The organism is Microbacterium sp. ZW T2_14, from assembly GCF_044987405.1.
Taxonomy (GTDB): Bacteria; Actinomycetota; Actinomycetes; order Actinomycetales; family Microbacteriaceae; genus Microbacterium.
The window spans coordinates 1-85,448 of sequence record NZ_JBJDRK010000013.1 but is presented as its reverse complement, the minus strand read 5'-3'; the positions used below and the strand labels follow the sequence as shown (position 1 = coordinate 85,448).

Annotated in this window: 61 protein-coding genes, 3 tRNA genes and 1 pseudogene; 39 read left to right on the top strand and 26 right to left on the bottom strand. The window is 70.3% G+C overall.

Annotated features, from left to right (window positions below; translation table 11 throughout):
• Positions 1-938 (bottom strand): coiled-coil domain-containing protein (locus ACI3KY_RS06890; RefSeq protein ID WP_404929440.1); only part of this gene is annotated, 938 nt, incomplete at its 3' end.
• A gap of 218 nt (positions 939-1,156) precedes the next feature.
• Between ACI3KY_RS06890 and ACI3KY_RS06885 the strand changes: the two genes are divergently transcribed.
• The 8 genes from ACI3KY_RS06885 (at position 1,157) to ACI3KY_RS06850 (ending at position 5,696) form a co-directional block, all read left to right on the top strand.
• Positions 1,157-1,229 (top strand) — tRNA-Glu (locus tag ACI3KY_RS06885).
• A gap of 20 nt (positions 1,230-1,249) precedes the next feature.
• A tRNA-Asp gene (locus tag ACI3KY_RS06880) sits at positions 1,250-1,323 on the top strand.
• Between the two features lie 98 nt (positions 1,324-1,421).
• A tRNA-Phe gene (locus tag ACI3KY_RS06875) sits at positions 1,422-1,494 on the top strand.
• A 125-nt stretch (positions 1,495-1,619) separates the two neighbouring features.
• Positions 1,620-2,411 carry a helix-turn-helix domain-containing protein gene (locus tag ACI3KY_RS06870; protein WP_404929439.1) on the top strand — a complete coding sequence of 264 codons (792 nt, stop codon included), beginning with the start codon at positions 1,620-1,622 and terminating at the stop codon, positions 2,409-2,411.
• A gap of 85 nt (positions 2,412-2,496) precedes the next feature.
• Positions 2,497-3,033 (top strand): hypothetical protein, encoded by a 537-nt coding sequence (locus tag ACI3KY_RS06865; protein ID WP_404929438.1) that lies wholly within the window; start codon positions 2,497-2,499, stop codon positions 3,031-3,033.
• 79 nt (positions 3,034-3,112) lie between these two features.
• Positions 3,113-3,979 (top strand): helix-turn-helix domain-containing protein, encoded by an 867-nt coding sequence (locus ACI3KY_RS06860; protein ID WP_404929442.1) that lies wholly within the window; start codon positions 3,113-3,115, stop codon positions 3,977-3,979.
• Between the two features lie 22 nt (positions 3,980-4,001).
• Positions 4,002-4,796, top strand: a complete 795-nt coding sequence (locus tag ACI3KY_RS06855; protein WP_404929437.1) for an SDR family NAD(P)-dependent oxidoreductase — start codon at positions 4,002-4,004, stop codon at positions 4,794-4,796.
• A gap of 69 nt (positions 4,797-4,865) precedes the next feature.
• Positions 4,866-5,696, top strand: a complete 831-nt coding sequence (locus ACI3KY_RS06850) for an alpha/beta hydrolase (RefSeq protein ID WP_404929436.1) — start codon at positions 4,866-4,868, stop codon at positions 5,694-5,696.
• A gap of 21 nt (positions 5,697-5,717) precedes the next feature.
• Here the strand turns inward: ACI3KY_RS06850 and ACI3KY_RS06845 are convergent, their stop codons facing one another.
• The 3 genes from ACI3KY_RS06845 to ACI3KY_RS06835 form a co-directional block, all read right to left on the bottom strand.
• A complete protein-coding gene (locus tag ACI3KY_RS06845) occupies positions 5,718-7,103 on the bottom strand; it encodes a diguanylate cyclase (RefSeq protein ID WP_404929435.1) in 1,386 nt (461 codons plus the stop codon).
• A 148-nt stretch (positions 7,104-7,251) separates the two neighbouring features.
• On the bottom strand, positions 7,252-8,685 hold the full coding sequence (locus ACI3KY_RS06840) for an aldehyde dehydrogenase (NADP(+)) (protein WP_404929434.1): 1,434 nt from the start codon (positions 8,683-8,685) through the stop codon (positions 7,252-7,254).
• Complete coding sequence (locus ACI3KY_RS06835) at positions 8,682-9,581, bottom strand: 5-dehydro-4-deoxyglucarate dehydratase (protein WP_404929433.1); 900 nt, start codon at positions 9,579-9,581, stop codon at positions 8,682-8,684. Before ACI3KY_RS06835 ends, ACI3KY_RS06840 begins: the two co-directional genes overlap by 4 nt.
• A 262-nt stretch (positions 9,582-9,843) precedes the next feature.
• Between ACI3KY_RS06835 and ACI3KY_RS06830 the strand changes: the two genes are divergently transcribed.
• The 7 genes from ACI3KY_RS06830 to ACI3KY_RS06800 all read left to right on the top strand — a co-directional run bounded on the left by ACI3KY_RS06830 (position 9,844) and on the right by ACI3KY_RS06800 (position 17,468).
• Complete coding sequence (locus tag ACI3KY_RS06830; RefSeq protein WP_404929432.1) at positions 9,844-10,692, top strand: carbohydrate ABC transporter permease; 849 nt, start codon at positions 9,844-9,846, stop codon at positions 10,690-10,692.
• Positions 10,692-11,516, top strand: a complete 825-nt coding sequence (locus tag ACI3KY_RS06825; RefSeq protein WP_404929431.1) for a carbohydrate ABC transporter permease — start codon at positions 10,692-10,694, stop codon at positions 11,514-11,516. The genes ACI3KY_RS06830 and ACI3KY_RS06825 overlap by 1 nt, the downstream gene beginning before the upstream one ends.
• Before the next feature lie 188 nt (positions 11,517-11,704).
• Complete coding sequence (locus tag ACI3KY_RS06820; protein WP_404929430.1) at positions 11,705-12,868, top strand: extracellular solute-binding protein; 1,164 nt, start codon at positions 11,705-11,707, stop codon at positions 12,866-12,868.
• A gap of 62 nt (positions 12,869-12,930) precedes the next feature.
• Complete coding sequence (locus tag ACI3KY_RS06815) at positions 12,931-13,944, top strand: LacI family DNA-binding transcriptional regulator (protein WP_404929429.1); 1,014 nt, start codon at positions 12,931-12,933, stop codon at positions 13,942-13,944.
• 226 nt (positions 13,945-14,170) lie between these two features.
• A complete protein-coding gene (locus ACI3KY_RS06810; RefSeq protein WP_404929428.1) occupies positions 14,171-15,400 on the top strand; it encodes an enolase C-terminal domain-like protein in 1,230 nt (409 codons plus the stop codon).
• Positions 15,401-15,458: 58 nt separating this feature from the next.
• On the top strand, positions 15,459-16,664 hold the full coding sequence (locus ACI3KY_RS06805) for a hypothetical protein (RefSeq protein WP_404929427.1): 1,206 nt from the start codon (positions 15,459-15,461) through the stop codon (positions 16,662-16,664).
• 9 nt (positions 16,665-16,673) lie between these two features.
• Positions 16,674-17,468, top strand: a complete 795-nt coding sequence (locus tag ACI3KY_RS06800) for an NAD-dependent epimerase/dehydratase family protein (protein WP_404929426.1) — start codon at positions 16,674-16,676, stop codon at positions 17,466-17,468.
• A gap of 43 nt (positions 17,469-17,511) precedes the next feature.
• Here the strand turns inward: ACI3KY_RS06800 and ACI3KY_RS06795 are convergent, their stop codons facing one another.
• On the bottom strand, positions 17,512-18,081 hold the full coding sequence (locus tag ACI3KY_RS06795; RefSeq protein ID WP_404929425.1) for a dihydrofolate reductase family protein: 570 nt from the start codon (positions 18,079-18,081) through the stop codon (positions 17,512-17,514).
• 151 nt (positions 18,082-18,232) lie between these two features.
• Between ACI3KY_RS06795 and ACI3KY_RS06790 the strand changes: the two genes are divergently transcribed.
• The 3 genes from ACI3KY_RS06790 to ACI3KY_RS06780 are packed head-to-tail and all read left to right on the top strand — an operon-like array spanning position 18,233 to position 22,916.
• Positions 18,233-18,712, top strand: a complete 480-nt coding sequence (locus tag ACI3KY_RS06790; RefSeq protein ID WP_404929424.1) for a DUF2975 domain-containing protein — start codon at positions 18,233-18,235, stop codon at positions 18,710-18,712.
• Positions 18,712-18,957 carry a helix-turn-helix domain-containing protein gene (locus tag ACI3KY_RS06785; RefSeq protein ID WP_404929423.1) on the top strand — a complete coding sequence of 82 codons (246 nt, stop codon included), beginning with the start codon at positions 18,712-18,714 and terminating at the stop codon, positions 18,955-18,957. The genes ACI3KY_RS06790 and ACI3KY_RS06785 overlap by 1 nt, the downstream gene beginning before the upstream one ends.
• A complete protein-coding gene (locus ACI3KY_RS06780; protein ID WP_404929422.1) occupies positions 18,954-22,916 on the top strand; it encodes an SCO7613 C-terminal domain-containing membrane protein in 3,963 nt (1,320 codons plus the stop codon). The genes ACI3KY_RS06785 and ACI3KY_RS06780 overlap by 4 nt, the downstream gene beginning before the upstream one ends.
• Positions 22,917-23,019: 103 nt before the next feature.
• Here the strand turns inward: ACI3KY_RS06780 and ACI3KY_RS06775 are convergent, their stop codons facing one another.
• On the bottom strand, positions 23,020-23,532 hold the full coding sequence (locus ACI3KY_RS06775; protein ID WP_404929421.1) for a glycine cleavage system protein R: 513 nt from the start codon (positions 23,530-23,532) through the stop codon (positions 23,020-23,022).
• A gap of 91 nt (positions 23,533-23,623) precedes the next feature.
• On the bottom strand, positions 23,624-23,995 hold the full coding sequence (locus ACI3KY_RS06770) for a hypothetical protein (RefSeq protein WP_404929420.1): 372 nt from the start codon (positions 23,993-23,995) through the stop codon (positions 23,624-23,626).
• A gap of 151 nt (positions 23,996-24,146) precedes the next feature.
• Here ACI3KY_RS06770 and ACI3KY_RS06765 point away from each other — a divergent pair, with 151 nt between their 5' ends.
• Together ACI3KY_RS06765 and ACI3KY_RS06760 are read left to right on the top strand one after the other, a co-directional pair.
• Complete coding sequence (locus tag ACI3KY_RS06765) at positions 24,147-25,313, top strand: xylanase (protein WP_404929419.1); 1,167 nt, start codon at positions 24,147-24,149, stop codon at positions 25,311-25,313.
• 259 nt (positions 25,314-25,572) lie between these two features.
• Positions 25,573-27,138, top strand: coding sequence for a sugar transferase (locus ACI3KY_RS06760; RefSeq protein WP_404929418.1), 1,566 nt, complete (start codon positions 25,573-25,575; stop codon positions 27,136-27,138).
• Between the two features lie 223 nt (positions 27,139-27,361).
• Here the strand turns inward: ACI3KY_RS06760 and ACI3KY_RS06755 are convergent, their stop codons facing one another.
• On the bottom strand, positions 27,362-28,849 hold the full coding sequence (locus tag ACI3KY_RS06755) for a glycerophosphodiester phosphodiesterase (RefSeq protein ID WP_404929417.1): 1,488 nt from the start codon (positions 28,847-28,849) through the stop codon (positions 27,362-27,364).
• A gap of 69 nt (positions 28,850-28,918) precedes the next feature.
• Entirely contained in the window at positions 28,919-34,885 is a 5,967-nt protein-coding gene (locus tag ACI3KY_RS06750) for a DNRLRE domain-containing protein (RefSeq protein ID WP_404929416.1), read from the bottom strand.
• A gap of 732 nt (positions 34,886-35,617) precedes the next feature.
• On the opposite strand from ACI3KY_RS06750, the gene ACI3KY_RS06745 reads away from it, so the two are divergent.
• Positions 35,618-36,886 (top strand): glycosyltransferase, encoded by a 1,269-nt coding sequence (locus tag ACI3KY_RS06745; RefSeq protein WP_404929415.1) that lies wholly within the window; start codon positions 35,618-35,620, stop codon positions 36,884-36,886.
• A 104-nt stretch (positions 36,887-36,990) separates the two neighbouring features.
• Here the strand turns inward: ACI3KY_RS06745 and ACI3KY_RS06740 are convergent, their stop codons facing one another.
• Complete coding sequence (locus ACI3KY_RS06740; RefSeq protein ID WP_404929414.1) at positions 36,991-40,599, bottom strand: LamG-like jellyroll fold domain-containing protein; 3,609 nt, start codon at positions 40,597-40,599, stop codon at positions 36,991-36,993.
• Between the two features lie 525 nt (positions 40,600-41,124).
• Between ACI3KY_RS06740 and ACI3KY_RS06735 the strand changes: the two genes are divergently transcribed.
• Positions 41,125-41,688, top strand: a complete 564-nt coding sequence (locus ACI3KY_RS06735; RefSeq protein ID WP_404929413.1) for a CDP-alcohol phosphatidyltransferase family protein — start codon at positions 41,125-41,127, stop codon at positions 41,686-41,688.
• Positions 41,689-41,699: 11 nt separating this feature from the next.
• Here the strand turns inward: ACI3KY_RS06735 and ACI3KY_RS06730 are convergent, their stop codons facing one another.
• Positions 41,700-42,899 carry a hypothetical protein gene (locus ACI3KY_RS06730; protein ID WP_404929412.1) on the bottom strand — a complete coding sequence of 400 codons (1,200 nt, stop codon included), beginning with the start codon at positions 42,897-42,899 and terminating at the stop codon, positions 41,700-41,702.
• Entirely contained in the window at positions 42,896-44,038 is a 1,143-nt protein-coding gene (locus tag ACI3KY_RS06725; protein ID WP_404929411.1) for a glycosyltransferase family 4 protein, read from the bottom strand. Before ACI3KY_RS06725 ends, ACI3KY_RS06730 begins: the two co-directional genes overlap by 4 nt.
• A 115-nt stretch (positions 44,039-44,153) precedes the next feature.
• On the opposite strand from ACI3KY_RS06725, the gene ACI3KY_RS06720 reads away from it, so the two are divergent.
• Both ACI3KY_RS06720 and ACI3KY_RS06715 read left to right on the top strand, forming a co-directional pair.
• Positions 44,154-44,708 carry a DapH/DapD/GlmU-related protein gene (locus tag ACI3KY_RS06720; protein WP_404929410.1) on the top strand — a complete coding sequence of 185 codons (555 nt, stop codon included), beginning with the start codon at positions 44,154-44,156 and terminating at the stop codon, positions 44,706-44,708.
• Positions 44,705-45,808, top strand: a complete 1,104-nt coding sequence (locus ACI3KY_RS06715) for a glycosyltransferase (protein ID WP_404929409.1) — start codon at positions 44,705-44,707, stop codon at positions 45,806-45,808. The genes ACI3KY_RS06720 and ACI3KY_RS06715 overlap by 4 nt, the downstream gene beginning before the upstream one ends.
• An 18-nt stretch (positions 45,809-45,826) precedes the next feature.
• On the opposite strand, the gene ACI3KY_RS06710 is transcribed toward ACI3KY_RS06715, so the two are convergent.
• On the bottom strand, positions 45,827-47,410 hold the full coding sequence (locus ACI3KY_RS06710) for a hypothetical protein (RefSeq protein WP_404929408.1): 1,584 nt from the start codon (positions 47,408-47,410) through the stop codon (positions 45,827-45,829).
• A gap of 118 nt (positions 47,411-47,528) precedes the next feature.
• Here ACI3KY_RS06710 and ACI3KY_RS06705 point away from each other — a divergent pair, with 118 nt between their 5' ends.
• Together ACI3KY_RS06705 and ACI3KY_RS06700 are read left to right on the top strand one after the other, a co-directional pair.
• Complete coding sequence (locus tag ACI3KY_RS06705) at positions 47,529-49,157, top strand: polysaccharide biosynthesis tyrosine autokinase (protein ID WP_404929407.1); 1,629 nt, start codon at positions 47,529-47,531, stop codon at positions 49,155-49,157.
• Positions 49,158-49,161: 4 nt separating this feature from the next.
• Positions 49,162-49,725, top strand: a complete 564-nt coding sequence (locus ACI3KY_RS06700; RefSeq protein WP_404929406.1) for a hypothetical protein — start codon at positions 49,162-49,164, stop codon at positions 49,723-49,725.
• Positions 49,726-49,735: 10 nt separating this feature from the next.
• Here ACI3KY_RS06700 and ACI3KY_RS06695 read toward each other — a convergent pair whose 3' ends face one another.
• Positions 49,736-51,652: an endo-1,3-alpha-glucanase family glycosylhydrolase gene (locus ACI3KY_RS06695; protein WP_404929405.1), complete on the bottom strand. Its 1,917-nt coding sequence runs from the start codon at positions 51,650-51,652 to the stop codon at positions 49,736-49,738.
• Positions 51,653-52,011: 359 nt separating this feature from the next.
• Between ACI3KY_RS06695 and ACI3KY_RS06690 the strand changes: the two genes are divergently transcribed.
• Positions 52,012-52,743, top strand: a complete 732-nt coding sequence (locus tag ACI3KY_RS06690; RefSeq protein ID WP_404929404.1) for an SGNH/GDSL hydrolase family protein — start codon at positions 52,012-52,014, stop codon at positions 52,741-52,743.
• Between the two features lie 142 nt (positions 52,744-52,885).
• Positions 52,886-53,359, top strand: a complete 474-nt coding sequence (locus ACI3KY_RS06685; protein WP_404929403.1) for an adenylyltransferase/cytidyltransferase family protein — start codon at positions 52,886-52,888, stop codon at positions 53,357-53,359.
• 59 nt (positions 53,360-53,418) lie between these two features.
• On the opposite strand, the gene ACI3KY_RS06680 is transcribed toward ACI3KY_RS06685, so the two are convergent.
• The gene (locus ACI3KY_RS06680; RefSeq protein WP_404929402.1) at positions 53,419-54,576 is read right to left on the bottom strand and encodes a glycosyltransferase; all 1,158 of its coding nucleotides are present in this window, start codon (positions 54,574-54,576) and stop codon (positions 53,419-53,421) included.
• Positions 54,577-54,724: 148 nt separating this feature from the next.
• On the opposite strand from ACI3KY_RS06680, the gene ACI3KY_RS06675 reads away from it, so the two are divergent.
• The 7 genes from ACI3KY_RS06675 to ACI3KY_RS06645 all read left to right on the top strand — a co-directional run bounded on the left by ACI3KY_RS06675 (position 54,725) and on the right by ACI3KY_RS06645 (position 63,871).
• On the top strand, positions 54,725-54,982 hold the full coding sequence (locus tag ACI3KY_RS06675) for a glutaredoxin domain-containing protein (protein ID WP_404929401.1): 258 nt from the start codon (positions 54,725-54,727) through the stop codon (positions 54,980-54,982).
• A 184-nt stretch (positions 54,983-55,166) separates the two neighbouring features.
• A complete protein-coding gene (kynA, locus tag ACI3KY_RS06670) occupies positions 55,167-56,015 on the top strand; it encodes a tryptophan 2,3-dioxygenase (RefSeq protein WP_404929400.1) in 849 nt (282 codons plus the stop codon).
• Positions 56,015-56,992 (top strand): hypothetical protein, encoded by a 978-nt coding sequence (locus ACI3KY_RS06665; RefSeq protein ID WP_404929399.1) that lies wholly within the window; start codon positions 56,015-56,017, stop codon positions 56,990-56,992. Before kynA ends, ACI3KY_RS06665 begins: the two co-directional genes overlap by 1 nt.
• The gene (locus ACI3KY_RS06660) at positions 56,979-58,340 is read left to right on the top strand and encodes a kynureninase (RefSeq protein WP_404929398.1); all 1,362 of its coding nucleotides are present in this window, start codon (positions 56,979-56,981) and stop codon (positions 58,338-58,340) included. Before ACI3KY_RS06665 ends, ACI3KY_RS06660 begins: the two co-directional genes overlap by 14 nt.
• A gap of 316 nt (positions 58,341-58,656) precedes the next feature.
• The gene (locus ACI3KY_RS06655) at positions 58,657-60,078 is read left to right on the top strand and encodes an MFS transporter (RefSeq protein WP_404929397.1); all 1,422 of its coding nucleotides are present in this window, start codon (positions 58,657-58,659) and stop codon (positions 60,076-60,078) included.
• A 116-nt stretch (positions 60,079-60,194) separates the two neighbouring features.
• The gene (locus ACI3KY_RS06650) at positions 60,195-62,057 is read left to right on the top strand and encodes an aldehyde dehydrogenase family protein (RefSeq protein WP_404929396.1); all 1,863 of its coding nucleotides are present in this window, start codon (positions 60,195-60,197) and stop codon (positions 62,055-62,057) included.
• Positions 62,058-62,125: 68 nt separating this feature from the next.
• Complete coding sequence (locus tag ACI3KY_RS06645; protein WP_404929441.1) at positions 62,126-63,871, top strand: GMC family oxidoreductase; 1,746 nt, start codon at positions 62,126-62,128, stop codon at positions 63,869-63,871.
• Between the two features lie 449 nt (positions 63,872-64,320).
• Here the strand turns inward: ACI3KY_RS06645 and ACI3KY_RS06640 are convergent, their stop codons facing one another.
• Positions 64,321-65,562 carry an FAD-dependent monooxygenase gene (locus ACI3KY_RS06640; RefSeq protein ID WP_404929395.1) on the bottom strand — a complete coding sequence of 414 codons (1,242 nt, stop codon included), beginning with the start codon at positions 65,560-65,562 and terminating at the stop codon, positions 64,321-64,323.
• 104 nt (positions 65,563-65,666) lie between these two features.
• Here ACI3KY_RS06640 and ACI3KY_RS06635 point away from each other — a divergent pair, with 104 nt between their 5' ends.
• Positions 65,667-66,248 carry a TetR family transcriptional regulator gene (locus ACI3KY_RS06635; RefSeq protein WP_404929394.1) on the top strand — a complete coding sequence of 194 codons (582 nt, stop codon included), beginning with the start codon at positions 65,667-65,669 and terminating at the stop codon, positions 66,246-66,248.
• A 689-nt stretch (positions 66,249-66,937) separates the two neighbouring features.
• Here ACI3KY_RS06635 and ACI3KY_RS06630 read toward each other — a convergent pair.
• From ACI3KY_RS06630 to ACI3KY_RS06620, 3 genes and pseudogenes are all read right to left on the bottom strand, one after another.
• A complete protein-coding gene (locus ACI3KY_RS06630; RefSeq protein ID WP_404929393.1) occupies positions 66,938-68,509 on the bottom strand; it encodes a DEAD/DEAH box helicase in 1,572 nt (523 codons plus the stop codon).
• A 1,107-nt stretch (positions 68,510-69,616) separates the two neighbouring features.
• A pseudogene (gene pip / locus ACI3KY_RS06625) lies at positions 69,617-70,588 on the bottom strand (prolyl aminopeptidase); the annotation flags it as partial.
• The gene (locus ACI3KY_RS06620) at positions 70,585-71,454 is read right to left on the bottom strand and encodes a neutral zinc metallopeptidase (protein ID WP_404929392.1); all 870 of its coding nucleotides are present in this window, start codon (positions 71,452-71,454) and stop codon (positions 70,585-70,587) included. The gene ACI3KY_RS06620 and the pseudogene pip, both read right to left, overlap by 4 nt.
• 91 nt (positions 71,455-71,545) lie before the next feature.
• Between ACI3KY_RS06620 and ACI3KY_RS06615 the strand changes: the two genes are divergently transcribed.
• The 3 genes from ACI3KY_RS06615 (at position 71,546) to ACI3KY_RS06605 (ending at position 75,419) form a co-directional block, all read left to right on the top strand.
• Positions 71,546-72,568: a malate dehydrogenase gene (locus tag ACI3KY_RS06615; protein WP_404929391.1), complete on the top strand. Its 1,023-nt coding sequence runs from the start codon at positions 71,546-71,548 to the stop codon at positions 72,566-72,568.
• A gap of 383 nt (positions 72,569-72,951) precedes the next feature.
• The gene (locus ACI3KY_RS06610; RefSeq protein ID WP_404929390.1) at positions 72,952-74,820 is read left to right on the top strand and encodes a cation:proton antiporter; all 1,869 of its coding nucleotides are present in this window, start codon (positions 72,952-72,954) and stop codon (positions 74,818-74,820) included.
• Between the two features lie 173 nt (positions 74,821-74,993).
• Positions 74,994-75,419, top strand: a complete 426-nt coding sequence (locus ACI3KY_RS06605; protein ID WP_194413669.1) for a recombinase family protein — start codon at positions 74,994-74,996, stop codon at positions 75,417-75,419.
• Between the two features lie 82 nt (positions 75,420-75,501).
• On the opposite strand, the gene ACI3KY_RS06600 is transcribed toward ACI3KY_RS06605, so the two are convergent.
• The 7 genes from ACI3KY_RS06600 to ACI3KY_RS06570 form a co-directional block, all read right to left on the bottom strand.
• On the bottom strand, positions 75,502-75,972 hold the full coding sequence (locus ACI3KY_RS06600; protein ID WP_404929389.1) for a hypothetical protein: 471 nt from the start codon (positions 75,970-75,972) through the stop codon (positions 75,502-75,504).
• 49 nt (positions 75,973-76,021) lie between these two features.
• Entirely contained in the window at positions 76,022-77,089 is a 1,068-nt protein-coding gene (locus ACI3KY_RS06595; protein WP_404929388.1) for a hypothetical protein, read from the bottom strand.
• 135 nt (positions 77,090-77,224) lie between these two features.
• The gene (locus tag ACI3KY_RS06590; RefSeq protein ID WP_194411994.1) at positions 77,225-77,494 is read right to left on the bottom strand and encodes a WXG100 family type VII secretion target; all 270 of its coding nucleotides are present in this window, start codon (positions 77,492-77,494) and stop codon (positions 77,225-77,227) included.
• A gap of 176 nt (positions 77,495-77,670) precedes the next feature.
• Entirely contained in the window at positions 77,671-82,095 is a 4,425-nt protein-coding gene (locus ACI3KY_RS06585) for an FtsK/SpoIIIE domain-containing protein (RefSeq protein ID WP_404929387.1), read from the bottom strand.
• Positions 82,092-82,850, bottom strand: coding sequence for a hypothetical protein (locus tag ACI3KY_RS06580; RefSeq protein WP_404929386.1), 759 nt, complete (start codon positions 82,848-82,850; stop codon positions 82,092-82,094). Before ACI3KY_RS06580 ends, ACI3KY_RS06585 begins: the two co-directional genes overlap by 4 nt.
• On the bottom strand, positions 82,838-84,490 hold the full coding sequence (locus tag ACI3KY_RS06575) for a protein kinase domain-containing protein (protein ID WP_404929385.1): 1,653 nt from the start codon (positions 84,488-84,490) through the stop codon (positions 82,838-82,840). The genes ACI3KY_RS06580 and ACI3KY_RS06575 overlap by 13 nt, the downstream gene beginning before the upstream one ends.
• Positions 84,487-85,448 (bottom strand): FHA domain-containing protein (locus ACI3KY_RS06570; RefSeq protein ID WP_404929384.1); only part of this gene is annotated, 962 nt, incomplete at its 5' end. The genes ACI3KY_RS06575 and ACI3KY_RS06570, both read right to left, overlap by 4 nt.

Below are 85,448 nucleotides of genomic sequence, written 5' to 3'. Positions count from 1 at the left end.
TCGTTGTTCTGCTGGGCGAGGCGATCGGCTTCAGCCTTCGCCGCCAGCGCGGCCGCGACGCGAGCCGCTTCTTCGGCCGCCTTGCGGACGCGCTCGCCCTCTTCGTAGTCGGCGACGGTCTTGGCGACCGTGTCCTGCAGGGCGGCGAGTTGCGCCTCGAGCTCCCCGCGCTTCGCGTTCTGCGCGTCGAGCGCTGCCTGAGCCTCGTCGGCCGCTTTCTGCGCGGCGATCATCTTCTCTTCGGCGACCTTCTGCAGCCGGTCGCGCTCGGTGCGCTGCACGGCGGCCTGATCGCTGAGACTCTGCGCCGAGTCGCGTGCGGTCACCGCCTGCGCGTAGACGTCCTGGTTGCGCTGGACGAGCTTGTCCATGGTGCCCAGTCGGGCGAGCAGGTCGTCCGCCGAGGTGGCCGACCCTGCGAAGAAGAGCTCGAGCGACGTGTCATCGCCGCCGTTGCGATACAGCTGCGCGGCGACGCGGCCGGCCTTGTTGGCGGCATCCACCGCGGCCGCGGACTGCGCGTCTGCCTGCTGCTGCAGCTGGTCTGCCCGCAGCGCGGCGTCGAAGTACGCCTGCTGGGCGACGTAGAACTCGTCCCCCAGCTGCTGGGCGATCTGGTTCTTGGCCGCGACGTCGGCCTCGAGCCCGGCGATGAGGTCTTGGATCCTCGTGACCTCGGCCGCCTTGGCCTGCTCATTGTTCTTCGCGGCGACGACGTCGTCCCACGACGGGTAATCGGCGGCGTATGCCGGGCTGACGAGCGGGCCGATGGTGCCGCCCACCGCACTCAGCGCGGCGACGCCCAGAACGCCCAATCCCAACGCGGTGCGCCGGTTCATCGCGGGCCAGAGCCGCTTCTGCTCCGCCGCAGTCGGGGCGCACCCACAGTCTTCGGCGTCAGCGGCCAGGGTCTTCACGGTGACGATATCGGGCTGCACCGGGTCCTCCCCTCGCGGCGTCAACTCGTTTCACACTAGCAACATCAGTAACATGCGCAACCCCCAGTGGCGCATGTCGGGCCGCCGCCTCGGGCAGCGGTCACTCGGCCAGTGTGCGCCCGCTCGACCTGATCCACAAGGGCGCCACGCCCTCGATTCGCGTTTTCCCCGGGCATTACGTATGCTTGGTCCTCGGCAGTGAGCCCCAGGGTTCACCCGGCCCCATCGTTTAGCGGCCTAGGACGCCGCCCTTTCACGGCGGTAGCACGGGTTCGAATCCCGTTGGGGTCACTCCCACAATTCAAAAGCATGGCCCTGTAGCGCAGTTGGTTAGCGTGCCGCCCTGTCACGGCGGAGGTCGCGGGTTCAAGTCCCGTCAGGGTCGCTCCGAGCGACGGGCCCTTTTTTCGAAGAGGGCCTTTCGTCTAGGACGCGGCAGGTCTTGTATATAGAGGAGCAATCCTCCACGCAGAGATGCCGCGCGGCTCTGTAGCTCAGTTGGTAGAGCGCACGACTGAAAATCGTGAGGTCACGGGATCGACGCCCGTCGGAGCCACTGAAACCCTCGTGAGGCTTCTACTCACGGGGGTTTCTTCATTTCCTCCAGGCCCCGCCGCGGCAACACAGGCCATCCGGTTGCAGCGCGAGTCGCTCGCGGAGCCGCGTCCTACGCTGAGGTCCGTGGCGATCAATGAGCTGGGCAATTACCTGCGTGCGCGCCGGCAGACCATCAGACCCGCCGATGTCGGGCTGCCGACCGTCGCCGGTCGCCGGGTGGAGGGGCTCCGTCGCGAGGAGGTCGCGCTCCTCGCGGGCATCAGCCGGGAGTACTACCTCAGACTGGAGCAGGGTCGCGACACGCATCCGTCCGATCAGGTGCTCGCATCGCTCGCGAAGGCGCTGAACCTCGACGAGGCGGCGACCTCCTACCTCTCGCGGATCGCCGACCCGCCGCCGCAGCGTTCGTTCGCTCCGCTGCCGGGTTCGCTCGACGACGAGGTGTTCGCCTTCCTGGACGGATTCGAGGAGACCGCCGCGTACGTGATCAACTCCTGCCAGGACGTGCTTGCGGTGAACGAGCGGGCGAGCCGGGTGTTCACCTTCGGAACAGTCGGGTCGAACATGTTCGACACGCTGTTCTCGGCGGCGGCGCGCGCCAACCTGCCTGACTGGGACGATCACGTCCTCTTGGGGTTGGCAGCCCTGCGGGAACGCAGCGATCCCGACGATCCTCGACTGCACGAGCTCGTGGGGCGGCTGCTCGTCACCGAGCCCGACTTCGCGCGGCTCTGGGACCGGCACGACGTCACCGTGCAGTCGAGCGGGGTCGGCACGACCTATGTCGCCGGCGTCGGTCTGCTCACCCTGCAGTGGCAGAGCCTCGCCGTGCCGGGCGACGCACAACTGACGCTCGTCGCGCACTATGCGGAACCGGGCACCCCGGCGGAGGCTGCTCTCCGGTCCCTCGGATGACAGACGTTCGGCCACGCTGACCCCGGCCCGCCTAGGAGCAGGAGGGGCATCACCGCATCCCCCGGCGCCGGTTACGCTCGTCGCCATGCAGCCCGTCGATCCGCTCGTTGCCGAACTGATCGAGTCGCTTCCCACGACTCCCGCCGTCGTCACCGACGAACGCTTCGACGTCATCGCCTCGAACGCACTCGCCCGCGCCGTATCGCCGAGTCTGACCGCAGGAGTGAACCTCGTCGAGGCCACCTTCGTGAACCTCAGCGCTCACGAAACGCTTCCGCAATGGAACGAGGTGTCGGTTCGCATGATCGAGCTGCTGAAGGAGGCCATGGCGGTCCCGGACCGGACGGGCCACAACGCCGAGCGGTTCACGGAGCTGCGCGCGGAGCTGACTCTGCGCAGCACTGACTTCGCGATCGCATGGCGCAATGGCACTCTGCCCAGCTCGTATGCCCTCGACGTGAGCATGGACCACCCCGACGTCGGCCGGCTGGACATCACCTACGAGCTGCTGCGGTTGCCCGACAGCAGGCAGCTCGTCGTCATGGGCCACACCGTCCCGGGTAGCGAATCCGAACAGCGACTCTTCTGGCTGGCGGCGCACAGCGACATGACACCTGGTTGACCGATGTGAGAAGGAGCGACAGGGACACGCTCTGTCCACGCCGACCTCCTATCCTGTGCGGTAGAGAAGGGACGTGCGCATGGAGGGTGTGAATCCGCTCGCACAGTTCCTTCGCGCACGTCGGAGCGTGCTGGAGCCCGGCGACGTCGGGCTGCCGCGCAGCCACTCCCCACGACGGGTGCCCGGGCTGCGACGCGAAGAAGTCGCGATGCTCGCCGGTATCAGTGCCGATTACTACTTGAAGCTCGAGCAGGGACGAGAGCGCAATCCCTCCACCGCGGTGCTGGAGGGGTTGGTCGCCGCGCTCGCCCTCGATGCCGACGGCGCCGCCCACCTCCATCGGCTGGCTCGCCCCGCTGTCGGGCGTTCCGCGCCGCCTGAGACCGTCAGCCGGAGTCTCATCGGCCTCATCACCTCCCTGCCCTCGATACCGGCCCATGTCGTGAACCGGCGCCTGGACATCATCTACGTCAATCCCCTCGGGCAGATGCTCAGCCCCGGGTTCCGGGTGGGCAACAACCTCGTGAAATTGACCTTCGATCCCGACATGCCGCGTGACGCCTACTGGCGACTGACCGCTCCACGGGCCGTGGCATACCTGCGAGCATCGGTCGATCCGCACGACGACGGGCCCGCGATGGCCTCACTGCTCGACGACCTGCGCGCCATGGACCCCGAATTCGAGGGGATGTGGCGACGCCACGAGACACGCATGCCCGGCGGGCACCCCTCGACATTCCGGCATCCCTCGGTCGGATCGATCGAGTTGCGCTACCAGACGTTCAATCTCCCCGGAACGGGCGGCCAAGCGCTCGGCATGTACGTCGCCGCTCCCGGCAGTCCGTCGGCGGAGAAGCTCCAGATGCTGTCGCTGCTCGCTGCGCAGACACCCGGCGAGGGTGACCGTGGCACACCTAGGAAGAGCGGGGGCACGACCTCGGCCTGACGGCGCTTCTATCGTCTCAGCCATGGACCTCGGACTGGACGGAAAGATCGCCATCGTCACCGGCGCGAGCAAGGGCATCGGGCTCGCCGTGACGACGGCCCTCACCGCCGAGGGCGTACATGTGGTCGCGGGATCCCGGTCGAGTTCCGATGCTCTGGACGAGCTCGTCGACACGGGATCGGTGACGTTCGTTCCGGTGGACCTGACTCTCGACGAAGCTCCCGCAGCGTTGGTCGATGCGGCACGGTCACTCGGTGGACTCGACGTCCTTGTCAACAACGTGGGGGCGGTCAGTCTCCGCTTCGACGGCTTCCTCTCGATCGATGACGCGTCCTGGCGCCGGACGATGGACGTCTGCTTCCTGACCATGGTGCGGATGACCCGCGCCGCGATCCCCGAATTGATCGCACGTGGCCGGGGCAACGTCGTCACCATCGGCTCGGTCAACGCCTTCCTTCCCGACCCCGGAGTCATCGACTACTCCGCCGCCAAAGCTGCCGTCTGGAACCTCTCCAAATCGCTGTCCAAGGAATACGGACCTCAGAACCTCCGCTTCAACAGCATCAGTCCCGGCCCGGTCGCCACCGATCTCTGGCTCGGCGACCACGGCGTCGCCGCCACCGCCGCCGCTCAGATGGGCGTGGACTTCGCCACTGCCCGTGATCGGGTCGTGGCCGGCCAAGGCGGATTCTCCACGGGCCGCTTCACCGAACCCCATGAAGTCGCGGATCTCGTGCTGCTGCTCGCCAGCGAGCGCGCGGGAAACGTCACCGGCTCCGACTTCCTCATCGACGGCGGTCTCATCAAGACGCTGTGAGCCGTCGCCTCTACCCCGACAAGCCCCACCCGACGCATCCCCACCTCCACCTGAACCCGAGGAGCATCCATGCCCAAGCACGTCGTCTTCATCCACGGACTCTGGATCCACGCCACCGCCTGGAAGCCCTGGCAGGATCTCTTCGAAGAGCGCGGATACACCACCTCCGCCCCCGGCTGGCCCGGCGACCTCGACTCCGTCGAAGCCACGCGAGGGAACCCCGCAGGGCTCGACAACCAGGGCATCTCCGATATCTGCCATCACTATGCCGACATCATCGATCAGCTCGGCGAGAAGCCCATCGTGGTGGGCCACTCCTTCGGAGGTCTGATCGCTCAAGAACTGCTCGCGAACGACCTGGTAGCGGCCGCGGTGGCGATCGATCCCGCCCCCATCAAGGGCGTGAAGATCCTTCCGTTCTCGCAGCTGAAGTCCGGTTTGCCTGTTCTCGGCAACCCTGCGAACAAGTCCCGAACGGTCTCCCTCAATGAGAAGCAGTTCAAGTACGCCTTCGGCAATGCGATCAGCGACGAGGAGTCGGATGCGCTGCATGCCGCGTGGACGATCCCCGGTCCCGGGCGCCCGCTCTTCGAGGATGCGACCGCGAACTTCGTGCGGAACTCGCCGGCCGCGGTCGATACCCACAGGGCCGCGCGCGGCCCGCTGCTTCTCACGTCCGGCACCGAGGACCACACCGTTCCCCGGTCGGTGACCGTCGCGGTGTCGAAGCTGTACGCCGACAACACCTCGTCGGTGACGGATTACCACGAATACGAAGGCAAAGGGCATTCGTTGACGTTGGATGCCGGTTGGCACGCCGTCGCCGAGGACGTGCTGGCATGGCTGGCCCAACAGCACCTCGCGTCCGCAACGGCGCCCATCGCTGAGAACGCGGACTGAGTCCGGCGAACGCGGCTCGCGCTACCGGGCCTCGGTGCCGTCGCCGTCGGTGGGCGATCCCGCCGTCTCGCGCGGCTGGTGGTCCGAGAACTCCGCCACAGTGACCCGGTCGCCGCCCGCCATCTTCGCGTCGTACATCGCGTGGTCGGCGGCGCGGACCAGCTGATCCATGACGGGGGCGCCGTCGTTGCCGACCGTGACGACGCCGACGCTCGCAGTGATCGTGATCTCGGGTGGCAGGTCGTCGTATGGCCGGGCGATCGCGGCACGGATCCTGTCGGCCAGCATCGCCGCGTCGCCCTCGCTCTCCACCGCCGCGACGGCGATGAACTCGTCCCCGCCGAACCGCCCGAGCACGTCGCTCTCACGGATGCTGCTGCGCAGTCGCTGCCCGACCTCCCGCAGCAGGGCGTCTCCGGCCGCGTGCCCGAGGAGGTCGTTGACCGCTTTGAACCCGTCCAGGTCGACGAACAGCACACTGAGCGCGGTGCAGTCGCGCATCGTCCGAATGACGTCCTCCTCGACCAGGCGCCGGTTGGGCAAGCCGGTGACCTCGTCGTGCATCGCGGCCCGACGCAGGGTGTCTTCGAGGCGGATGCGGGCGACCGCCTGCGCGGCCTGGTTCGTGAGCGCCTCGGCGAGGGGCACGGCCTCCTCGTCGAACTCACGCGGGTGGTCGAAGTAGCAGATCATCGAGCCGATCGACTCGCCGTGCGATCGCAACGGCGACGAGATCGCGGCGTGGATGCCGCCTGCGCGGTACACGTCGCCCATGCCGACGCCGGGCAGGTACGCGTCCGCATCGGCGGGGGTGCGCACGACCAGCACCTCTCCGCTGAGGAGGGTCACCGCACCCGTCGGCCGGAACCCGGTCGGCCAGTGCGCCGCGAGCGGGTTCACACCGGCGACCTGGACCAGACCTTCGGGCCGCAGAAGGTGAACGCTGACGAAGCTCGCCGCGAAGGAGCGCTGGGCCACATCGGCGAGGAGCTCGGCCGCATCCACCTCGGAGCGCACGTTCCCGAATCCGACGGCGGAGTTCAGCAGGATCTGCAGCCGCTGCCGGCCCCGCTCGGTCTTGGCCTCCGCGCCGCGGAAGCCCAGGGTGAACGCGGAGCGGGTCGAGACGTCGTACACCGCGAGCTGCTGCGTCCCGGAGTCGGAGTCCTCCAGGGACCCGACGACGACGGGCCGCACGACGCCGGAGATGCCCCGCAGCGTCGCGTCGGTGGGCAGCATGCCGTCGGACCCGGTCAGCGGCATCCGCAACGTCAGGAACGCTTCGAACTGCCGCCCGAGCACGTCAGCACGTTCGCAGTTCAGCCAGTCGAGAATGTTGTCGTTGACGTTCAGGATGACCCCGTGTCGGTCGATCGTGATCGACCCGCATCCGGTCAGCTGCAGCACGCTGCACCGATCGACGTCGGTGCCAGGGATTGGTTCATGCCGGAATGATCATGGGCCGCGACCGGAATGTCAAACCCTTTGACCCGCTTCCTCACGAGCACCTCATTCGGGGCGAGAGGCTGGAGCCGCCACCGGTGGCAGGATGCCGTCAGCCCGCCATTCGCGGTCCGAGATCGATGCGCCCGTCCACCCGCCTCGGGATCCCCCACGGGTTGTGCTCTTGCAGCGCCGGAGGAAGGAGCGCGTCCGGAGCGCTCTGATAGACCACCGGTCGCAGGAAGCGCCGCACGGCGGTGGCTCCGACCGAGGTGAACGGCGACGTCGACGCCGGCCACGGCCCGCCGTGATGCTGAGACCACGCGACAGCCACTCCCGTGGGCCATCCGTCGAACAGCAGGCGACCAGCCAATGGCTCGAGTCGCGCGATCACGGCCTCCACCGGGTCCGAGGGTTCTGCGTGCATGGTGGCGGTGAGGCTGCCCTCGAGGAGGCCCAGCGCCTCCGACAGTCCGTCACCCGAGTACCGAACGAGCAACGTGACGGGTCCGAACACCTCCGTGCGCAGCAGGCCCGGGTGACGTATGACTGTCACATCGTCCGCGGCCAGCACCAGCGGTCCACCTGGGTCGCCGCAGATCACCTCGACCCCCGGCGTGGAGATGAGATCTGCGACCCCGCGCTCGAACGCCGCCTCGATCAGCGGAGTCAGCATCGTCGGGAGCGGCCCTGCGACGCGGATCGAGGACTCGACCTTCGAGCGTCGCGGAACGAACACCACGCCCGGCTTGGTGCAGAACTGGCCCACGCCCGACAACATGGACGCCGCGAGGCCGTCGGCGAGCTCGCCTCCACGAGCAGCGTCAGCAGCGGGAAGGACGACGACGGGGTTGACGCTTCCGAGTTCGCCATGGAAGGGGATCGGGTCCGGCCGCCCCACGGCAAGGTCGAACAGTGCACGACCGCCCGCGGTCGAGCCGGTGAACGCGACCGCCGAGGTCGCGGGGTGCGTCACGAGGGCCGGTCCTGATTCGAACCCTTCGACCATCCCGAAGACGCCGTCAGGTGCGCCGGCCTCTGTGAGCGCCGCCGCCGTGATGTCGGCGACCCGCCGGGAGAGATCCGGGTGTCCCGGGTGGGCCTTGACCACCACGGGACAGCCGACAGACAGAGCCGATGCCGTGTCTCCGCCGGCGACGGAGAATGCGAAGGGAAAGTTCGAGGCGGCGAAGACCGCAACAGGCCCCAGGGGTCGAAGCATGCGCCGCAGATCCGGCCTCGGTGGCACAGCGCTCGGATCGGCGTGGTCGATGCAGACCTCGAGGTACGAGCCTTCGACGGCGACTCGCCCGAAGAAGCGCAGCTGGTTCGTGGTGCGGACGAGTTCCCCGGAGAGCCGATCACTGCCGAGGTGCGTCTCCCGGTCCGCGATTGCGACGAGCTCGTCGGCGCACGCGTCCAGCGCTCCTGCGACCGCGCCGAGCCAGCCCGCTCGCGTGTCAGCGGTCGCGGCAGCGGCTGCGGGCGCCGCCGCGGCCGCCGCAGTCATGATGGGATCGACGTCGAGGCGCTCGATGATGCTCATCGCGCGAGCTCCATTCCCACGGACAGCAGCCGCTCCAGTTCACGCAGGTCGTCGGGAGACGGGTCCACGAGAGGCGGGCGAACGGACCCGACATCCAACCCTCGAAGCCGCAACCCGGCTTTGATGAGGGAGACGCCGTACCCCGGCACGCGATCGCGGAGGCGGACGAGCGGCTCGTAGAAGTGCGTCAGCAGATCATCCTGACGTGCTGTCTCGCCGTTCACGTAGGCCTCGTAGAACGAGTTCGCGACCTCGGGGGCCATCGCGAAGACGGCCGACGAATACAGCGGGACACCGATCGAGGCGTACGCGCGCTGGCTGAGCTCCGCCGTGAGCAGTCCGTTGAAGAACAGGACATCCCGGTCTGTGCGCGCGGCGGCCAGGGTGAACTGCTGGACCGCGGCGACGTCTCCGACCCCGTCCTTGACGCCGATGATCCGGGGATCCTGGAGCAGTTCGGCGATCGACGCGGGCGTGAACGTCGCCAGCCCGCGGTTGTACACGATGACGGGAAGGTCGGAGGCGCTGGCCACTGCCTGGACGTAGGCGACAAGCCCGCGCTGAGGAGCGGAGACCAGGTAGGGAGGAAGGACGAGGAGCGCGTCGGCGCCCCTTCCTGCGGCGACCCGCGCCATGGATCTCGCCTGTGCCACGCTCCCTCCAGTGCCGGCGATGACGGGTACCGAGCCGCCTACTGTGGCCGCGGCGACGCGCACGAGGGTGTCGTACTCCGGCTCGTCCAGCGCGTGGAGTTCCCCCGTTCCGCACGCGGGGAAGACAGCACCCGGTGAGTAGGCCAGCGCCCGGGACAGGTGTTCCTCGAACACCCCCACGTTCAGCTCGTCGGACGCATCGAAAGGCGTCACGGGGAAGAACAGCACGCCGTTCATGTGCACAGGAAACCTCGCTCGAAGACATTGACCACTCGCATGTGGATCGATTCACCGGTGGCCGAAATCGGTCTTGCGCATCATCCGCCGGGTGTGTGTAAAGTGTCTTGTGAATCGATCCACATGTCAACACGGATCGCGACGGGAAGTAGACGAAGTGGTCTGGACGACAAGCGAGGCGGCGCCCGCAACCGAACTGCCGCGCCCCCCTCAGCGGGCGCGGCGGTCCACCCCGAAGCCGCGGAACTCACGCCGCGCGGGGGTGCAGGTGCCCTGGTGGTTCATCGCGCCGGCAATTGCGATCTACCTGTTCATCGTGGTCGTGCCCAGCGTGCGCGGCGGCTTCTTCTCCTTCACGGACTGGAACGGTCTCGGTGATGACTGGAGCTTCGTGGGGTTTCAGAACTTCGCCGACGTCTTCAGCGACCGTGCCGCTCGCGCAGCCCTGCTGAACACCATCGTCCTGGCCGTCGTCGCCACCGTCGTGCAGAACGCCATCGGTCTGGCCTTGGCGCTGGGACTTAACTCCGTCGTCAAGTCGCGGTACGTCCTCCGCGTCGTCTTCTTCGCGCCGGTCGTGCTCACGCCGCTCGTCGCCGGCTACGTCTGGAGTTACCTTCTCTCACCGAACGGGGCGGTCAACGAGGCGCTGCGAGCCGTCGGCCTCGGGGGGCTCGCACAGGACTGGCTGGGCGATCCGCGCTTCGCGCTCGGCTCCATCATCGTGGCGATCGTGTGGCAGTTCTCCGGGTATTCGATGGTGATCTTCCTTGCGGGGCTGCAGGCGATTCCCGACGAGATCATGGAGGCCTCCATCATCGACGGCGCCGGACCGTGGCGTCGCTTCTGGAGCGTGATCCTCCCCTTGCTCAATGGGGCCCTCGTCATCAACGTCATGCTGTCGCTCATCGGCGGCCTCAAGCAGTTCGACCAGGTGGTGGCGATGACGGGAGGCGGGCCCGGGACGGCGACGGAGACCATCTCCACCCTCATCTTCAAAAACGCGTTCGCGCTCGGCGAGTACCCGTTCTCGGTGGCTCTCGCCGTCGTCATGACGGTGCTCATCGCCGGACTGGCCGCGGTGCAGTACCGCCTCACCTCGCGGAAGGCCAGCTGATGTACCGCCGCTACACCGCGACCACTCTCATTCGCGAGATCGTCCTCATCCTCGCCGCCATCGTCTTCGCGATTCCGCTCGTCGCACTGGTCAACGTCTCTCTGAAGCCGGTCAACAGCGGCACGGGAGCACTCACCTTCGCATGGCCTCCGACACTCGACAACTACGTCCAGGCATGGGAGCAGGCCGAGCTCGGAGCCGCGCTGGTCAACAGCGCCGTCATCGCTGTGGTGAGCGTGGCACTCATCGTGATCATCTCCGCCCTTGCCGCATATCCGCTCGCCCGGGTGACCCGCGGCTGGTCGCGGTGGACGTTCTACCTGTTCATCGGCGGTCTCATCGTCCCCGCCCAGCTCGCGCTGCTGCCCCTGTACACGACCATGCGAGACCTCGACCTCATCGGATCGTTGGCCGCTGTGATCCTCATCAATGTCGGCACCGGCATGCCGTTCTCGATCTTCCTCTACACGACGTTCCTGCGTGAGCTGCCGATGGACTACGAAGAGGCAGCCCTGCTCGACGGCTGCGGCCCGGTGCGCGCGTTCGTGAGCGTCGTCTTCCCTCTGGTACGCCCCGTCACGGGCACCGTGATCATCCTCAATCTGGTCGGGATCTGGAACGAGTTCTTCGTCCCTCTGCTCTATCTGTCGGGCAGCGACAACACCACGGCCCCCGTCGCGATCTACAGCTTCGTCAGTCAGTACGTCACGGTCTGGCCCCTGATCTTCGCGGGGCTCGTCATCACTGTCATCCCGATCCTGATCGTGTACTTCTCCCTGCAGAAGTACGTGATCAAGGGCTTTGCGGGAGGGCTCAAGGGATAGTGTCCCGGCACTGTCCCAGCGGCGCGCAACACATGCACTACGGGCATCCGCCCAATTCCAAAGGAGGAAAAGTGAATCTCACATCAGGACGCCGGCGCACGGTGGCGCTAGGGTCAGCCGCAGTCGTGGCGTTGGCGCTGGCCGGCTGCTCGACCGCCACGGGCGACACAGTGGAAGGAGAGGGAACCGTGCTCACCTTCTCCGCTGCGGGCGAAGCTCCGGCGCAGGCCGTCATCGATGCCTTCGAGGAGGCGAACCCGGGCGTGACCGTCGAGGCCACGTTCGCCAACGACGACGCCTCGTACCAGCAGACGCTGCGCACCCAGCTGTCCGCCGGCACGGCACCGGATGTCTTCCGGATCTGGCCGGGCGGCGGCAACGCCACCGCCGTTCGCACTCTCGGCGACGACGACCTGCTCATGTCGCTGGAGGACGAGTCGTGGGTCGACGACCTCAGCGACGCGCAGCGGGCCGTATCCGAGAACAGCGAGGGAACACTCGTCGGCCTCCCCGTCACCGTCGTCGGCATCGGGGCGGTCTGGAACGACCAGGCGCTGGAGGCAGCGGGGCTCACCCCGCCTGAGACGTGGAGCGACGTCCTCGACTTCTGCAAGGCGGCGACCGAGAAGGGGACGGTGGCGTTCGCTCTCGGCCTGAAGTCGGCGTGGACGACGCAGCTCGTGCCCTACGCGCTCACCTCCACTCTCGTCTACGGACCGGATCCGCGGTTCACCGAGCAGCAGCTCGACGGCGAGACCACCTTCGGCGAGTCCGAGTGGCAGACGGCGATGGATCAGTACGCCGAGATGCAGAGCGCCGGGTGCTTCAACGAGAACCCGAATGGTGTCGGCTACGACGAGCAGATGACCAGCCTTGGCGAGGGCACGGCCCTCGGGGCGATCCAGGTCACGTCGGCTGCCGCGAACGCGGAGCAGTACGCGGCCGAGGGCACGACGTTCTCGATGACCCCGCTCCCCGCGACCGACGACTCCGCCGACACCTACCTGCCCGTTTCGGTGGGCATCGAATACGCCATCAACGCGGATGCCGAGAACCCGGAGCTTGCGCGCAGGTTCATGGAGTTCCTCGCCTCCAGCGAGGGCCAGGCCATCTATGCGACCGAGTCGGGCGCTGCTCCGGCACTGCCCTCGGAGGACTTCGAGACCGGTCCTGTCCTCGCGGCGGTCGGCGAGTACCAGGCGGAGGGTCGTGACACACCGTTCCCGGACGTGTTCTGGCCGAACCCGAAGGTGCAGGCGGAGCACCTCGCGGCCATCCAGGAACTGTTCAACGCAACGATCACACCTGCTCAGGTGCTCGAGCGGATGGACCTCGCGTTCAGCGAGGGATAGTCGGCACCAGGGCGGGCCGGCGGTACGCGCCGGTCCGCCCACCTCTACGACGGAGATACACCATGACGACGGAAAGCACTCGACAGACGGTCACTGTCAGCGATGTCGCTGCGCATGCCGGAGTGTCCCGGGCAACCGTGTCCTACGCGCTCACCCAGCCGAGCAGGCTCTCGGACGAGATGCTCGCGCGCGTGCAGGCATCCATCGCCGAACTCGGCTACGTGCGCAACGATGCCGCCCGCCGACTGCGCGTCGGGCGCAGCCAGGCGCTGGGCCTCGTCGTCGCGAACAGTCGCAACCCCTTCTTCGCCGAACTGGCATCGGGCGTCGAGACCGAGGCCGCCCGTCATGGCCTCTTCATCCTCCTCGCCAACGCGGACGACAATCCGGAGCGCGAGCGGCAGTACCTGCGATTCTTCGAATCGCAGCAGGTCAACGGCGTGCTGATCGCACCGGTCGGAGCTGTCCCCGAAGAGCTGGTGGAGCTGCGCAGGAAGGGGACGCCCTTCGTCCTTCTCGGCAAGCCCGAGGGCGACACGATCTACCCGTCGGTCAGCGGTGACGGCCGCAGCGGCGGCCGGCTGGCGACGGAGCACCTCATCAGCCAGGGCCGGCGTCGCCTGCTGTTCGTCGGCGGCCCTCACCCGCAGGTGGTCGACCGCCGAGATGGCGCGATGGATGCCGTTGACGCGGCCGCTTCCGGGATCACGCTCGAGACCATCACGGTGCCGCTCCAGACGGCCCGAGCGGGAGAGGAGATCGCGGAGCAGCTGCTGCGCCGCGACGAGCTCCCCGACGGGATCTTCGCGGGGAACGACCTGCTCGCTCTGGGGCTCATGCACCGGCTCATCGCGGCAGGCGTCAGCATCCCGCAGACGCTGTCCCTCGTCGGCTACGACGACATCGAGTTCGCGGAGCTCGCCATCGTCCCACTCACCAGCGTCCGTCACGCCGGCGACAAGATGGGAGCGGCGGCCGTGCTCAAGTTGTTGGAAGCTGATTCATCGGGCGAGTCGGACGAGGCAGAGTTCGCGCCTCAACTGATGGTCCGCCAGACCTCCCTGCGGCCGACGTGACCGCTCCTCTCGACGCATCTTCCACCCGCGATGTCGACGGTGGCGCGAGCCGGCCGCCGTCTCCGGCCGGCAACGCGATCGCTCATCGGTCCGTCCGACCCCGGCGAGACCTGCATCGCCCGCGGGGTGCGGCGTCCGCGCGCGCGCTGACGGGAACCGCCGTCCGGGAGAGGGAGGGGGCGCGCCGCCTTCCTGCCTCTCCCGGACCTTCCGATGGGGCCGCCCGGTGAGCCGCATACGGACGGTCGAGGTCATCCCGCTCGCCTTCGGGGACCCGCCCCTCCTCAACGCATGGGGAGTCCACGAACCGCTCGCACTGCGCACGCTTGTCGTGCTCACCTTGGAGGACGGCACGGTAGGCCTCGGCGAAGCCGGCGGCGATCTCCCGTTGCTCGAGCGCATCCGCGCCATCGGTCCCCGCCTGCTCGGAGCGCGTGTGGAAGACCCGGGCGCGCTGGATGCGGCGGTCGCGTCGGTGCTGAGTCCAGAAGTGCCGCTCGTGCAGCGCAACCTTGCGCGATCGCCCTTCGATGTCGCTCTCACCGACGCGTGGGCGCGGCTGGAGGGGGTTCCCGTCGTGGACCTGCTCGGCGGGGCGGTGCGCACCCGTGTCGATTACAGCGGGTACCTCTTCTACAAGTGGGGCGGCCATCCCGCGGCAGGAGACGACGACGAATGGGGTCCCGCGCTCGACTCGGACGGCATCGTCCGCCTGGGCCGCATGTTCGTCGACCGTTTCGGCTTCCGTTCGCTCAAGCTCAAGGCGGGGGTCTTCGCCCCGGACACCGAGATCGCGGCGATACACGCCTTGGCCGCCGAGCTGCCCGACACACTGCTGCGCATCGATCCCAACGGCGCGTGGAGCGAGGCGACAGCTCTCGCTGCCGCGACGGCGCTCGGGGGCGTGCTGGACTACCTCGAGGACCCCGTCCTGGGCATCGACGCCATGGCTCGCGTGCGTGCCGCCACCGCACTCCCCCTCGCGAGCAACATGATCATCAACACGCGGCAGGATCTCGAGTCCGTGGTCGCCGCATCGGCACTGGACATCGTGCTCGCGGACCATCACTATTGGGGCGGCTTGCGCCCGGCATTGGCTCTCGCTCAGGAGTGCGCGGATGCCGGACTCGGCGTCTCCATGCACTCCAACTCCCACCTCGGCGTGTCGCTGGCCGCGATGACCCATGTGGCTGCAGCATCCCGGGCGCTCACCTACGCCAGTGACACGCACTACCCCTGGAACGCACACGACGACATCGTGGAGCGCGAAGCGGCCGACTTCACCGGCGGAGCTCTCGCCGTGCCCTCCGGCCCAGGACTCGGCGTGGAGCTCCGGCGTGACGTCGTGCACCGCCTGCATCGTGCGTACATCGCATCGGGCCGGACCGTCCGTGACGACACGTCGTACGCCCGCACCGTCGACCCGGGCTTCGACGCCCGACTGCCGCGATTCTGACGAGGGTCGCAGCCCACTCCCGTGTGATCGCGGCACTGTCCGCACTGAAAGGAACAGCATGACCATGCCCCACGAAGTCTGCCTCTGGGTGACCCCCAAGATCTTCGACGACCTCCGTGCTCCGGCCGCGGGCGTGGAGGCGTTCTTCGACCACCACGAGGAATGGATCGCGGGCAATGACCTGACCGTGGTGTTCTGCGCCGGCAACGGGGATCATGTCCTCGACTGGCGAGGACCTCACGGTGTCGACGAGACCTTCGACTGGGCGCGGTACAACGCCTACGCCTGGGATCCGGAAGGGGGCAAGACCTTCGAGAAGTCGGTGCGCGACCACAACGCGAACTGGCTGGAGCGCGTCCGGGAGGGTGGCGAGCGCTCCTCGAACCCGTACTCCGCGGGGCCGATGATGGTGCTGTCCGAGCAGACGATGGACTACCGGACGCTCGCGGGCATCTACGCCGCGTTGCGTGCGGAGGCCTCCCGCCGAGGCATCCGTCTGCGACTGCTGGAGTATCTCGAGCCGGGTCCCGAGTTCTGTCGCAGCGAGTGGAAGACCGTCCGCCATCCCGAGGTCGCGGCCGCACGCGCCGACGCCGGCGGTCACGAGATCCCCGGGCTCATCGACGTCACCCTCCCGCTCAACCACGATCCGCGCGCCTACGCCGGCTGGCCTGACGGCATCCCGGCCGGGACGCTCGCAGGTGAGTTCGTCGCCCGCCAGACTGCCGCATTCGTCGCCGATTTCGAGGTGGACGGCGTGCTCCTGGGCAACCAGTTCGGTCTGCTGGGGATCTGGCACCCCGACAACGCCCCCGAACTCACCGCGGAGCGTCGCGCGGGCATCCAGGCGTTCTTCACGGGGTTGCGCGCGGCGATGGGCGAACGTCAGATCTACTGGATGGACAGCTACTGGCGCGCGGATGTGGAGCGGGAGGTCTGGGGCATGACGGATGAGTGCTACGACGCCCTCGACGCCATCATCGTGTCGACCTTCGCGGTGCTGGTCGAGCGCACGGAGATCATCCCGAATCTTCGGAGCAAGGCTGACATGCGGGCCCGCACGCTGTACGCGGTCGATTTCGTCGACCCCTGGTACGCGTACAGAACGCACCTGGACGACATCCGCAGCTACGAGTACCAGCGCGAAGTCCTCCGCACGCACCGCGACCTCACCGACGGTGTGACCTTCTTCGCCAACGACACCTTCGGGCAGTTCGTCCCGCACGCGCGGCTCGAAGAGACCCGCCGACTGCTGAACGTGTAGGGGCGGCCGATGTCCACCGTCGTTGTCACCGGAGCAGCCGGGACCATCGGCCGCGCCGTCGTCCCGCTGCTGGCGCGCCGACATGAGCTGAGACTGGTGGACATCGCGCTGCCCTCGGATGCCGCGCAGTCGCCGGGCACCTGGAGCACCTGCTCCGTCGCCGACGCGGCAGCGCTGACAGCCGTGCTGACCGGCGCCGACGCGCTGATCCACCTTGCGGGAATCTCCTCGGAAGCGGCGTGGGCCGACCTCCTCGCCGCGAACGTGGACGGAACCCGGGTCGCTTTGGAAAGCGCCCAGGCCGCCGGTGTGCGGCGGGTGCTGCTCGCCAGCTCGATCCACGCCGTCGGCTATCTGCCCGGATCACGTGCGGACGAGCATGCCGCGCGCCCCGACACCTATTACGGCGTGACGAAGGTGGCGATCGAGGCGCTGGGAGCGCTGTTCGCCGACCGCTACGGCATGAGCGTGGTCTCCGCCCGCCTCTGCACGTTCGGACGGGCCCCGTCCGCAGGGCGCACCGCGGCCACGTGGTTGTCGGTCGACGACACCGCGAGGCTTTTCGAGGCGGCCATCGCCTTCGACGCCCCGGGACACCACGTCGTGTGGGGCGTCTCGAACAACGGGCCGGGCTGGTTCTCGCTCGAACCCGGGCGCGCCATCGGCTACGAGCCCGCGGACGACGCCATGCAACGACTGACGCAGGCGAACGGGGAGCGGCCACCGGAACCCGATCCCGGCGAACTCCTCGGCGGGTCCTTCGTCGATCTGCCGCTCGGAGTGCCGATCGCGCGTCGGAGCTGAGAGCCGGCGACCGGCCCGCTCGCCGATCCCTACGCGAGGGAGGTCAGCCGTCATCTCCCCTCTGCACGCGGTACCCGAGGTACACCGAACCGTTGCCGAAGCGGCGCTCGGCGAACAGCTCCAGATCCAGCCGCAGCCCCTCATCGAGGAAACGGATGCCGCCGCCGACGACCGCGGGCGCCACGACGACGTGCACCTCATCGAGCACCCCTGCGCGCGCCGCGGCCGAGGCGAGACGGCCGCCGCCGATGGCGAGCGGGGTGGCCGAGGCATCCGTCATCGCCCTCACCTCCTCGGGGTCGAAGGCCGGACGCAGTTCCGTGCGACCGGTCGACACAGCCTCGAGGGTCTGCGAGTAGACGACCTTGTCGACATCGCGCCACTGCAGCGCGAACTCCCGCTCGACGGGAGGCAGATCGTCGAGAGGGAGGTCGTCCCACACCTTCATGACCTCGTAGGCGCGGCGCCCGAGCAGATGGGTGGTCGCGGGAGCCACGAGGTCGTTCACGAACGAGTGCACCTCGGCGTCGGGCGTCGCCCAGTCCCACCGTCCGTCGGGGCCGGCGATGTAGCCGTCGAGCGACGCGGAGTTGAAGTACATCAGTGAGCCCATGCGTCGGCACGCTACTCGGCGCGGTCGCCGCAGACCAGCCCTCGCCCACACCGCCCCGTTGCCAGACGCTTCCCAGGATTCCCTCTTGCGCGGGGGGCGGATGCCGAGGCTATTGTTTTTCGATAGGTCCTTGCCGTTTATCGATAGGTTCATGATGCGCCCGACAACGATCGTGGTTCTCAAGGCGATCATCGCCGTTCTGATCGGCCTGCTGCTGCTCTGCCAGGTCGTTGTGCTTCCCGGCATGGCGCGGTCGCTCGCGGGAATGTATCCGTACCTCGCCTACCTCGAGGTGCCCGGAATCGTCATCGGCGTGATCTTCACCCTCTGCGCGCAGGTGGTGCTCGTCTGCGTCTGGCGGCTCCTGACGCTCGTGCGCGCTGACAGCATCTTCACGCCGCGCGCGTTCGTGTGGGTCGACGTCAGCCTCTGGGCCGTCGTCTTCGCCACGGTCCTCGTCGTCACGACGCTCGGCCTCCTGCTCACTGCGCCGGCCGGATCGCCGTCGATCGTGCTGCTGTGCCTGCTCGGGATCGTGGTGGGCGCGGGGCTGTCGCTCCTGCTGGTCGTGCTCCGAGGGCTGCTGCGCAAGGCGTCGCAGCTCGAGCACGACCTCTCGGAGGTGGTGTGATGCCGATCATCATCAACCTCGACGTGCAGCTGGCGAAGAAGAAGATGTCGGTCACCGATTTCGCGGCGGCGATCGACATCACACCGGCCAATGTGTCGGTGCTCAAGAACGGCCGCGCGAAGGCGGTGCGCTTCACGACGCTCGACGCGATCTGCCGCGTGCTGGAGTGCCAGCCCGGCGACATCCTCGAATGGGTGCCCGACGACCATCCGGCGGCGATCGCCGCCAGGGAGGACGACGCATGAGTCCCGGGACGGCGAGCGAGCGGCGCACGCACGCCTGGAGCGACACCGCGATCGCGGAGCTGCTCGACGTCGTGCGATGCCCGGTCTGCGCCGCGGGGATCGTCGACGCGCAGCGGTGCCCCGCCTGCGGCGCCGACTTCTCCGGCACCGTCGGCAGCGACCTCTGGCTCGCGTCGCGGAACGCCGCCGACGCGCTGCGGGCGAGACAGGCTCTGCTCGAAAAGGTGCCGCTCACGCCTGTCCCCGTGAGCGCCGCACGCGCGGCCGACCCCGCACCTCAGACCCCGGGGCACCATGCGACGGCGGATGGCCCGGGCGACGTGGACGTCGCACACCCGGGAGCCGGTGCGGCGCGGGCGTCCGCAACCGTGCAGTCGGTGCTGGCGGTCGCCGGCGCCGCGCTCGTGGCCGTCGCCGCCGTGGTGTTCACGTTCTTCAACCCCGACCTCGCCGATCCCTGGCCACGCGCGGCGATCATCGCGACGATCGCGGCGGCCTTCCTCGCCGGCTCCGCGCTCCTTGCCCGTCGGCGCCTGCGATTCTCGGCCGAGGCGATCGGGACCCTCGGCGTCGTGTTCGTCGCGCTCACCGTCACAGCGGCGCTGCCACTCCTGCCGCCGGACGCGAACGGCTGGGTCTTCACCGCGCTCGCCACGCTGGTCGCGGGCGGCGCGCTGACGGCACTCGGGCCGCGCGCCGGCATCCGTGTCTGGCTCTGGATCGGCATGCTGTCGCTCGCCTTCGTCCCGCTCCTGCTCGCCCTGGGCGCGCTCTCGGCGCTCGCGACGACCGCGGGCTGCCTCGCCGCGGCGGCGGCCGCAAGCGCCTTGGTGACCCTCGCCGGCCGCGTGGTCACCGGCTTCGGCCGCCCGCTCCGCGCGGAGCGTACGGCGCTGACGGTGGCGCAGTTCGGCTTCGCGGCCGCCGCACTGGTCGCCGTCTGGGGAACGGATGCCGCCACCGCCGTGCCGACCGCGTACCTCGTCAGCGCGACGATGGTGTCGATCGCAGCGATCGCCGTCGCCTCGGCGCACCACCCTGCGGGACGGCTGTGGAGCGGCGTCGCCGGCGCGGCGATCGTCGGCGCGACATCGGTGCTGCCGCTCGAGATGCCCCCGCTCGGCATCGCGACATGGTTCGCGGCATTCCCGGTCGCCGCGGGTGTCGGACTCGTCGCCGTCGGCGCGCTCACCCCGCTGCATCGCATGGTCGCGCGCGGAGCGCTCTTCATCGGGGCCGTCACGGTGGTGGCGATCATCGCCGCGATCCCGACGCTCACGGCGTTCCTGTCGCTCGCCGGCGCGCTGCTGAGCCCGACCGCCGACCGCATGTTCGTGCTGCCCGGCGGCGCGGTCGGCCTGACGGCGGGACTCGCGGCCCTCGCCCTGTCGCTCGCGTCGTTCGCCGGCCTCACGCGCAACCGAGAGCCGATCGACGCAGCCGAAGTCGCGGCATCCACCCCCGAGCACGGGTTTGGGGCGCACGCCGTGCATTCGGGGCGTGCGGCGCACGCCCCAGATGCACCGGACGCGCCCCGAACCCCCGTGGTGTCGGGCAGCGCAGTCGCCGGACGCGTCGGCGCCTCCCCGGATGGGACCACCCTCACCGCCGAGCCCGACGGAGAACGGATGCCGCAGCCCCTCGGCACGCGATGGCTCGGCTTCCTCGGGGCCTGGTACGCGGTGCTCGCGTTCCTCACCGTGCTGTCGCTGCCGGGACTGGAGGCGTGGACGCGCGTCGTGGTCGGGCTCGTCGCTGCCGTGACCGCCGGCGCGATCGTCGCCACACGGATGCGCGGCGCGTCCGCCGCCGTACGCATGCCGCTCGTCGCCGGCGCCCACGCGGCTGTCGTGTTCGCGGCGGTGCTGTCGTGGCGCGACAGCGCTCTCGCGGTGAACCTCACGCTGTGGGCCGGCGCCGCGGTCGTCGCGTCGATCGGCGTGCTCGCACTGACAGTGCCGCGGGCGGGCCGTTTCGTGCACGTGGGCGCGGGCTTCGCGTACGCGCTGGTGGTGCTCGCCACCGCACTCGGCCGGGCCGGGGCGGACGCCCTCGTCGTGGTGTGCCTCACCACGTGCGCGGCGGGCATCGTCGCCATCGCGGTGACGTTCGCCCGTCGCGTCCCGTCGCGCGAGTGGTACGCCGTGCTCGTGGTGACCGCGGTGCCGTTCGCGATCGGCGTGCTGCAGGTGGTCTTTGAACGCAGCGGCTGGACGGCGCTGTCGACGGCGGTCATCTTCGGCCTCGCGCTGACCCTCGTCACGACGACGCGCCGCGGCCTCGGGCTGGTGGTTCGCACTTTGGCCGCCGCGACGCTCGTCCCGGCCATCGCGGTGGTCGTCGTGTGCCTCGGCGCTCAGCTCCTGCCGATGAGCGGATCGCCCATCGTGCTCCCGATGATCGCCGCGGTCGTCGCCGGCGTGCTGGCCTCGGCCGACCTGATCGCCGACTCGCTCGAGCGCCGGCTGCCGCACGCCCAGGCGGCAGCGGCGGGACGCGCGGTCGAGGCATCCGCTCTTCTCACCGCGGCGATCGCCGTCGCGCTCGCACTCGTGCGGACGTCGGCGGGGCTTCCCACGACCCTTCTCGTGCTCGTGATCCTCGGCACCGGATTCGCCGCGACGGCCCTCGTCGCGCCTCGCCGCTATGCGTGGCCGCTCGCCGGCGCCGCGTTCACGGGCGCCCTGTGGAGCGCCTGGGGCATCGCGGGCGTCACGGGTCTCGAGCCGTACCTGCTGCCTCCCGCGCTCGGCGCCGCGGTCGTCGGCGTCGTGCTCACCGCGCGCGGCCGCCGCGCGATCGGCCTGTACACGGTCGGCCTCGCCGTCGCGGTGGTGCCCGTGCTCTTCGCCCTCGCCCTGAGCGGGACGACGCTGGCCGGAACAGTGCTGAGCGGGAGGGATGCCGCGATCCTGACCGCTTCGGTCGACCCGGGCTTCCCTGTCCGGGCCCTCGCCTTCATCGCAGCGGCGTGGGCGCTGGGCGCGGCATCCGTCGTCGTCACCCGCGCCTCCCGCCCACGCATACGCCGGCTGCGGGTGCTGCGCACCCCGACGCTCGCCGTGGCGATCGTCGCGGCGACGGCTGCGGCGGTGCAGGGCCTGCGGTGGGGCGCCGGCCTCGACCCGGCGCCCACGGATCCGGTGATCGTCGCCGCCCTCGCGTTCGGGCTGGTCGGCGGCGGCGCTGCGGCGAGCGCGGCACGGAGCCTCCACCGACTCGCGCGCACGGGATCGCGACTCGCCGGCACCCGGTGGCTGGGCGGTCCCGCCGTGGCGATCCTGGGGGTGGCGACCTGGCCCGCGATCGAGCGCGACTGGTTCGTGATCTGGACGATGTGGGCGCTGCTGCTCGGTCTGCTCACCCTCATGCTGGCCGTCGCCGCTCGCGGACTGCGCGGACCGACGGGGCTGCCGCCGGTGTGGTTCCTGTTCGCGGTGTCGTTCGTGACGGCGGTGGTGGCGTGGAGTCCCCGCGACCTGCGGGTCGAGTGGTTCTCGCTGCCGCTCGGCCTGTTCCTGCTCGCCGCCGGCGCGCTGGCCGTGCGCCGGCCCGCGGCCGACCCGCCGTTCCGCGACCTCGGCGCGTGGCCCGCCGGCTGGACCGGATCGTGGCCGCTGCTCGGGCCGGGGCTCGTGACGATGCTGAGCGCCTCGGTCGCCGCGACCTACACCGATCCGCGGACGTGGCGGGCGATCCTCGTCATGGCGATCGCCCTCGTCGCGATCCTCGTCGGCGCCACGCAGCGGCTCGCTGCGCCGTTCGTCATCGGCATCGTGGTGCTGCCCATCGAGAACGTGCTCGCGTTCATGGTGCAGATCGGTCGCGGCATCGAGGCCATGCCCTGGTGGATCACCCTGTCGGTCGTCGGCGCGGTGCTGCTCATCATCGCCGTGGGCTACGAGCGGCGCGCGGGCGACGGCACCGGCCTGAGCGCACGGCTGCGCGACCTCGTCTGACGCCCGTCGCCGGGTGCTCCGCTCCGCGGTCAGTTCCTGCTGCACGCCCGTCGCCGGTGCGACGGGAAGTGAAGGTGGCGCAGATCGCGCGGCGCGCGTGCGGTCAGGGCGCGAGCATGACGTCGACCTGGATCTCGGTGGCGAGGCGCTCGAGCTCTGCGGTGAGCGCGTCGAGATCGACGGATGCCGGAACCCTGGCCACGATCGTGGCCTCGAAGAGCCGTCCGCCGTACATGGGGGCATCCGCCGTGCGGGTGGTCAGATTGTCGATGCTCACGCCGTGGTTGCGGAGCGCGGTGGAGATGTCGCGGACGATCCCGGGGCGGTCGTTGCCGATCACCTGCATCGTCAGCGGTCGCGCCGTCGCGGGCGGCGGCTCCTCGGTGCCGGGGTGCACCGTGACCTTCAGCAGTCCGTCGAGCACGGAGAGCGCCTCGCTCAGCTCATCGGCGCGGTCCGCCGGCACCGACACCTCGATGATGCCGGCGAATGCGCCCGACAGCTCGGCCAGCTGGCTGTTCTCCCAGTTGCCGCCGTGGGTGCCGACGACATCGGCGACCGCCGCCACGAGTCCGGACCGGTCGTCGCCGACCACGGTGAGCACGAGCGTCGTCATGCCGCCACTGTACCCACGTGGCGCGCCGGTGTGAGTCCGACGCCGTGCGAGCTTCCGCGGTGTGACCGCTCCCCTGCGGCCCCGGCCTCTGTCAGCGCGGCGAGAGCTCGCCGGTCACGGGAAACGGCAGCCGGAACCGCTCCGGATCGCCGCCGACCGCGGACGCCATGCCGAACTCGTCGGCGACGACGGTGACGCCCCGCGGGCTCGCCTCGGCGATGCGCACCGGGCGCTCGGTGCCGTCGGGCAGGCGCAGGGTCCAGCGATCGGCGAGGTAGCCGATGCCGAGCTCGTCGAGCAGCTCTTCGGCGACGAGCCAGTCGAGCGGCTCGCCGTCGGGTCCGCCCGGCGTTCGCTCGCGACCCAGGAGGTCGAAGACGCGGAACCCCTCGCCGTCGGCGCGCATCCAGCCCAGCACTTCGCCGTCGGGGCGCCGATGTTCGATCCAGTCCTGGGGCAGCATGGCACCCGAGCGTAGCGAGCGCGGGGGAATGCCCGCCGCGCGGTTCATCCACAACCGGCGCGGCACGCCCGGCGATGGGTCGCGGCATCCGAGTAGCATCCGAGCAGAGATCGCACGTGGGGATGCGCGGTCCGGACTCGGGGAGTCTCGCATGGCCAGTTTCGGAACGGGTCCCGCGCGACCGCAATCGCGGCGACGTGGGCGCCGCCTCTTCGCGGGCATCGCAGGCGCCGTGGTGGTGCTCGCCGTCATCGGGGGCACTGTCGCGGCGATCGGCTTCGCACGCGCGGGCGCGGAAGACCGGAAGACGGATGCCGCGCCCAGCGCCGCACCGACGCCGACCTCCATGCCCACGCCGACACCCACGCCGCTCACGCCGGAGGAGCAACTGCTGGCGACGGCCGCCGACCCCGCCGCCTGCGCGGTGAGCTTCGCCGGAGACGGCATCGTCGACGCGCCCATGCTGCAGACCCAGGGCGCGCTCTACGCGGGCCTGCCGATCCCTTCGCGCGACGGGCTGGTGTTCGCCGGGTGGTACGCGACGCCGGCGGATGCCGCAGCCTTCGCAGCGCCGGCACGCGTGAACGGCTCCGAGCCCGTGGCGTGCACCGACCGCCGCGTCACGCTCCACGGCGCGTGGATGAGCCCCGAGCAGAACGCGGCCGAGGACGCCCGCATCCCGATCCTCATGTATCACCAGTTCACCGCGAACCCCGAGGGCGAGAGCGGCTGGCTGCGCGGCAACTACGCCTACATCGGCGACTTCGACGCGCACCTGAACCACATCGCGACGACGGGCTTCTACCTGCCGACGTGGGACGAGCTGTCGGCGTTCATCGACGGACGGCTGTTCCTGCCGAACCACTCGGTGATCGTGACCGACGACGACGCCGATCAGACGTGGTTCGACCTCGCCGCGCCGCTCGTCGACGCGCACCAGGTGCTGACGACGTCGTTCATGATCACCGCCTACCGGCAGGATCCGCCGCCGAACATGTACGTGCTCCGCCGCTCGCACACCCACGACATGCACCGCGCGGGGGCGAACGGCGACGGCCTGATCACGAACCTGGGCGTACCCGAGATCGTCGCCGACATGCAGGCATCCGCCGGGGTGCTGGGCGTGAAGGAGATCATGGCCTATCCGTTCGGGCACTACAGCGACACCGCCAAGGAAGGGCTCCGGCAGGCGGGCTGGGAGATGGCCCGCACGATCGAGCCCGGCTACGTCATGATCGGCACCGACAAGCTCGCCCTGCCGACCGTGCGCATCAACTACGGCATGGGGCTCGACGCGCTGATCAGTCTGATCGGCTGAGTCGACACCGCGGACCACACTGCGCATTACAGGGTGCGATTAACGCTTGTCAAGTTTTCGGGACAAGAGTCTTCCGATCGACGGGCTGCCGCAGTACATTTACAGGGCGCAGGGGAGTTCGAACCCGAATCGAGCGTCCCCAAACGACCCGACAACCCGGCCGGGTCTGCGCATTGGGGTTGTATGGCCCGTTCGGCGTGCCGTCGCGCGGGCTTCTGGGGAAGTACATGTCTGCTAGGGACGCGTCATCGTGCGCGCGGTGGACCGCGGCCTGAAGCCGACCGCGATCGAAGCGGCGCCGACGGGCGCCGGAGGAGTGACCCGAACGCTCCTCCGACGCCCACCACGGACGCGCCCGCTGCGGGATGTCCTCCCCGACGCGATCGCCCCTCGCGCGCAGCCGTCGCTGGAGCGCCGCCACCTCTGGGAGCGGCGCTACCGGCGACGGCTGGTCGCAACCGACGCGGCCTGCATCGCCGCGGCCGTCGCCGCGGCCATCGTCTTCGAGTCCGCCCTCGGCGTGCCCTTCGCACAGCTCGCGGGGCCCGCTCGCATCGGGCTCTTCGTCATCTGCGCGTGGATGACGCTCCTGGCGCTCGCCCACACGCGGGAACCATCCGTGGTGGGCGCGGGAGCGGCCGAGTACATGCGCATCGGGCATGCGACCGGCTTCGCTTTCGGCATCCTGTCGACCGTCTTCATCCTGGCGCAGCTGCCCGGGCTGCGCGCACAGCTCCTCATCGCGCTGCCCGTCGGGCTCGTCGCGCTGGAACTGAACCGCTGGCTCTGGCGCAGGTGGCTGATCCACGAGCGCGAGCGCGGCGAGTGCGTCTCACGAGTCGTCGTCGCGGGCACGCGCGACGACGTCGAGTACGTCATCGAGAAGCTCGTGCACGACCCTCATCACGCGTACCTCGTGATCGGGGCGACGACGACGGACGGCGGGTCCGAGCCCTTCGACATCGAGGACCATCTCTACCCCGTGATCGGGTCGATCCGGCTCACCGCGGCCTACGGCCGACAGGCCGGTGCCGACACCATCGTCGTCGCCAGCACGCCGGACGACGACCGCGACTTCGTCCGGCGGCTGGGATGGGAGCTCGAGGGCAGTGCGGCCGAACTCGTGCTGTGCAACCGCCTGACGGACGTGGCAGGACCCCGATTGTCGCTGCGGCCCCTCGACGGGCTGCCGCTCGTCCAGGTGAAGATCCCCGAGTTCGAGGGCGGCATCCACGCCATCAAGCGGGGGATGGATGTGGTGCTGTCGCTCCTGGCGCTCCTGGCGATCGCGCTCATCGCCCCGTTCGTGGCCATCGCGATCAAGCTCGACTCGCGCGGCCCGGTGCTGTTCCACCAGCTGCGGGTGGGTCGCGACGGCCGCCAGTTCTCGATGCTCAAGTTCCGCACCATGGTCGTCGACGCCGAGGCGCGACGCGCGGAGCTGCTTGCCGAGAACGATGGCGCAGGGCCCCTGTTCAAGGTGAAGCGCGACCCTCGGGTGACGCGAGTGGGCGCGATCCTCCGCAGGTTCTCGATCGACGAGCTGCCGCAGTTCGTCAACGTGCTGCGCGGTGACATGAGCATCGTCGGCCCACGGCCGCCGCTTCCGAACGAGGTGACGTCGTACGACGGGAGCGTGTATCGCCGGCTCTACATCAAGCCGGGCATCACCGGCCTCTGGCAGATCAGCGGCCGCAGCGACCTCTCGTGGGCCGACAGCGTGCGACTGGACCTGCGTTACGTCGAGAACTGGTCGATCGCCACCGACATCATGATCATGTGGCGTACGGCGAAGGTCATGATCGCACCGAAGGGGGCCTACTGATGCTCCCTCCCCAACGACCAGGCCGGCGACAATGGCGTCGCCGGCCGCCAACAGCTGGATCCGCGGTCGTCACCCGCCGCTGCCCGTCAGGTGCACACTGGCGCTGGCATCACCGGTGGACGCCCGTTCCCCAAGCGGGCGTGACCGCGGATCCTTGGGACGGACACACGGGCGGGGCGACGGCGCAGGCGGTACATTCCGGTAACGGAATACTCGGAGAACGCTAGCTCGCCGCCACTCGCACCTGCGAGAACTCCACCGCGTGGTTCGACGTGTAGTCCTTGAACAGGCGGATCCAGGGCCCTCTGACGTCGGACTTCGCGGTCTTGGCCTCGATCGGTTCACCGCCGTCGGCGGTGGCGCGCACGCTGTCGCCGGACACATCGATCCGGATCCGCACCGCGTCTCCGGCGCCCGGCGCGTCGACCGTACCTGTGGCCAGGTCGGGTCCGGTGACGCCGCGCTCATAGCGCGCGAGCGCGATCGTGCCGTCGACGTCCAGAGAGAACTGATAGCCGTCGGCGTCGCCGCGTCCGCCCTGCCCTCCCGGCGCGTCACCGCTCAAGGCGAATACCGCGCCGACGGCGCCGCGGGGAGGGAGGGCATCCGGCCAGACGATCGTCAGGTCCAGACGACTCAGTTCCCTTCCGGGAACGGCGAGTGAGCCCATCAGGTAGCTGGTCGCATCCATCCGCTGGATGCGCAGGGACGCCCGGTCCGGGATGAACGACGGTTGAGCGGACCAGCCCAGCGTGTCGATGGCCGCAGGGAGGTCGCCGGGCGCTCTGCGGCCGGTGGCGAAGGTGTCCCGGTCGGCGGGTCTGCCGTCGACGAGGTAGCCCACATTGGAGCACATCAGCCCGGAGACCCCGAGGCCGGTGAGCCGTTCCACCTCGTCGTGGAACCGCACCTCCCAGCACATCAGCGGGACGCCCGTGGCCACGACCCGCCTGATCACCTCTTCGGGCGCCGACACCGGCAGCCCGAGGATGTCGAAAGTCACGGCGAACTCATCCAGGCGGTCGATCTGCTCCACGTCGAAGTAGCCCCACGCGCAATAGCCTCGCTCCTTCGCAGCGCGCACCTGCGAGGCCGGTGCCCACTGCTTCCAGACGAAGCGCTCCGTCGCACGGGGCTGAGCGTCGAGCGCGTCCAGCAGGAGAGCCGTGTTCGTCCCCTGCTTGTCTTCGATGAAGACGAGCGTGGCCGGGTCGAGCTCGCGCAGGACGTCCTCGAGCCTCGCGACGGGCTCCAGGGGGGTGCTCACTCCCAGCCAGCTCCGAGCGTTCACGGACAGCGCGCTCACCTCGCTCCAGGTCATGTCGGCGATCTTCCTGTCGACACCGAGCACGCGTGCGCCCGACAGGTCGTGGTGGCAGATCAGCACGCCGTCCGACGTCGAGCACACCGAGATCTCGATCGCCTCGGCGCCCGCCTGGAGAGAGTTCCGATAGGCGGTGAGAGTGTGCTCCGGCCAGTTGTCGCCGCTGCCGCGATGACCGACGTAGAACGTCGGCCGGCTGATGAGCTCGCGCACGTCGGAGGCGAGGGGTGCGCGCGAGGGAGAGGGCGCGCTCGAAGGGGAGGGAGAAGGCGTGACCGTCTCGGACAGGTTCCTGCCCGCGCGGGGCGGTGCCGAGCAGCCGGCCAGGACCACCGTCGACAGCCCGCCGATGAGGAAGCCGCGCCGCGACATCGGAGACGGGGCCATCGCGTCACCTCCCGTTGTCCGCGGGGCGCCCCGGCCGCCGGGTCCCCCCATCTCGGCGATCTGCGTGCTCTACGGCACCGCCGTGTACGTGAGCGTCAGCGTCGGGCGATACGACGTGTTGGTGGCCTCGCGCGACCAGATCCGCAGGTTGTCCGCACCCGCCGTGCTCGACATGCGCATCGTGATCGTCTGACCCGACAGGCCTGCGAGGTCGGCCGCCCGGATCGTCACGGCGTAGGCGGTGTTGGTGGCGCCGGCACCGGCCAGCTCTCCGATCACCCCGGACGAGGTCTGCGTGATACGGGTGTTCCACGTCATGGTCGCCTCATCCCATGGTCCGGACATCAGGTGGAAGACATGGGTGTCGCTGGAGGCCGCGGTGGAGTCCGTCGACGTTCGCACCGACAGCGACGCGGCCGTCAGCTGCATTCCCGCCGGTGCGGCGGGAAGGGCGAACGACAGGAACGACTCGATCCCGGTGCTGAAGCGAGACGACAGCTGGTTGGTCGTGCCGTAGGTGGCCGCAGCGTTGCTCGCCGCGGCCATCGTGTCGGCGGTGGTGACGACCGACTGCACGACGGGCGGCACGACCGGCGGCGAAATGGTCGCCGAGACGGAGGACGAAGCGGCGCTGACATTGCCGGCGGCATCCCGCGCGGTCACCCGGTAGTACCAGGTGCCTGTCGGCCGTCCGTTGTCGGTGTACGACGAAGCGCTGACGTCGGACAGCCGGGAGGACGCGTCGGCGGTGAAGCTCGCAGCGGTCCCGCGGTAGACCGTGTAGCCGGTGACCCCGGTGTTGTCGGTGGATGCGCTCCAGGTGAGCCCGACGTCGGCGTTGCCTGCGACGGATGCGGCGAGACCCGTGGGCACCGAAGGCGCCTCCGTGTCTGGGCCCGCGACGGGCGTGAAGGTGAGCTTCACGGACGGCCGGTATGTCGCCGATGTCGCTTCCGCCGACCAGAGCCGGACGTTGTCACCCCCGGCGCTCGACACCCGCAGCGTCACAGTCTGGCCGAGGGCGGATGCGAGTGGGCCCGTGGTCAGTGTGACGGTGTAGGGGGCGTTCGTCGACGTCGCCCCGGTGAGGCTGCCGAGAACCCCTGACGTCGCCGTCAGCGGCCGGTTGTTCCAGTTCACGGCGGCTTCGGTCCACGCTCCGGACATCAGGCGGAAGTCGTGCGCGTCCACGGACGCCGCCGTGCTGTCGGTCGACGTCCGCACCGAGAGGACGGCGGCCGTGAGCGCAGTGCCCGCGGGAGCGGCCGGAAGCGGGACAGCGAGGAACGACTCGATCGCACCCCCGGTGCCGCGCGACGACAGCTGATTCGACGTGCCGTAGAGCGTCGTCGGAGACGACTGCGCGACCATGGCGTCGTCGGTGATCGGGACGGTGATCTCGACCGGTGTCCCGCCGTTGGCGAGGATGGTCGCGTAGGTGCTCGCGGACGCCGCGCTGACGTTGTTCTCCGCATCGCGCGCGGTCACCTTGTAGTACCAGACGCCCGATGTCCGGCCGTTGTCGGTATACGACGGCGTCGTCACGTCCGCGATCTTCGAGGTGGCATCCGGCGTGAATCCCCCAGTCGCCCCGCGGTACACGGTGTAGCCGGTGACGCCGACGTTGTCCGTCGACGGCGACCAGGTGAGGGTCACGTTCGCATTGCCGGCGACGGAGGTCGCGAGCCCGGTCGGCACCGTCGGCGCCTGCGTGTCAGGACCGGAGGCGGGCGTGAATGTCAGCCGCAGCGTCGGCCGGTAGGCCGTCGACGCCTCTGCGGACCACAGGCGGACGTTGTCGCCGTTGGTTCCCGACATGCGGAGAGTCACCGTCTGGCCGAGGAAGGAGGACAGCCCGTCGGCGCCGAGGGTGACGGTGTAGGCCGAGTTGAGCGCTGTCGCACCGGTGAGAGTGCCCAGCACGCCGGTCGCCGTCGTGGTCGGACGGTTGTTCCAGTTGACGGCGTCCTCGGTCCAGGCGCCCGTCACCAGCCGGAATTGCGGAGTGTCCGTCGTCGCGGCGGTGCTGTCGTTCGATGTGCGGACGGCCAGCACGGCGCTTGTCAGCACCGTTCCCGCCGGCGCGGCGGGCAGCTGAAGCCGGACGAAAGACTCGATCGTTCCGCTGGTGCCCCGCGCCGACAGCTGGTTCGACGAACCGTACAGGGTCGTCGGCGCCGCCTGCGCGACCATTGCATCCTCCGTAGGCGTGAGGGTCACCTCGACTGCCTGCGACGGCGGCTGGATGGTCACTGACGCGGACGAGGGCGCGCTGACGTTGCCCGCGGCATCCTGCGCGGTCACCTTGTAGTACCACGTGCCGGCGGCACGCCCCGTATCGACGTGACCCGGCGTCGTGACCTCCGCGATGCGGTTGCCCGCGCTCGGGGTGAAGTCCGCGACGAGGCTCCGGTACAGCACGTAGGAACTGACGCCTCGGTCATCGGTCGAGGCGTTCCACGAGAGCGTCACGTTGGTTCCGCTGGACAGCGTCGCCGTGAAGCCTCCGGGTGCGCTCGGGGCGGTCACATCCGGCGGGATGATCGTCACCATCGCGGTGTCGGAGGGCTGACTGACGTTGCCGGCCGCGTCTCGCGCGACGACACGGTAGTAGTGCGCGCCCGCGGAGAGTCCGCTCTCGCTGAACGAGGTGCTGCTGACCGTGCCGACCAGGGTGCCGTCGGCGATGGCGAAGCCCGCGGCATCCCCCCTGTAGATCGCGTAATCCACTACATCGACGTTGTCCGCGGACGGCGCCCACGTGACGGTCGCGCCATTCGCGCCGGCCTGCGTGGCGGCCGGGCTGGCCGGTGCCGTGGGGGCGTCGATGTCGGCGACGAGGAGCTGTCGGGGCGCCGACGGCGGGCTCTCGTTCTCGGCGCCGTCGACCGCGGTCACCAGGTAGTAGTACGTGCCCAGTGCCGGGGCGTCCTCATGGTACGAGGTCGTCGCGGTGGCCGCGAGGAACGAATCGGCGTCAGGAGTGAAGTCGGCCGACGTGCTCCGGTAGACGCGGTACTCCAGTACGCCGGTGTTGTCGGTGGATGCCGTCCACGACACGGTCACGCCACCGGAGCCGTGGGTGGCCGTCAGGCCGGAGGGCGTCGTCGGAGACGCGACGTCCTGCGCCCCGAGCGCGTAATGGCGGGCGATCTCGTTGGCACTCAGGCCGCCGTTGTACACGGCGAACTCGTCCAGCGCCCCGCGGAAGTAGGAGTTCGACGTCGCGCCGGGCCAGCTTCCGAGGTTGCCGCCGCCGATCCGCCAGTACCCGCTCGTCGTATCCGCGCCGGTGACGCTGCTCTGAGCGACGAGCACTCCATCGACGTAGAGCTTCCGCCCGGAGGAATCCAAGACCCCCACCGCGCTGTGCCACCTGCCGTCGGCGTAGCCGAGCGGGCTCGTGACGACCGCCGCGGAACCCACCCACGAGCCGAAGACGAGGTTGCCGCCCGCGGTCATGTACAGGTGCTTGTCGTAGTTCGTGCCGTTGCCGGTCTGCGCATTCTCGAATCCGAACAGCTTGCCGCCGGCGGTCGTCGTGTTGAACCAGATCTCGCCCGTGAATGCCGCCGAGGGCGTGAGCGTGGTCTGCGTGGCGACCGTGCCCTGCTGCGTGCCGGGGGTCGTCACCGCCGTATTTCCGGGGATGATCCCCGACTGACCCTTGGTGACGCCTGTTCGGTACGTCCCGGGATAGGTGCCGAAGCGGGCGGCGTCGGCGGCAGTGGTGCCCGATGCCTCACCGAGGCGCCAGTAGAGCGTCGGGTCTGTGGCGAAGACGCGCGTGCCGTAGGCGTCGGCGGGAGCCTGGTTGAGATCGAGTTCTCGGCCCGCCGCCTCATAGTGGTCGGCCACATCGCCCGCGCTGAGTGCCGAGGAGTACACGGCGGTCTCATCGATCGTGCCCGCGAAGAAGTTGCTCGTCGGGCGGTTCGGCCAGCCGGAGAGGTTGTCTCCGCCGACGTGCCACACCCCGTAGTAAGACTGGGCGACCGCGTTCGAATTCTGCGCGACGCGGACTCCGTCGACGTACAGCGCCATACCGGCCGCACCCTGTGTGCCCACGACGTGGTGCCACGATCCGTCGTTCAGCGCGCTCAGCGAGGTCAGGGTCACGGTCGACCCCGTGTAGGCGCCGAAGACGACCCGGCCCGTGTTGGTCATGTAGAGGTGCCGGTCGTAGCTGCCGCTGAGCACCGTCGCCCCACTGTCGGTACGCGGGCGACCGCTTCCGAATCCGACGATCTTGCCGCCTCGAGTGGACGTCGTCCTGATCCACGTCTCGACGCTGTAGGTCGTCGGCGCGGGGGCCAGCCCCTGGTGCCAGACGTAGTCATCGCCTCCGTCGAAGACGAGTGATCCGCTGGGGTCGCCTGCGACGGGGGTGTCGGCAGAATTCGCCGCGCCGTTCTCGAGCAGACCCGCTTGGCGGCTGGTGTTGGTCGTCGCCGCCGAACCGTCCTGCAGCCACGACCCTGTCGTGTTCCCCTGCCAGTAGATCGCCGGCGCGTCGGAACGGACGGATGCCGCGTAATCGGCGGCCGGTGCGACCGCGGTGGCGGTCGCCACCTGCGAGAGGACCGAGCTGTTCGTGCCGTCGGTCGCTCGCACACGGTAGGTGTAGGTCTGCCCCGCGACCACATCGGTGTCGACGAACGTCAGCTGCGGGCGGTTCCACCACACCGATGACGAGGCACCGCTCCAGATCGGGCTCGAGGAGTTGTTGCGGAAGACCTGATACGTGAGGGTCGAGTCGTCGTCGTCGACCGAGGCGCGGATCCGGACGTCGACCGATCCGCTGCTCTGAGCGACCGCCGACACCGTGGGCGCCGGCGGATTGCCGGTGTCGGTGGTCCCGAAGCGCGTCAGGTGGTCCTGCGGCGCGCCGTTGATCGTCGTGAAGTCGCCGCCGCTCCACATGAACTGCTGCCCCGTCGACCTGCCGGTCGCGATGACGAGGGCGCGCGGGCCGATCCCCTCTCCGATGCCGTCGTTGGACTTCGGATCCCAGGCGAAATGCGCCCCGTCGACCGCGCTCTGCGCGAGGAAGTAGTGGCGCGTGCCGTCCTGCTGCGCATTCACCGAATCGCAGTTGTGGCCGTGGCTCACGGAGTACAGGGTCGTCTGATACTGCAGTGTCATCTGAGTGGCGCCGAGACACGTGTCGCGCCACAGCTGGTCGCCGGTCGCCCAGGAGAACGCCGCGCGTCCGTCGAAGACACCGCCGCCGGTGCCCTCGTTCGAGATGTAGAACCTGCCGTCGTCCGCGCTGAAGATGTGCTTGGTCACCGAGGTGTTCGCGATGAACCCGGCGGGATAGGTGCGGATGTTCGCACCCGTGACCGCGTCGACGATGGCGATCGAGTGCGAGGACGCGCCGTTGACCGAGAAGAAGTCCCCGCCGATCGCGACCTTGGAGCCGTCGGGCGAGACGCCGATGCCGCGGCCGATGTCATCGACGTTGGCCGTCCACGGAAGCAGCGCGCCGGTCGTGACGTCCACGGCGGCGAACCGCTGGCGCGCCTCACCGCCCACGGTGAGGAACATGCCGCCGAAGTACATCGTCGTCCCCTTCACCGCGATGGTGTGCACGATCGAGGAGATGCTGGGGAGGCGAAGGCCGGTGACGGTGCACGTGCGGACGTCGATCTGTGCGATGCGGCCCGTGGATACACCTCCGACGTTCGAGAAGTTGCCGCCGATATAGACGGTGTTGCCGTCGGGCGCCGCGGTGGCCGCATAGACCGCCGGCGTTCCGCCTGCGAGCGAGAGGCTCAGCTGGCAGCCGTCGGGGTTCCCCGTCTCAGCGTCGAGGATGGCCAGGGCGTTCACGGCGACCGGCGAACCCGACCCTCCTTCGGGCGGACGCAGCTCGCTGAACGTGCCCCCCGCCACGACCTTGCCGGCCGATTGCGCGAGCGCGTACACCGTTCCGTTCGTCTGCCACGTCGGCAGCTCATCGGCGCTGAATTGCACGCCGGGCGAAAGAGCCGATGCCGGTTCGGGCGGCGTGACCGCGACGAGGCCGACCACGAGCGCCGAGGCTACGACGACACCTACCCAGTTACGTGAGACCATCGGTCACACCCCCAATGCCCACAGACGTATCCGTGGGCCCCTCCCAGATGCACCGCCGGGTTCCCTGTCGTCGAGTTCGGACGCTTCCCAGACGCGTCTCTCGGCATTCGGGACGATGCTAGGCACACTGTACGCCTCCGTTCGGGCTTTGTCTCCAGGGGATCCGCCGCCCCGGATCCGGGGGCCTCATGACGTCTGCGCGTGGGATGAACGCCGGGCAGAGAGGTCCCGTTCGAACGGTCTATTCCCTGCGACGCGGTTGCGTTGTATCGTGTGCCCGACAACGTCCCTCGCCGGCAGGTGTGGGACGCTGACGGCCGTCGAACCCGAAACCGACGGCCGAAGAGACCGCGTTCCGCGCCGGCAGGCGAGGGACGCTGACGGCCGTTGAACCCGAAACCGACGGCCGGAGAGATCGCGTTCCGTGCCGGCAGGCGGGGGACGCTGACGGTCGTCGAACCCGAAACCGACGACTGATGGACCGCGCTGGGGAGCGCTCTCCGAGATGCGTCGTGACGGTGTCGTCGCGCGCCCGCTGGGGGGAAGATGACTGGGGAATGGCGCCTCGGCGCCCGATCGTCACGCGTCTCGACGTCGCCGGAGACCGCGAACGCGGCAGGCACCACGCCGAGGCACGAGACCGTCGCGGCGTCGACGGGATCGACGAGACGTCGGACGGCGCCGCGGGTGCTGTTCGTCGGCATCAATTACGCACCCGAGCCGACGGGCATCGCGCCCTACACAGAGGGCATGGCGTGCGCCCTGGCGGCGCGTGGATGGCAGGTGAGGGTGATCACCACGCATCCGCACTATCCATGGTGGAAGGTCCAGGAGGGCTACGGCGGCTGGACCCGCACCGAGACGCGCAATCTCGTCGACACCACGCGACTGCGCCACTACGTGCCTCGCCGCCACACCATGCTCGATCGGGCGCTCTCGGAGATCACCTTCGGGCTCCGGGCCACCTTCGCCCACTGGCACCGCCCGGATGTCGTGGTGCTCGTCAGCCCCGCGATGATCGCGTCCCGGCTGGCCGCAGTCCGCACTGCGCTGACGGGCGTACCGACGATCGTGTGGGTACAGGACATCTATACCCTCGGCGCGCGGGAGACAGGCGCCGCCTCGCATGGCGCGGCGGCGGTCGCCCTGCTCGAGCGCGGGCTCGTGAACTCCGCCGACCGGGTCGTGGCGATCCATGACCGGTTCCGCCGGGTGCTCCAGGAGGACCTGTCGGTCGCCACTCCCGTGGACGTCGTGCGGAACTGGTCGCACGTGAGGACGGACGGCGCCGGACGAGACGGCGCGCTTCGCCGGGAGCTCGGCTGGGCGGACGATGACGTCGTCGTCCTCCATGCGGGCAACATCGGGGCGAAGCAGGGACTCGAGAACGTCGTCCAGGCTGCCCTCGAGGCCGCTCGCCGTGGATCGCACGCGAAGTTCGTCCTGCTGGGCGACGGGAACCAGCGTCCCGCGCTCGAGGCGATGGCGGCCTGCCCACGACTGCAGTTCCTCGATCCGCTGCCCGACGGCGTGTTCGAGCGTGCGCTCGCCTCGGCCGACATCCTGCTGGTCAACGAGCGGCCGGGTCTCACCGAGATGGCCGTCCCCAGCAAGCTCACGACGTACTTCGCCACAGGGCTTCCGGTGATCGCTGCGGTCGACCCGTCGAGCATCACGCACGACGAGGTCCGCGCCGCCGGAGCGGGCCCGTGCGTCCCTGCGGGCGACCCCGGCGCACTGGTCGACGCCGTCGAGCGGCTCGCGGCTGATCCCGCGGCCTCGCGGGCATTCGGCCACGCCGCGCAGAGCTATCGGGATGTGCATCTCGGCGTCGACACCGCGGTCGCCACCTTCGAGGCGACGATTCGGGCGGCGATGGTGCCGGGCCGCCGCGCGTCAGCCGGCGCGCTCGCCGGCGCGCGAAGCCGCAGACATCGCCCTGTCCTCCGGCACTGACCACGACCGATCCGGATGCGGCATCCTTCACCGGCCGCCGCCCGGGAAAGGGCGGCGGCCGATCCGGCGGCGGAGGCTTGCTCCGCCGCCGGTCTCTCCCCCGCTCAGGGTGTCGTGTACGTGAGCGTGAGGGTGGGCCGATAATCCGGCGACGTCGCCTCACGCGACCACAGCCGCACGTTGTCGCTGCCCGCCGGACTGGACAGTCGCAGCGTGATCGATGTGCCGGCGAGCGGTCCGAGGTCAGCAGCCGACAGGTTGGCGATGTACGGGCTGTTCACCGCCGTCGCCCCCGTGAGCTGCCCCAGGACGGCCGCGCCCACGGTGGTCGGGCGGTTGTTCCAGGTGATCGTGCCCTCCTGCCATGCGCCGCTGACAAGCCGGAACTCGTGGATGTCGGTCGATCCGGCTGTCGGATCGGTGGACGTCCGCAGCGAGATCGTCGCCGACGTGAGCACCTGCCCGGCCGGCGCCGCCGGCAGGTCGAACCGCAGGAAGGACTCGATCGTGGTGTTGAAGCGCGACGACATCTGGTTGGTGGCCCCGTAGGCGAACGTCGGGTTGATGGCCGCCGCCATCGAGTCGGCGGTCGTCACGATCGTCTGCGTCGTGGGTGGAGCCGGTGGGTTGGTCACCGTGGCGCTCGCGGCGGCCGAGGCCGCACTCACGTTCGACGATCCATCCCTCGCGGCCACCTTGTAGAACCAGGTGCCCTGCGGTCGAGCACCGTCGGTGAAGGTCGTCGCCGCCACGTCGCCGATCCGAGAAGCGTCGTTCGCCGTGAACCCTGCCGTCGTGCCGCGGTAGACGAGGTACCCGGTGACCCCGACGTTGTCCGTCGAGGCACTCCAGTTCAGGATGACGTTGTTGGCGCCCTCGACGGTCGCCGTCAGTCCCCCTGGCACGCTCGGCGGCGTGCTGTCGGGAGCGACGATGACGACGGATGCCGCGCTCGACGCACCGGAGACGTTCCCGGCGGCGTCGCGAGCGGTGACCTTGTAGTACCACGTGCCCTCGGAAAGCGGCGCGTCGTGATACGAGGTGCCGACGATGTTCGGCTGGATCAGCGTCTCCATGCTCGGGACGAACCCGGCATCCGACCCTCGGTACAGGGCGTAGCCCGTCACCCCGGCGTTGTCGGTCGAGGCCGTCCACGAGATGTCGGCCGCCTGACCCGCCGCGACAGCGTTCACTCCCGTCGGGACGCTCGGGGCCACACCGTCGACGACGGTGACGGGAGCGGAGGCCGCGGAGCCCGCGCTCGCGTTGTTGGCGCCGTCGAAGGCGACGACCTTGTAATAGAAGGTGCCAGGAGGCGGTGCGACGTCTTCGAACGTCGTGCCGGCGACCGTCCCGCGGAGCGTGTCGGTCGCCGGGGTGAACCCGGCGGTCGTCCCGCGATAGACCCGGTAGCCCGCGACGCCGACGTTGTCGGTCGAGGCGGTCCAGGTCACGTCGACGTTCGCTCCGTCGAACGACGCAGCCACCCCTTGAGGCGTGCTCGGAACAACGGTGTCTACGAAGCCGGTCCCGACGCTGAAGTGGTTCTGCACCTGCTGTGGCGACAGCGCCTGGTAGTACACCGCCGTCTCGTCCAGCTGGCCGTCGAAGTAGCGGTTCACCAGGGTGTTGCCCGCACTCGGGTAACCGTTGAGGCTGTCGCCGCCGACATGCCACGTGCCGTTGTAGGTACCGCTGCCCGTCGTGGCGTTCTGCGCCTGGAGGACCCCGTCGACGTACAGCTGCATGCCGCCCGGGCCTTGGGTGCCGACCACGTGGTGCCACTGCCCGTCGTTGGCGGCCGCGAGGCTGCGCAACGTGGTGGTGCCGAACCCGGCGCGAACGCCGAACCGGAGGAACCCGGTCCCGTTCTCCATGTACACGACGCGGTCGACCGTGCCACTGGTGCGATCCGTACCGTCGTCCGTACGGGGACGGCCGTTCGAGGACCCGTAGTTGGCGAGCGCCCCACCGGTGGCCGATGTCGTGCGGAACCACGTCTCCACCGAGTACACAGTGGGTCCGGGCGCGATGACGTCGTTCCAGATGTACTGCGGCAATCCATTCGCCTGGGTGTCGGTGAACGTCGCACTACGGCTGGCATCGTTGGGGATCGCACCCGCGGCCGTGCGGGTCACGCCGTTCTGCGCGAGGCCGTTGAGCCCGACGAGCGTCGATCCGGCGCTGTCCACGACCCACTGCGCGTTCGCCGTGTCGTCGTAGCGGTAGAAGAGCCGCGGCTGATCCGCGATGACGGTGGAGGCGTAGACCGACCCCGTCGCCGATGCCGTGACCGTCGCCGTCCCCGACAGGGCGCTCTGGTTGTTCGCCCGATCGATCGCGCGCACCCGATACGTGTAGCTCGTTCCGGGAGCGACATCCGTATCGACGAAGGTCGCCTGGAAGCGATACCAGTGCTTCGACTGGGCCACGCCGGTCCATACGGGAGTCGTGGTGTTGTTGCCGCGATAGACGGCGTACGTGATGTCCGAGTCGTCCGGGTCGTAGACGCCGCGGATGTTGACCTGGACCGCGTTCGGCGTGATGGCGCGCGCCGCGAGAGCGGGGACCGGTGGGGCGCCCGTGTCGGTCGGGCTGAACCGTGTCAGACCTTGCTGACTGGCCCCGTTGACGCGGGTGAACTCCCCGCCGACCCACAGGTACGGCGTGCCGTTCGTGCCCGGCCCGATCGCGATCGAGCGCGGGCCGATGCCCTCGCCGGTGCCGTCGTTCAGCTCAGGCAGCCAGCCGATCTGCAGCTGCGTCGGGTCGGCGGCGTGGGTCACCGACAGGAACGTGCGCCGGCCGTCAGGGAACATCCCCATCGCGCCGCAGTCGTGGTGGTGGTGCGCCTGGAACAGAAGTCCTTGGTACGGCACCATCGTCTGTGTCGCGCCCGCGCAGTTGTCGCGCCAGGCCTGGCTGTAATCGGACCAGTTGTAGGCGAGGGCGCCGTCGAACCCGGCGAATCCCTCCTGCGCCACGTAGAAGCGCGTGCCGTCGGAGCTGATCGTCTTCGTCCGCGAGGTGTTGCCGACCGTGTTGGCCGGCCATGTGCGCAACACCGCTCCCGTCGTCGAATCCACGACGGCGAAGCTGTGCGAGGCCGATCCGTTGATGTCGAACCAGTCTCCCCCGATGGCAAGTCGGGTGCCGTCCGGGGAGAGCTGGAGCGCATCCCCGCGGGCGTTCTTGTTGGGCACGACGGTGTTGCTGTACAGCTCCTCCGTCGCGCCTGACGCGTTGGCGACGAAGGCGGTCTGCAGAACTCCTGCGCGGTTCACCTTCGCGAAGCTGCGCCTGCTCTGCCCGCCGACGGTCTGGAAGACGCCGCCGAAGTAGACCGCGTCGGCGGCCGGCTCGATCTCGAGCACGTAGTTGGAGATGCCGTTCACCCGGAACGGCGTGACCGTGCAGGTCGCGACGTTGATCTCCGCGAGCCGGCTCACGGCGACGCCGCCGACGCTCGTGAACTGGCCGCCGATGAAGACGGTGTTGCCGTCGGGTGCCGCCTTCACCGCGTACACCGATGCCGCACCGCCGCTGAAGGCGACCGGCAGCTGACACGCGTCGGGCTCCCCCGTCGCGGCGTTCAGAATGGCCAGGCTCTGCAGACTACGCGCGGCGCCCGCCTGTGCCGCGCCGGGGCGGATCTGGCTGAAGCTTCCCCCGACGACTGCCCTGCCGCGGGATATCGCCACTTGCCAGACCACCCCATTGGTCTGCCATGTGGGCAGCGCATCGGCACTGAACGGCAGATCAGGCGAGAGGGCTTTCGCCTCTTCGGCAGGTGGTAAAGCGATCATTCCGATCGCGAGCGCCGCAACAGCGGCAAGGCTCGCGAAAAAGCGAGTACGCACGTCAACCCCGATTCCCAGAATTCGAGACCGGTGCCGCACCTCCCCAGTGGATCACCGGTTGCCCACAGGCTCCCGTCCGCGGGCACACGTGCTGTCGCTGCGCTTTCGGCATCATCGTCGGGTGCAACTTGCCAGTACGCTTGACCGAGGAGTTTACACGACCAGGCGTCAGGCGGCAGGGTGGATTCCGATACCGTGCCTGAGCGTGCGGGGGCAGTGGGGGACATGTCCGGCCTGACCTTTCGCGAAGCCATGGATTCCTTGTCGAGCTCGCAGAAGAGCCGAGTGGGCGTCTCGCTGTATTCGCGCTACATCAACCGTCCGGTAGGACGGGTCCTTGCGGCGGCGGCCGCCTCTACAGGGGTCTCCCCCAACGGCGTGACCGCCGTCTCGGCGCTCTGCACCGCCGTGGGCCTGATCGTGCTGGTGATCAGCCCCGTCGGGTGGGTCACGGGTCTCGTCGTGGCGGTCCTCCTGGTGCTCGGCTTCGCACTGGACTCCGCGGACGGCCAGGTCGCGCGATTGACCGGGCGCGGCAGTCTCGCCGGAGAATGGCTCGACCACGTCGTCGATTCCGGCAAGATGGTCGCCGTCCACGCCGCGGTGCTCGTCGCGGCAGCGAGGCAGGGGCTCTTGACCGGGCTGTGGCTGCTGATCCCGCTGGCGTACATGCTCGTCGCCGTCGTGCTCTTCTCGGGAATGACGATCTTCGAACTGCTTCGCAGGACCCGGCCGCAGCCCGCCGGCCCGCCACGGTCGCCCTCAGCGATCCGCGCGGTCGGCTTGCTCCCGGCCGACTACGGGATCCTCGCCCTCGCCTTCCTCCTGTGGGGCGCATCGCAGATCTTCTTCGTCGTCTATGCGGCCCTCGGAGCCTTGACCGCGCTCATCACGGTCGCTCTGCTCCTCAAGTGGTTCAGGGTGCTGAAGAGCACGAGCTGACCGATGGGCGGCTACGGCTCCGCGCGTGTGTCGCGTCGGTAGTAGAACAGCGCGACGGGGAGGAACAGGAGCGGGGCCGAGACCGCGTTCGCGGCGAAGCCCAGCACGAGGCTCCACTCGTCGCCTCCCAGCGCGTAGCCGATGAGGAACCCCGCTGTCGTGGCCGCGGCGATGCCGATGCGGACCAGCGTCACCGCGGATTGGTGATCGAGCACGCGCAACACGATGCCGTGGATGCCTGCCCACCCCGTGAGGATCGTCGACGCGCCGACCAGGACGAGGCCGAGCAGGAGGTCCGCACGTTCGACACCGGCAGGAGTCCAGCCGCTGAACCAGATGAGACCCACGAGGAACGCGACACCGGCGGTCGCGAGGAGTCCGAGCCGGATGCTGGCACGCCAGCCCCGTGCGATGATCGCGGACGCCTGCCGGTAGCCGGCATGCGTTGCGCCGTCGGCGACGATGTTCGTCGTCGTCGCCGCGAACGCCAGATTCAACGGCCCGAGCAGGGTCTGCGCGAGCCGGACTCCGCCGATGAGGTCGTTCGCGCCGGAACCGGCGAGCACGAAGAGGGGCACCGAGACGATGAACTGCCCGACGGCGAAGTCGAGCGTCTGCCAGGCAGCGGACGACCTGTAGCTGCGGTAGGGGTAGACCCCGACGCGGCGAGGGACCTGCGGGAGCACCACGGCAGCCGCGATCGCGCACGACACCCCGATCGCCAGCATGAACGACAGCGGCGTGGCGGCGAGAACCGGCAGCGCCGTCGCCGAGACGAGCGTCACGCGCACGGCGTCTCCGGCTGCGACGGCCCAGCGGCGGCTCGCGCCGATGGCGCGATATCGGACCCAGTCGTAGAACACCGGAACGGCGCCGGCGACACCGATGATCACAGCCTCGCCGGCACCGACCCCGCCCGAGGTGAGCGCGATCGCCCCCACCGCGAGAGCGGACAGCGATGACACGACGAGCATGTACCGCGCGGGCACGAGGGACTGCGAGTCGGTTCGCTGGAAGATCAGGGCGGGTTGGAAGAGGGCCGCGCGGGATCCTCCGACCGCGAGCGCACTGGCCAGCGTGATGATCGAGAAGGAGGTGAACGCCGCCGGATCCATGCGCACCGCGGCGATCAGCATCGGCACCGCCCCCGCGGCGCTCGAGAGGATCTGTGCGACCGTCAGCGGACGGGGGAGCCTCGGACGGGGACTCATCTCGCTGCCGCTCGAACCGCGGCTTCGAGATTGGCGCCGACCGCCTCGACACTGAACCGGTCCGGAGGCGCGGCGGCGATCGCCAGCTGCTCTGCGAGGTGCGCGTCGTGCCGCAGGAAGGTCGCGAGGGCATCGGCAAGCGCCCGCGGGTCGACGGGATCGACGGCGACGGCGGCGGCCCCCGACTCGATGATCTCCTCGGCCGCCCCGTCCCGCGTCGACAGCACGACGGGACGCCGCGCATTGACGGCCTCGAAGCCCGCGAGTGAGCGGTAGTCGCCCTGCGTCGGACAGATGACGACGTGCGCGCGAGCGTAGTCCGCAGCCACCTCGTCGTGCGGCCTTCGGCCGTGGAAGCGCACCCTCCCGACCAGGCCCAGATCGAGGAGCTGCCGTTCGAGCGCCGCGCGCTCAGGTCCGTCCCCGACGACATCCAGCGTCCACTCCCGTACGTGCTCGGGGAGGATGGCGAGGGCGGCGAGCAGGAGGTGGAGCCCCTTCCTGCGCTGAAGGCTGTTCAGGAACAGGAAGCGCACGGGTCCGCCGTCGTCGAAGGCCGTCGGCGGATCCTCCGCCGGCTGGGACGTCAGGTACGGCCCGATGCGCAGCCGTCCGGCCCGGATGCCCAGTCGTTCCCGCGCGTAACGCGCGGTCCTCTCGTTGCTCACCAGCACGATGTGCGACCGACGCGCGAAGATCCGCTTCACCGCGGTCGCGAGTCGGCCCTCCGCGCCGCCGCGGAACGACGGCTCGGACTCGATCAGCTGCACCACCCGTCGTCGGCGGAGATGCGCCGCGGCGGCCGAGACCAATGCCGTGGGAGTGAACTCGACGACGATGACGACATCGGTCGGACGCCGCATCATCCGCCAGACCGCTCGGGGCGTCGGCACGCGGAGGTTGCCGGTATACGTGAACTCCCCCACCCGGCGGTCGCGTCCGCGCACCCAGAACCGCAGGTCCGGAGCGAGCGGAAGCTCCGGATAGCGCTCGAGCGGATAGCCCTCTCTCACGAGGACGACGGCCTCCGGAAACCTCCGGGCGAACTGCCCGAGGACCTCGCGGAAGTAGGCCAGATCATCGCCGAACCCGAAGGCACCGCTCACCCACACCGCTCGCAGTCGATCGGACCCTGTCACCCGGCCCTCCCTCGACGGTGTGATCGACCGCGACAGCACTGAGCGGTCCGCGAGGTGCGTGCGAGTGATCATATCCGCTGACCCGCGGAAATCACGCGTGGCTAGGATGTCGCCCATGGGGGGACGACGCAGTCTTGCCGGTTTCACGGGCGCCGGCTACGACAAAGGGCGCGGCATCGCCTGGCAGGCGGCATGGCAGCTCGCCTCCAGCCTTCTCGTCATGCCCTGGTTCGTGCCGGCCGACGTTCGCGTCGCCGTGCTGAGAGCGTTCGGCGCCAGGATCGGCCAGGGAGTGAATCTCCGTGCCGGCGTTCGCGTCCACTGGCCGTGGAAGCTCACGATCGGCGACGACTCGTGGATCGGCGAGCGCGTGTGGATCCTCAATCTCGAGCCGGTGACGATCGGCAGTGACGTGTGTGTCTCACAGGGCGTCTTCCTCTGCACCGGGAGCCACGACCGGCGCTCTCCGACGTTCGAGTTCGACAACGCGCCGATCGCGATCGAGGACGGAGCGTGGATCGCGGCGCGGGCGACGGTGCTGCGCGGCGTGAGGGTGGGCCGGGATGCGGTCGTCGGCGCCACGGCGCTGGTCACGTCGGACGTGCATCCGGGATCCATCGTTCTGGCCCCGCGCGCATCCGTCCGCGACCCGGTGGAGCCGACCGCGTGAAGATCCTGGGAGTGGTCACCCTGCTGAGCCCATCGGGCGAGTACGGCGGACCGACTCGGGTCGCGGTCAATCAGCTCCGCGCACTCCAGGACCTGGGGCACCAGGTGGTGCTCGCCGGGACGCACCGCGGGTTCGAGGGCGACGTCCCGACCGAGATCGAAGGCGTGCCGGCCAAGCTCTTCCCGGCCCGCACCCTCCTGCCCCGCACCGGGTTCGCGGGTCTCGGCTCGCCCGAGCTGTGGAGAGCCGTCCACCGCCACGCCCGGGAGTTCGACGTCGTCCACGTGCACGCTGCGCGCGACCTCGTGACGCTTCCTTCGGCGCTCATCGCGCTCCGGCGCGCGGTGCCCGTCGTCGTGCAGACGCACGGCATGATCGACGAGACGAGCCATCCGCTCGCCGTCCCCCTCGATCTGGCGCTGACCCGGCCCGTGCTGCGCCGAGCGCGGATCGTGACCTACCTGACCTCGCGCGAGCGCGCGTCGTTGGAGTCCGTCTCCCGCGGCGAGGCTCGACTGGAAGAGCTGCCGAACGGGGTCCCGCTGGAAGCTGCTGCAGCAGCTGCCGGTCCGGCGCGGGTGCTCTATCTTGCTCGTCTCGCACCCCGCAAGCGCCCGGTCGCGTTCGTCGAAGCCGCGTCGCGCGTCGCGGCCGAATTCCCCGAAGCCGCCTTCGCGCTCGTCGGACCGGATGAGGGCGAGCGTGCACCGGTGCTGAGGGCGATCGCCTCCTCCGGAGCAGCGGGCCGCATCGCGTGGGAGGGCCCTGTCGGCATGAGCGGGGCGGCGGAGCGGATGCGGCAGGCCACGCTGTACGTCCTGCCGAGTGTCGACGAGCCCTACCCGATGTCGGTGCTGGAGGCGATGTCGGTGGGGCTGCCCGTCATCATCACCGACAGCTGTGGACTCGCTCCGTTCGTCCGTGAGCACGATGCCGGCATCGTGGCGGACCACACGGTCGAGAGCCTCACCGACGCGCTGCGCACCCTGGTCGCAGATCCGGAGCGCGCCGCCGCCCTGGGCGCGCGGGGTCGGGATGCGGTGCGCGCGGAGCGCAGCATGGCCGCCATCGCCCAGCGCCTCGAGCGCTTCTACCGGTAGCCGCAGTGCGGCGGGCCGTCACGGGGCCCCCGGCGCAGGATGGATCGACGCCGGGGGTGGTCCCGCGGCGGCCGCATCGGGCGTGGGCGGTGGTGGCGCATCCGGGTCCGGACCCGTCTCCGCCCGTGCCCGGCCACCGACGACGAGCAAGATGCAGAGGACGGTGAGGAACAGTGCGCCGGTCGCCTGCAGCAGAGATCCGCGCAGCAGGATCGTCATGAACACGGGGAGGATGGCACCGACGATGGCCCAGACTCCGCCGACTCGCAGGGCGGGAACGATACGGCTGTCCATCGCGCGCAGCAGCAGGCCGAGGAGCAGGAAGCCGACCACGACGGCGATGATGCCACCGTTCACCAGCGCCTCGGCCCACGTCGGCGCCGACAGATTGTCGAAGGTGTATCCCCGGTACTCGGCCAGGAGGATGCCCGTGTCGGTGGGCTTGTTCGGCCAGAGGGCTCGAGGGACCCAGAAGAGGACGCTGCCGGCCAACTGGTTCATCGGTGCGACGAGACCGTCCACCCAGTAGGACAGCGCATTGGCGACCTGCCAGAACGCGTCGTAGTCCGGATTGGACAGGTACTCGGCGAAGAAGCCCGACCGGGTGCTCGTCGCCGGACCCACGCGGCGGAATGCGTCGGCGATCGGGAAGACGAAGAGGAATCCGGCGATCGCCGCGAGCATCGTGATCCGCGCCCGTCGGCGCGTCCGCACGGCGCCGGCGTAGACCGCCAAGGCGAAGACGACGGTGCCGAAGGAGTACCTCGCACTCGTGATCGGATTGACGATGAGAAGGAGGACGACCGCTCCTGTCACGGCTCCGACCAGCGCCAGCCGACGACTCTGGGCACTGCTCGCGGTTCGACGCAGTTGGGCCAAGGCGCCGACAGCGACCAGCATCGGGTAGATCCCACTGGCATAGATGATGCTCCGGACCGCGGGGTCCGGCCATGCGGCAGCACGCGCCGCGGCCGCCGCATCCCGGCTTCCGAGCAGCGCGATCGCACCGAGCTTCCACAGGACGTAGCCGCTCAGGGCGAGGGAGATGACGAAGAGCGCGACGGTGCGCCAACTGCTGACCGGGCGCACGACGAGCGGCCGCTCCGCCGTCCGACGGCGACCTTCCCGCAGCATGAACAGCAGGCTTCCCACCTCGTAGCAGAACACGCCGAGCACGATCACCCCCGCCGTCGGCATGTCGAATCCGGTGTCGACTCCGGGCGTCGTCGTCGAGGTGAGGCCGGACACGATCTGGGCGGTCGGAGCCATGCCCATGAAGATGTAGACGAACAGCCAGAAGAAGAAGTCGAACAGCCTCGGTGTTCCGCGCACCCAGAGCAGCGAGAGGCGGATCCCGGCCCAGACCAGCAGCACGAGAGTGACGATCCAGGCGTCGCTGCGTGGCAGATCCGAGACATCAGCGATCAGGAATGCCGGGACCCCGACCGACAGGACCGCCAGGGAGGTGACGAGGAGGAGGACGCGCAGCCCTCGTCGCAGCTCGTCATCCCCCGCGGCATCGGGAGCGCGGTAGGCGCCTCGCGCGCCGTGGGATCCCTCGCGGCGCGGCCCGGATTGCGACAGCTGATCGGTTCGCGTCATCGGCGCCGTCCACGAGGATTTCGGAAGGGCTGAACGCTCAGTCCGAGAGATATAGCATTATAAGGGGATTGGGGAGAATTTCGGTTCGTTCTACCCCTCGGCGTGATCGGACGAGGGTATGGAAACCAGAAGTCTGCTGCGGCTCATCCGCCATCACTGGGCGGTCGTCGTATCGTGCATCCTGCTCGGCGTGCTCGCAGGCTGGTTGCTCGTCGTGTCCACCCCTCGCGAATACACCGCGAGCGCGGACGTGTTCGTCACCGTCACCGGTGGCGCCAGCACCGGAGAGCTCGCGCAATCGTCGAACTTCTCGCAGCTGCAGGCTCGGAATTTCAGCGCGGTCGCAACCCGCGAGGTGGTGCTCGCCCCGGTGATCGAGTCCCTCGACCTCGACGTGACGATCTCGCAGCTGCGCCGCCAGGTATCCACATCGGTGCCCTTGAACACGAGTGTCATCACCATCTCGGCGACGGACGAGTCCCCCGCTCGTGCGGCCGCCATCGCCAACTCGGTGTCGAAGTTCCTCGCAGAGGTCGTCCCGTCACTCACGCCGCGGGTGGACGGCCAGTCGCCCGTCCGGCTGCAGGTGATCGAGTCGGCGAAGCCTCCGACGGCGCCGTCGTCGCCCAATGTCCCCCTCCTGCTGCTCACGGGCCTCCTGGCCGGCCTCGTCGCCGCGACGGTCTTCGTCGTGCTCCGGGGCGTCGTCGACGCCCGCGTCCGCGACAAGGAGCAGGTCACCGAACTCACCGGGCTGCCGGTGCTGGGGGTCATCTCGTTCGACCGCCGCGCGCAGCGGGATCCCATCGCCGTCATCAAGGCCGGGTCCCGGCGCGGCGAGGAGTATCGGCAGCTCCGCGCCAATCTTCGCTTCCTCCAGCCTGGGGAGGTCCACAAGGTCTTCTCGATCACGTCGTCCCGCCCCGGCGAAGGCAAGAGCGCGACGGCGGCCAACATCGCCGCCGCGCTCGCCGCATCGGGTCTCGCGGTCTGCCTCGTGGAGGCCGACCTGCGACGACCGACGCTGGGCGGCCTGCTCGATCTTCCGGAGTACTCCGGGTTCACCGACGTGCTCACCGGAGACATCGCGCTGGAGGATGCGATCGTGAGCTGGGGTCCCGACGATCTCAAGGTCCTCCTCGCCGGTTCGCGGCCGCCCAACCCGAGCGAACTGCTCGAGTCGACCGCGGCGAGCGCGGCACTGCAGCGGCTGCGCGAACGCTTCGACGTGACCATCATCGACTGCCCCCCTATCAATCCCGTGCCGGACGGTGCCGTGGTGGCGCGCCTGCTCGGTGGCGTCATCCTGGTCATCGGCGCCCGCGTGCTTCGCGTGCGGGAGCTGCGTCGGGCGCTGGACCGCCTGACCTCGCTGGGGACGTCGGTCGAGGGAGCGGTGTTCAACATGTCCCGCTCGCGGGAGGACGCCCGCTACGACTACGCACCGGCCAAGGCGCCGACGCGCCCGACCGAGGACGACGCCGCAGACGAACCGTCGGACGCGGCGCCTGATGCCGGTGCCGGCGCCGGCGCCGGTGCCGGCGCTGCTGACGACGGCCCCGCCGTCGGCACGACGACAGCCCCACCGCATGTGCCGGGTGATTCGCGTCCGGGCGAGCACGAGCCGGCCGTCCCGGGCGACTGGCCCGCGGGCGAAGGGTCCGACCAGAGGGCGGGAAGGCGCCGCTCGGCGTCGCCTGCCCACTTCCCGCCGCTGAGCGCGGTCGAGTCGCAGCGCGAGACCTGATGCCATGAGCGACGGGCAGGGTTCGATCCTCTTCGTCTGCACGGGAAACGTCTGCCGGTCTCCGTACCTCGAGTGGGGGCTGCGAGCAGCCCTGGAGTCCGCCGGTGGGCCGGTCGTCCGACTGACGTCGGCGGGTGTCGCGCCGCTCATGGGCCACCCCATGAGCGGCTACTTGCTCAAGCGCCTCCAGACCAGGGGAATCGACGCATCGGAGTTCCGGGCGCGGGCGCTGACGGACGGGATGGTGGCTCGGGCCGACGTCGTGCTCACCGCTTCACGCGAGCACCGAGGACTCATCGTCCGCCAGATGCCGTCCGTGGCGACGCGGACGTTCACCGTCCTGCAGTTCGCCCGACTGCTGCGGTACCGCCCCGCATCGAGGAGCGGTCATGCGGACCTGGCCGCTTTGGTGGCCCTCGCCCAGCAGGCACGTGGTCTGGCGGGCGCCTCGACGGAGCATGACGACATCGAGGACCCGTGGAAGCGTTCCCGCCGGGTCTATGCGAGGAGCGCGGGAAAGATGGACGAGGTGCTCGAGGAGATCCTCGAGCACCTCGTCCAGCGATGAACCGCCGGTCTTACCAGCTGCTGACCGCGTAGTACTGCAGGTCCTGCACGTACGGCGTCGACACGACCTGGTACGGGGAGGTGACGGACTCCGCCGTCGCACCCGACCGGACGATCTTCGCCGACACCGCTCCCAGCTTCAGCGGCACCGTGTACGCGGAGACTCCCGCGGGCGCCGAGAAGCTCGTGGTCGTGCCGCCGACGGTGATCTGCACCGTCGCCGCGGAGGGTAGCCACACGAGGGCTTCCACCATGTCGCGAGCAGGCGTCGAGGTGCCGTCGAGCGCAGGGGCGCCCATGAGCGACTGGGAGTACGACGGCTTCGCATCCACGAACTGCGTGCGGTGGGTGAGCACGATGGCATCCGACGTGATCGCCGGCTGTGAGCCGGTGTGGAACCACGAGGTGTAGTACCGCGTCAGATCCAGGAATGCCGAGCCGTGGTCCTGGGACGGCGCGATCTGGGTCGACTCGCTGTAGTCGTTCCAGGTCACGAGCTGGACGTAGTCGGCCTTCTGGGAGATGGCCCTGGTCCATTGCGCCCGCACGGAGGCGGTGTTGTTCGCCTCAGCCCATGACTGCGAGTTGAACCGGACGTCCTGCACCGCGACCGGCGCCATCCACGTCTTACCGAGGGCGTGGGCACGTGCCGCGTTGTCCGCGCTGTTCAGCGTCGTGCGCTCCGTGCGCGTACCCCAGTTGCCGAAGCCGTCGGCGATGGGAGCGTAGGCCTTGAAGTTGGCGTCGCTGGCGTTGTTGAACACGGCCTGGAACGTGATGGGGAGCCCGTACTTGGTCTCCAGCAGGTTGATGACCTGGGTCCACCACGAGACCGATGCGCCTTCCGCCTTGAAGCTGGACAGGACGTACTCGCCGTCCTCCTTGTAGGCGGAGCCCGACTTGTAGAGCTGGCTGAGCAGTGAGGCGGCCGTGTCGGGAGTGTTGGAAGAGAAGCTGGAGGAACCGTCGACCATGGGCACGACGGCGAACCCGCCGACCTGCGCGGCTGCCTTCATCATGTTGACGGAGGCATCCCAGTTCTGTCCGCTCGCGCTCATCAGGTTGAGCGTGAAGCCGTCGATGCCCGCGGACTTGGCCTGCCGGACCTCAGCGGCGAAGTTGTCCACTCGCCAGGTCGTCGAGGTCGACACTCCGGGTGAGATCGGTCGGTCACGCAGGAGGCCGCCGACGGATGCGAACTTGCCGCCTTCACCATCCGGGCTGAGGTAGTTGCGGGTGTAGTAGTCGGTCGACTCGGTCTTGTTGTCGATCGACAGCGGATACGGCACGAAGTAGTGCGCGAAGACGAGCGGGCCGTCGGCGGGGGTCTCCGCAGGAGTCGTCGGAGCAGGCGCCGGCGTGGGCGTCGTGGACACCGGCGCCGTGCTCACCTCGATGCGGGGGACATCGGCGTTGAAGCGCTCCATCCGAAGCTGAATGTACCGCTGGCTGTAGTTCAGTGCCAGGGCGAAGTCACCGGTGGTCGCGACGGAGCGGACGTCGAGCGGGATGCGGAGCGTCTGCCCCTTCACCGCAGTCGCACTGGGCTGCGACACCGCGGATCCGGTCGTGCCCGGCTGATTGTCGTGCGTCAGCGAGGTGGACTTCCACGAGGCGGACGTGGGGTACGCGACGAGTCCCGGGGCGGTGGCCGTGGTGCTGTTCACCTTGACCACGAGCGTCGCGGCCGTCACCTGGCGTCCGGCGAGCGCGTCGCCGTCGAACTTGAGGTAGCTGCGGTCGGAGGTCGCGGTCGCGCTCAGCAGACCGGACTGCGGCACGGTCGGCTGACGTGCCGTCGTCCAGGCCGTGTCGGTGGCGGTGAGCACGACCTGATCAGCGGCGTTGGCGGCGTCGGCGCCCGTGGTGAGCGGGATGATGGCGCCCGCCACCATCGCGGCGACGATGAAGCCGCCGAGTGCCTTCACGCGGCGCGCGAGGCCGCGAGGCTCGGCCGTTGCGGGCCGGTTTCTGAGGCGGTGGCGTGGGGATGTTCGGAGGTTCTGAGTAACGGGATATGTCACGGGTGACTCGTGTCCTTCGTGGTTGATCGGGGTGGGCTGCGCTACGACCCCCATCGCGGCGCGATCCCCCAGACGAATACGTCACGTTAGCCGTGCGGCGCGGGCCGCTCCTAATCGAGAGCGCGTATATTAGGCGATTCTCAGAAACGAGCGCGACGGCGACACGGCTTCTGCCGCGAGATCGTTACCGATTTTCGGTAGGATCTCCTCGTCGGCCGGTACCCGAACCAGGCCGGGTCTGTCTCCGGGGGACAGCCATGCGAATGCTCCGTAGAGATGTCGGCGGAATGCCGCTGTGGGCGCTCACGCTCGTGGTCGTCGCCGTCATCGCGATCACCGCCTTCTTGAGCAGTGGAGGCGCTGCGCGCGGCAAGATTCCCCAGTACACGCCTCCCGGCGACGCTGCGACCCCGACGATCCCCGCGCCCATGCCACTGGCCGTCTTCATCGGCGACTCCTACACGCAGGGAGCGGGAGGCGGTGGGGTTCGGTGGCCGACCCTGGTCGGGGAGGCCCACGGATGGGACGTCGACAACCTGGGCCTCGGCGGAACGGGCTACATCAGAACCTCCGACGCGAACAGCTGCGGGCGCCCGTACTGCGGGAGATACGGCCAGACGATCGACGAGATCATCGGCTCGCCGACGTACATCGTCGTCTCCGGAGGGCGCAACGACGTCGGCCTCCCGACCGCCGATGTCACCGCTGCCGCCGATGCGCTGTTCGGCGCGCTCCACCAGCGTTACCCCGACGCCAAGATCTTCGTGATGGCCCCCTGGTTCGACGACGATCCGCCGCCACCCTCCGCGGGTGAGTTCACGCAGGCGATCCAGGCCGCGGCGCTGGAGAATCAGCTCGTCTATCTCGACTCCGGCCAGCCGCTGTTCGGCAGGCCGGACCTCATCTCCGAGGACGGCGTGCACCCCAACGCGGCGGGCTATCAGGCTCTCGCTGCCGCGGTCTCGGCGGTGCTCGATCCCCAACTGGCGCCCTAGGCACCACACCTCGGCGGAGATCGCCACATCCACGCGGGCGCCCGCCGCGGAGTCTCAGCCCTGTCGGTGCGGTCAGGTCTGCTGTAGGGTTCGGCGTACAGACCGGGTGTGTGGGACGCCTTGGGATTCACATGGGGGAATCATGGCTGTACGCATCGGCTACGCCGCCGGGGCATTCGACCTCTTTCACGTCGGACACCTCAACATCCTTCGACATGCCAAAGAGAACTGCGACTTCCTCATCGCGGGTGTCGTCAGCGACGAGATGCTCCGACTCGTGAAGAAGGTCGATCCGATCATCCCGACCGCCGAACGCGTCGAGATCGTCCGGAGCATCACGTACGTCGACAGCGTCCACATCGAGAACGTGCCCGACAAGCTCGAGACGTGGCGACAGCTGCACTTCACCCACTTCTTCAAGGGCGACGACTGGCGCGGAACCGAGAAGGGCGCTCAGCTGGAACGGGAGTTCGCCGAGGTGGGAGTCGAGGTCGTCTACTTCCCGTACACGGTGCACACATCGAGCACCGCGCTGCGTCACGCCCTCGAGATCATGGCCGTGTCGCACGCGCATGACGAGGTGGTCCCGGGGGGAGTCGCCGTCTCGCATGGTTGAGCGACGGGCACGACCGGATGCCGCGAGCCGCGGCATCCGTTCTCCTACGGGTCGTCGGGTCAGAGCTCGCCCGGCGCGGTCGCCTGCGCATCGAGCTCGTCGACGAAGCGGCGGGCGGGGCTGGGCTCGACACCCGGCTTGCGGGGCGCGTAGACGACCAGCGAGTGGAACAGGAAGCGCACGAAGAACGCCAGCACGAGGGTGATCGCGGTCGCCACGACGGCCGAGATATGCCCTGTCGACACCATCACCGCCACGATCGGGATGCGCACCAGCGCCTCGGCGTTGTTGAAGGTGAACGACTTCGCGAACCGCAGCCACACGCCTGACGCGTTGTCGCGCATGTCGTCGAAGACGAAGCGCTCCTGGAGCAGGAAGTTCCCGATGATCGTCACCTCGGCGGCGACGATCGCAGCGACGATGTAATCCACACCGAGCTGCGTCAGCGCCCACACGATCGCGACGTTCGCGACCGCGCCGAGACCGCCGATCACGGCGAACAGCGACATCTTGCCGAAGCGCAGCGCGGTGAGCTGAGTGAGGAAGTGCAGGCCCTGACGGACCGACGCCTTGGATTCGCCGGCGTGGCGGTCGGCGAAGTCGAACGGGATCTCGGCGACGCGCATCGGCCGGCGGGCGAGGATCTCGAGCAGGATCTTGAACCCTCGCGGCCGCAGGAGCGCCTGGTCGACGGTGCGACGATCGATGAGGAAGAAGCCGGTCATCGGATCGGTCACATCGCGCAGCCGGATCGGGAACATCGCGCGGGTCACCGCCGTCGACGCCTTCGACACCATCACGCGCGTGCGATCGGCGAGGCCGTGGGCGGTGCCACCGCCCGCATAGCGCGAGGCGACGACGACATCCACATCACCGCGGGAGAAGGTGCGCCACAGCTCGGGGATCTTCTCGGGCGGATGCTGCAGGTCGCCGTCGATGACGAGGCACGCGTCCGCGGCGGCCATCGCGAAGCCCTCGAGCACCGCTCCGCCGAGCCCGCCCTCAGGCTTCTCGCGGTGCAGCAGCCGCACCGGGAGCGGGGCGGACGCCGCCACCTCGCGGATCACGTCGGGCGTGGCATCCGTGCTGTCATCGACGAAGACGATCTCCGCATCGATGCCGCCCGGCACCGCGTCGAGCGCGCCGGCGACACGGCGAACGAGCTCCGCCACGTTGGGAGCCTCGTTGTATGTCGGGACGATGATCGACAGCTGCATCGCCGCCATCCTGCCATGCAGCGCTGAACGGGAGGCAAACGGATGGGGGAAGGATGCCGCCCGCCGACGCGGCGGGACTCATCAGGGTGGCCGTCAGCAGCGGCCGGCGTCCGGCGCCTGCCCAGGATTCCCGGGCGAGAATGGAAGGATGACCTCCCCCTCGACCATCACCATGTTCGGCGCGGACTGGTGCCGCGACTGCATCCGCACCAAGAAGCAGCTCGACGAACTCGGCATCTCGTACACCTACGTCGACCTCGTCGCCGACCCCTCCGCCGCCGACGTCGCCCGCGACATCTCAGGGCGCACCAACATCCCCGTCGTCGTGTACCCCGACGCCTCCCATCACGTGGAGCCGTCGAACGCCGACGTCGAGACGAAGCTCCGCGAGCTCTCGCTCATCTGACCCCGGCGGCGCGCGTTTCGTCTCGCGAGTCGGTCGCTGAGCGAGGAGCGCAGCGACGAGACGAAGCGTCCTCGCTCGCTCAACGACCGGGAAGCCGGGACACATGCCCCGGTCGCTGAGCGAGCGCCAGCGAGACGAAGCGCACACCTGACGGCGCGGCATCCGTCCTCATTAGGCTGAGGCCGTGAGCGTCGAACGCAATACCCGGGCGATCGAGGGAACGGTCGTGACCGATTTCCAGGACCGCATGAGCTACGGCGGCTACCTGGATCTGCCCACCCTGCTGTCGGCCCAGCGGCCCCTCAGCGATCCCGAGCACCACGATGAGCTGCTGTTCATCGTGCAGCACCAGACCACGGAGCTGTGGCTCAAACTCGTGCTGCACGAACTCGGCGCCGCCTGCCGGCTCCTGCGCGAGGACCAGCTCGCGCCCGCGCTCAAGTGCATCGCACGGGTCAAGCACATCCAGAAGACGCTGACCGAGCAGTGGTCGGTGCTGGCGACCCTGACGCCCGCCGAGTACGGGCAGTTCCGCGGCGTGCTCGGCAACGCGAGCGGGTTCCAGTCGGCGCAGTACCGTGCCGTCGAGTTCACGCTCGGCAACAAGAACGCCGCGATGCTCCGGGTGTTCGAGTCGGATCCCGCCGCGCATGCGCTCATCCAGGCGACCCTCGAGGCGCCGAGCCTGTACGACGAGTTCCTCCGGATGCTCGCCCGTTCCGGCTACCCGATCCCGGCGGAGGTGCTCGAGCGCGATGTGACGAAGGCGTGGACCTACTCGCCCGAACTGGTGCCGGTGTTCACCGAGATCTACCGCGACCCGCAGACCCACTGGGCTGCCTACGAGACGTGCGAGGAGCTGGTCGACCTAGAGGACAACTTCCAGCTCTGGCGCTTCCGCCACCTCAAGACGGTGGAGCGCATCATCGGCTTCAAGACCGGCACGGGCGGCTCCAGCGGTGTGCCGTTCCTTCAGCGCGCGCTCGACCTGACCTTCTTCCCCGAGCTGTACGCCGTGCGGACGGAGCTGTGATGTCGCACGACCCGGACGCGCTCCGCGAGCTTCTCGGCGCCGACGCTGCGCTCTGTCGCCGAGCGCTCACCGGCGAGCAGGGCGTGTCGCTGCCGCCGTTCACCGACCACCACGTGCATCTGCACCTCATCGACGAGCACCTCCTGGCCCCGGGCGGCATCGCCGGCGTCGTCGACCTCGGCGGCGACCCGGTCTCGCTGGCCCGTCGCGGCGACAGCATTCCGCGCGTGGCATATGCCGGTGCGTTCCTCACCGCGGTCGGCGGCTATCCCGTCGGCCGGGCCTGGGCGCCGCCCGAGATCGCCCGCGAGATCGGCGACCCGTCGACCCACCCGGGCGTTCCCGGCGGCGCGGCGACGGCGGTCGACGAGCAGGCGTCGTTCGGGGCATCCGTCATCAAGGCGTCGCTCAACAGCACTGCCGGGCCGGTACTCGACAGCGCCGCACTGGCGGCGATCGTCGAGGTCGCGCGCGAGCGCGGGCTGCCGGTCGTCGCACACGCGGAGGGCGACGGGATGCCGCAGCTCGCGCTCGACGCAGGAGTCGACGGGTTCGCCCACACGCCCTTCACCGGGTTCGTCGGGCGGGCGTTCACGGCCCACGCCGTGAAGGCGGGGCAGGTGTGGATCTCGACCCTCGCCATCCACGGCGACGATGCGGAGGCGGCCGAGTTCGCCCGCGTGAACCTCGCCGGGTTCGCTGCCGCGGGTGGCCGTGTGCTGTACGGGACCGACCTCGGCAACGGCGACCAGCGGGTCGGGGTCAACCCCGACGAGGCGGCAGCTCTCGACGAAGCAGGCGTCCGCGGCGCGGCGCTCATCGCGGCCATGACCGATCCCTGGCCGCTCGCGGATCAGCCGCCCGGAGTGTGCACCTTCGTTCCCGGCCCGCCTCCGCAGGAGCCCGCCGCCGTCGCCGAGTGGCTGCGGGACGCCACCGTCGTGCCCACCGAGGAGCTCATCCATGACGACCGCTGACCCCGCCGCAGCGTCCGGCCCGGCCTCTTCCGGGTTCGGGGCGCACGACGAACGTTCGGGGCGCGTGCCGCACGCCCCGGCCGTGCGCGACGCGCCCCAAACCCGTGACCACGCCGACCTCGGGGCCGAAGCCGCGGCCCTCGATGCGGCCGATCCGCTGCGCATCCACCGCGACGCGTTCGTCGGGGCGGAGACCTCCCTCGTGTACTTCGACGGCAACTCGCTCGGGCGGCCGCTGCGGGCGAGCATCGAGCGACTGACGGCGTTCGCGCGCGGCGAGTGGGGCGGGCGCCTCATCCGCGGCTGGGACGAGTCCTGGATGCAGCTGCCCTTCGACATCGGCGACGCCGTCGGTCGTGCCGCCATCGGTGCGGCCTCCGGCCAGACGGTGATCGGAGACTCGACGACGGTGCTGCTGTACAAGATGGTGCGGGCGGCGTTCGATGCCGCGGTCGCCGCCGACCCGTCGCGCGTCGAGATCGTGGTCGATCGCGACAACTTCCCCACCGACCGCTACCTCGTCGACGGCATCGCCGCGGAGCGCGGCGGGCGGGTGCGGTGGATCGACGTGGACCTTGCCGGCGGGGTCTCGGATGAGGCGCTTCGTGCGGCGGTCGGCTCCGAGACGGCGGTCGTGCTGCTTTCGCACGTCGCCTACCGATCGGGCTATCTCGCGGATGCCGCTGCCCTCACCCGCATCGCCCACGACGCGGGCGCGCTCGTCGTGTGGGACCTCTGCCACTCGGCCGGCTCGGTGCCCGTCGAGGCCGACGCGTGGGACTTCGACCTGGCGGTGGGCTGCACCTACAAGTACCTGAACGGCGGACCGGGCTCCCCCGCCTTCGCGTACGTCGCGGCTCGCCTGCAAGACCGGCTCGCCCAGCCGATCCAGGGCTGGATGGGCACCGCCGACGTGTTCGCGATGGGTCCGGAGTACCGTCCGGCCGAGGGCATGCGGCGGTTCCTCTCGGGCACACCGCCGATCGTTGGGATGCTGGCCATGCAGGACACGCTCGCCCTCATCGAGCAGGTCGGGATCGCCGCGATCCGTGCCAAGTCGATCGCCCTGACCGACTTTGCGATTCGCGTGGCGGATGAGCTGCTCGCACCGCTCGGGGTGGTGGTCGCCTCGCCGCGGGACCGCGCCGCGCGCGGTGGCCACGTGACGCTGTCGCACCCCGCGATGCGGGCGGTGACCGCGCGGCTGTGGGCGCAGGACGTCATCCCCGACTACCGCGACCCCGGCGGCCTGCGGATCGGCCTCTCGCCGCTGTCGACCTCATTCGCCGAGACGCTCGCCGGCCTCCAGGCGGTCGAGGCCGCGGTGCGCGCCGAGTCCGGTCGTTGAGCGAGGCCTCCAGCGCCGGTCGCTGAGCGAGCGAGGAACGAGCGAGACGAAGCGCCCGCACCCGGCGCAGTCGTGAAGCTGGACGCGTTTCGTCTCGGTCGCTGGCGCTCCCTCGCTCAACGACCGGAAGCCTTCCTCCGGTCGTTGAGCGAGCGAGGAACGAGCGAGACGAAACGCCCGCACCCGGCGCAGTCGTGAAGCTCGACGCGTTTCGTCTCGGTCGCTGGCGCTCCCTCGCTCAACGACCGGAGTCAGAGGGAACCCCTGTCCACAGGCGAACAGCGGCCGCGCGGTCACGCTGACCTACACTGGCGCGATGAGCAATGAGGCTCCGGTGGCGCCCGAAGCCACCGGCATCCGCCCTGCGCGCCTGACGCGCGGCACCATCGCGCGCTACGCGACCGGATCGCTGGGCACAGGCGGGTTCGCGACACTGCCGGGACTGGTGCTCACGTACTACCTGACCGACTCGCTCGGCGTCGCGGCGCTCGCGGCCGGCGCGGTGATCACGGTGGCTAAGGTGTGGGACGTCGTCATCGACCCCGTGATCGGTGCGTTGACCGACCGCGACCTCGCGCGCCACGGCAGCCGGCGACGGCTGATGCTGATCGGCGCGCTCGCGCTGCCGCTGCTGTTCGCGCTGACCTTCGCGGTGCCGCCGGCGCTCGGACCTGTCGCCGCGGGCATCTGGGTGCTGATCGCCTTCACCCTCACCGCGACGGCGTTCAGCCTGTTCCAAGTGCCCTACATCGCGCTTCCCGCCGAACTGACGCCGAGCTACGACGAGCGCACGCGCCTGCTCACCTGGCGCGTCGTGGTGCTGACGTTCGCGATCCTGCTGTTCGGCGCGGGCGGCCCGGCGCTCCGCCGCGTCTCGGACGACCCGTTCGTCCAGTACCTCGTGATGGGCGTCGTCTGCGGCCTCGTGATCGGGATCGGGATGCTGGTGGCTACGGCCGTCGCGCGCCGCACCGCACCGGCACCTGGCGCGACCTCACCGGAAGAGGGGCGCGAGAGCCCGGCGACAGGCGGGATCCGCGAGCACTATGCCTCCGGCATCCGTGCCCTGCGTCGCAGCCGGCCGTTCCGGCTGCTGCTGTCGACGTTCGTGCTGCAGGCGCTGGCGACCGGGCTCATGCTGGCCGGCGCGCAGTACGTCGCCACGTGGGTGCTGCACTCGCAGGCGGCGGTCGAGTTGCTGTTCATCGCGCTCATCGCTCCCGCGCTGCTCGCCGCGCCCGGGTGGGGCGTCGTCGCCCGCCGCGTCGGCAAGGAGCGCACCTTCGCCATCGCGAGCGTCGTCTTCGCGGCCGCGGCGCTGTCGATCCTCGGCATGCTCTGGGCACCCGGCGACTGGATCTACGTGCCCGTCGGCATCGCCGGCATCGCGTACGCGGGCATGCAGTCGCTGCCCATGGCCATGCTGCCCGACGTGATCTCGCACGACCAGCGCACCGCACCCGATGCGGCGGGCGGGGCGGGCCGGGCCGGCTCGTTCAGCGGCGTATGGACGGCCGGCGAGACCGTCGGCTTCGCGCTCGGCGCGACGACGCTGGCGCTGATCCTGGCCGTGACCGGCTACATCTCGTCGACCGGCGGTCAGGTGGTGGAGCAGCCGGATGCCGCGATCACGGGCATCATCGTGAGCTTCAGCGTCGTGCCCGCCGTCCTGGTCGGGCTCAGCCTGCTCACCCTCGCGCGGTACCCGCTGCGGCGCGCCGACATCGATCCGGGCTGACATCGAGTCGCACCGACCGTGACACCCCGTGCCGTCGACCGGATCGCGTGACGTAGGATGCCCGGTGACGGACTCACCCGACCCGAGTTCCGGGCGCGAGTTCGAAGGAGAACGACATGCCCCCCACCTCCTCGACCACCCCTCGGACGCCGCGCACGAGCACCGCGAAGCGCTCCGAGTCGTCCGCCGGCGGCACGTCCGCACCGGGCCTCTCCGACGACGAGAGCGCTGCGCTCGACGAGGCCATCACGCGGCTCGAGGAGGGAGCGCGGGTGTGGACCGCGCTCACCCTCGACCAGCGCGCCCGGCTGCTCGGGCGCGTGCGCGACGCCGTGGGCGCGGTGGCACAGGAGTGGGCCGACGCCGCCACGATCTCGAAGGGCCTGGAGCCGGGGCATCCGCTGTCCGGAGAAGAGTGGCTCGGCGGACCGTACGCCGTCATCGGACTGCTCGATGCGCTGCGCGAGACCCTCGGAGCGCTCGCGACGGGCCGCAGCCCGCTCGACGGCGTCACCATCGACGAGGCGCCCGGCGGCCGCCGACGCGCACACACCTTCCCACTGAACGGCACCGAGAAGTTCCTGCTGTCGGGGTTCACGGGCGAGGTGTGGTTCGAGCCCGGCGTCACCGCCGACCAGGCCCGCCAGGAGGCGGGTCTCGCCCAGCTGACCCCGACGCAGTCCGGCGGCGTCGGCCTGGTGCTCGGCGCCGGCAACGTCACCTCGATCCCCGTCGCCGACGTGCTGTACGAGCTGTTCGCGCACAACCGCGTGGCGCTGCTCAAGGTCAATCCGACGCAGGATGCGCTCGTGCCCGTGTTCGAGCGCGCGCTGGCGCCGCTCATCGAGCCCGGCCTCGTGCGCATCGTGCGCGGCGGCGCCGCGACCGGCTCGTACCTCACGTCGCACCCGCGCATCGCGCACGTGCACATCACCGGATCGGCCGCCACGTTCGACGCGATCGTGTGGGGTGCTGCGGCAGGGTCAGCGAGCGGGGACGACTCCGCGACCGGTGAGGGCGCAGCCCCCGGTGAGGGCTCGGCCGCGGGGCGGGAGCCGAAGCTGCAGGTGCCGATCACGGCCGAGCTGGGCGGCGTCTCGCCGATCATCGTCGTGCCCGGTGACTGGTCGGCCGCGGACCTGAAGTATCAGGCCGAGCACGTCGCCACGATGCGGCTCGTGAACGCGGGGCACAACTGCATCGCCGGCCAGGTCGTCATCATCAGCTCGGATTGGGGGCAGCGCGCCGACTTCCTGCGCGAGCTGCACAACGCCTATGCCGCCGCCCCGGAACGCCCGGTCTGGTATCCCCGGAGCGACGAGCGGCTCGAGGCCGCAGCATCCGCCTATCCCGACGCGGTGTGGTGCGCCGACCGCACCCGCGCGATCGTCGAGGTGAGCGGCGCCGAAGGGGGCGACTCGGTCGAGACCGTCGAGTACTTCGCCCCGATCCTGGGGGTGGTCGAGGTCGGCGGCACCGGACAGGAGTTCCTCGACGCGGCGGTGGCGCACGCCAACGACCGGCTGACCGGGACGCTCGGTGCCAACGTGCTGATCGACCCCGTCACCGAGGAGGCGCTCGGCGAGGGCTTCGAGCGGGCCATCGCCGACCTGCGCTACGGCGACATCGCGATCAACACGTGGACCGCCTTCAACTTCCTCACCGCCCGCCTGACGTGGGGCGGGTTCCCGGGCGCGACGCTCGCCGACGTGTCGAGCGGCATCGGCGTCGTGCACAACGCGCTGCTGCTCGACCGCGTCGAGCGGTCCATCGGCCGCGGACCGTTCCGACCCTTCCCGCGATCGATCGGCGACACGGTGCGGTTCCGCCGGCTGTCGAAGGGCACGATCCTGCCGACGCCGCCCTGGTTCGTCAGTTCGCGCACCGGCGCCGACGTGAGTGCGGGGCTCACCCGCTACCTCATCGACGGCAAGCTGCCCGGGCTCGTGAAGACGCTCACCAAGGCGATGCAGGCGTGAAGCGCGCGGGCCGCGGCAGCTCCCGCGGAGCCAGCGGCGCCGGAGGCCCCGGGTTCGGCGCCGACGGCATGGAGGCCGACTATGTCGTGGTGGGCGCGGGCTCGTCGGGCGCGGCAGTCGCGGCGCGACTGAGCGAGGATCCGGCCGTCTCGGTGCTGCTCCTTGAGGCGGGCGCGCCCGACAAGGCGATCGAGCTGCACGTGCCCGCTGCCTTCTCCAAGCTGTTCCGCGGCATCTACGACTGGAACTACGACACCGTCCCCCAGCCGGAGCTCGAGGGCCGCACGGTGTACTGGCCTCGCGGCAAGACACTGGGCGGGTCGTCGTCGCTCAACGCCATGATGTGGGTCCGGGGCTTCGCCGCCGACTACGACGAGTGGGCGGATGCCGCGGGCCCGATGTGGTCGTGGGACGCACTGGTCCCCTACTTCCATCGTGTCGAGCGCACGGCCGACCCCGCCGACGGATCTCAGGGCACCCACGGACCTCAGCCCGTGGAGCATCAGCGGGATCCCCGGCCTCACACGGCGGCGTTCCTCGCAGCGGCGCAGGAGGCGGGGCATCCTGTCACTGCACCAAATCTGCCGACGGGCCAGGGGTTCTCGCAGACGATGGTGAGCGAGAACCGCGGTGCGCGAGCCTCGACGGCCGATGCGTACCTGCGCCCCGCGAAGGGGCGCCGCAACCTCCGCATCGTGACCGGCGCGCATGTGCGCCGGGTGACCTTCGCGGCCCCGGCCGCCGACGCCGCCGACGTGACGGCGGGAGGAGATGTGACCGGCGGAGGGCCTGCGGCGCCGAATCCCTCCTCCGCTCCTCCCATCTCCTCCGCTCGTGACGGAGGCGGCGGGGGCCTGCCGCGCGCGACCGGCGTGTACGTCGACATCGACGGGATCACCCGCCACGTGCGTGCGCGGCGCGAGGTCGTGCTGTCGGGCGGCGCCGTGAACACGCCGCAGCTGCTCATGCTGAGCGGTGTCGGTCCGGCCGAGCACCTCGCCGAGCACGGCATCGCGGTCGTCGCCGACGCCCCGGGCGTGGGCGCCAACCTCCAGGACCACCTCGTGGCCGGCCTCGCACCCGCCGCGCCGAACGGGGGCACGCTGTACGACGCCGACAGGCCGGCCGAACTCGTGAAGTACCTCGCGACGCGGAAGGGGATGCTGACCTCCAACGTCGCCGAGGCGTACGGGTTCGTGCGGACCGAGGTCGCCGACCGCGCGGGCGCACCCGAGGGGCTGCCCGACATCGAGATCATCTTCGCCCCGGTGCCGTACGTCGGTGAGGGCCTGATCCCCACGCCGTCGCACGGGCTCACCGTGGGGGCGATCCTGCTGCGTCCCCGCAGCCGCGGGACGATCCGGCTCGCGTCGGCCGATCCGGCAGCGCCGCCGCTCATCGACCCGGCGTATCTGTCCGACCCGGACGGCATCGACACCGCGACGATGCTGGCCGGACTGGCCGAGTGCGAGCGCCTCATCGACACCGACGCACTGCGCGCCCTCACCACGAGCGACAGCGGGGAGCCGATGGGGTGGGTGCAGCCCGCCGGCGGCGAGCGCATGACCCCCGTCGAACGCGCCGAGATGTCGCTGCGCCGCTACTCGCACACCCTCTACCACCCCGTCGGCACGGCCCGGATGGGGACGGATGCCGCCTCCGTCGTCGACCCGGAGCTCCGCGTCCGCGGGGTCACGGGCCTGCGGGTGGCCGATGCCTCGGTCATGCCCACCGTCATCCGAGGCCACACCAATGCCCCCGCGATCGTGATCGGCGAGGTCGCCGCCGACCTCATCCTCGGCCGCCGCGTCTGACCGCCCTTGGTCTCGTCGCCGGCGCTGCTCGCTCCGGGACCCGGGCTCCGGACCCGGTCGCTGGCACGCTCCTCGCACTGAGACCTCGCCCCGGTCGCTGAGCGAGCGCCAGCGAGACGAAGCGCGCATCACGGCAACCCGCCCTTCGTCTCGTCACAGGCGCTCCTCGCTCAGGGACCGGGACTCCCGACCCAGTCCTGGCGCGCTCCTCCCTCAGGGACCCGGCCTCCACACCCGGTCGCTGAGCGAGCGCCAGCGAGACGAAGCGCGCATCGCGGCATCCCGCCCTTCGTCTCGTCACAGGCGCTCCTCGCTCAGGGACCGGGACTCTCGACCCAGTCCTGGCGCGCTGCTCCCCCAGGGACCCGGCCTCCACACCCGGTCGCTGAGCGAGCGCCAGCGAGACGAAGCGCGCATCGCGGCATCCCATCCTTCGTCTCGTCGGCGCCTCAGACCACGGTGAGCGGGGCCACTTCCGGCAGCGACAGGGACGTGCCGCCCGCGAACATCCGCCGCACGAGGGGCCGCATCACACGCGAGAACATCAGGCCGGTAAGCGCGCGCGACATCGCCGCCTCGAACCGCGTGGCCGGCACCATGCGCTTGATGCCGCCTCCCGGGATCTCCTTGCCCGCGGCGGCGAACGGCGCGATGTCGGCGGAGTAGCGACCGAGCGCCGTCGTGGGGTCTGCCGGAGTCTCAGCGAGCCGCGCGGCGAGCAGGTACGCGCCGATGAGCGCCGTCGCCGTGCCTTGACCGGTCATCGGCGAACCGCACGACGCGGCGTCGCCGAGCAGCACGACCCGGCCGTTCGCGACATCCGGAACATCGATCCGCACCAGCTCGTCGAAGTAGAGATCGGATGCCTCCCCCAGCGCCGCCAGCACGGTCGGCGCGTGCCATCCGGCGCCGGCGAGGCGCTCGTCGATCAGCGCCTCCTGAGCCGCGCGGTCTCCGCGCAGCGCCGTGTCGCGGTCCATGCGCAGCGTGAGGATGGCCTTGGACGTCGACGGGTCGCGGTCGGGGCGGATGCCGAACGTCGCGCCAGGCACGAACCGCAGCGCGAACCAGCCCTCCTCGAGATCGGCCGGTGTCGGCATCGTGAAGAACGCCGCGTAGCCGCCGAGGTAGGTGGCGAACTGCTCCTCCGGCCCGAAGGCGAGGCGCCGGGTCGCGGAGTGCACGCCGTCCGCGCCCACCACGACGTCGAAGCGGGCCGGGCCGGCATGCTCCAACTCGACGTCCACACCGGTCGCGTCCTGGCTGAGGACCGTGAGGCGGTCGCCGTACCGCAGGTCCAGCAGTCCGGGCGTGGCGTCGTCCGCCTCGCGCAGCGCGTCGAGCAGCACCTGGGCGAGGTCGCCGCGGGCGATCTCGATCTCGGCCACCGCCCCCTCGCCGTCGAAGTCGGCCATCGACATGCGTCCGAAGACCTTGCCTTCGCCATCGACGTACGACATGCCCTCCTCGTGCACGCGCAGCATGTCGATGCCGGGCATGATGCCCATGCGTTCAGCCACCTCGCGGCTCGCGCCGCGCAGGTCGACCGCCTGACCGCCGGGACGTGGTGCGTCGGCGCGCTCGACGACTGTGGTGCGGATGCCCGAGCGCACGAGCTGCAGGGCGAGGGCGAGGCCGGCGATGCCTCCGCCCGAGATGAGGACGTGCGGCGTGCGGTCGAAGGCGTTCATGAGGGCATCCCATTCGTTAGACGTTTGTGTGAGACATATGTCTAACAGAGATGTTGCACGTTTGTCTAGCACGCTTGTCTTAGACACGTGACTACGATGGACGCATGGGCAATCGCGAAGACCTGCTGGCCGGTGCACGACAAGTGATCCTCGAGCGCGGGGTCGCCAAGGCGACTGCCCGCGACATCGCCGCGGCCGCGGGTGTCAGCCTGGCCGCCATCGGGTATCACTTCGGTTCGAAGGACGAGCTCGTCAGCGCTGCGCTCACCGAATCCCTGGGCAGTGGCATCGGCGACGCGATGGAGGCCGTCGTCGACGAGACGGCGTCACTCCCCCTCATCGACGGGTTCGCCACCCTGTTCGACCGGATGCCCGAGATCTTCGCGGCCAACCGCGAGGCACTGTTCGCGAGCTTGGAGAACTCGGTGCGCGTCTCGCGGGATCGCGGGGCGAGTCAGGCGCTGGCGGATGCCACGGAGCAGGCGCACCTCGGCATCGTCGAGGTGCTGCGCGCCGCGCGCCCCGACCTCGACGCGGCCGACCTCGATGCGATCGCCAAGCTCGAGTTCGTGCTCGTGCAGAGCCTCGGCCTTCTCTGGATCATCAGCCCCGACTCCCTGCCCACCGGGGATGAGCTCGCCCGCGCCGTCGCCGCGATCGCGGCCGACGGCCCTCCGACCGCCTGAGGCTCGCCGTAGCCCGCGCCATCGCGGCTCGCAGTCACGACTGGCGCCGCACGGCTTCTCGCATCCACGGGACCTGGCTGCGCAGCATCCGGGGATGCATCCCGCGTTCGTTCTGGGGCGCGGCGCATCCCGCGCTCTTTCTGACGACTCGCCAAGAACCGCGCACGACAACCAGAGTTTCTGGCGAGTCGCCAAGAACCGCGCACGACGACCGGAGGTTCTGGCGAGTCAACGGCGGAGCGCAAGATCCAGCCACGAACGGTCGCTCCGAGGGAGCGCGCGAATCGCCAAGAAACGCACACGGCGGACTCAAAGCGTGGCGACTCGCCAACAACCGCGCACGACAACGACGAATTCTGGCGACTCGCCAAGAACCGCGCACGACGACCGGACGTTCTGGCGAGTCAACGGCGGAGCGCAAGATCCAGCCACGAACGGTCGCTCCGAGGGAGCGCGCGAATCGCCAAGAAACGCACACGGCGGACTCAGATCGTGGCGACTCGCCAGAATCCGCGGTGGGCACGGGTGGGCAACGGTGCGCAAGGTCGGCAGGGGTGCGCAAGGTGGACAACGGTGCGCGGGCAGCGCCGGAGGGTCGCGGCGGGCGCAGAGCTCGCCGTCGAGCGGTCGGATGCGAAACGCCCCGACGCACAAGGCGTCGGGGCGTTTCAGAGAATGGGATGCCGGGGTCAGCGGCCGCTGCGGCGGTTGGTGCCGTTCGGGCGGACGACCGAGCCGACCATCAGCTTGCCGGTGCCGGTCGACGACGCACGACGACCCTGCGTGCGGGGGTTGCCGGCCGGCTGTGCCGACCGGGTGTGACCGGCGCTCTGGTCGCTGCGCTGGTGCGCACCGCGGTCCTGCGTCGCGGCGGCATCGCGCCCGCGACCGGCGCCCTGGCCACGGCCTGCGCCCTGACCCGATCCGCCCTGGCCGGAGCCACGGCGGCCTCCGCCCGCACCGGAGCCGGAGCGACCCGAGCCCTCTGCGCCCTGGCGACCGTCGCGCGCGGCGCGCTTGCGCTGCGCGTTCGCGCCCTGGCTGGTGCCGCGCGGCGTCTCGACCACCGGGACCGGCTTGACGTAGGCGGCGACCTGGCCGACGAGTGCGGTGACCGCGGGCGAGGCATCCGTCACAGCGACCGGCTCGACCGAGATGGCGGCCTTGCGCAGCAGCTGCGAGACGTCGCGCTTCTGCTCCGGCAGCACCAGGGTGACGACGGCGCCTTCCGCACCGGCGCGCGCCGTGCGACCCGAACGGTGCAGGTACGCCTTGTGCTCGGTCGGCGGGTCGACGTGGATGACGAGCTCGACGTCGTCGACGTGCACACCGCGGGCCGCGACATCCGTCGCCACCAGCACGCGGACGGAGCCCGACGAGAACGCCGCGAGGTTGCGGTCGCGCGCCGCCTGCGACAGGTTGCCGTGCAGGTCGACGGCCGGGATGCCCTGGCTGGTGAGCAGCTTCGCGAGCTTCTTAGCCTGGTGCTTGGTGCGCATGAAGAGGATGCGGCGGCCGGTGCCCGAGGCGAGCGCCTTGACGACGTCCTTCTTGGCGTCGGCGTCGGCGAGCGTGAAGACGTGGTGCGTCATCGCGGCGACCGGCGAGTGCGCCTCGTCGACCGAGTGGAGCACCTCGTTCTGCAGGAAGCGGTTCACGAGCTTGTCGACCCCGTTGTCGAGGGTCGCGCTGAACAGCAGGCGCTGGCCGCCGGCCGGCGTCGCATTCAGGATTCGCGTGACGCCCGGCAGGAAGCCGAGGTCGGCCATGTGGTCGGCCTCGTCGATGACGGTGATCTCGACGGCGTCGAGGTGCACGTAGCCCTGCTTCATGAGGTCTTCGAGACGGCCGGGGCACGCCACGATGATGTCGACCCCGGCGTTGAGCGCGTTCACCTGACGGCTCTGGTTCACGCCGCCGAAGATCGTGGTGGTGGTGAGGCCATACGCCTTGGCGAGCGGCGCGAGGACCGCATCGATCTGCGTGGCGAGTTCGCGGGTCGGCGCGAGCACGAGGCCGAGGGGGCGACCCTTGCGGCGGTTGCCGCCGGCGAGCTTGCCGCCGAGGCGCGCGGCCATCGGGATCGAGAAAGCGAGGGTCTTGCCCGAGCCGGTCTTGCCCCGGCCGAGCACGTCGCGGCCGGCGAGCGTGTCGGGGAGCGTGTCGACCTGGATGGGGAACGCGGTGGTCTTGCCGTCCGCGGCGAGCGCGTCGACGAGGGGCTGCGGCACGCCGAGCGCGCCGAAAGTGGTTTCGGTCATGAGTGGGATTTCTCCGGGCACAACGGTGCCCTGTCGGTGGCCGGGGCGTATTTCGCCCACGGGTCGCCGTACGAAAGTCATCACCGGCATCGCGCGGCTGAACCGGGCGGCGGCGGGAGGGGAAGCGTTCTACGACGCAAGAAGCGCAGGGAAGCGCTGCAAGATGATCCACCTTAGCAGGCGCCGCCTGAGCGTTCTCCGCAGCGGCTCAGCGCGTTTCGTCTCGGTCGCCGGCGCTCCCTCGCTCAACGACCGGGATCTGGCGTGCTCGCCGAGCGCGGTGTTGAGCGCACGGAGCAACGAACGAGAGGGCGCCGCGCGCCCTCGCCCCGGTCGTTGAGCGAGCAAGGAACGAGCGAGACGAAACGCCCCGCACCCGGCGCGAACGAGAGGCTCAGCGCGTTTCGTCTCGGTCGCTGGCGCTCCCTCGCTCAACGACCGGAACCTGGGGACTCCGTCCCGCACTCAGGGATGACGGGCGCGGCGCGGCGAGCGGTATGCGCGGCGCGGGCCGCTGACGTCAGGCGCCGCGTTCTCCGTGTCGGGCTCAGACGCTGCGGCCGCGGACTCGGCCGGCGAGACTTCCCCACCGTCCGGCTCGGGGCCGGGCTCGGGCTCGGGCTCGGGCTCGGGCTCGGGCTGGGCTGGAATCTCGGCCTCGTCCGAATGCTCCTGGGACGCAGGTACCTCGGCCTCGTCCGGATGCTCGTGAGATGCGGATGCCTCGTCCTCACGTACCTCGTGGGACGCGGATGCCTCGTCCTCACTCGACTCCACGACCGACGCGGACGCCTCGTCCTCACGTACCTCGTCGCGCGACGCGGATGCCTCGTCGTGCGACTCGGATGCCTCGTCCTCACGCGACTCCACGACCGACGCAGACGCCTCGTCCGACTCGCCCTCCGGCGCGACGGCGTCCTCGGCGCTCTCGCTCGGCCCGGAGTCCACGTCCGCCACGGCCTCCTCGTCCCCCACGCTACGGGCCGACTCGCCCTCAGGCGCGACGGCGTCCTCGGCGCTCTCGCTCGGCCCGGAGTCCACCGCGGCGTCCTCGTCCCCGACGCCCTGGGCCGACTCGTCATCGACGACGTCGCCGCCGTCGGCACTCGCGGCGGCGAAGCGATCGGTCGCGGCGCGAAGCGCGGCGGCGATGCCCGGCTCGGACGCCGAATGCGCGGCATCCGGAATCATCGTGAAATCGGCCTCCGGCCACGCGCGATGCAGGTCCCAGGCCGTCATGGCGGGCGTGCACACGTCATACCGTCCCTGCACGATGACGGCCGGGATGTGACGGATGCGGTCGACCCCCGCGATCAGCTGATCCGGCGCGAACCAGCCGCCGTGCAGGAAGTAGTGGTTCTCGATGCGCGCGAACGCCACGGCGGCGCGCGGCTCGGACATCGCCTCGACCAGCTCGTCGTCGGGCAGCAGCGTCAGGTTCTTCGCCTCCCACCGCGACCACGCGACGGCTGCCGGCACGTGCACGGCCGGGTCGGGGTCGGCGAGGCGACGGTGGTACGCCTGCATGAGCTGCGAGCGTTCGAGGATCGGGATGGGCGCGATGAACTCTTCCCACAGATCCGGGACGACGGATGCCGCACCACCCTCGTAGAACCACTCCAGCTCGTGGCGGCGCAGCGTGAAGACGCCGCGCAGCACGATCTCGGTCACCGCCTGCGGGTGCGCTTCGGCGTAGGCGAGGGCCAGGGCACTGCCCCACGATCCGCCGAACACCTGCCAGCGCTCGATGCCGAGGTTCTTGCGGAGCAGCTCGATGTCGGCGACGAGGTGCCATGTGGTGTTGTGGCGGAGGTCGGCGTGCGGGTCGCTCGCATGCGGGGTCGAGCGGCCGCATCCGCGCTGGTCGAGCAGGATGATGCGATACCGCTCGGGGTCGAAGAAGCGGCGGTGCCACGGCGACGTGCCGGCGCCGGGGCCGCCGTGCAGGAAGACCACCGGCTTGCCCTCGGGGTTGCCGCTCTGCTCGTACGCGATGCGGTGCCCCTCGCCGGCGATGAGCATGCCGGTGTCGTACGGCTCGAGAGGCGGGTAGAGGATGGCTTCCAGGTGCTCGTTCACAGGCTTCCCCCCGGAACGGCGAACGTGTCGCAGGCGGGGACGCCGCCCTGATAGCCCGCATCGAACCAGCCCTGCCGCTGTTCGCTGGAGCCGTGCGTCCAGGATTCGGGGTTCACGAAGCCCCCGGATTCCTCCTGGATGTGGTCGTCGCCGACGGCGCCGGCCGCATTGATCGCATCGGCGATCTGCTGCGGCGTGGGCTCCTTCAGATACGGCACGCCGTTCTCGTCGACCTGCTCGGTCATGTCGCGCACCCATGCGCCGGCGAAGCAGTCGGCCTGCAGCTCGGTGCGCACGCCGTTGCTCTCGGGGCCGGTGCCGTTGTTCGGGTGCTGCTCCATGATGCCGGCGAGGTTCTGCACGTGGTGGCCGTACTCGTGCGCGAGCACGTAGAGCTGAGCGAGATCGCCCGCCGACGCGTCGAACTGCTGGCGCAGCAGGCCGAAGAATGTCGGGTCGATGTAGACGGTCTCTTCGGGCGGGCAATAGAACGGGCCGGTCTGATTGGATGCCGTGCCGCACGCCGTCGGCGTCTGCCCGTCGACGATCACGAGCTGAGGCGCGCGGTATCCCTGCATCTGCGTCGTCCAGAACTCGTCGAGCACCACGCTGCCGGCGGCGAGCCGGCAGTCGTCGTTGCGGTTCGCATCGGCGCCCGTCTCGCACTGCGCGATCTCGGACTCCTCGCCCGTCCCGGTCTGCGGTGTGGTGGGGATGATGCTGGACAGATCCTGTCCGGTGAACAGCTGGAACAGGAGCACGGCGATCGCGCCGATGCCGGCGATACCACCGCCCGCCACCGCCACGCCCCGCCCTCGACGCCGCGCCGTGTTCCCCCCGACGTTGGCGTTCTCATTGAACGTCATGCCTGTCACGGTACCCCGATCGCCTGATCGCACACAGGAACGCCACCGATTCGATCGGATTGCTAGAATGCCGCGGGCTTAGGCTCGTGGCATGGCGAGCGAACCGACGACTGTGACCATCACCGGCGGCGGCGGCCAGATCGGCTATGCGCTGATGTTCCGCATCGCCGCCGGCGACATGCTGGGCCCCGACCGTCCGGTTCGGCTGCGGCTGCTGGAGATCCCGCAGGGCATGCGCGCAGCCGAGGGTGCCGCACTCGAGCTGCAGGACTGCGCGTTCCCGCTGCTGGTCGATGTCGACGTGACCGACGACGCCCTGACCGCCTTCAACGGCGCGCGCGTCGCGCTCCTGGTCGGTGCGCGGCCGCGCACGGCGGGCATGGAGCGCGGCGACCTGCTCGCGGCGAACGCCGGCATCTTCGGGCCCCAGGGCAAGGCGATCGGGGCCGTCGCCGACGAGGACGTCCGCGTCACCGTGGTGGGCAACCCCGCCAATACGAACGCACTCATCGCCGCGGCATCCGCTGCTCCCGACGTGCCCGCCGACCGCTTCAGCGCCCTCACGCGCCTCGACCACAACCGGGCCGTCGGCCAGCTCGCCGACGTGCTGGACGTCAGTCCCGGCGACATCGCCGATGTCACGATCTGGGGCAACCACTCGGCCACCCAGTTCCCCGACGTCTCGCACGCGATCCTCGCAGACGGGATGCCGGTGCTCGAGGCGCTGGCGGACCGCCTGGGGGGCCGCGGCGCGGCGACGGCGTGGCTCGACAACGTGTTCATTCCCCGGGTCGCGAAGCGCGGCGCGGAGATCATCGAGGTGCGCGGTTCGTCGTCGGTGGCCTCGGCGGCGAACGCGGCGATCGACCACGTACGCGACGAGCAGCTGGGCTCCCATCGGGGCATGACCTCTGCCGCTGTGCTGTCTCGCGGCGAATACGGCGTGCCGGAAGGGCTGGTGTGCTCCTTCCCGGTGACCTCGCGCGGCGATGGAGCGGGGTACCGCGTCATCGAGGGGCTCACCCTCGACGACCGCGCACGCGGCCGGCTCGAGGCATCCGTCGAGGAGCTCGTCGCGGAGCGCGACGCGGTGCGCGAGCTCGGAGCGGTCTGAGTCTCGGCGCGCTTCGTCTCGCTGGCGCTCGCTCAGCGACCGGGAGACCTTGGGTACACGCTTCGTCTCGCTGGCGCTCGCTCAGCGACCAGGAGACCTTGGGCACGCGCTTCGTCTCGCTGGCGCTCGCTCAGCGACCGGGAGACCTTGGACAGACGCTTCGTCTCGCTGGCGCTCGCTCAGCGACCGAGAGACCTTGGGGAAACGCTTCGCCTCGCTGGCGCTCGCTCAGCGACCGGGAACCCAGGGGCGCACGGTTCGCTCGCTCAGCGACCGGGGGCGACCAAGGGCCGGTCGTTGAGCGAGGGAGCGCCAGCGACCGAGACGAAACGCGCTCGAGGCGTCCGCCGGGCGCCGAGGAGCCGCGCAATAGGCTCTGAGTCGTGGAAGTGCTGATCGTCGTCATCGTCGCGGTCATTGTGATCGCACTCGCGGCGGCGGTCGCACCGAAGGTCGGCATCGCGGGGCCGCTCATCCTGCTGCTCATCGGGGGTGCGGTGAGCCTCCTGCCATTCGTCGAGATCGGTGAGATCAGCCCCGACTGGATCCTGGTGGGCGTCCTCCCCCCGCTGCTGTACTCGGCCGCCGTGGCGCTGCCGGCGATCGAGTTCCGCCGCGACTTCGGGCCCATCGCCGGGTTGTCGTTCCTCCTCGTCATCATCAGCTCGATCGTGCTCGGGCTGTTCTTCGTCGCCGTGATCCCCGGCATCCATCCGGCCATCGCCGTCGCACTCGGCGCGATCCTCAGTCCCACGGATGCCGTGGCCACCTCCATCGTGAAGCGCCTGGGCGTCTCTCGCCGCGTGGTGACGATGCTCGAAGGCGAGAGCCTGCTCAACGACGCGACCGCGCTCGTGCTGCTGCGCACGATGATCGCCTCGGTCGCCCTCGCCACATCGGTCGAGGGCGATGCGGATGTCGGAGTGGGATTCATCCCGGCCTTCGCATGGGGCGTCCTCGTCGCCGTCGTGGTCGGCGCCGTCGTCGGCGTGCTCAACCTCCGCCTGCGGGCGCTCATCAAGAACTCCGCCGCCAACACGGCGATCGGGTTCGTGGTGCCCTTCATCGCGTACATCCCGACCGAGGAGCTGGGCGGCTCGGGTCTCGTCGCCGCCGTCGTCGCGGGCATCGTGACGGGCCAGGGTGCGGCGCGGTGGTTCTCGCCCGAGCAGCGCCGCTCGGACGAGCACAACTGGCGGACGATCGAACTCATGCTCGAGGGCGCCGTCTTCCTCGTGATGGGGCTCGAGCTGAACGACATCGTCACGCAGAACATCGAGAACCACAACGGCCTCGGCACCGGCCTGGCCGTCGCCGCGGGCGCGCTGGGGATCCTGGTGGCGGTGCGGGCGGCGTACGTGTCGCTTCTCGTCTGGCTGCAGAGCCGGCGCGCCCGCGGCCGTCAGCGCAGCCGCCTCGAGGCGATGTCGGCGCGTATCGACCAGATCGCGACGGGCGAGGCCGGCGCTGACTCGGCTGCCGTCTCGACGGGGCAGACCGCCCCCATGGCCACCCCGAGCGCCGCCGGCGACGGTCACGCCGAGCGTCGCGCGTCGCGCGGCCGCCGGCGCAAGCGCCGAAGCGTCGCCGGCGATGTCGAGAACCTCGACACTCCGCGTGCGCAGCGACGCCTCTCGGCCATGCGGGCGCGGGTCTCGCGGGCGCTCAACGATCTCGACTATTACCAGGCGTCGCCGCTCGGGTGGAAGCACGGCGTGATCATCGTGTGGGCGGGCATGCGTGGTGTGGTGACGCTCGCCGCCGCGCAGACGCTGCCGAGAGACGACACCAGCGACCGCGCACTGCTCGTCTTCATCGCCTTCGTCGTCGCCGCGGGCAGCCTCATGCTGCAGGGGTTCACGCTGCCGTGGGTCGTCCGGCTGCTGCGGCTGGAGCGGCCGGGTGACGAGAGTCTCGACCGGGCCGAGCAGTCGGCGCTCGACGGCGACCTGCGTGATGCCGCGGTCGCCGCCCTGACCGGCCCGGCGCTGCGCCGCCGCGACGGCTCGGCGTTCCCGGACGACCTGGTCGCCGTCGTCGGCAGCCGCATGGTCGATCCTCCCGACGACGCCGACACCCTCCCGACGCGCGATCTGCTCGAGCTGCGGCTGGCGATGATCGACGCGATGCGCGGGCGGCTGAACGAGCTGTCGTCGGGCGGCGGCTACAGCACGCCGGCCCTGCGGCACGCGCTCGCCGAGCTCGACGCCGATCAGCTGAGCCTCGAGCTGCGCCTCGACGACGAGGACTGACGCCGTCGGCGGCGGCGCGCGTCGGCGCCGGGTGAGACAATGAGTGCCGAGCGAGGGGGCCTCACATGAGCGAGACGACGAAGACGCCGGATGCCGCGTCTGCGCACGCCGCGCACACGCACACTGCACCCGCGAGCGGTGCCCACCCGGACACCGCCGCGTCGGGTGCGGCGATGGCCGAGACGTCGCCCTTGCAGCTGCCGCACCCCGCGGCGGAATGCCCGAAGTGCTTCACCGAGCTGCAGCAGAACCGCGACTGGTGGCAGGCGCAGCCTGCCGGCTCACGCCTGGTCGGGCTCGTGATCTCTCGCGACGACATGCCCTCGGTGGTCGAGCAGCGGAACGATCTGACGCGCTTCGGCGTGCCGATCGACGGCTTCCGGCATCCCGCCCCCGAGACGCTGGAGTCGTGGGAGGAGCGCCTCGTGCGCCTCTTCGGCACCCTGAAGCGCGGCGACGTGCTCGTCGTGGCGAACGTGCACGCCCTCGGGCGCGACATCGACGAAGAGACCCGCACCGTCGCCGAGCTGCATCGCCGCGGCGTCGTCGTGAAGGTCGTCAGCCACGGCGGACGCCACCTCTACGACGCCGGGCGCTGAGCCGGCGACCGCGCACGGGCGCAGGGCGCCCAGCCGACGCAGGCACTCCGCCGACGCAGGGCGCTGAGCCCGCGCGGGGCCCTCAGCCGACGCGGGCGTCGGCGACGATCTGGCGGATGGCCGGCAGCGAGGTCTCGTAGTCGGCCGGCGTGGCGGTCCCCGTCACGCGCACCACATCGGTCACCGGGCCGTGGTCGACGACGGTGACCGCGACGACCTGCACCACGGTCCCGACGCTGTCCGTCGTGTACGCGAACTCCGACACCGCCCACGCGCGGTCTCCGAGATCGACGCGCGCCGAATCGACCGGTGCCACCTCGGGCAGCCGGCTCACGTACTCCTCGACCGCCGCGGACGCCTCATCGAGCGTGTGCCCGGCGACAGTACGCGTCACCCCGACGACGACGTTCGGCGAGAACGCGTCGGGTCCGCGGTCATCGATCAGCGCGAGCACGGTGCCCGCGAACGCCCGCGGCTCCCAGCCGTCCGGCGCCTCGAGCGTGACCGCCGGGAAGGCGGGGAAGGCGTCACTGGGGAAGGATGCCTGGGACATGAGGTCCTCTCCGGAATTCAGGGTCAGTCGCGGTCAGGGTGGCGAACCGCTAGAACAAGCTCATGATGCCGTCCGCCATGTCCTTCGGGCTGAAGGAGATGGACGGCTTGATCGAGAATCCCACACCGAGCGCGAGACCGAGTTCGAGTTCGAGGTCGACCTTGTCGGTCGAGAACTCCGCGTTGACAGCCGCATCCGCCCCGATGCCGGCCCGCACGCCCGCTTCGAGTTGGCCGCCGACCCCGAGCGCCTCGGCGTCGACGGACCCCTTGGCCTCCGCACCGGCGAACGCCCCCGCACTCACGCCGGCCTGTGCCCCGTCGGGCCCCAGCGTGAGTCCGCCGCCGATGTCGGCACGGGCGCCGGCCAGCGCCTCGCCCTCGACGCCCGCGTGGCCGAGGTCGTTGCCCCACTCGGCCGATCCCTCCGCATACGCGCCGGCTTTGACGGAGGCCTCCCCGCCTACGCCCATGCCGACGTTGTTCTGCGTGACGTCATCGCCGAGATGCCTGCTGCGGTCGTTCGCGTCATTGCGCTGCGATTCCTCGGACTCGCCGAAGCCGTAGTCGCTCGACGCGTGGGCCTTCACACCGGCGCCGACCTCGCCCTCGGCCTTCGCGGTGCCCCCCAGCACGTCGGACTCGGCCTCGCCACGGGCGTTGAGTCCCCAGCGCCACGTCGCGTCGCCCTCGCCCGTCTCGCTGACGCCGTTCTCCCAGCCGGCGAAGTTCGGCGAGTCCTCCTCCGTGGCGGGGTCGTCCCCGCCGGCGGGCGGCGTTCCGCCCTTCCCGCCAGGCGGAGACGGAAGGCCGCCCGGGCCGACGGGACTGCCCGGGCCAGCTCCGCCGCCGTTCACCGAGCTGGTGGCCTCCTGATCGTCCGCGTTCGTGCGCAGCGCCCGTGCGGCGTCGCGGAGGCGGGATGCGGCATCCGTCAGCCGCCGGGAGTGATCGGTGTCCCACTCCGACCTGAAGGTGACGGCATCCGATCCCTGCCAGGGCGCCCGCGCGAGCTCGCCGCCCAGCAGCGTCGTGATCGACTCGAGCGACTGCGCAGCGCGCTCGAAATCGGATGCCGCGCCACGCAGTTGCGTGACGTCCGCCCCGTACACACCCATGTCGAACCTTCCGGCGGCCCTTCGACAAGCTCAGGGACCAGTGACGCAAACAGCTCAAGGACCCGTGATGCGGACATCAGAGGCTGGCTATAGCGACGGGGACGGTCCCGGAGGACCGCCCCCGCAGCATGAGGATCAGAGCGACTGGGAGGTGCTCTCCTGAGCCGACGCGTTCGCCGAAGCCTTCTGGCCGGCGTCCTGCAGAGCGGCGATGACCTTCTTCAGCGAAGCCGTGTGCTCGCCCGACCAGTCGTTGCGGAACTGATCGGCGTCCGGGCCGGTCCACTGCGTCGAGCCGAGCTTGGAGGTCAGCTGCGAGAGGATCGACTGGATCTCGCTCGCCTTGCTGTTGAGCTGCTGCGAGAGCTCGCGGACCTGCTGGACGTCAAGACCCCAAACGGCCATGGTGTTCTCCTTCGTTGAGTGCCCGTCTGTCGGGCGAGTGGTTGCGGTTCGGGCACCCGAGTCCTCGGGGAGACCCGGTCGTGAAGATCCGAGAGGTCTGCGCCTCTCATGTCCCTGACGCTATCGGCGTCCGGGACGCACCGTCGATGGGGACATATCCCCATGCGTCGTCCGCGTCACGACGGTGCGTCCGCGACGGCCACCTGCAGGCGCCGTGCGCGCCCCTGATGGATGGTGAAGCCGCGGCCCGGCGGGAAGTCTGCGCGCTTGACCCGCCCGAGCGACAGCCCGAACAGCGCGTCGCCGTCGACGTCGCTCGGCGCGAGCAGCAGGCCCTGACGGGCGGCCTTGAACGGCTGGCCCAGCTGCCACGCCTGACCCCACGTCGAGGACTCCGCCTCGCCCACGACGAACGCCTCGGCACGGACGGCGGCGCGGATGAGCCGGTCCAGGGGCGACTCCGCCTCGCCCCCGCTGAACTCGGTCAGGTGCTCGACCAGGATTGCGGGGTTCACGAGCCCGCCCGACTCGATCGCATCGGCGAGCGTGAGCGCGAGTGCCGCGACCGCCGACGGGTCGTGGGCGGCATAGCCCGGCTGGGATGCCAGCCGCAGCCCGGTGCGGCGCGCCGAGAAGTGCACGATCGGTCGCTGCGGGTCGGCGCGCACGAGCGCCCGGCCGATGGTCTCCAGCGCGGTCGTGCGCCCGCTGCCGGGCGGACCGGCGAGCAGGAAGGCGCCGCTCGCCACGATGCCGGCGGGGCCGAGGTCTTCGTCGGCGAGGCCGATGACGAGATCGCCGCGGGGTGTCCGCGGGGGCAGCTGCGCGAGGTCGACCCGCTCGGGCAGTCTGCCGACGGGGGGCGCCTGGGCGACGCCCTGGCGGCGCATGGCATCGGCGAGACGCTCGAGTTCGCGCGCCTGCACCGCCATGTTGGAGCTGCCGCCGAGCACGGCGAACTGCAGCTCGTCGCCCTCGATGATGCCGCGACCGGGCGGGGACGAGGCATCCAGCACGTCCTTCGGCGCCCCGAGCAGCAGATAGTCGTCCTCGGTCGCCAGGCGCAGGATGAACCGCTTCTGCACCGTCGACGAGATGGAGGTCGGAATCGAGTTGGGTCGATCGCCGGTCATCACGAAGTGCACGCCGACCTGTCGGCCGTCCACCGCGATCTGGGCGAACACCGCGAACCAGCCGGAGCTGCCCGAGGCGAACTCGTAGCGCTCGCGGAAGGCGCCCAGGCCGTCGATGAGCACGACGATGCGCGGCTCGTCGGGGCGGCCGGCCAGGCGCCGGTATTCGCCGATGGTGCCGGCACGCAGGTCGCCGTATCGCGTGGAGCGCTCGTCGACGATGTCGCGCAGCATCCGCAGCAGACGGGTGACGCGCTCGTCGTCGTCGCCGTCCACGACCGCGCCGACGTGCGGCAGCCCCTCGAGCATGCGGAGGCCGCCGGCACCGAAGTCGAGGCCGTACACGTGCACCGGGCCCCCACGCGGGGTGATGGCCGCCGAGACGGCGATCGTGCGCAGCGCGGTGCTCTTGCCCGAGCCGCCGGTGCCGAAGATCGCGACGTTGCCGTCGCGGTCGGGCTCGTACGACGTCGTCGGCTGCGACTGCGTCTGCGGGTCGTCGAGGACGCCCAGCAGCATGCGCTCGTCGGTGCGAGGGCTCGGCAGACGGGCGAGGTCGTACGCCGTGGCGAGCTCGTCGAGCCACGGCCGCCGGGGTGCGGGAATGGCGAGAGCGGATGCCGCGGACCGCACGGTGCGCACGATCCGGGCGATGTCGGTGGGCCCGGGATCGTCGGCCGCCCTGACCTCCTCGACGGGCGGCTCCCAGCGCGCGCCCACCCCGAAGTCGAGCTCGTGGATGTCGATCTGCGCGCGCGGCTTCTCGCCGGTCGTCCAGCCGCCGACGTAGCCCGTCTGGAAGGACGCGATGCGGCCCGGCCCGGTCTTGGCGGCACCGCGTCCGGGGATGGAGGGGTCGAAGTGGGCGGCCATCGGCGTGCCCAGGATGTCGGACGAGTCCTCGGTGTCGGCCATGCGCAGTGCGACGCGGAGGTTCGTGTTGGCGCGCAGGTTGTCTTTGATGACGCCCGCGGGGCGCTGCGTCGCGAGGATGAGATGCAGGCCGAGCGAGCGGCCGCGCTGCGCGACATCCACGACGCCGTCGACGAACTCCGGCACCTCGCTCACGAGCGCCGCGAACTCGTCCACGACGATGATCAGGCTCGGGGGCGTCTCGGGGTCGCCGGTGCGCTCGAGTGAGACGAGGTCCTTGGCCTTCTTGCGGTTCAGCAGGTGCTCGCGGTACCGCAGCTCGGCCCGCAGCGACGTCAGCGCGCGGCGCACGAGGTGGGGCGAGAGGTCGGTGACGAGCCCCACGGTGTGCGGCAGGTCGACGCAGTCGGCGAAGGCCGAGCCGCCCTTGTAGTCGACGAAGAGGAACGTCACGCGGTCGGGACTGTGCGCGGCCGCCATGCCGAGCACCCACGACTGCAGGAACTCGGACTTGCCCGCGCCCGTCGTGCCGCCGACGAGCGCATGCGGACCCTGCGTGCGCAGATCGAGGTGGAAGGCGCCCGCTCCGCCGTGACCGACGAGCGCGCGGAGGTTGCCCTCCTTCTTGCGGCGCTGCGGCGCACGGCCGTCGCGGGGCGTGATCGAGTCGCTCTCGCGCCAGCGCTCGGCGATCACGGTGGCATCGCCGCCGATGTCGGCCGCGGCCAGGTCGATGAGCGACACCGAACGGGGAAGGTCGGACTCGTCGTCGATGGGGGTTCCGGCGTCCACCGTCGGCGACAGCACGCGCGCCCACGCGGTGGCCGAGCCGTCGTCGAGGAGCTCGACCCGCACCGGCGTCGACGACAGGCCGCGGCGGACGATCCCCGCCGCCGTGCCCTCGGCGACGCCGTCGACCACGAGGAACGTGCGGCACGCGGCCGGCAGCGCGAGCGGCGACGGCGCCACCCACAGGATGTGGACGGCGACGTCCGGCCCGCGCTCGGCGAGGCGGGTCAGGCGCGCGCGGTCGACCGTGGCGTCGTCCTCGACGATGACGAGCACCGCGGGGATCCGCGACGGGGCGGCCTCCGGCGCCGTGCCGGACTCGATGGGGCCGCGGGGCGGGTGCGCGTCCTTCTCGCCGGTGCGGGCCTCGACGAGGCCCTCCAGACGGGAGAGGAGGGATGCCGCGGTGCCGGGGTTCGCCGCGAGATGCGCGCCATCGAGCGGCGTGTGGGGCGAGCTGGTGTGCGGCAGCCACTCGAGCCACGACCAGGCCGGCCGGGTCGCCGGCGAAGTGAACGCGGTGACGACGAGCTCGGCCGGCGAGTGGGTCGCGACCAGCTGCATCGCGAAGGCGCGGGCCGCGGCATCCGCCTGTCCGCGTGAGCCCGCGATGCCGACATTGCCGGCCTCGCGGAGGTCGGCGACCACGGGCACGTCGTCGATCGTGGCGAAGCGCTCGCGCACGTCGTGCACGCGCTCGAGGAACTCGGGCTCGGTGTCGTCGGTGGCGCCGATCTCGACACGGGCGCGGGACGGGAGGGTGCCGGTGCCGAGCCGCGCGGTGAGGAAGGTGGGATGCTCGGGCCGGTGCGTCCAGGTGAGGTCGCCCCACGACGACAGGGCCGACAGCGCCTCGGCGAGCGCGGGCACCTCGGCGCAGCGCACGGCGCGCTCCTCGACCTGCTCGCGCTGCATCAGCGTGTCGAACTGCTCCATCGCGCCCTCGAACCGTGCGACGGCCTTCTTGTGCTCGGCCTTCGCGGCGAGCTTGTTGTCGACCCAGGCGGCGATCATGATGAGCGGGCTCAGTGCGATGAAGACGACCGACAGGATGGACTGTGTGAACACGTAGAGGATCGCGCCCATGAACAGGGGTGCGATCAGCGCGATGACAGGGATCCGCTGGGCGGCGATCGCCCGAGGCGGCTTCGGCGCCGCGAAGTCGGGCTTCTCGTAGCGCGGCACCACCCGCGGTGAGCGCACGATCTCCACCGTGGAGGTCGCGGCGTGCACGGTGCCCGGCCGTGTGAGCGGAATCACCGAGACCTCGGTCGACCCCAGCAGCACGACGTCGTCGGGCCCGAGACCGGTCCGCGCGATCTGCTCGCCGCCCATCACCAGGCCGTTCGCCGAGCCGAGGTCGATGATCTCGATGCCGGCGTCGACGTTGATGCGGGCGTGGCGCTTCGACACCAGCGCGTCGTCGATGACGATGTCGGCGCCCCGGTCGCGGCCGACGACGTTCGAGCCGGCCCGCAGCGGCAGCTCGCTGCCCGCACGAGGCCCGTTGAGGATGCGCAGCACGGCCGCGGGCGCGTCGTCGCCGACGTAGGCGGGCGCCGCGACGATCTGCACGGTCTGCCCGGAACGGATGCCGGACTCGGCGACCGCCCGTTCCGGATCGACGATGCGCGGCCCGGCCGCTCCCGCCGCTGCGAGCGTCACGGCGCCCGGATCGGCGATCTCGTTCGCGGGGTCTGCGAGCACGAGCGTGCGTGCCAGATCACCGACGGTCGACGTGCCGTCGGCCGTGACCTCGAGATCCACCGGCGTTCCAGGCCGGTGGAGCGTGAACTTGAGCTTCACGCGTCATCCTCCCGCTGACCGTCATCCCCGTTGAGCACGCTGTCGTGCTCCGCATCGAGGAGGGGAAGGTCGTCGCGGGTCACCAGGCGGGCCGCCAGCGCGTGCTCGACGAGGCGCACACGCCGGTTGGTGGCGTAGGAGCGCACACCGCCGCGCATGCCGGGCACCCCGATGCGGTCGAGCTTGTCGCAGACGTTGTCGAGTTTGCGGTTGAAGCGGGTGAGGGTCCAGCCGAGGCGCTCGGCGGCCTGCGCCGACGTCGGCAGCTCGCTCATGCCCGTTCCCTCGCGGCGCAGCACCGGCTCGGCGAGCGCAAGGATCATCACGCGCTGGCTGTGCGTGAGCGGCACCTCGCCGATCGTGGAGAGTCCGTCGTCGTCGGCGGGCCGCTGCGTGTCGTGGAACGTCGGCTCGGCCGCGTGGATCGTGAGCTCGTAGGTGGTCGGACCCGCGCTGAAGATGACGGAGGTCGAGGCGAAGACCAGCGGCAGTCGTGCGCCGGGTGCGAGCCAGGCCTGCACGCGACCGCCCGAGTCGGTGACCGTCGCCGAGAGCCGCGACCCGACGTTCGAGAGGAGCCACATGCCCTCGACGTGCTGGATCGTGAGGAAGGTGCGGTGCAGGAACAGGTTGTCGTCGATCGCGAGGTCGCCCTCGCGACCCACTGTGAACACCGTCTCGGGCGCGACCGAGAACTCCTCGCCGGCGAACTCGACCGTGAGCGCGTCGGCTGCGGCGGCGGTCACGGGGTGCACCCGCGGGTCTTGTCGGGATTCTGCTGCGAGGTGCCGTTCGCCCGCACCAGCGTGACGTCGATGCAGGTGGCTCCCGACTCCGCCGCGGGCACGACGACCTCAGCGGTGTCGATCGGCTCCGGTTCGGGCACGCTGCCGGCGAGCGTCACGGTCTCGACGATGTAGAAGTCGCCGTCCTGCGGGTCGGGGTTCGTCCACGTGAACTTCACGCCACCCTCGGCCGGAGTTCCGACGACGTCCGTCACCGGGGCCACGACCGCGGAAATGGGGTCCTGCGGCTTCGATGACGTCGACGGCTCGGGCTGCTGACCCGTCGTGCCCGACAGGATCCCCGGCAGTGATACCCCCACGATGACCGCGACGATGACGAATGCCGCGGCGCCCAGCCCGATCCACAGTCCGGTGCGGCGACGGCGCGGGGGCCCGGCGGGGTCCGCGGCTCCCGAGGACCCGGGGACCGTCTGCGCTTCCGGCTCCGCGAATGCCGGCGCGGGAGCCCGCACGATCGTCTCGTCGAGCGACACGGGCAGACCGACGTGATCACGCCGCATCGTCTGCTCGTACGCCGACACCGGGGCGGCCGGCGACGGCCGTGCGACGGTCTCGGTCTCGACCGGCTCGAAGCGGGGTGCGTAGGCGGCGCTCGGCGCCGTCTTGGCCGACGGTCGCGTCATGCCGGCGGCGGGCGTCGTCTCGGGGTTGATGCTGACGACGCCGCGCACGCGCGTGAGGCCGTCGTCCTCGTCCTCCTCGATGTCTTCGGGGATCTGATCGTCGAGGATGTCGATCGGGGTCACCGAGTGCGACAGCTCGATCTGGACCGTCTGCAGCGCGCGCGCGAACGCGAGCGCACTCTCGTAGCGGTCGGCGGGCGCCTTCGCCATCGCCCGCTCGAGCGCGCGCTGGAGGGAGGCGGGCACGTCGGCCCGACCGAGGGTCGGCAGCGGCAGCGTCTCGATGCGGTGGATGAGCTCGGCCGCGCCGTTGCGCTGGCCCGGCAGCTCGAACGGGGAGTGCCCCGCGAGCAGCGTGTAGACCGTCGCCCCCAGCGCGTAGACATCGGAGCGCGGGTCGCTGCGGGGGACGTCGGCGAACGACTCGGGCGGTGACCACGGGATCGACAGGCCTGCCGACTCGGCGGCGGCGTTCGTGGTGGACGCGATGCCGAAGTCGGTGAGCGCCGGACGGTTGTACTCGGTGACCAGGATGTTGGCCGGCTTGATGTCGCGATGCAGCACGCCCGCGCGGTGCGCCGTCTCGACGGCGGCGGCGACCTGCACGCCGACCCGCAGCGACTCGGCGATCGAGAACGGCTCGCGGCGGTAGCGCACCTGCAGGTTGGGCCGCGGGCAGTACTCCATCACGAGGTACGGCCGGCCGTCGTTCGCGACGCCCGCCTGATAGATCGTGACGATCGCCGGGTGCGTCGACAGCATGGCCATCACGTTGGCCTCGGCGGTGAACTCCTCGACCGACCCGCTCGAGATGCGGTCGGTGAGGAGCACCTTGACCGCCACACGCCTCTTGGGCAGCTGCTGCTCGTAGAGGTACACGTCGGCGAAGCCGCCGGAGCCGAGCAGATCGATGTAGGTGAAGCCGGCGAGATCCGGCGGCGCCATGGGCGCGCGCTTCGCGCTCACGTCAGGGCCTCGATCGCGACGGTGATGCCGTCACCGAGGTCGAGCACGTCACCCGGGACGACGATCGTGCCCTCACCGGGATGCAGCCGCACCGGGTCGGCGCCCGAACGAAGCAGCGTCGTGCCGTTCGTGGTGCGCAGATCGGTGGCGACGATGCTCTCGCCCTCGACCCGCAGCTCGACGTGACTGCGCGAGATGTCCTGTTCGGGACTGTCGACGGCCACGAGGTGCGGCAGGTCCGTACCGCTGACGCGGGTCGACCGGGGTCGGCGACCGATGACCACCGTGCGGTCGAGCGGCAGCACCTGCCCCGTCGACACGCGGATGCGGCCGGGCGCCGGCGGGCGCGGCGGTGCGAGCGGCGATGCGATGCCCTCGGCCGGCAGCTCGGCGCTTCCTGCGGCGCCCGCGCCCCCGTTCGCGGCATCCCGCAGCGCGCGTGCCTGAGCGAGGGAGATCGTCGCGCCGTCGTGATCGCCGGCGGGCGCCGCACCGTCGGAGGGAGCGGGAGCCTCCCCGTCGTCCTCACCCTCGGGGCGGACGGCCGCGTCTTCGACGGAGCGGATGACCGTGGCGCCCCACAGGTGGTCGTATCCCGTCGTCGAGGCGAACTCCTCCTCGCCACGCGCGCCCGCCGAATCGGGCGCACCGGTGGCGGTCCCTGCGCCGGCAGCACCGGCGGCGTGCGGCGAGAGTGCCGAGTCGAGCGGCAGGAGCGTCTCGGCGTCGACCACCGACGCGACGGCGCTCGAGTCGATGAGGCCCGCGACGGGGGGACCGACGGGCGCGACGGGACCGTCGGACGCGACGCGCGAGGACCACGGGCCGCGCACCGGCGGCTCGCCGACGGCCTCCGGACCGGCAGCTGCCGGCACCGCCGGCGTCGACGGCGCGGGGTTCTCCGGACCGGGCGCGGACGCTGCCGCGGGCTCCGGATCGGCGATCGCCGGGTCCGGCG

What these genes read in the sequence shown, in the direction of transcription:
- ACI3KY_RS06825 (WP_404929431.1), top strand. Translation starts at nt 10,692, where the DNA reads ATGTACCGCCGCTACACCGCGACCACTCTCATTCGCGAGATCGTCCTC.
- ACI3KY_RS06635 (WP_404929394.1), top strand. Translation starts at nt 65,667, where the DNA reads ATGGGCAATCGCGAAGACCTGCTGGCCGGTGCACGACAAGTGATCCTC.
- ACI3KY_RS06840 (WP_404929434.1), bottom strand. Translation starts at nt 8,685, where the DNA reads ATGAGCATCATCGAGCGCCTCGACGTCGATCCCATCATGACTGCGGCG.
- ACI3KY_RS06795 (WP_404929425.1), bottom strand. Translation starts at nt 18,081, where the DNA reads ATGGGCTCACTGATGTACTTCAACTCCGCGTCGCTCGACGGCTACATC.
- ACI3KY_RS06685 (WP_404929403.1), top strand. Translation starts at nt 52,886, where the DNA reads ATGGCTGTACGCATCGGCTACGCCGCCGGGGCATTCGACCTCTTTCAC.
- ACI3KY_RS06640 (WP_404929395.1), bottom strand. Translation starts at nt 65,562, where the DNA reads ATGAACGCCTTCGACCGCACGCCGCACGTCCTCATCTCGGGCGGAGGC.
- ACI3KY_RS06720 (WP_404929410.1), top strand. Translation starts at nt 44,154, where the DNA reads ATGGGGGGACGACGCAGTCTTGCCGGTTTCACGGGCGCCGGCTACGAC.
- ACI3KY_RS06780 (WP_404929422.1), top strand. Translation starts at nt 18,954, where the DNA reads ATGAGTCCCGGGACGGCGAGCGAGCGGCGCACGCACGCCTGGAGCGAC.
- ACI3KY_RS06730 (WP_404929412.1), bottom strand. Translation starts at nt 42,899, where the DNA reads ATGAGTCCCCGTCCGAGGCTCCCCCGTCCGCTGACGGTCGCACAGATC.
- ACI3KY_RS06600 (WP_404929389.1), bottom strand. Translation starts at nt 75,972, where the DNA reads ATGTCCCAGGCATCCTTCCCCAGTGACGCCTTCCCCGCCTTCCCGGCG.
- ACI3KY_RS06655 (WP_404929397.1), top strand. Translation starts at nt 58,657, where the DNA reads ATGAGCAATGAGGCTCCGGTGGCGCCCGAAGCCACCGGCATCCGCCCT.
- ACI3KY_RS06680 (WP_404929402.1), bottom strand. Translation starts at nt 54,576, where the DNA reads ATGCAGCTGTCGATCATCGTCCCGACATACAACGAGGCTCCCAACGTG.
- ACI3KY_RS06700 (WP_404929406.1), top strand. Translation starts at nt 49,162, where the DNA reads ATGAGCGACGGGCAGGGTTCGATCCTCTTCGTCTGCACGGGAAACGTC.
- ACI3KY_RS06860 (WP_404929442.1), top strand. Translation starts at nt 3,113, where the DNA reads ATGGAGGGTGTGAATCCGCTCGCACAGTTCCTTCGCGCACGTCGGAGC.
- ACI3KY_RS06630 (WP_404929393.1), bottom strand. Translation starts at nt 68,509, where the DNA reads ATGACCGAAACCACTTTCGGCGCGCTCGGCGTGCCGCAGCCCCTCGTC.
- ACI3KY_RS06865 (WP_404929438.1), top strand. Translation starts at nt 2,497, where the DNA reads ATGCAGCCCGTCGATCCGCTCGTTGCCGAACTGATCGAGTCGCTTCCC.
- ACI3KY_RS06850 (WP_404929436.1), top strand. Translation starts at nt 4,866, where the DNA reads ATGCCCAAGCACGTCGTCTTCATCCACGGACTCTGGATCCACGCCACC.
- ACI3KY_RS06710 (WP_404929408.1), bottom strand. Translation starts at nt 47,410, where the DNA reads ATGACGCGAACCGATCAGCTGTCGCAATCCGGGCCGCGCCGCGAGGGA.
- ACI3KY_RS06815 (WP_404929429.1), top strand. Translation starts at nt 12,931, where the DNA reads ATGACGACGGAAAGCACTCGACAGACGGTCACTGTCAGCGATGTCGCT.
- ACI3KY_RS06755 (WP_404929417.1), bottom strand. Translation starts at nt 28,849, where the DNA reads ATGGCCCCGTCTCCGATGTCGCGGCGCGGCTTCCTCATCGGCGGGCTG.
- ACI3KY_RS06800 (WP_404929426.1), top strand. Translation starts at nt 16,674, where the DNA reads ATGTCCACCGTCGTTGTCACCGGAGCAGCCGGGACCATCGGCCGCGCC.
- ACI3KY_RS06705 (WP_404929407.1), top strand. Translation starts at nt 47,529, where the DNA reads ATGGAAACCAGAAGTCTGCTGCGGCTCATCCGCCATCACTGGGCGGTC.
- ACI3KY_RS06645 (WP_404929441.1), top strand. Translation starts at nt 62,126, where the DNA reads ATGGAGGCCGACTATGTCGTGGTGGGCGCGGGCTCGTCGGGCGCGGCA.
- ACI3KY_RS06650 (WP_404929396.1), top strand. Translation starts at nt 60,195, where the DNA reads ATGCCCCCCACCTCCTCGACCACCCCTCGGACGCCGCGCACGAGCACC.
- ACI3KY_RS06595 (WP_404929388.1), bottom strand. Translation starts at nt 77,089, where the DNA reads ATGGGTGTGTACGGGGCGGACGTCACGCAACTGCGTGGCGCGGCATCC.
- ACI3KY_RS06615 (WP_404929391.1), top strand. Translation starts at nt 71,546, where the DNA reads ATGGCGAGCGAACCGACGACTGTGACCATCACCGGCGGCGGCGGCCAG.
- ACI3KY_RS06775 (WP_404929421.1), bottom strand. Translation starts at nt 23,532, where the DNA reads ATGACGACGCTCGTGCTCACCGTGGTCGGCGACGACCGGTCCGGACTC.
- ACI3KY_RS06665 (WP_404929399.1), top strand. Translation starts at nt 56,015, where the DNA reads ATGTCGCACGACCCGGACGCGCTCCGCGAGCTTCTCGGCGCCGACGCT.
- ACI3KY_RS06765 (WP_404929419.1), top strand. Translation starts at nt 24,147, where the DNA reads ATGGCCAGTTTCGGAACGGGTCCCGCGCGACCGCAATCGCGGCGACGT.
- ACI3KY_RS06620 (WP_404929392.1), bottom strand. Translation starts at nt 71,454, where the DNA reads ATGACGTTCAATGAGAACGCCAACGTCGGGGGGAACACGGCGCGGCGT.
- ACI3KY_RS06590 (WP_194411994.1), bottom strand. Translation starts at nt 77,494, where the DNA reads ATGGCCGTTTGGGGTCTTGACGTCCAGCAGGTCCGCGAGCTCTCGCAG.
- ACI3KY_RS06690 (WP_404929404.1), top strand. Translation starts at nt 52,012, where the DNA reads ATGCTCCGTAGAGATGTCGGCGGAATGCCGCTGTGGGCGCTCACGCTC.
- ACI3KY_RS06675 (WP_404929401.1), top strand. Translation starts at nt 54,725, where the DNA reads ATGACCTCCCCCTCGACCATCACCATGTTCGGCGCGGACTGGTGCCGC.
- ACI3KY_RS06660 (WP_404929398.1), top strand. Translation starts at nt 56,979, where the DNA reads ATGACGACCGCTGACCCCGCCGCAGCGTCCGGCCCGGCCTCTTCCGGG.
- ACI3KY_RS06790 (WP_404929424.1), top strand. Translation starts at nt 18,233, where the DNA reads ATGATGCGCCCGACAACGATCGTGGTTCTCAAGGCGATCATCGCCGTT.
- ACI3KY_RS06605 (WP_194413669.1), top strand. Translation starts at nt 74,994, where the DNA reads ATGGCCGAGACGTCGCCCTTGCAGCTGCCGCACCCCGCGGCGGAATGC.
- ACI3KY_RS06855 (WP_404929437.1), top strand. Translation starts at nt 4,002, where the DNA reads ATGGACCTCGGACTGGACGGAAAGATCGCCATCGTCACCGGCGCGAGC.
- ACI3KY_RS06805 (WP_404929427.1), top strand. Translation starts at nt 15,459, where the DNA reads ATGACCATGCCCCACGAAGTCTGCCTCTGGGTGACCCCCAAGATCTTC.
- ACI3KY_RS06770 (WP_404929420.1), bottom strand. Translation starts at nt 23,995, where the DNA reads ATGCTGCCCCAGGACTGGATCGAACATCGGCGCCCCGACGGCGAAGTG.
- ACI3KY_RS06785 (WP_404929423.1), top strand. Translation starts at nt 18,712, where the DNA reads ATGCCGATCATCATCAACCTCGACGTGCAGCTGGCGAAGAAGAAGATG.